Here is a 115,343-nt window from a genome sequence, read left to right as displayed (position 1 = left end):
GCCGCCGGTGCCGGTGGTGGCCCCGTGCCCGAAGACGCCGCTGCCGCCGGAACTGGCGCAACCGCCCACGCCGCCCCCGGCGCTGACGCCGGGCTACTTCGCGCAGCACCCGGAATAGCGGGCGCAGCCACCGTCAGCGGGGCAGACATCCTTGCCCACATCCGCGACTACGGCGGGCGCTGCCAGGCGCTGGAAGCGCAGGTCAACGCCCTGGTCAACTTCGCGGAGGCCCCATGAGCATGGAATGGGTGCTGCTGCTGGTCACCACGCTGCTGGGGGTGGTGGGCAGCCTTGGCGGCGTGGTGCTGTACGGGCTGAAGCAGGAGAATGACAGCCTGAAGGCAGAGCTGGCGGAACTGCGCCAGCGCGTCACCGACCAGTGCGTGCGCCGCGACGATTACGTGCTGATGCGCACCGAAATGCTGGACCGCCTGAAGGACATCGAAGCCAAGCTGGACAAACTCTCGGACCGCCTCGGCTCCCTGCCCGGCGGCGCATGATGCGGAGACACGCATGACCAAGGATGACTGCGCCGGTGAAGCCGGGCGCGAACTGCAACTGCTGCAAAGCATCGCGGAAAAGGTGGACCGGGTGGACCGACGCACCGCCCGCATGGAGCGCCGGGCCATCACCGCCGGGGCGGTGGCCGGGGGCATTTCCGGCGGGCTGACCGGCGGTCTTGTGGCCGTGGGCATCACCTACATCAAAACCAAGCTGCTGGGGGGCTGACGTGGCCCACGCCGAGGAAACCCGGCGGCAACTGCGCGCCGCCTTCATCTACGACCAGTTGCCGCTGGAAATGGCCGCCACCAGGGCGGGCGTGCCCGCGTCCACGGCGGCCCGCTGGAAGCGGCAGGCCAAGGCCGACGGCGACGATTGGGACAAGGCGCGCACCGCCAGCATGCTGGCCATGGGCGGCACCGACGACGTGGCCCGGCAGGTGCTGACCGACTACATGGTGCAGCACAAGACCCTGCTGGACGAACTGCGCGAAGGCACCCTGAAGCCCAAGGAACGCGCGGACATCCTTGCCAGCCTTGCCGACAGCTTCAACAAGACTGTGGCCGCCTGCCGCCGCGTCATGCCGGAAACGAATGAACTTGCAGTGGCGCTGCGTATTCTGAACAGGCTCGCTGAATTCGTACAAAGAGAATATCCGAATCACATTGAGGCATTTCTTGAGATACTGGAGCCATTCGGTGAGACTTTAACACAAGGGAAAGAGGTTTAGATTTTTTCCTCTTCATATTCCCACTTTGTCTCAATATCGAAGAAATATCTCAGGGTTGAATATGAGTCATTCCCCCATTTTTCATATAGGTGTGTTGGAAATTCATTATATGTTCTGATTGCGTGAACTCGCTTTCCGTTAAAGTCATTGTCGAGTGATGTGTATGTGATTTCAACAGTGAGAGTACCTGTCTCACCGTCAGAGTTGGCTGATGGTTCAAATTCAATCCTGTGGATAATGTGGGAATCTTGAATTTTCTGCGGAGAGTCTGACATGGCTAAATATCCTTTTGGCAAAACGTTTCAAGAAGGGGTAGCCGCCCTTGCCGCGTCACTAAAGATGCAAATACAGGCTGAATGCCGGTCATTTCCTGCCGACGCCTCCACGTCTGCAAGGCGGCGAGAGATGGCGCACGAAAGCTTTTCCTTTTTCCGTCGTACCTATTTTCCGCACTACGTCAAGAGCGATAGAGATTCTGCTCTTCATATATGGCTGGACGAGGAACTGCCCGGCATCGTGGCCGCGCCGGAAGGCGTGAAGCTGGCCGTGGCCGCCCCGCGCGGCGAGGCCAAGTCCACCTATGTGGCGTTGTTCTTCGTGCTGTGGTGCGTGCTGACCGGGCGCAAGCGGTACCTGCTGCTGATAGCCGACGCGCTGGAACAGGCCGCCGCCCTGCTGGAGGCGGTGAAGGTGGAACTGGAGGCCAACCCGCGCATCGGCATGGACTTTCCCGATGCCGCCGGGCAGGGCCGGGTGTGGAACGTGGGCACCATCGTTACCCGCAGCAACGTCAAGTTGCAGGCGCTGGGCGCGGGCAAGCGCATGCGCGGCCTGCGCCACGGCCCGCACCGTCCCGACCTTGCCGTGCTGGACGACCTGGAGAACGACGAGAACGTCCTGAAGCCGGAACAGCGCGACAAGCTGCAAGGCTGGCTGCAACGCACGGTGCTGTCCCTTGGCCCGGCGGATGACAGCATGGACGTGATCTACGTTGGCACCATCCTGCACTACGATTCGGTGCTGGCCCGCACGCTGCAAAAGCCCCTGTGGCGGGGCAAGCGGTTCCGGGCCGTCATTCGCTGGCCCGACCGCATGGACCTGTGGGACCGTTGGGAAGGCATCCTGCGCGCCGAAGGGGCGGACGCCGCCCGCGCCTTCCACGCTGCCAACGCGGCGGACATGGAGCGCAACGCCGAGGTATCGTGGCCGTCCATGCGCCCGCTGTACAAGCTGATGCTGAAGCGGGCCGAAGACCACGCCGCCTTCGACGCGGAACAGCAGAACGACCCGCTTTCCGGCGACGACGCCCCCTTTGCCGCCTGCATCACCTTCTGGGTGGACCGCCGGGCGGACTGGCTGTTCTTCGGCGCGGTGGACCCGTCGCTGGGCAAGCACGGCGCGGGGCGCGACCCTTCGGCCATCCTTGTGGGCGGCTTCCACCGGCCCACCATGACGCTGGACCTGGTGGAAGCCCTGATCCGCAAGCGCCACCCCGACCGCATCATAGAAGACGTGATTGCCGCGCACCTTGAATACCGCTGCCTGCTGTGGGGCGTGGAGGCCGTGCAGTTTCAGGAATTCTTCGCCCACGTGCTGGCGCAGCGGGCCGTGGCGCGCGGCATCGCCATTCCCGTGCAGCCGGTGGTCAACAGCACGGACAAGCACCTGCGCATAGAAACCCTGCAACCCTACATGGTGCAGGGGCGCATCCGCCTGCACCCCTCGCAGCAGACGCTGATAGACCAGTTGCGCCACTTCCCCAAGGCCGACCACGACGACGGCCCGGACGCGCTGGAAATGCTGTGGCGCATGGCCAGCGGCGGCTTTGTCAGCCTGCGCGACGCCTTCACGGCGGCCCCGCGCCGCAGCCCCTTCCACGATATGGACACCGACGGAGATGACCATGGGCTTCATGGATCGTTTGTCTAGCGCCGCGCGCGCCTTTACCCGCACCTTCATGCCTTCGGGCGGCCTGCAAACCCGCGACGGGGCCACGGCGGATGCCCCGCTGGACGCGGCGCTGGAAGGCCGTTCCAGCGCCGCGCCCCTGCTGTACTGGGAACGCTGGGCCAACCTTACCCACGGCCTCACGCCCGCCCGGCTGAAGAACATCCTGCAATCCGCAGACGATGGCGACATCCTGCAACAGCACGTCCTGTTCGCGGACATGGAAGACCGCTGCGAACACCTTGCGGCGGAACTGGCCAAACGCAAGCGGGCGCTGCTGACGCTGGACTGGGAAATCCTGCCGGGGCGGGCAGGGGATGCGGCGGCGCGCCGCGTGGCCGACGCCGTGCGCGAACAGTTCGACGCGCTGGCCAACGTGGATGACCTGTTTCTGGACATGGCCGACGGCGTGGGCCACGGCTTTGCCGCGCTGGAAATAGAATGGGGGCGCGAGGGCAAGCTGCACCTGCCGCAGGCGTTCCACTTCCGCCCGCAGACGTGGTTCCAGACCCCGCCGCACGACCGCAACGCCCTGCGCCTGCGCGACGGCACGGCACAAGGCGCGGAACTGGAAACGCTGGGCTGGGTGCTGCATACCCACCGGTCCCGCTCCGGCTGGCTGGCCCGCGCCGGGCTGTTCCGCGTGCTGGCGTGGAGCTACCTTATCCGGTCCTACGCGCTGGCCTCCAACGCTGCCTATGTGGAAGTTCACGGCATGCCCTTTCGCCTGGGCAAGTACCCGGCAGCCAGCACGGAAGAAGACAAGGCGGCCCTGCTGCGGGCGTTGCAGGCCCTTGGCCGCGATGCGGCGGGCATCATCCCGCAGGGCATGGAGATCATCTTCCAGACGCCGCCCAACTCCACCCACGACCACTTCGGCGTGCTGGTGGACCGCTGCGAACGCGGCATGTCCAAGGCCATTCTGGGCGGCACCCTGACCAGCCAGGCCGACGGCAAAAGCAGCACCAACGCGCTGGGCGCGGTACACAACGAGATTCGCCACGACCTGCTGACCTCGGACGCGCTGCAAATCGCGGGCACGCTGACCCGGCAGGTACTGGCCCCGCTTGCCGTGCTGAACTCGGGCGTGGCCGACGCCCGGCTGCTGCCGTGGTTCCGGTTCGACACCCGGCAGGCGGCGGACATCGCCACTTACGCCGACGCGCTGCCCAAGCTGTCCGGGGTGATGCGCATCCCCGCCGCGTGGGCGCATGAAAAGCTGAAGATTCCCCTGCCGCAGGGTGACGAGGAAGTGCTGGGCACCCGCGCCGCCGGTGCTGATGCGGGTGACGATGGTGCGGACGATGAAGGCGCGGACGATGGCGATGCGGAAGGCCGGGCCGCCGCCGTGGCGCTGGCCGATGCGCACGGGGACGCAGATGGTGACGGCGGCGCGCCGTACCCGGACCAGCAGGCGCTGGACGACGCCGAGATTCCCGACGGGGCCATGCTGGCCGCCATGGAAGAACTGCTGGAGCCGCTGATGCAGGAACTGCGCGACGGCGCGGAACCGGCGGACCTGCTGGCCCGCCTTGCCGAACTGTACCCCCGGATGGAGGGCCGCAAGCTGGAAGACCTGCTGGCGCGGGCGCTGTTCGTCAGCGAGGTGTGGGGGCGCGTCAGCGCGGGGGAGGATGCCTGACCGTGTCCATCACCCGTGACCTGGACATCCGGCTGGGGCCGTTCGTGTTCCGCGCCGTGCTGGAAACGTCGCGCCCGTGGGGCCTCATGCGGCGGAACGGCACGGTTGCGCCGCTGGCGTGGTGCTGGGGGCAATCCGAATCCCCCGACCGTTTCCTGCATTTCCGGTTGCTGGTGCTGGGGCCGGTGGGCATGGCGTTCGGTCGCATCCTGCCGGTGCGGTAATCCGTCATGCCCGAAATCCCTTCCCTCTCCTACGCCATGGGCCTGCCGCCCAAGGACGCCATCGTCTACTTCACGGCCAAGGGCTACGCCGTCACCTTCGACTGGAAGGAACTGTGGCAGCAGGCCCACGCGCAGGCGTTCACCGTGGCCGGGGTGGCCCGGCTGGACGTGTTGCAGGACATCCGCGACGGGCTGACCACCGCCCTGCGGGACGGCAAGACGGAACGCTGGTTCCGTGAAACGCTGGAGCCGGTGCTGCGCCGCAAGGGCTGGTGGGGCAAGCGCACGGATACGGCGGCAGACGGGACCGCACGCACTGTGCGCATGGGCAGCCCCGCCCGGCTGCGGCTGATCTACCGTCAGAACATGCAGGCCGCTTACATGGCCGGGCGCTACAAGCAGGCGCTGGAAAACGCCGACGCGCGCCCCTTCTGGCAGTATGTATCCGTGCTGGACGCCACCACGCGCCCCTCGCACAAGGTGTTGCACGGGCGCGTGTTCCGCAGCGACGACGCCTTCTGGTCCACCCACTACCCGCCCAACGGCTGGGGCTGCCGGTGCCGGGTGCGTACCCTGTCGCAACACCGGCTGAAGGCGGAAGGGCTGTCGGTGGAGCGGGGCGCGGGCCGCATGGTCACGCAGGAGCGCGAACTGGTGGACCGCCGCACCGGAGAGGTCACCCGGCGCACCGTGACCGGCTACAAGGTGCCGCAGGCCGGGGAAATAGCCTGGACGGACCTTGGCTTTTCCTACAACCCCGGCGCTGCCGGGCTGGCCAACATGCTGGACGAGGCGGCGCGCAAGCTGCGGGCGGCAGACCCGGCGCTGGCCGCAGCCGCCGTGCGTCACCTGACAAAAGGCGAGGCCTTCGCCGCGTGGGCCGCCGCGCCGCAGGGGCATTTTCCCATGGCCGTGCTGGCGGCGGACGACGCCGCGCGCATCGGCGGCACCAGCGCCCTTGCCCGGCTGTCGCCGGAAACCTGGGCCAAGCAGCGGCGGCACCACCCGGAACTGACGCTGGCCGACTACGCCCGCGTGCAGGACGTGGTGGAACAGGGAGAAGTGGTGCAGGACGGCGCGTTGCGGCTGGTCTACGTGCTGGACGAGCCGGGCGGCTACGTCAGCGTGGTCAAGGCCACCCGCAAGGGCGACGAACTGTATCTGGTCAGCTTCTGGCGCTTGAGCCGCGACGACGCCCAGCGGGCGCGCATCGTGGGCCAGTTGCGGAAGACGAAAAAGAAACAGCCCGGCGCGGACCACTAACGGTCGCACCGGGCGGATACAAGGGGGCGGTGGGGCCTGCCACCCGCAGAAGCGGAAACCCCACAAGGCGCTCCGGGCCATGGCCCGTGCTACGGCAGGCAGAATATCACCGTGTCGCGCCCGTCTTGTACCAAGGAGACTAGCCATGATCGAAATAGAGGTCAACTTCGACGGCCTGGAGCACGGGCTTACCCGCCTTGCGGAACTGGGCCGGGACATGACGCCCGTTACCCGGCAACTGGCGGGCGTGCTGGCCGACGCGCCGGAGCGGGCCTTTGCCGGGCAGCGCGACCCGGTCACCGGCAACGCATGGCACCCGCTGTCGCCGGTCACCATTGGCCGCCGCGCCAAGACCGGGCACGATGGCCCCATCCTACAGGTGCGCGGCCAGCTTGCGGGCAGCCTGCACGCAGACTACGGCCCGGACCATGCCACCGTGGGCACCAACGTGCCCTATGCCCCCACCCACCAGTTTGGCGCGAAGAAAGGCGCGTTCGGCTCCACCAAGCGGGGCGGCCCCATCCCGTGGGGCGACATCCCGGCCCGGCGCTTTCTGGGCGTGGGGCCGGAGGACGAGGAGGAGATTCGGGGGATTTTGGGGGAAGCGGCGAGAAGGGCGTTAGCGGGGGTGGGGACGTGAGTGGCGGAAAGTCCGACGCCAGTATGAGCGAGTCTTGTTGCGAGGCTGCTAACGCAATGCTAACGTAGTTAGCTATAGCGCAACAGATAGGGGGTATTATGAGGCTTACCGTCCCGAGAACGTTTAGTTTCTATCCAGAAGGTTTTTGTGACTTTTCCACGGTGTTGTCCTTTTTTGATTGGAATCCACAAAGCGACCATGTCGAAATTGATTTGAGTGCGTGTGCAAACGCAAATTTCCAAGCGCTATCTTTGATTACATTGTATTGCTTTTTTATGTCGTCAAAAAACATCCGAGTTGACATCATACCAGACGTGAATAGCATGTATTCTCCGTCAGCAATGTGGAAGAGTATGGGATGCAAAGGATGGAGAAAAGTCCTGTCTGGAGAATCTGATCAGTTTATTTCAACTCGTTATAAGCCACTTTTTGCTCTTAAAGATAATGAATCTTTCAAATCTGCAATAAGCAATGTTGAAATATATACAAAAAATTTAGGGTTAGAATATGAAAAGACATTGCGTTATGTCATGTCTGAATTGTTCTACAATGCAATGGAACATGGGGTTTCAGTTCATAAGAAGAATAATAGGGCAATTCCTCCTATTGTTCAGTATACATGGTATAAGCGAAGAGATGAAATACAATTTATCATAGCGGATTTAGGCATTGGAATCAAAAGGCATCTTGAACAGTCCAGCATGCCGTTTGCGGATAGCTGTGAGGCAATAATTGAAGCAATAAAACCGGGAAAGTCTGGAACATTTGGTGCGTCAAGACCATACGAGAGCAAAAACAACGCTGGAATGGGGCTGTACATATCTAACAATATTATTAAAAAGTTACATTCAGACATGCATATTATATCATATGATGGCAGTGTGCATATATCTCCTTCAGACGTCACTCACAAAAAGCTGGAAACTCCTTGGCCAGGAACGTTCGTATGGCTCACTGTAAAACTGAATAAAAACTCACGATTTACTTACGAGAGCACGTTGTCAGAATTGCGATCTGCTGCGGAGAGAGAGATTTTAGAGAAAGATTCTAGTGAAATATCGAAGACCCTTCTTGTAGATATATATAATTATTTTGGAAGAAATGCAGAGGTAAAACCTGAAGCAATTGCGTATCGCGACAAATACATACTTCCTGCAATATTGGAAGGAAAAAGTATAAAGCTTGATTTTTCTGGCGTTGTATCATCTCCTCACAGCTTTCTTAATGCCCTACTGGCAACCCCTGTAGAAAAGCTTGGAATGACAGCTTATAAAAGAATAAAAGTTGTCAATGCGGACTCGGACATACGAGAGACTATTGACTATATAATGGACGAGAACACCTCGTCATCCCACTGAACCCCTTCCCCCTGTCTTGCACCGCATGCCCCCGTATACCGGGGGCATGTCGCATTTAAAGCCCCCGCGTACAACGCACCCCACCGCAGTCCTTACCGTGCCCCTTTCCGTGGGCGACGGCACTTCCGACCTTCCCGACGGGCTGAACGTCCAGCTTCTGCCGGACGGCAGCTTTACCGCGCGTGATGGTCGCCCCGCCTCCATGACCAAGGGCGCGCTGACAGCGTGGTGCCTTGATGCAGACATTGCCGCCCCCGTGGTGGCCGATGCGCAGGCCCGCGAAACCCCGCTGGTCATCGACTACGAACACCAGACCCTGAACGCCAGACAGAACGGCAAACCCGCCCCGGCTGCCGGGTGGATTGATGCCGTCACCTACCTGCCGGGCCGTGGCCTGTTCGCCGCCGTTACCTGGACCGAGCGTGCCCGCGCCTACATCGAAGCGGGCGAGTACCGCTTCATCTCCCCCGTCTTTTCCTTCGACGCCGCAACCGGCGCGGTGCTGCGCCTCATCAGCGCCGCGCTTACCAACACCCCGGCCCTTGACGGCATGTCCGTCGTGGCAGCCGTGGAAGACCTCGCAACACAGGAGACCGCAATGGATGAACTTCTGGAGCGCCTGCGCTGGATGCTGAACCTGCCCGTCACGGCCACGGCGCAGGACATCATGGCCCAGTTGGACAAGCTGAAGGCCATGCTGGGCGGCGAAGGCGAAGCCGCCGCTACCGACGGTGCACCCCCCGCAGGCCAGCCCGCCCCCGTGGACCTGCTGGCCCTGCTCACCGAACAGCGCGCGCAGATTGCCGCGTTGTCGGCGGCCACCCCGGACCCGGCCCGCTTCGTGCCCATGGAGGCGCTGACCGCCTTGCAGCAGTCCGCTGCCGCCTTGCAGGCCCGCGTGGCCGAACTGGAAACCGGGCAGACCGTGGCCGCCATGGCGGTGGAAATCGACGCGGCGCTGGCCGATGGCCGCCTGAACAGGGCCGTGGAGCCTTGGGCGCGCGAACTGGCCAGAACCGACCCCGACGCCCTGCGCAACTACCTTTCCGTGGCCGTGCCGGTGGCCGCCCTGACCGCCATGCAGACCACCCGCGTTACGCCCCAGCCCGTGCCGGGCACGGCGGCCCTTACCGACGAAGACACCTACACCATGAACCAGTTGGGGCTGACTCCCGAAGAGTTCCGCGCCAGCAAGGAGGGCAAGTAATCCATGGCCGTCATCACCAGCGCGCTGCTGAACAGCCTGCGCACCGGCTTTTCCGCCGCCTTCCTGCGCGGCAAGACCAAGGCCGCGCCCATGTGGGACAAGGTGGCCACGCTCATTCCCAGCACCGCCGCGCAGAACACCTACGGCTGGCTGGGCCAGTTCCCCAAGCTGCGCGAATGGGTGGGCGACCGCGTGTTCAAGGACATGAAGGAACACGGCTACGCCATCTCCAACAAGCTGTACGAAGGCACCGTGGGCGTTTCGCGCACGTCCGTGGAAGACGACGCCCTGGGCATCTACACGCCCCTGTTCGAGGAAATGGGCTACGGCGCGGCCACCCACCCCGACGAACTGGTCTGGCCCCTGCTGGCCAACGGGCACGCCCGCACCTGCTTCGACGGCCAGAACTTCTTCGACACCGACCACCCCGTCTACCCCAACGTGGACGGCACCGGCGAGGCCATGCTGGTCAGCAACAACCTAGTGCCCGGTGCCACCCCCGGCGCGGCGTGGTTCCTGCTCGATGTCAGCCGCCCGCTGAAGCCGCTGATCTTTCAGGAGCGCACCAAGCCCGAACTGCAAATGATCTCCAACCCCGACAACGACCACGTGTTCATGAAGGACGAGATTCCCTACGGCGTGCGCTACCGCTGCAACGCGGGCTACGGCTTCTGGCAGATGGCCGTGCGCAGCCAGCACCCGCTGACCGCCGACAACTTCGAGGCGGCGTTGGTGGCCCTGCAAACCATGAAGGCCGACGGTGGCCGCCCGCTGGGCCTTGGCAGCGGCGGCAAGGCGTCCACCCTGCTGGTGGTGCCGCCCACCCTGAACGGCGCGGCCCGTGGCGTTGTGGGCGTGTCCGAACTGCCCGGCGGCGGCACCAACAAGTGGTTCGACGCGGCCACCGTGGTGCCCGTGGCGTGGCTGGGCTAGGGAGGCGCGCCATGCGGTACGCCGTAATTACCCGGAAGAACGTGGAATGCCGCTACCGGGCCGGGCTGCGCTTCAGCCCGGAGCGGACGGTGGTGGACGCCGACGAACTGGGGCCTGCCCGCATGTCGGCCATCCTTGCCGACCCGGTGCTGCTGGCCGTGCCGCTGGGCACGCCGGTGGATGTCGGGGAAGCGGAAGCCGGGGCGGTGGCCGATGCGGCCCTGTCTGCCCCGGTCGCCCCGGTTGGTCAGGGCGAGGGCGGCACGGGCGAAGTCACCGCCGCGCAGCATGCGGAAGCCCCGCAGCCTGCCACCGAAGCGGCCCCGGCCCCGGCTGAACCCCCCACCGGCCCGGCCAAGCCCGCCAGCAAGCCCAACAGCAAGGCGGGCAAGTAGATGGCCTACGCCACCCCCGACGATCTGGTCGCGGCCTTCGGGCTGGACGAGGTGATAGCCGTCACCGACCGCGAGAACACCGGGCAGGTGGACGCCACCGTCGCGCTGGAGGCCCTGAACCGGGCCTCCAGCGAGGCGGACAGCTACCTTGCCGCGCGCTACCCGCTGCCCCTGGCAGAGGTGCCCCCGGCGCTGCTGACCGCCGTGTGCGACATGGCCCGCTACCGGCTTACCGGGGGCATGGCCACGGAAACGGACACCATCGTCGAACGCTACCGGGCCGCCGTAAGCTGGCTGCGCGACGTGGCGGCGGGCCGGGCCGTGCTGCCCGGCGCGGCGGCCCCGGCCCCCGGCAGCGGGGTGGTTATCCATGCCGGGCGGCGCGTCTGGCTGCCCGCGCCCGAAGGGGACGACGCATGATCGCCGCCATAGAAGACGCCATCATCCGCCGCCTTGGCGAGGCCGGGCTGCCGTACCTGCGCACCGTGGCCACCTACGGCGGCGAACTGGACGGGGATGCCCGGCAGGTTGTCCGGGCCTTTCCCGCCGTGTGGGTGGCCTTCAAGGGCGAGGGCGACCCCGCGCCCGTGGGCACCAGCCGCACCGTCTGGCACGTGCCCGCCACGTGGGTGGTGCTGGTGGCGGCCCGCAACCTGCGCAACGAGGCGGCCACCCGCAAGGGCGACGCCGTGCAGGTGGGCACCTACCAGATGCTGGAAGACGTGCGCGCCCTGCTGATGTGCCAGGATTTCACGGAACAGGGGGCGGCCCAGGGGCTGGAAATGGACCCGCTGCGGCCCGGTCGCACCCGCAGCCTGTACAACGGCAGGCTGCAAGACCAGGGCGTCAGCGTCTACGCGCAGGAATGGCACACCCGCTACCCCCTGCGCCTGCCCGCGCCGCCGCTGGACCCGGCCACGCCCCCCGGCGCGCCCCTGCCGCAACTGGCAGCCGTGGGCCTGCGCTACCACCTGCAACCCGACGACGGCGAGGCCGACGCCGTGGACCTGCTGACCCTGCAACAGGGGAGGAACTGACATGCTCGTGAAAGCCGCCCCCGGCGTGAAGGTGCCCGTGGAAGGCATGCCCCGCCGGTACATCGAACAGAACCCGGTGGAAGTGCCGGATACCCCGTACTACCGCCGCCGCATCACCGATGGCGATTTGATGGTGGTCCCGGCCTCTCGCGCCGCCGCCAAGGCCACCGCCGTCAAGAAGGAGGCCAGCAATGACCAGCCCTAACGTCAGCTTCGACACGCTGCCGTCGTCCATCCGCAAGCCGGGCAAGTATCTGGAGTTCAACACCCGCCTTGCCGTGCGCACGCTGCCCGCCAACGAACAGCGCGTGCTTCTGGTGGCCCAGCGCACCGCCGGGGGCAGCCAGCCCGCGCTGGTGCCGGTGGACGTGTTTTCGGACGAGGAAGCCCGCATCCTGTTTGGCGAGGGCAGCGTGGCCCACCTGATGGTGCGCGCCGCCATCATCGCCAACCCGTACCTGTACCTGACCGTGGTGGCCGTGGATGACGACGATGCGTCCATTGCCGCGTCCGGCACCGTGGGCATCACCGGCACGGCCACGTCTTCGGGCGTCATCGCGCTGGCCATAGGCAACCAGACCGTGAAAATCGCGGTGGCCAAGGGCGACACCGCCGCCGTTGCCGCCGCCGCGCTGGCGCAGGCCGTCGGCACGGCCCGGTACCTGCCGGTCACGCCCGCCGCCGAGGGCGGTGTGGTCACGCTTACGGCCCGCAACAAGGGCGCGCTGGGCAACCAGGTGCCGCTTTCCGCCAGCCATACGGTGCAGGGGCTGACCGTGCAGGTAACGGCCATGTCCGGCGGGCAGACGGACCCGGACATTGCCGGGGCGCTGGCCGCCCTGTTTCTGGGCGGACACCACATTCTGGTCACGCCCTACGCCACGCAGGACAACCTTGCCACCCTGCGCGACCACCTGGACGCCGTGTCGCATGCGCTGGAACAGCGCGGGGCCGTGGGCGTGTTCGCCACCACCGGCACGCTGGCGCAGGCCACCACGCTGGCCGGTCAGGTCAACAGCGGGCGTATCTGCGGCGTGGTGCTGCCCGGGACGGTCAGCCTGCCGCACGAGGTGGCCGCCGCCTACGGGGCAGTGGTCGCCAGCGAGGAAGACCCCGCTCGCCCCCTGAACACCCTGACGCTTTCGGGCATTGCCGTGCCGCCGGTGGCCAGGCGCCTTGGCCGCATGGAGCAGGAAACGGCCCTGCACAACGGCGTCACCCCGCTGGAAACGGGGCCGGGCGACGTGGTGCAGATAGTGCGCGCCGTCACCACCTACACGGTGGACGCTCAGGGCGTGGAAGACGTGTCCCTGCTGGACCTGACCACCATCCGCACGCTGGACTACGTGCGCAAGGCCGTGCGCGAACGCATCAGCCTGCGCTTCCCGCGCGAGAAGCTGTCCGCCCGCACGCCCCCCAAGGTGCGCAGCGAGATCATCGACGTGCTGCTGAAGCTGGAAGAACTGGAAATCGTAGAGGAAGTGAAGGCCAACCTGCCCGGCGTCATCGTCGAGCGCGACACGCAGGACGCCAACCGCCTGAACGCGAAGATCCCGGTCGATGTGGTCAACGGGCTGCATGTGTTCGCGGGCCGCATCGACCTTCTGCTGTAAGGAGAGAACCCCATGGCCCTGAAGGAATACCTCGGCGCCGTCATCCTCGAAATCGACGGCAAGGAATACGAGGTCGAGTCCGTGGACATCGACCACAAGAGCGGTCGCAAGCTGGTGAAGACCATGAACCGCAAGGGCAAGCCCAGCGGCTTTGCGCAGGGCGTGCACGAATGGACGCTGAAGCTCACCCTGCCCATCCCCAAGGAAAACGCCCCCGATTGGGACGACATCGTGGGGGCCAAGGTGACCATCTACCCCGTGACCGAAGGCGGCACCCGCGAATCGTATCTGGACTGCGTGGCCATGGACGATGCCCGCAAGTACAGCGTGGACAATGAGGCGAAAGTGGACGTGACGCTGGCGGCCATGGACCGGGTGGAGGAATAGCCCATGACCAACATCATCATGACCCGCACCCCCATGACCGAAACCGGCACCCTGACCATCGGCTGGCAGGATGAAGCCGGTGACTGGCACAAGGACTTCGAGATGCGCCTGCCCACCATGGCCGACGTGGAAGACGCCATGGCCGAGGCGGGCGAAGGGGCCAATCAGGCCCGCATCACCCGCTACGTGTGGGCGCGCACCATCACCCGGCTGGGCACGCTGCCGCAGGATGCCATTACCCCCGAACTGCTGGGGGCGCTGCCGGATACCGAGTTCGGCCAGCTTAACGCGGCGGAGGAACGACTGCGAAAAAAGCTGATGGCCGCGAGCGCCGTTGCCGCGAGCTGAGGCTGGCGGAACTGGCCCTGGTGCATCGCGGCTTCCGGCTGGAAGAGGTTCGGGCCATGTCCCTGCCCGAAATCCGCACCTACATAGAACTGCTGACGGGGCGCGGCCCCGCGCCGGGCAGCAGACGGGTGGTCAACCGCAGGCTGAAGAGGAAATAGCGCATGAACGACATGAGCGTGCAGGTCACCCTGCGCCTGCGCGACCAGATGGGCCGCTATACCAAGCGGGCGCTGGACGACGTGACGCGGGCCACCGGGGATGCCACCACGGCAGCCCGTGGCCTTGCGCGCGCCGGTGCCGATACCGACCGCATGCGCTTCGGCGGCCTGCTGAACGGGCTGCGGCAGGTGGACCGCCTGTCGCGCGCGGCCATGCAGTCGCTACGCGGGGTGGCCAGTGCCGCATCCAACGCCGCCAAGGCCGCCGGTCAGGTGGGCAGCGGCCTTACGGCGGGCGGCTACGTGGCCGGGCGGGCACTGGCCAAGCCCATGGACTACGAACACCGCGTGGCGCAGATGGCCAACACCGCCTATGCCGAGCGCGACGTGGCGGGCCGCCGGGCGGGCATGACCCAACTGGACGCCTCCATCACCGGGGCCGTGCGCACCGGCGGCGGCACCCGCGACGAGGCCGCCGAGGCGCTGGACAAGATGCTGGCGTCCGGGGCCATCAAGGCGGACGCGGCCACCAGCCTGCTGCCGGTGTTGCAGAAGTATTCCACCGCGTCGGGCGCGGCGTCCGGCGACCTTGCGGACATTGTCATCCGGGGCGTGCAACAGGGCTTTTTCAAGCCGGAAGAAGCGCAGGCCGCGCTGGACCGGGCCATGGTGGCCGGGCAGATGGGTGGCTTTGAACTGAAGGACATGGCCCGCTGGCTGCCGCAGATGATGGCCAACGCGCAGGGCATGAAGGGCATGGCCGGGTTCGAGCGGATTCTGGCCAGCGCGCAGGCGTCCGCCGTGACGGCGGGCAACAAGGACCAGGCGGGGAACAACCTCGTCAACCTGCTGGCCAAGATGAACAGCAGCGACGCCGCGCTGGACTTCAAGAAGCTGGGTATCGACCTTTCCGGATCGCTGGCCAAGGCCCGCGAAAACGGCGAACTGCCGCTGGATGCGTTCGTCCGGCTGGTGGAAACCCGCGTGGTGGGCAAGGACAAACGCTTTCAGGCCGCGCGTGCCAAAGCCGCCGGGGCCACCGGCGGCGACCGCGCGTCCGCCCTGAACGACATGGCCGACATTCTTCAGGCGTCTGCCGTGGGCCGAGTGATGCAGGACCGGCAGGCCCTGCTGGCCCTTGTCGCGGAGATGACCCAGAAGGGCTACGTGGCCGACGTGCTGGGCGGCATGCGCAGCGCCACCGGCGCGGGCGAAACCGCCTTCGGCGTGGTGGCCTCCACCTCTGCCTTCAAGGCGCAGCAGGCCAGCAACGAGAAGGACATTGCCGCATCCGGCATGCTGGCCCACGTGAAGCCCTATCTGGACCCGGCCATGGAAAGGCTGGCCGCGTTCGGTGCCGAATTTCCCGCCCTGACCACGGCGGCCATGGAGGCAACCACGGCCATAGGAGCCATGACGGCGGCGGCTGCGGCCTTTGGCGGGCTGCGCATGCTGACCGGCGGTGCCGGTGCTGCCGGGGCGGGGGGCGCAGCCGGTATGGCGGGGCGCGGCGCAAGGTTCGGCAAGCTGGCCGGTCGCCTTGCCGGGCGCGCTGGGGGCCTGCTGGCCGTGGCCGGTGCCGCCTATGACGTGTACGCCACCGAGCAAAGCGCCATGAACCGCAACGACAAGAACGCCGCCCACGTGGCCACGGCGGGCGGGCTTGGCGGAACGCTGGCCGGGGCATCGCTGGGGGCCAAGGCCGGGGCCGCGCTGGGCACGCTGGTGGCCCCCGGCATCGGCACCGCCGTGGGCGCGGGCGTGGGCGGCATCGGCGGCGGGCTGCTGGGCTGGCTGGGCGGCACCGGCCTTGGCCAGAAGCTGGGGGACATGATCTTCAAGGACGAGCGCGTGGTGCGCGTGGAATCGGTGCTGCAACTGGATGGCCGGGAAGTGGCCCGCGCCGTCAACGAAGTGAACGGGCGCGACGCCACCCGCCACTAACGGCGCAACGGGATCATCGCATGGCATGGAAGGACAACCTGCTGGACGCCAGCTTTCGGGGCGCGGGCTTCGAGGTGCTGCGCACCCGCGACAAGGGCGAACGCGCCCTGGTGGAGCACGAATACCCCTACCGCCCCGGCGCGGAAGTGGAAGACATGGGGCGCAAGGCCCGGCGCATCAGCCTTACCGCCGTCTTCAACGGGCCGCAGTACGAGGCCGGGCTGGCACGACTGGTGGCGGCGCTGGAGGAATCCGGCCCCGGAGAACTGGTGCATCCGGTGTTCGGTTCCGTCACCGTGCGCGTGGCCTCGTGGGACATCCCGCACGAAGGGGAGCAGCCCGACTACGTCGAGGTGGCGCTGGAATTTGTGGAGGCCGGGACCGACAACGCCTTTCTTGGCGCAACGGGTGCGCGCGGCGCGGCGGAAGGCGCGGCCCTGAACGCGGAAGGCGCGGCGGGCGAGGCCAGCGAGGCGTCGGGCCAATCCTTCGCGCGCTGGCTGGAACAGACCGCCAGACAGTACAGCCTTGCCGACAAGGTGGACGTGCTGAACAGCATGCACGACACGCTGGACGAGTACGACGCCATACAGCGCGCCGGACGGTCTGCGGTGTACTATCTGGACTTTCCGTCCGCCTACCTGTCCGACCTTCAGGCCGCGCAGCAGACAGCGGCAGACCCGCTGGCCGTGCAGGGCGGCGGCTTTCGCAACTGGCAAAAGCTGTCGCAGGCGTTCCCGTCGCGCAGCCTGACCGGGGGCACGGGCCGCAGCTACCCGGCGGGCGTCAGCGCCTATGCGGGCAGCGTGGCCGCTGGGCCGTCCACGGGGCAGGCCGTTGCCTCTCCCACGGTAAGCATCCCCTCGGTGGACGCCGCGCGCCCGGCCCAGCAGGCGGACCTTTCCACCCCGCAGGGTGCCACCAATGCGCAACTGGCCGTGCTGGCCAACGTCACGCAAACGGCGCTGCTGACGGAGCAGGCCACGGCGCTGTTGCAGGCGGAGGCCGCCGCGCCCACCCTGACCCCGCAGGAAGTGGAGGCCGTGGTGGGCAACCTGCGCGACCGCATGCAGGACGCCATGGACGGCGCGCGCATCGTGTTGCCCGCGCAGGACGCCTATGCCGTGGCGCAGGCCCTGCGCGATGCGGCGCTGGCGTTGCAGGAACTGGGCGCGGCGGTCATCGAACAAAGCCCGCCGCTGGTGACCCACGTGGTGGACGCCCCCTGCAACCTGCACCTGCTGGCCCACCGCCTGTATGGCGACTATCGCCGCGCCGCCGAACTGGAGCGCCTGAACCCGGCCATCCGCAACCCCAATTTCCTTGCCGCCGGACAGGAGGTCACAGGGTATGCCCGCTGAACGCGACGCCGTCACCCTGATCGTGGGCGGCAGGGAACACCGCGACTGGACCAGCTACGAACTGGACAGCGACCTGCTGACCCCCGCCGATGCGTGGCGCGTGTCGCTGGGCATCCCGGCGGACGCCGTGCCGCAGTCGGTGCGCCCGTGGGCCGCCGTCACCATGGCCGTGGGCGGGCAGGCGGTGCTGTCTGGCCGCATCGACCGGGTGGAACGGGCCATTCGCAAGGGGCAGCACACCCTGTCCCTGTCCGGTCGCGATGGTGCCGCCGTGCTGGTGGACTGCTCCGCGCCGCTGTTCGTGGCCCGGCAGATCGACCTGGAAGAGGCGGTGGCGCGCATCGTGCGACCGCTGGGCATCAGCCGCGTCCGGGTGGGGAAACCCGCTCTGGAAGTCAGGCGCGAGAAGATTACCGTTGAACCGGGCATGACAGCGTGGGACGCCCTGCAACAGGTGGCCGAGGCCAACGGCATGTGGCCGTGGTTCGCGCCGGAGGGCACGCTGGTGGTGGGCGGCCCGGACTACACCGCGCAGCCCGTGGCCGACCTTGTGCTGCGCTTTGGGGACGAGGGACGCACAAACAACGTGCTGTCCCTGACGGTCAGCGAATCCGTGGAGGGGCGGCATTCGGAGGTCACCGTGCTGGGCCAGAACCACGGCACGGAAGATGCCGAGGGCGAACACGCCCTGCGCGCCGTGGCCAGGGATTCCGGCGTGGCGTGGCACCGGCCCAAGGTGGTTGTGGAATCGCAGTGCGACACGGAAGACATGGCCCGTCGCCGCGCCCGCAAGCTGCTGGCCGACGGGCGGCTGTCCGGTTTTCAGGTGCAGGCCACCGTGCGCGGGCACCGGGCGCTGGATGCCACCGGCACCGGCCCCCTGTGGGAACCGGGGCAGCGGGTGCGCGTGCTGTCCGAGCCGCACGGGCTGGACGCAACCCTGTTCCTGATGCGGCGCACCTTCATCGGTGGCCGCGACCGGGGACAGGTGACGGAACTGCTGCTGAAGGAAGACGGCGTGTGGCTGCCGGACGTGGGCAAGCACCGCAGGCGCAAGAAGGGCGACGCGGCAACGGAGATGGAGGTGGTAGACCTGTGATGCAGCGCGTGCAGGCCATGATCAACCGCACACTGGCCACGGTGCGGCAGGCATTCCGCGCCCGGCTTACCGGGCTGGACAGCAAGCCCGGCGTGCAACTGGTGCAGGCGGCGGCGCTGGCCGGGGAGCAGGTGCAGGCGGCGGAACTGTTCCAGCACTTCGGCTTCACCTCGGCCCCGCCCGTCGGTACGCAGTGCATCCTGCTGCCGCTGGGTGGCAAGACGGCCCATTCCGTGGTGGTGGCCACCGAAAACGGGGCCTTCCGCGTGCAGGCCCTGCAAGGGGGCGAGGTGTGCGTCTACAACCAGTGGGGCGCGAAGATCACGCTGAAGAAGGAGAAGATCGTGGAGGTGGATTGCGACCACTTCCGCGTGGCCGCCAAGGAATCCATCCAGATGGAAACCAAACAGTGGCAGGCCACGGCCAGCGAGGGGGCAGGTTTCGCCTCGCCAGCATTAGCTATCGGTGGCGTGGGTGGAAAGAAGGCACTTGCGATGCTGGACGCAGACCTGAACACTACCGGCGACGTGACCTCTGAAGGGGACCATATCGCCAAGGGTATCAGTCTCCAGCATCACCGCCACCCAGGGGATTCCGGCGGCTCGACGGGGGATGCAGAGTAGTTATAGCTGCATCTAGGCGCTGTAAAGGAAAATATGAAAGCAGGTTAGCATGTAATGTTTCGTATTATTTCTTTCATTTGTGTTGCTCGTTGTATTTAATTTTTTACATAAGAACATATAACAAATGTATTTCTAGTTTGTATCAGACTGAATACGGCGTCGGGACTGTGAAATCCGCCACGACGCCGTATTAATACTATTTAGGCCCTATATGTAAGATATATTCATTGTCTAATCTTGTTGTAAAATCTTTTCCTTCATCTCCTTCTCCTGAAAGTGAATAGCTTCCATCGTTTTTTATAGTATATTTTGCTTTTGAGCCATCTGTAAAAAGGAAATAATGTGAGACGCATTCACCATCATGCTCAGTATAGCATGATTTTATTCTTGAAATATTATCAATTCCAACTCTCGATATGGGCTTCTCTGGGGTTATTGTGAGTTTTCCATTTTCATCGCGCGTAAGTTTTACGTTTGGCATGATGATAACTCTCCAAATTTAGAGGTTAAGGATGAGATGCGCACCTGTTCTTGCTGTCTTTCATCCACCGCCACGAGGGTGGTGGCATGGGCGCCCTGCGGCATTGGTATATTTATTAACGATTATAGCGATAAGTACTTTTTTAGTCTAGCCAATGCCGCCTCACCACGATTGATGCACTCCTCGGCATGTGGTGCGGGACTCTTCCGCAGGGCCATGTTTGCACGAGCTTAAGCTGAGTGGGTTGCGGATGTGTTTGGCCCACGCTGGACGCCGCCCCGAACACGACCTGCGACGTGACCCTTGATGGGAACCATGTCGCCGGGGCATCAGTCGGCGGCGCCACCGCCATCCTGGGGATTCGGGTGGGACGACGGGGGAGGCGGTGTAGGATGGCATTGCTTGCGTTGTGGGCGTTTAGCAAAGGTGACCCACAGAGTAGCAACAGCAAGACCAATTTTTACGAAAAGTGTTGCTTTAGAGCAGTCTGGTGCTTGCATCATAAGCGCGGATATGAAAATCATCGATAAAAAAAGATTTAATATAGACGATTCGTATTCATTATTGACTTCAAGCGCTTTTTTGTATTTATCTTTTGCAGTATGAAAAGATTTAGTCCAAAAAAGCCTATCGTTCCCACATAATAAATACAATTCATCTATGTCTTCAGAATCATCAACATGTTTGTCATCAATCATTATTGATGATGATCTAAAGCATATGCACATAGATAATATTAGTGATGTTACCATCCAAAATATTTGAGAAGATTCTTCTGCATTTAAGTATGTAAAAATTCCAGTATTTGTTCCGCTAATTGACATTAATTGAATAGACATTATTGCAGAAAATACTGCTAGAATTAATTTTAACTTTCCTATTAGCGTTGCCCGTCTGTCTTGAAGCATCTTATAGCGTTCCCATATGTTCTTAACTAATACCTCAATATGTTCATGTGAAAATTTATTTTCTTTTGCAATCATTATTTTTTGCCTATGCATAGTTAGAGTTGTTTTGTAGACACACTGAACCCCTTCCCCCTGTCTTCCTTCCCAGCCGCCACTAGAGTGGCGGTATGGGTACCGATGCCGCACTTGATACACTTTCGGGCGACTATACCGGCGAACGCATTTCCAGTCTAGCCAATGCCGTCTACCTGCGCCTGATGACGCCCCTTGGCACGTGGTGGGCGGACCCTTCCGTGGGGTCGCGCCTGCACGAACTGGAGCGGGAAAAGGACGTGGCGCGGGTGCGGCGTCTGGCCGTCCAGTACGCCGAGCAGGCCCTGCAACCGCTGGTGACGGACGGACGCGCCCGCGCCGTCAGCGTCACCGTCAGCGGCCTGGGACGGGACGATTCCGGCGGCGGGCGCTGCCTGCTGCATGTGGAAGTCACCGACGCGGCGGGCCGCCATGAAATGTACACCCATCCCGTGCGGGTTTCCTAAGGGGCGGCCATGTCTTTCATCATCCCCACCTTCGAGCAGATACGCGCGGCCCTGCTGCGCGACGTGAAGAACCTGCTGCCCGACGCCGCCACCACCACGGACAGCGACGCCTACGTGCGCGCGTCGTCCGTGGCCTCTGCGGTGGAGGGCCTGTACCAGCATCAGGCGTGGATGGCCCGCCAGATACTGCCGGACACGGCGGATACCGCCTACCTTGAACTGCATGCGTCCTTGCGCGGCATCACCCGCAAGGCGGCCACCACGGCCACGGGCACGCTGTCCGTTACCGGCACCGCCGGAGCAGAAGTGCCCGCGTCCACCCTGGTGCGCCACGTGGCCACCGGGGTCACCTTTGCCACCACGGCTGCCGTCACCCTGAACGAAGGCGGCACGGCCACCATCGCCTGCGCGGCGGCCAGCGCCGGGGCCATGTCCGACTACGCCGACGAGCCGGTGCTGTTCGTCACCGCGCCCACGGGCGTGCAGGCCGAGGCCCGGCTGACCCTCACCGGCGGCACCGACGCGGAAACCGACGCGGAACTGCTGGCCCGCCTGCTGGACTACATGCGCAACCCGCCCGGCGGCGGCAACCGCTACGACTACCGGCGCTGGGCCATGGAGGTGCCGGGCATCACCGGGGCGTGGGTCTACCCGCTGCGCCGGGGCATCGGCACCGTGGACGTGGCCGTGCTGTCCGCCGGGGGGCTGCCGTCGGCGGAACTGGTGGCCGCCGCACAGGCCAGCATCGATGCCAAGCGCCCGGTGGCCTGCAAGGATGCGCTGGTGCTGCCGCCCGCGCCGCTGCCCGTGGATGTGCAGGTGCGGGTCCGTCTGTCCGGCGTGCTGCTGGCCACCCTTGCGGCGCAGGTGCAGGCCGCCCTGGCCGCCTACTTCCTGACGCTGGAGCCGGGCGGGCTGGTGGTGCGGTCGCGCATCGCCGCCATCATTTCCGGGCTGCCCGGCGTGGCCGATTGCGAGGTGGCCGCCCCCGCCGCCAACGTGCAGGCCGTGGTGGATGCCGCGCGCATCGAATGGCCGCGCCTTGGCGCGGTCACCGTGGAGGCCATGTGAGCGGGCACGCCACCCTGTTGCGCACGCTGCTGCCGCCCGTCAGCTACGACCCCAACGGCACAGCCATCGGCGCGCACCTCACCGCAGAGGGCGCGGCGCTGGATGCGGCGCTGGCATCGTCCGTGCGGGCGGTGCTGGGCATCAACCCCTTCCGGGCCACGGAATGGCTGGAGGATTGGGAGCGCGTCTACGGCCTGCCGGACCCGTGCGCCCGTGCCGACCGTACCCTGCAAGAGCGCATCACCGCGCTGGCCATCGCCGTGCAGGAGCGCGGCGGCCTCTCGCGCGGGTGGTACGTCCGGCTGGGGGCCATGCTGGGCTACACGGTGACGGTGCGGGAATACCAGCCCTTCCGGGCTGGGCGTTCGCGCGCCGGTGACGCCCTGACCAACGGCGACTGGCAATTCGCATGGGCCGTGGCCTCGCCCGCGCAGACCGTCCACCGGTTCCGGGCCGGGCGCAGCGCGGCAGGCGAACCGTTGGCCCATTGGGGCGACGAGATTCTGGAATGCGTGATGCGCAGGCTTGCCCCGGCGCACACCAAAGTGCTGTTTATCTACGGATAGTTATGGATAGTTACGGAACGGAGAGCAACGGACAGGAGCCGCCATGCACCGCATAGACACCCCCGGCGCGACGCCGGACAACCGCTTTACCGAAGGCGACCCCACCATCCCCACCGCCGCCACGGAAGTCAGCGCCGAATGGCTGACCGCCGTGCAGGAAGAGGTGGCCACCGTCATCGCCGGGGCGGGCATCGCCCTGGACAAGGCCGACAACGGCCAGTTGCTGGAGGCCATCAAGACGCTGGGGCCGGATCGCTTCAAGGGCTTTGCCACTTCCGGCCAGCACGAAGCATGGGAGGCCGATCTGGCGGCCATCAACCGCAACAGCCTGTATGCGGTGCGCAAGGGCACGGCCACCGGCTTGCCGGAGGACATGCCCGCCGAAGCGTGGGCATTCGTCCACACCATGGTCATGCCCGGCGATGCCGCGCGCACCCAACTGCTGTGGTCCGTGGACGACCCGGACCACCCCGGCTGGTGGCGACGGCGCACTGCGGGCGCGTGGGGCGAGTGGAAGAGCGTCGGGTCCGGCGGTTCGGGCATGCCCATCGGCATGACCTTCTGGTGGCCGGGCACCACGCCCCCGGCGGGGTCGCTGGCCATCAACGACGGGCCGCTGCTGCTGCGCGCGGCGTACCCGCAGTTATGGGCCATGGCGCAGGCCAGCGGAAACATCATCACCGAGGCCGCGTGGCAGGCGCAGGCCGCCGTGCAGTCGTCGGTGGGTGCGTTTTCCAGCGGTGACGGGGCGACGACGTTCCGCTGCCCGAGATTGCGCGATTTCGTGCGCGGGGCGGACCCGGCGGGGGGGCGTGGCGTCGGGATGTGGCAGGATGCTTCGAGCATCACCGGTTCCGTGCTCTACGAAGGCGGCTCGCCGGGTGCTGGTTTGCGGCTGAACCTGGGGAGTCTTGATGGACAACAGCAGGTCCAGTCTTCCACGGCAAACAGCAGCAGCCCCACCACGCAACTCTCCGTGACCACCGGGCGCATGCGACCGCCATCGGTCAGTTGGCTGCCCTGCATCAAGGCATTCGACACCGTGACCAACGCGGGCGAGGTGGACATTGCCGCGCTGGCCGCCACGCTGACGGACAAGGTGGACAAGTCCGCCTGGGTCACCCTTGTGGCGGGGCGGGCGTGGAAGCTGCCCAACGGACTGATCTTCCAATTCGGGACGTACACCGGGCTGGCCTATGACCAGTCGGTGACGATTACCCTGCCTGCCACCATGCCCACCGGCGGGCTGTTCTGCGCAGGCAGTGATGACGACACCGGCAGCAACCTTGCTGTCGTGCTGGCAAAGTTCATGAGCAACGGTTCGATCCGCCTGACCAACGACGCCGCCTATGCAGTCACCGGCGGGCGCACCATATCCGGCAAATGGATTGCCGTCGGGTACTAGGAGACACCATGCAGTTGCAGAGTTACTACGCCGCCTCGACCGGCGAGTTCCATATCGAATCGTTGGGCACCGCACCCGCCGATGCCGTGCCGATCACGCCGGAGGAGCACGAGGCCCTGCTGGCCGCGCAGGACCGGGGCCTGCGCATCGTTCCCGGCGCTGACGGCCAACCCGTTGCCGTGGATGGCCTGCCTACGCTGGATGATGCCGTGGCCGCCAAAGCGCGCGAAATCCGTACCGGGTACGACACCGCCCTTGCGGGCGTGCTGGCCGGGGCGGATGCCACCGCCACCGGCGTGGCCGTGGGTTCGGCCCTGATGGCCGTCACCGACCCGCAGGGACTGGAATATCTGGTGGACATGCTGACCGCCCGCCGCGTGGCGCTGGAACAGGCCCTGTTGGCCGCGCAGGCCGGAGAGGAACCCTTGGCCGCCGTGCTGGGCATCGTGGTGAGCTATCCCACGTAGCGTGATTGCCCGGCGCCGGGCGCGTTCACTGACAATTGCAGAGGGAAGAGAAAGGAAAGGCCCGGTCGCGCGCTGCCATATGGGAAGACGCGACCGGGCACGAAGCCGAGAGGAACAGGCGGGGGCGTTTCCGCGCCCCCACCGGCCCGACCGAGAACTCGCGTAGGCAGGAAATGAATGAAGCGCCCGGCTCGGGCCGGGCGCTCTTCATCACTAGAGATTCCTCGCAGGAAAAAACGATGAACGGCCTGTCAATTTTCAGCGGTTGCACCGAAGAAAACAGGCATGTCTTTGGACACATGAGCCCAGTACTGAACCTTGTCGCGATGCGTTTTGACCGAGCCGGGAAGACCTTCCCCTCCGACCAGCTTGAGGTCGCGCAAAATCTGGCCCCTTTGATCTGGCGTATATTCAGGATTCACGGTTGCGATTAGTGTAATCATGCAGGATATCGTATCCATCGCCGCATTGGCATTTCCGCCCGGTGCCGACATCAGCATGACTTCGCGCACCCGGCGGGTTTTCTGGTCCGCAGTAACCAGAAAGCCCACAACGTCCGTCAACATGGCCTGTCCGGTATCCCTGTCTTCACCCTTTTCAATTTTCAAGGCAGGCAGCTTGTGATTGAATTTAAGCTTTTTTGCTGTCTTGTTGAAGTTCTTGTGGAATTCTTCGATTTTCATATTCATTGAGGCAGGAGGAAGCGGGGCGGGCGCAGGCTCCTCTGGCTCGCGCTGCGGCTCTGCACTCGGTGCTGGCGCTTGTGCGGGAGTTTGACCGGAGGAGCCTGCGGTGGAAGCAGACTGATTAGTAATTGTATCGGGTGTTTTCTTGGCAGGTGAAACGACATTAAACGCCATCGTACACGCAATGGATATACCAAAATAAAGACCAAATGCCTTCAACCGAGTCGGATTTTCGGTCCGTAGTACTAATGAAGGCTTAAGCAAGCCAACTACTGAAGCCAGTAGTGAGCAAAGAACAGCAAGAGCCAGAACAGTGGCCATAAGTCCTCCTCCGGTGAACGAGTATGTATTCGTAAAATACATACGCAAAGCCTTTACAGACATCAACCGGATGGGTCGCACTGGCTGGCCCTTTTCACCCCCTGTGCGAGGCCCGCAAGCAACCCCAATGCCCATCACCTAACTTGAGAAATCGCCGTTCTCAACTCGCGTGGCGAAATTTCTCAACTATGGTGACGGCTCATGCCCAAATCGCGTGCGCCGCTACAATTGCTCATCGGCAACCGCTAACGCAAAGCCCCCGGCGAAAATTTCGCCGGGGGCTTTTAGTGCCAAGCGGGCTGCGCCGCCGTGTCAAACGTCGCGCGCGCGTACAATTTCTATTCACATCCCCAAGGTTGGAAATAGGGTTGGAAAAGTTTTTCCAACCCTATTCGAGAAAATTCTTTTTATCAGCCAACCATTTGATTTTATTTTGGTGCGCCCGGGAGGATTCGAACCCCCGGCCAAGAGCTTAGAAGGCTCCTGCTCTATCCACCTGAGCTACGGGCGCGTGACGAGAGGGGATTTTTCTAGCCGAGCCAGTGCCGCCGGTCAAGGGTAACCGTCTGGCAACCGTCCGGCAACGCTCGGGGCACGAACCGCAAGGGGGCTACTGCGGGCGTGGCCCCCGTCGGGCACACCACCAACGCGCCTCCAATGTACTGCCAACGCGCCACCCCACCGCGCGCGCCATCCGCAACGTTCCGGCGCAAAGCGTCCGGGCAATCCGGCCGCGCAAGCCGCTCCGGCACCCGAACCCGCACCCAATCCAGCCCCGTTCCCGCATGCCCCGCAGCCCCCGTTCGGACATGCACCATTTCCCCTCCGCATCTTCCGTGTGCAATCCGTTCCCCCGCTTGACGCGCCCCGCCGGGCGTCCTACCGGAAGAGATGCGCCCCCTTCCGCATGTCCGGTTGCCGGGCGCGCTTCCGCTCCCCTCTACAGGCACGCTCATCATGACACATTCTTCCGCCGCATCCCCTTTCGCCACCTACGACGACGTGCAGGCCCACCTGGACAGGCTGGGCATGTTCCACATGGACCTGGGCCTTGGCCGCATGGAACGCGTGCTGGACGCGCTGGCCCTTGCCGCGCCCCCGTTCACCGTGGCCCAGGTTGTGGGCACCAACGGCAAGGGGTCCACGTCCACCTTTCTCGCCGCCATCGGCACGGCGCACGGGCTGCGCACTGGCCTGTACACCTCGCCGCACTTCGTCACCCCGCGCGAACGCATCCGCATCGACGGGGCCATGCTGGCCGCCGACCAATGGCCAGGCCTGGCCAACCGGATCATGGCGGCGGGCGGCGAGGCGCTGACCTATTTCGAGTTTCTCACCGTGCTCGGCCTGCTGGCCTTCCGCGAGGCGGACGTACAGCTTGCCGTGCTGGAGGCGGGCCTTGGCGGCGCGCACGACGCCACTACCGCAGTGGCCGCCGACGTGGTCTGCGTGACACCCATCGGGCTGGACCACCAGGCCGTGCTTGGCGCCACCATCGCCGCCATTGCCGCCGACAAGGCCGGGGCGCTGCGACCCGGCGTGCCCGCCGTCACCGCGCCCCAGCCAGCGGACGCCATGGACGAACTGCACACGGCTGCGGACGCCTGTGGCGCGCCCCTGCGCGAGGCCGACGACCTGGCCAGGCTACCCGCCAAGGCGGCACTGGGCCTCGCCGGGCCGCACCAGCGCATCAACGCGTTGCTGGCCCTGGCCGCATGGTCCACGCTGGCGAAAGCCAACGAATGGGCATCGCACGAGGATGCCGTACGCCGGGGCCTGGCCGAGGCGTGGATTCCCGGCCGCCTGCAATGGGTGGAACGCCCCACCGCCGAACAGCACGACGCAGAAAGGGCGGACGAAACGGTCGCGCCGAACGCGTCCGAAGTTCCTGATACCTCCGGCATGCCCGCCCTGCCCGCGCGGTTGGTCATAGACGGCGCGCACAACGCCCACGGGCTGGCCGCCCTGCGTGCGGCCCTGGCCGACCAGTGCGTGCGCCCTGCCGTGGTGATCTTCTCGTGTCTGGCCGACAAGGATCTGGCCGCCGTGGCCGAAGAGGTGCGACGTCTCGCCGGGGACGCCCCCGTGCTGGTGCCCACCATCCGGGACAACGCCCGCGCCGCGCGTGGCAAAGACCTGTCCGCCCTGCTGGGCCCCACCGCCCGCGCCGTGCCGGACATGGCCACCGCGCTGGCCGAGGCCACCGCCCTGGCCCCCCAGGGTCCGGTGCTGTTGTGCGGCTCCTTGTATTTGCTCGGCGAGTTCTTTACACTTCGGCCCGATTGCTTGGAATCGCGGGGTGCTGGCGGCACCTGCGAGGTGCCCGCGAATTCTCCGGACGCCAGCCCGCATGGCGCCCCCGCCGCGTCACCGGACGCGCATCCGGACGACGCCCCGGAAACACCGCCCGGCCCGCCGCACTCCGGAAACTGACAGGCCGCGCCCCGCATTCGCCGTACCGTCGGCAAGGAGCCTCACGTGTCGAACCTGTTCCGGTCCCTGCCTTCCATGGACGCCCTGCTCACCGCCCTGGCACATCCGGAACAGGCCGGGCCGGGAACCCCCGCCGCATCCGGCCTGACCGATTTGGCCGCGTTGCCGCGCCCGCTGCTGCGCGACTTGGTCAACGCCTTCCTCGACCAGTGCCGCGAGGCCATCCGGGCCGGAGACATCACCGACGCGGCAGCCCTCTCCACGCAGGCGCTGCTGCCAGCCCTCATCGCGCATGTGCTGCGCGCCGCGCGCCCCCACTTCCGCCGCGTGCTCAACGCCACGGGCGTGGTCATTCACACCAATCTGGGCCGTTCCCTGCTGGCGGAAGAAGCCACCGCCGCCGTGGCCGAGGCCTGCGCCAACTACTCCAACCTCGAATTCGACCTGGCCACCGGCGAACGCGGCAGCCGCTATTCCCACGTGGAAGAACTGCTGTGCAAGGTCACCGGGGCAGAGGCGGGCCTGGTGGTCAACAACAACGCCGCCGCCGTGCTGCTGGTGCTGGACACCCTGTGCAAGGGCGGTGAGGTGGTGGTTTCGCGCGGGCAGTTGGTGGAAATCGGCGGCAGTTTCCGCATCCCGGAGGTCATGGAAAAAAGCGGCGCGGTGCTGCGCGAGGTGGGCGCCACCAACCGCACCCACCTGCGCGACTACGAAAATGCCATCAACGAACACACCGTGGCCCTGCTGAAGGTGCACACCTCCAACTACCGCATCACCGGCTTCCACAAGGAAGTGCCCCTGGCCGAACTGGTGGCGCTGGGCCGGGCACGCAATCTGCCGGTCATCGAGGACCTTGGCAGCGGCAGCTTCCTCGACTTCACCCCGTGGGGCCTGCATGGCGAACCCACGGTGCGCGAGGTGGTGGCCGACGGTGCCGACGTGGTCAGCTTTTCGGGCGACAAGGTACTGGGCGGCCCGCAGGCCGGGCTTATCGTGGGGCGGCGCGAAATCATCGCGCGCATCAAGCGCAACCCGCTCAACCGCGCCCTGCGCATCGACAAGATGACCCTGGCCGCGCTGGAAGCCACCCTGCGCCTGTACCTGGACCCGGAACTGGCACGCCGCAAGGTGCCCACCCTGCGCATGATGACCGCCCCGGCGGACGAACTGGCGAAAAGGGCGCGCAAACTGGCCACCCGGCTGCGCGCCGCGCTGGGCGATGCTGCCGCCATCGGCCTTGCCCCCGGCGTATCGCGGGTGGGGGGCGGTTCCTTTCCGGAGCGCGACCTGCCCACCACGCTGGTCAGCGTGGCCCCGGCGGGCTGTTCCGCCACCACGCTGAAGGAACGGCTGCTGGATGTCGCTCCACCCGCCCTCCCGTTGGTCGGCAGGCTGGAGGACGACACCTTCCGGCTGGACCCGCGCACCCTGGACGATGCGGAATTTCCCCTGGTGGCTGCCGCGCTGGCGCAAGCACTGGGCCTGCCCCGGCCCGCCGCCACGGGCGGACGCGCGCCGCGCGCCCGGCGCGGATAGCATTTTTTTCACACGGCCCGTCCATCCACCCGCCACCCCTCAGCCCGACGGCACAGGATACCCCCATGCAGCAAGGCGAATTCAAGGAACTGGCCCGCAAGCGCATTCTGGTTACCGGCGGGGCGGGCTTCATCGGCTCGCATTTGTGTCGCCGTCTGCTGGAACGCGGCGCGGAAGTGCTGTGCGTGGACAACTTCTTCACCGGCTCGCGCGACCACGTGCAGGAAATGCAGGACCACCCGCGCTTTGAGCTGCTGCGCCACGACATCACCTTTCCGCTCTACGTGGAAGTGGACGAAATCTACAACCTGGCCTGCCCGGCATCGCCCATCCACTACCAGTTCGACCCGGTGCAGACGACCAAGACCTGCGTGCACGGGTCCATCAACATGCTGGGGCTGGCCAAGCGGGTCAAGGCGCGCATTCTGCAAGCCTCCACCAGCGAGGTCTACGGCGACCCGGAAACCCATCCCCAGACCGAAGACTACTGGGGCCGGGTGAACCCCATCGGCCCGCGCTCGTGCTACGACGAGGGCAAGCGCTGCGCCGAAACCCTGTTCACCGACTACCACCGCCAGCACGGGGTGCCCATCCGCATCGCGCGCATCTTCAACACCTTCGGCCCGCGCATGCACCCCAACGATGGCCGGGTGGTCAGCAACTTCATCCTGCAAGCCTTGCAGGACAAGCCCATCACCATCTACGGCGACGGCAGCCAGACCCGCTCGTTCTGCTACGTGGACGACATGGTGGACGGCCTGACCGCGCTGATGCACGCCCCGGACGACACCCACCTGCCGGTGAACCTTGGCAACCCCGAGGAACGCACCATCCTGAACCTTGCCGAAATCATCATCGAGTTCGTCAACTCGCGCTCGACCATCGACTTCCGCCCGCTACCGCAGGACGACCCGCGTCGCCGCCGCCCGGACATCAGCCAGGCGCGCGAAAAGCTGGGCTGGGAGCCGCGCGTGAGCATGGAAGAGGGACTGCGGAAGACCGTGGCGTATTTCGAGGGGTTGCTGAGATCGCGGCGGGAGGAAGGGGCAGAGGTATAGCCCTTTCGGTGGAAGACTGAAGAGGGGTTGTGCTTTGTTGGGTGCGGCTTCTACGAAAACAGTCCTGCCCTTTTGACCGCTTTTGATTTCGTTATGCCTCCGGCGGGCAAGGGGCCGCATAGCGGCGGCCCCTTGCATCCCCGCGCTCCGGGGGCTCCGCCCCCTGGTCCCCCGGCGCTCGCCGCGGCGCATGTGCCACCGCCAAAGCCCGGCGTCACACGCTTCTACGCGCATCTCGTTTTCCTCGAACGCCGCATGGGCACCCCGGTCCCACGGACACGGCGGCGCGCATCCGCAACGCCGGAGCTTCCACCGTCGCAAGGCCTCCGGCGGCGATCTCCGGCTGCGGACGCATATCGCCGCATGCAGGTTGCCACCGCCATAGTGGCGGTTGCATCACACGCGAGGGGCGTGCGCGGATATGGGGTTAAGGATGGTGGGAACGCAAAAGCCTGCAAGGCTTCTACGGCACCTACCCGTAAAGTTGAGGCTTCCGCCATCGTGAATGTGAGATGTTTTGATTGTGGGGCTGGATCAAAGGAGAGGTGGCGTGCGTAGAAGCGTGTGACGCCGGGCTTTGGCGGCGGCACATGCGTCGCAACGAGGGCATGGGTAAAGGCACCCGCGCATAGCCGTGGTTGCGAGAGCATTGCGCGCATTCGCGTTCCCGGAGGCAGATCGCCCGAAGGCGCTTTGGCCGAGGGAAGCTGCCGACGAAAGGAACGCGGCGCAAGATGACACGGGGTTCCAAGGGGCGGAGCCCCTGGAACGCGGGGGTGCAGGGGGTGTTCGTTACAACACCCCCTGCCCGCCGGAGGCATAACGAAATCGGGCGTGATCAACAGCGCACGACTGACTTCGTAAAGGCCGGTTGCAACCGCGCACAACTTTCCCCATCCCCCCGCCGACAGGCCACCCCACTGTTGCCCCCCGCCGCAAGAGATATTACCTAGTCCTTCGCCGCGTTGCCAAACCCAACGCCCCTTGCGACACCTTCGCGGCACCACGCCGCATCACATACGGGCATTTCCCCCGAAAGGAACCTTCATGGACAAACTGGACTTCGAGACCACCAGTTGCTGGGAAGCCTACGCCAGCGACGAACACCAGGCCGCCATGCGCGAACTGGCCGACCGTTACGTGGACTTCCTGTCCCGCTGCAAGACCGAGCGCGAAACCGTGGACTACGTGGTCACGCGCCTGCGCGCGGCGGGCTATACGGAAAACTTCGCCCACGACAAGGTCTACCGGGTGTTCAAGGGCAAGACCGTGTTCATCGCCCAGAAGGGTCGCGTCCCGCTGTCGCAGGGGCTGCGGCTCATCGGCGCGCACGCGGACACGCCCCGCCTCGACCTGAAGCAACGTCCGTTGCAGGAACAGGCGGGCATTGGCCAAGCCAAGACCCACTATTACGGCGGCATCCGCAAGTACCAGTGGCTGGCCCGTCCGCTGGCCCTGCATGGTGTGGTGGTGAAGGAAAACGGCGAATCGGTGCGCATCACCCTGGGCGAAGACCCGGCGGAGCCGGTGTTCACCATCGCGGACCTGCTGCCCCATCTGGCCCAGAAGCAGGCCGGGCAGACCATCGCCGACGCCTTCGAGGGCGAAAAGCTGAATATCGTGCTGGGGCACCGCCCCATGCCGAAGCCGGTGACGGAAGAAACCGCCGGGGATGCCGTCGCCCCTGCCGATGCGGCCACCGCGCCCGAAGCCGCCAACGCCACCTCCTCCGACAGCACCGCCAAGAAGGACGCCCCCAAGGACCCGATCAAGGCGCGCATGCTGGCCCTGCTGCACGAAAAGTACGCCATCCGCGAGGAAGACCTGTACTCCGCCGAATTGCAGGCCGTGCCCGCCGGTCCTGCCCGTTATGTGGGCCTCGACGGCTCTCTCGTCGGCGGCTACGGGCAGGACGACCGCATCTGCGTGTTTGCCGCGCTGGAAGCCCTGCTGACGGCGGACAACCCGCAGCAGCCGCAGTGCGTGCTGTTCTGGGACAAGGAGGAAATCGGCTCGGAAGGCTCCACCGGGGCCAAGTCGCGCTTCTTCGAATACTGCATCGAAGACCTCATCGCCGCGTGGCAGCCCGCCGCCCGCCTCAGCGACGTGATGCTGGCCACCCGCGCCCTGTCCGCCGACGTGCATGCCGCCATCGACCCCGACTGGCAGGAACTGCACGAAAAACTCAACGCCGCCGTCATCGGCCACGGCCCGTGCTTCTGCAAGTTCACCGGGCACCGGGGCAAGTACGAGGCCAACGACGCCCACCCGGAATACGTGGGCTGGCTGCGCGGCGTGCTGAACGGGCGCAAGATTCCGTGGCAGATGGCGGAACTGGGCCGCGTGGACGGCGGGGGCGGCGGCACCGTGGCCATGTATCTGGCCGCCTACGGCATGGACATCATCGACTTCGGCCCGGCAGTGCTGTCCATGCACAGCCCGTTCGAACTCGCCAGCGTGGCCGACCTGTACGCCACGCGCCTTGCCTACACGGCATTTCTGGAAAAATAGCCGCACGCCACGACGACACATCCATCCCGCGCGCCGGTCGCCTTGCCCCGAAAGAAGGCTTGCGAAACCGATACGGACCGGCGCGTGGGCGTTTTTCCTCTCGGCTTGCCGGGCCTGCCCCTGACTGCGGACCGGCCATCAGCCCGACCGCCGCGCGTCCGGCGAGCGTCCGGCGAGCGTCTGGCGAGCAGTTGGCTGGCATCACGCCGGGATCGCCCCAAGATCAGACCAACACCGTCTGCCCCACCACCGCGCCCCCCGCGCACAGCCCCAGGAGACCGCCATGCTCGACTTCACCTTCCACATGCCCACCCGTATCATCTTCGGCGCGGGCAGGCTGGCCGAGCTTGGCCGCACCCGCCTGCCGGGCCGCAAGGCGCTGGTGGTGGTCAGCGCGGGCGGCTCCATGCGCCACACCGGGCATCTGGACAAGGTGCTTGCCCTGCTGGCGCAGAGCGGCTGCACCACGGTACTCTTTGAAAAGATCCAGCCCAACCCCGTGCTGACCCACGTGGACGAGGGGGCGGCGCTGGCCCGCACCGAAGGCTGCGACTTCGTGCTGGGTCTTGGCGGGGGCAGCACCATCGATTCCGCCAAATCCATCGCCCTGGCCGCCGCCAACCCCGGCTCGTACTGGGACTACATCCAGAGCGGCACCGGCGGGCGCAAGCGGCCAGAGAGCCCGGCCCTGCCGGTGGTGGCCATTCCCACCACGGCGGGCACCGGTACCGAGGCCGACCCGTGGACGGTGATCACCCGCGAGGACACCAACGAAAAGATCGGCTGGGGCGACGATTCCACCTACCCCGCGCTGTCCATCGTGGACCCCATGCTGATGGTCAGCGTGCCCCCGGCGGTAACGGCCATGACCGGCATGGACGCCTTCTTCCACGCGGCGGAGGCGTACCTTTCCACGGCGCGCCAGCCCTCCAGCGACCTGCTGGCGCTGGAGGCGGTCAGCCTGATTTCCCAGTTCCTGCCGCAGGCCGTGCAGGACGGCAGTTCGGTGCAGGTGCGCACCATGCTGGCGTGGGCGTCCACGGCGGCGGGGCTGTGCGAGTCGCTTTCGTCGTGCATTTCGCACCATTCGCTGGAGCACGCCCTGTCGGCCCACCATCCGGCCATGCCGCACGGCGCCGGGCTGGTCATGCTGTCCCTGCCCTACTTCGAGGTGATGGCCCGCTTCCAGCCCAAGCGCTGCGCGGACCTTGCCGTGACCATGGGCGAGGACATCGAGGGCATGGAACTGCGCGAGCAGGGGCTGGCCCTTGTCACGGCGCTGCGCAAGCTCATCGCCGCCGTGGGGCTGGATGGCCTGAAGATGTCCGACTACGGGGTGACCCGCGACGAGATACCCGCCCTGGCCCGCAACGCGCGCGAAACCATGGGCGGGCTGTTTGCCGTCACCCCGGTGGACCTGCGCGAGGATGCGGTGATCGCGATTTTCGAGAAGGCCTACCGCTAGGGGAGACAAGGGGAAGAAAGGCGACTGGGCGGCCGCGGACCAGCATTCGTCAGGGCCGACGGCCCCACCCCAGCCGCAATTTCCTGCAATACCCCACTGGCGGAACCCGGCAGACTCCAGCTACAGGCAAGATTTCCCTTTTGCGGCGGCAAGGACAGCCCGCAACGTTCACGCCCCCCAACGAACCGCCGCGCAACCACGGACCCCGGCATGCGACAGCCCCTTGAAAACGTGCGCTACTGGCGCAGCGACGACCTGGACGGCCTGGAAACCAACCGGGTGCTCCGCAGCGCGCACACCTTCCCCAAGCACACCCACGACCAGTACGCCGTGGGCCTGATGGAGGAAGGGGCCAACTACTGTCATGGCCGCTCCCGGCGCAGTTCCGTGGTGGTGGGCGGGCAGGTCTGCCTGTTCAATCCCGGCGAGGTGCACAGCGGCGAGCCGGAGCGCGGCGTGCCCGCCACCTACCGCATGTTCTACGCAGACCCGCACTGGCTGCACCGCGTGGCCGTGGAACTGGGCGGGCGCGATGCCGGCCCGCCAGACTTCCGCAGGCTCATCGTGCCCGATGCCGACGTGCTGCGCGCCTTTCTGCGCCTCAGCGACCTGGTGGCCGACGGTGCGGAACTGCTGGCCCGCCAGTCGGCCATGGTTGGGGCCTTCTCGCTGGTGCTGGCCCGCCACGGCGGGGTGCGGCCCGAAGCCGTCACCGCCCGCGACGGCAATGCCGCCGTGCGCCGGGTGCGCGCCTACCTTGCCGAACGCCTGGCGCACAAGGTCTCGCTGGAAGACCTGGCCGAGGCCACCGGCCTCAGCCGGTTCCACATGCTGCGGGTGTTTCGCGACGCCACGGGCATGACCCCGCACGCCTACCATACCCAACTGCGCGTGGACCGGGCAAAGCTGCTGCTGCGCCGGGGCTGGGCCATGGCCGACGCCGCGCAGGAAACCGGCTTCGTGGACCAGAGCCACTTCGCCAACACCTTCCGCCGCTATGTGGGCGCCACGCCGGGGCAGTACCTGTCGCGCTGAGGCTCCCTGCCACCGCCCCCCCCGGCGCGAATGGCCAGACTGCGCGCGTGCCGCGCTTGGCCTTCGCGTGCACCCGGCTCCGCCATCCCCGCCTGCCCTCTCCCCTGTTGCCACCGCAATTTCCTGCAAAAACTCCGTGCAAGACGCACCGCCTTGCACTGCGGTACATCCGGCGCACACCATAACCGACGGAGACGCCGTTCATGTCCAATTCCGCCCCCTGTGTGGCCCCTGCTGCCGATGTCGCTGATGGCGCCGATATCGCCGACGCCACTCCACCCCGCGCCACGCTGTTGCTGCCCGCCCTGGCGGCCCTGGCTGCGGTAACCCTGTGGGGCCTGTCCTTTCCGGCCATGAAGGTGGCCGTGCAGGCCCTTGGCCCCATGCCGCTGATGTGGGCGCGCACGATGGTGGCCATGGCCCTGCTGGCGCCCTTCACCGCCCGGCTGTTCCCCTCCCGCACCCTGGCCGTGGCCCCATCGGGTGCACTGGTGCGGCGCGGGTTCTGGAGCGGCGTGCCCCGGCGGCACAAACTGCTGCTTCTGCCCACGGTACTGTTGCAGCCCTGTCTGTACTTCCTGTGCGAATCCAATGCCATGCAGCTTACAACGGCCTCGCAGGCGGGAGTCATTTCCGCCTCGGTGCCGTTGCTGGTGGGCGCGGGGGCGTGGCTGTTCCTGGGCGAACGGCCTTCGCCCCGCCTGTGGTTGGGGGTTGCGTTCTCGTGCGCGGGGGTGGCCTGGCTGACCCTGTCCGGCGGAGCGGGCACCGAAGCCGCGCCCGACCCGCTTCTGGGCAACCTGCTGGAACTGCTGGCCATGGCCTGCGCGGCGGGCAACATGGTGCTGGTGCGCAAGCTGTCGGCTCATGGGGGACTCGGGAGCTTTCGCTGGAACCCGTGGACCCTCACGGCATTGCAGACCCTGGCCGGGGCGCTGTTCTTCGCGCCGGGAGCGTACGCCGTGCTTGCCGGTGCCGGGCAATGGCCCGCCGACGTGCTGCTGGCCGTGATCTATCTGGGCGCCGGAGCCTCGCTGGGAGCCTTCGGCCTGTTCAACTGGGCCACCAGCCATCTGCCCGCCAGCAGCGTGGGCGCGTTCATCAACCTGGTGCCGGTGACCGCCGTGGGGTTCGGCTGGCTGTGGCTGGGCGAAACCCTGAACGCCACCCAGATGCTGGCCGCCGTCGTCGTCATGGTGGGCGTGGGGCTGGGCACCGGGCGCAGCAGGTAGATCCGTTGACACTCCCGATGCGAAAGCGGGGCGCGAAGGTGATGCCTTCGCGCCCCGCGTGATTTTCCGGTCGCTCGCGATACCGTGACAAGAAGCACGCCGCCGGGGCGTTGCCGGGCCGTTCCTATTCGTAGGGAACGATCTCGCGCCGCGCCGTCCATGAACAGGGCGGGCGGATGCCATGGGCGCGCACCCTGTCCAGCACCGAGGCGGGCGGGCCGAACAACACCTGCCGCCCCCCGTCCAGCACCAGCATCAGGTCGGCCATGTCCACCACCGGCTCCAGTTCGTGCACCGAAACCACCTGGGTCAGCCCGGCGGCCCGATTGCGGGCCAGAATGTCGCGCAGTTCCAGTGCCGCCGGGTGGTCCAGCCCGCTGAACGGCTCGTCCAGCAGCAACAGGCCCGGCGCGGCAAGCAACGCGGCAGCCAGGCACAGCTTGCGCTTCTGCCCGTAGGACAGGGTATGCACCGGGCTGTCCCAGTGCGCGCCAAGGCCGAACCGGCCCGCCGCCTCGCGCGCGGCGGCAAGGGCAGCCGCGCCTTGCGGGGTGTGCGCAGGCGGTGCGGTGAGCAGCAAATCTTCCGCCACCGTGGCCCCCAGCATCTGCATGTCCGCGTCCTGCAACACCAGCGCGGCGTGGCGGCGCAGGGCAGCCTCGCCACCGGGGCAATGCAGCGCGGCCACGTCCAGCGTGCCGCCTTCCGCCCGCAGCAGCCCGGCCAGCAGTTGCAGCAGGGTGGACTTGCCGCTGCCGTTGACCCCGCACAGGCACAACAGCGCGCCGGACGGCACGGAAAATTCCGCCCCGTCCAACGCGGGGCCAGTGCCCGCCGGGGTGCCGGGATGGGTGTAGCGCAAACCCTTGGCGACGATCATCGGGGCAGCAACCTCCGCACGGCCAGAAACCGCCACGCAGCCACGGCCAGGGCGATCTTCACCACGTCGCCGGGCAGGAAGGGCAGCACGCCCACGGTCATGGCGTACCCCGCATCGATGTCCAGCACCTGCATCAGCCGGGCCGCGCCCGCCAGATAGGCCACGGCCAGCCCGGCAAGGCAGCAGCACAGGGCCAGCGCGACATGGGCCGGACGGAGGGGGGTATCCCCCGCTTCACGCCCGCGCAATCCCCGCAGCCCGCCGAACCCGGCGATGCAGGCCATGCAGGCGAACCCGAACAGGTAGCCCCCGGTCGGCCCCAGCAGATGGGCGAATCCGGCCTTGCCGCCGGAAAACACCGGCAGACCCATCACCCCGGCCAGCACGTACAGCAGCATGGCCCCGCCCCCGCGCACAGGGCCGAGCACCAGCCCGGCAAGCGCCACGAACAGGGTCTGCAAGGTCACCGGCACCGGCCCCACGGGCAGCATGACCATGGCCCCCACAGCGATGAGCGCGGCCATCAGGGCCGTCCAGACAAGGCGGTGCAGGCCTGCCAGCGGGGCGTCGTGCATGTGTCTCCCGTCCGCGCATCGGCGCGGGGTTGTGGTGTGCGCCCGCAACATAGGGCCACGGCCCGCGCCGGTCAACGAGGAGCGCAGAGGCAGCGCGGCAGTGATCGCGGCTCGCACCTGACCGGGCGCTCCCCTGCCCTTGCCAGCGAATCCCTGTCTTTCGGTTTCCCCCACCCGACGCCCGCTCACTGACGGTATGGAGCGCGGAGGGGTGTCAGGCAAGGAAGGCTCGCTGGCCGCGACCGGAGTGTACTCTTTGGTACATGACGGAAGCGGGCGGCGCAGCCTGACGCAGCATCACGCCCCTCCGCGTTCCATACCGACCGCGACCGGAGTGTACTCTTTGGTACATGACGGAAGCGGGCGGCGCAGCCTGACGCGGCATCACGCCCCTCCGCGCTCCATACCGGCGCTGGACGGGGGCAGGCTACCCTGCTATCCGAAACACCCATGTCCACCCCGTCTTCGCCCCCCCCCGGGCCTTCGGCCTCCCCCTGCCGACCCGACACGTACGCACCCGTCGTCGAGGTGCTCGCCTGTGGCCGCGTCTGGACGCTGGAACGCCATGCCGACCTCGAATCCTTGTGGGAAGAACTGGCCGCCTGCGACACGCCCAACCCCGTGGCGAATACCACCGGCACGGCGGACGCCGCCCGCGCCGCCTTCGTGGACGACGAGCGGCTGCCCTACTGGACCGAGTTGTGGCCCGCCAGCCTTGGCCTTGCGGAATGGCTGGCCGAAAACCGCGCCGCACTGCACGGTCGCCGCTGCCTGGACCTGGGCTGCGGGTTGGGCCTTACGGCCATCGTGGGGCAGTGGCTGGGCGCGCACGTCATCGGCATGGACTACGAGGAAGAGGCCCTGCGCTTTGCCCGGCTGAATGCCACCCGCAACGGCGTGGCGCAGCCCCTGTGGACGGTGATGGACTGGCGCGTGCCCGCCGTGGCCGCCCGCTCGCTGGACATGGTCTGGGCGGGCGACATCATGTACGAGCGCCGGTTCGTGGCACCCGTCAGCGACTTTCTGGACTATTCCGTGGCACGCGACGGAGTGGTCTGGGTGGCGGAACCGGGCAGAAACGTGTACGCTACCTTCCGGGAAACCTTGGAGGCCCGTGGCTGGACCACGCGTTGCGCCCGCACCATGCAGGTGGATGCGCTGTACCGGCAGGCCGAACGTGTCACCATACATCTCTGGGAGATGCGTCCACCGCACGCGTAGAGGATGCCCCTCTGAAAGACATTTTTCGGATATCCCCGCCTCCAGACCGCCCGTTCACCGCAGGACACCGCCACCGCAACCACAGGAGCCGTTATGGGCCGCACCATCCGCTTCGGCGTCTCCCTCGATTCCGACCTGCTCGAAAAGTTCGATGACCTGTGCGACGACCGCTGCTACCAGACCCGCTCGGAAGCCATCCGCGACCTGATCCGCAACACCTTGGTCCAGCAGGAATGGGAAGACACGGACCGCGAAATCGCGGGCACCCTGACCATCGTGTACGACCACCACAAGAGCGACCTGGCCCAGCGGCTGACCGAAATCCAGCACGACCATCACGGCATCATCATCACCGCGCTGCACGTGCACCTGGACCATCACAACTGCCTTGAGGTGCTGGTGCTGAAGGGCCCCGGCGTGGAAGTGCGCGCGCTGTCGCAGCGGCTCATTTCCACCAAGGGCGTGAAGCACGGCAAGCTTTCGCTCACGACCACCGGACAAGACCTCACCTAAGGATTTTTCAGGCATCACATGGAAGACGTACAGAACAGCCCAGCGCAGGTGGCCATGCCCATCGACCGCGTGGGCGTGAAGAACCTCAAGCTGCCCCTGGTGGTCCGCGACCGCGCCCAGGGCAGCCAGCATACCGTGGCCACCGTGGACATCGGCGTGGACCTGCCCGCCGAATTCAAGGGCACTCACATGAGCCGCTTCGTCGAGGCGCTGGAGAACTGGTCCGAGGAACTGGACTACAACTCCATGAAACGCCTGCTCGAAGACGTGAAGGAACGGCTGCACGCCCGCAAGGCGTATGCGCTGTTCCGCTTTCCCTACTTCGTGCGCAAGGCCGCGCCCGCCACGGCCAGTTCCGGCCTGGTGTGGTACGAATGCCGCCTGACGGGCGAGCTTGGCGACGGCAAGCCTTCGTTCCTGCTGGAACTGGAAGTGCCGGTGATGACCGTGTGCCCGTGCTCCAAGGCCATCAGCGACGAAGGGGCGCACAGCCAGCGCGCCGTGGTGCGCATGTCCATCCGCATGACCGGGTTCAGCTGGATGGAAGAGTTCATCGACCTGGCCGAGGCGGCGGGTTCGTCGCCGGTGTACACCCTGCTGAAGCGCGAGGACGAAAAGTACGTCACCGAGGACGCCTTCGCCCACCCCACCTTTGTCGAGGACGTGGTGCGCGCGGCGGCCCAGCGGCTGGAAGCCCACCCGCACGTGGCGTGGTTCCGGGTAGAGGTGGAAAGCTTCGAATCCATCCACTGCCACAACGCCTTCGCCAGCATAGAGCGAGAGGTGCGCAAGGGCTAGCCGCCCCTGCCGCCGGACGCGGTCGTGCCGGACAAGATCATGTTGTAACGGCGGCAGTGTGGCACCGCATCGCCACCGCCCAGTTGGCCTTTCGCGCCCCGCCTGATCCCTCTGGGCATTGCCCGATCCCCCGCACGGCAGGCATCCCCGGCAACCATCCGCAGGGGATGCCTTTTTCACGCGTGCCCGGCACACGGCACCAGACCGCCCCGCATCCACTGTGCGCGATTACTCTCTCCCCGCCCCCGTGACAGGCGGCGTGATCGGTTTTAGTATCTGTCTTGGGGATGGGGACAGGAGACGGGGGGAAGACCGCCTCCACGCAGGAGACACGTCATGATCGACGGATTCGGCACACCACTCAGCGCACTGGATGCCTTCGGCACGTCCATGGCCGTCACGGCCAACAACGTGGCGAACATGAACACGGACGAATTCCGTGCCTCCGACGTGCGCCTGCAAACTGGTTCTGCCGATCAGAGCGGGCAGGAACAGGGCGTGCAGGTGGCGGACATTCGCCAAAGCACCACCGAAGGCCCCCTGCGCATGGACCTGCGCCGCGAGGTGCACGAAGACGGTTCGGTTTCCGTGGAACAGGGCCTCGTCGAAGGCAGCAACACCGACGTGGCCAAGGAAATGGTGAACATGATCACGGACCAGCGCGCCTTCGAGGCCAACGCCGCCGTGGTGCGCGCGCGGGACGAGATGACGGGGATACTGGTGGACAGGTTCGTCTAGGGACGAAAACCTGCCACCACCCGGAAGGGCCTTGCGCGCACACCGCGCGATGCCTATCTGAAAAGTGAGCGAAAGAATCAGGAAGGCCCACAGCAACCAAGGGGCATCGCCCCGCAATTCACCGGCGCACGCGCCGGGCAGAGCCAAGGCAACATGCGCGCCGCGCACCCCAAAGGGTACGCGGCGCGCTTCTTTTTCGCCTTTCTCCCGCCTTTTGGAGGATGGCCGCTACAACAATTCCAGATGCCGCAGCAGCACCACGGTGCCGAACAGCGTCAGCGCGGAAAGCATGGTACTTACTACAATGGCCCGCGAGGTATCACGCGTGCCCGCGCCGTAGCTTTCCGCCACCACGTAGGCCACCGCCGCCGTGGGCATGGCCGCGAACAGCACCCCCATGCCCAGCCACTGCCCGCGCACCCCGAACGCCCACAGGCACAGCCAGGTCAGCGCCGGGTGGGCGAACAGCTTCACGCTGTTCACCACCACCTGCCGGGCCAACGGCGAAAGCGCCTGCGGGTCGCATTCCCCGCTGCCATCCCTCATACCCTCGGGCGGACAGCCCGCGCCCTCGGCGGTCAGTTGCGCGGCCAGCACCATGCCAATGCCGAACAGCGCGCACGGCGATGCGGTAGCCCCCAGCATGGAGGCCATGGCGGCCACCGGTCGGGCCAGCCCCAGCCCGGAAAGGCTCACCGCCACCCCGGCCAGCGAGGCCAGCAGGATGGGGTTGCGCCCAAGGGCCACCGCCACTTCGCGCAGCACCCGCCACGACATGCCGCCGCCCTTGCGGATGGTCTCCAGCCGGGCCATGGTCACCAGCAGCACCGCAAGGCACAGCACGGAAACCATGCCCCCGGCCAGCACCGCATCGTCGTTGCCCGGCACCAGCGATGTCACGATGGGCAGCCCCAGGAAGGCGCTGTTGGGAAAGCTGGCGGCCTGGGCCAGCACGGCCACGTCCGGGCCATGGCGCCGCCCCCAGCGCGAACACAGCAGGTAGCCCAGCGCAAAGGCCAGCAGCATGCCCGCCACCGTGCCCGCGGCAAAGCCGCCGCGCGCCAGTTCTTCCGGCGTCTTGCGGGCCACGGCGTAAAACAGCAGCGCGGGCAATGATACCCGGAACACGAACTGGTTCAGGGCTGCCGGGGTGCCCTTGGGCAGGCTGCCCATGCGTTCCACGCACATGCCCAGCACGATGATGCCGAACACCGGGACCAGGGCGGAAAGGATGTCGAGCACGGAAACTCCCGGGCGGGCGCGAAACCGCCGGACGTTGGCAGATGTCGGGCGACCTGGGCGCGCCGCAACGATTGCCGATGAGAGGGACCCCACGAACATACGGCGGTGCGGCCATGCGGGCAAGGTACGCACCTGCCGGATACTGCCCCGCCCCGTGCATCACATCGGTGCGTCTGCCTGTACTGCCTGCCGCCCCCTGCCCGGCACGAACGCCCTGCGTTCCCTGTCCCGTACGTGCGCTGCCGCACGCACCGCCGCGCCCGCGTGGCGGCATGATGACGCGTGGGTGGTGCTTCCCCCGGGCCGGAACGCCGAAGCCGCTTTTTTCGCTCCTATACTTGACTTCGCGTCAGCGAATTGACACTGATGGAGCCAGACGCGCCATGCCGCCCGTGCTCCGGACTTCCAACGCCGGTGCCGCCGGGTTTTCGGTCCGCACGCACGGCTGCCTGCCAGGTGGCGTAACGGACGACGCAGCGGACGACATGACGGGTTGCCCCTGCCGCGCGTGACGGACAGGCACGACGGGCCGGGGCGCGCATCAAGGTGGCGCGGGGGGAAGCGGGACACACTCAGCGAGCCTTCCGGGAGAGGGAATGGATCTCGACACCAGCGGCATCATTGGCCAAAGCACATCGCTCAGGGACGTCTTCCGCATTCTGGCCAAAGTGGCCCCCACCGACAGCACCGTGCTGGTCACGGGCGAATCGGGCACCGGCAAGGAACTGCTGGTGCGCGCGCTGCATTCCAACAGCCAGCGCCGGTCCATGCCCTTCGTGCCCATCAACTGCGGTGCCATCCCCAAGGAACTCCTGGAATCGGAGCTCTTCGGACACGAGAAGGGCGCCTTCACCCATGCCATCCGCTCGCGGCCCGGCCGGTTCGAACTGGCCGACGGCGGCACCATCTTCCTGGACGAAATCGGCGAGATGGACCTGACGTTGCAGGTCAAGATCCTGCGCGTGCTGCAGGAAAAGGAAATCGAGCGCGTGGGTGGCGCGGGGGTGAAGAAGGTGGACGTGCGCATCGTGGCCGCCACCAACCGCGACCTCGAGCGCGAGGTATCCGCCGGGCGCTTCCGCGAAGACCTGTACTACCGGCTCAACGTCATCCCCCTGCACCTGCCCGCCCTGCGCGAACGCGGCGGCGACATCCTGGTGCTGGCCGATCATTTCATGCACCGCTTCTGCGAGCGCAAGGGCCGCCGCTGCCTGATGCTTGCGCCCGACACGCGCAAGGTGCTGGCCGCCTATTCGTGGCCGGGCAACGTGCGCGAGCTGGAAAACTTCATGGAGCGGCTCAGCATCCTCGCCGACGATGACGTGGTGCCCCCCGCCGACCTGCCCCGCAAGATCCTGGACGAGGTGGGCGACATCGTCTCCCTGCCGGAACCGACCCCGCCCGACCCGCTGCCCGTGGCCGGGGGCGCCGCGCCCGGTGGCATGCCTGCGGGCTTCAGTTGGCCCACCATCACCGACCTGCGTGACAAGGGCCTGAACCTCAAGGATTTTCTGGACACGGTGGAAGAACGCCTGCTGGACGAGGCCCTGACCATGGCCGAAGGCGTGAAGAACCAGGCGGCGGAAATCCTGGGTATCAAGCGCACCACGCTCATCGAGAAGCTGAAGAAGAAACGGGCCGACTCGTGACCGCGCCCCGTCATCCGGAGGCCTGAGCGGGTTGGCACGGTCCGGGTACGGAGCGGACAAGAGGCGCCGGACGCACCACCGTGAACCGGACGAAAGGGGCGAAACGGGCGCAGGTATCCGCCGCTGCACGTTTTTTGCTAGGGGTTAATGCCCGCGTCGGTTTTTTCCCGCCGCGATGCCGGGCGGCATGTAGCCCCTGCCGCATGCCCATGTACGCGCACATGCACAGGATTTTTGCGTGAAACGACCCTCCGCCGCCGGTCTTGCCCGGCTGCTCCTCATCGCGGCCCTTGCCGGGCCGCCCGCCACGGCCGCGTACGCGGCCTCGTGGCAGTGGAGCGGCCTGCCCGACCGCGAGCGGGTGACCATCACCCTCGATCGCCCCGGCGACGTGGACGTGGCCCGCACCGGGCGGCAGACCCTGTCGCTGACCTCGCGTGCCGTGGGCGCGGCCCCCGCGCGCATGGGCGGTGCGGACCCGGCAGGCGCGGCGCTGGTGGGCGAGGTGGCCCCGCAGCCCGGCGGCCTGCGCATCGACACGCGCACGCCGGGGTTCGGCTACGTGGTCACCCGGCCCGCCCCCGACAGGGTGGTGGTGGACATCTTCCGTGACCCCATGGGCGAACGCTGGACAGCCTCCGATGGCGGGCAGCCCCCTGCCCAGGCCCCGGCCCCGGCATCATCCAACACCGTACCTGCTGAACAGGCACCCCGGACGGCGCTACCCGCCCCTGCGGCAACACCCGCCACTCCCGCACCGGCGCCCTCCACCGCTCCCGCACCGGCCCAGAACGGCGCCCGGCAGCCGCGCGTGGTCGAGCGCGCCATCACCGATGGCGGCGAGACCGGCCAGCCCCCTGCCCAGGCCGCGCCAACGGGCGGGATCATCGGCAAGCTTTCTCCCGGCCCGGGCACAGCGCCCCCCGCGCAGGTGACAGGCCAGATTGGGGGCCAGACCGGGGGCCAGACCGGCGCCACGCCCCCGGCGCAGCCGCAACCCGACGCGCCTCAGGCCGCTGCAAAGGCCCCCGCGCAGGCCCCCGAACAGCCGCGCAGTTTTTTTGCCGTGCCCTATTCCGTCCGGGCGCGCATCAACTCCGGCGGCCCTTCCGAATGGCCCGAGGAAGCGGCTGCGTCCGCCCCGGCCACACCCCCCACGCCGGTGCCCTCGCGCGGCGAAGCCGGTCCCGCCGCCACGGCCAGTCAGGATGCGCAACCCGCCACGCCGCAAACCGTGGCCCAGGCGCCCGATCAGGCGGGCGAACCGGATAAGGATCAGGCCAAGGGGCAGGGCGAGGCGCGCAAGTCCGCCGCCCCCCGTCCCGATGGTCCCACGCCGCCACCGCAGCCCGACGGCCAGCCCACGCCCCCGGTCACCGGCAACGCCACCTCGCCGCAGGCCACGCAGGCCGTGGCCGAAGGCAAGGCCGCGACCAACGCCAGCAATGCCACCCAGGTGGTGTACGTGGACGAAAAGGGCAATCCCGTTCCCGCGCCGCCGGTCCCGGCAGACCTGCTGGAGCAGGCCAAGACCTTCATGGTCAACGCCGACTATCCCAAGGCCATGGAACTGCTGGAAACCCTGAAGGGCCTGCGCGACACGCCCAAGGACATGTACGAGGAGGTGCTGTACCTCATCGGCGACGTGCTCTACGCGCAGAACAAGGACAACATTCTTCCCGTCTTCGACAAGATCATCACGGCCACCAGCGAGGCCATGAACTACAACCTGAAGTCGCACCGGGTGCCGCAGGCCCTGTTGCGCCTCGGCCTGCTGAACACGCGCATCGGCAACTCGCAGGAAGCCGAAGGCTACTTCAACCTGCTGCGGCGCCAGTACCCGCACGACGAAAACGCCGCCCTGGCCATGTACTACGCGGGCGAAGAGGCCTACAAACGCGGCGACTACCAGAAGGCAGCGGACAAGTTCCAGTCCATCGTGCAGGACTTTCCGGAAAGCAAGTACGTGCGCGAAGGCTCCGTCAGCCTGGCCCGCACCCTGTACAAACTGGGCTACTACCAGCAGGCCGCCTCCATCCTCGACTTCGTGGACAAGCGCTGGGGCCGCTTCTACCTGGAATATCCGCAACTGCTCACCGTGGCCGCCGACGTGTCCGACCACCTGGGCAAGCTGGACGATGCCCGCGCCAACTACTGGCTGTACTACAACATCAATCCCGACGCGGACGACATCGACACCGTGCTGGCCCGGCAGGGCGACATCCTGGCCAAGCAGAAGCAGCCCGAGGCCGCCCGGGTGATCTACGAAGAGGCGGTGCGCCGCTTCCCGGACAAGGACGGCGGGCTCATCTCGCTGATGCGTCTTGCCGAGGAAGGCATCCACGACACGCCGAGCATCGCCGAGATGGTCTCGGTGTTCCAGCGGCCGGACAACACCCGTCCGGTGCAGGCGTACACCACCATCATTTCCGGCCATCCGCAGAGCCCGCTGGTGCCGCTGGCCCGGCTGAAGCTGACCATGTGGTACCTGTGGAACCGCCAGTTCCCCGAGGCGCTGGCATCTGCCGTGGAATTCACCCAGGCCCACCCCGGCAGCGACATGCTGCCCAAGGTGCGCGAAATCGCGCTGCAAAGCTTCACCCAGATGGTGGCCGAAGCGGTGCCCGACGGCAACTATGGCCGCATCCTGCAACTGTGGGAACAGTACCCGCTGATTCAGGAGAACGAGAAGGATCTGTCGGTGGACACCCACGTGGCCATCGCCCTCAGCTATGCCAACACCGGGCAGCCCCAGAAGGCGCTGGAGATGCTGGACGGCTTCCTGAAGGGGCCGAAGGATCCCAAACACGGCGAAACCGTGCTGGCCCTGGCGCTCAAGGTGTATCTGGAAACCCAGAACTGGCAGCGCATCGCCGACGTGATGCAGGGCGTGTCCGGGTGGAACCTGTCCGACCCGGTCCAGAAGCAGGCGGACTACGCGCTGGCCCTGGCCCAGGAAAACCTGGGCCACCCCGACCTGGCCGTGCCCCTGTGGCAACGCCTGTACGACCGCAAGGACCTGCCCCAGGAACAGCGCGCCTACGTGGGCTACTTCCTGTCGCGCGACGCGGAGCGCAAGCGCGAACTGGAAAAGGCCTACCTGCTCACCCGCGAGACCCTGTCCGACTTCCTTGCCGTGGCCCAGGCCAGCCCGGAAAAGGAAGACACGCCGCGCATCAAGGAAAGCCTGCTCTCGCTCATGGACATCACCGAGGCGGCGGGCCGCCTGCGCGAATCGCTGGACTGGACCGACCAGTACGCCAAGTACGTGCCCGATTCCGACCCCGGCTACGCGGCCATGCGCTATCGCGTGGCGCGGTTGCAACGCAAGATGGGCAACGTGGACGCCTGGAAGACCACCCTGGAAGACCTGGCCCGACGCGACCCGCAGTCGCTGTACGGACGCATGGCCGCGTCCGAACTGCGCACCACCGACGTGACCAAGGGCCTTTCCGGCTTCACCCAGGACTCGCAGCAGTAGCGCCCGGCACCTCCAGGCAGCGGCCAGGCAGCAGGAGACCGCCACAGATGCCGTGCCCGACGCCGCCCGGCCGCCCGGCCTTGTCCCGCTTCCCCCATCTCCGCTGTTTCCGTTTTCGCGCGCATCTGGCATAGGACGGATACGGCCCCACCGGCGTGGTTCCGCGTTGGTGCGGATTGCCCGAACAGCCCACAGGACATCCCACCGGACAGGCCGCCAGACAGGCCACCGGACAGGCCACCCCTTTCCGTATGTCCGCCCTTTCCCGCAGGAGGCCGCCATGCACGACAGGCATCTGGACACCGGACACGCCATCGACCGCAACCCCGTGGTGGCGGGCATGTTCTACCCGGACGACCCGGACCTGCTGCGCCATACCGTGCGCGAACACCTTGCCGCCGCCCCGCGCGACCCCGCCCCCACCCTGCTGGCCATGGTGCCCCACGCGGGCTACGTGTATTCCGGCGAGGTGGCCGGGCAGACCCTGGGGGCGGCCAACCTGCCCGACACCATCGTGCTGCTGGGTCCCAACCACACCGGGCTTGGGGCGCCGCTGTCCGTCTGGCCGGGCGGCAACTGGCACACCCCCCTCGGTCCGGTGCCCGTGGACGAGGACCTGGCCGACGCCCTGGCCGAATCGGACGCGGGCTTCACCCGCGATACCGCCGCCCACGTGCGCGAACATTCCATAGAGGTTGTCCTGCCCTTCCTGCAGGAATACACGCCCGACCTTGCCATCGTGCCCGTGGCCGTGGCCGAGCCGGACCCGCAGGCCCTGCGCGAGGCCTCGCAGGCCCTGGCGGGGGCACTGCGCCGCATGGAGGCCGCCGGACGGCGGGTGGCCATGGTGGTGTCGTCGGACATGAGCCACTACGTCACCCATGCCGATGCCGCCCGGCTGGACCGCCTGGCCCTGGCCCGCATCGAGGCGCTGGACCCCATGGGCCTGTACGCCACCGTGCGCGACAGGGGCATCTCCATGTGCGGCGTGCTGCCCGCCACCCTGGGGCTGCTGGCCGCACTGGACATGGGCGCCCAGACCGCGCGGGTGGTGGCCTATGCCACCTCGGGCGAGGTCAGCGGCGATATGCAGCGGGTGGTGGGGTATGCGGGGGTTCTGGTGGCCTGACAGGTTTCGGTGCGACATACACCGCATCCCCCTGCGGAAACAGTTTCTTTCAGCCTCCGGCGGGCAAGGGGCTTCGCCCCCTGCACCCCCGCAAAGGAATGCAGCAATCCGGTCTGTCGGGCACGTGAACGAACAGGGACAGCGCATTCAACTGCACGTCGCATAGCCACAGGGCACGCGTAATCAGCTATATTGGCTTTACATGATGGGGGTGCAGGGGGCGAAGCCCCTTGCCCGCGCCGGAGGCGTAAAAAACGTCCTCACCCGCCCCCACCTTGTACCTTCCGGCACGAGCGGCCCCGCATATTGACGGCGGGCGGCAGCGGTGTCATTTTTCGCGCGGCTGCGGGCGACGCTCCCGCGCCCACCGGTGCGCCGCGCGCTGCGCGCGGCCCGGCAGCCTTCCCGCGCCACCCAACGGAGCCCCCGTGACCACGCAATACCGTCTCGAAGAGACCACCCCCGGCGCCCAGTGGGACGCCTTTGTCGAGGCATCCCCCAACGGCACCATCTTCTCGCTGTCCGCATATCTGGCCGCCGTGCGCCAGCCGAGCCGCCTGTACTGGTGCCTGAACGGCAACGAACGCCGCGCCGCCGTGGCCGTCACCGAATCGGCGGACGGCACGTGCGCGGTGCAGCACGACTTCGTCATCCACAACGGCATTCTTTTCGCGCCGCCCGCCAACAAGCAGAACCGCTCCACGGTGTTGTCCGAGCGGTTCGAGATCGCCACGGACGTGGCCGCCGCCCTGTCGCGGCGCTACGCGCGGGTGGAACTGGCCCTGTCGCCGCAGGTTACCGACATCCGGCCCTTCCTGTGGCACAACTACGGCAGGGACGATGCCCCCCAGTACGTGGCGGACGTGCGCTACACCGCCTACGCCAGCCTTGCGGGCTTTGCCGATGCCGCCACGCCGGAAGACGTGCCCCTGTTTCCGGAAATTTCCTATTCGCGCCGCCAGGAAGTGCGCAAGGCGCTGAAAACCGGCGTGCGCACCACCGAAGACGCCACGCCGGACGACCTTTCGGCCTTCTACGCCCTGACCATGGCCCGCCAGTCCATCGACGTGGAGCGCGAACGGCTGGACGAACTGCGCGACCTGGCCGCCGCCGTGTTGGCGGGGGGCTTTGGCCGGTTGTTCGCCACGCGCACCCCGGAAGGGGAACTGGCGGCCATGGCCCTGTTCGGCATGGACAGCAAGCGCGCCTACTACCTGTTCGGCGCGGGCGACCCGCACCTGCGCAACACCCCCTGCGGCACCGCCGTGCTGTGGGACGCCTTCGGCCAACTGGCCCGCGCGGGCGTGACCGAGGTGGACCTGGAAGGGGTGAACAGCCCCCGCAGGGGCTGGTTCAAGCTCAGCTTCGGGGCGGACATCCTGCCCTACTACCAGTTGGTCAAGGACGGCCCCGAACCGGTGATGCCGGAACAATAGCGGCCAGAACGCCGCTGCGCACCCACTGAAAATGCGAAGGGGCGGGGGCCTGTACCCCCGCCCCTTCATGCGAAGCAAATCCGGCACCGCAGAGCGCGCCATACGACGCGCACCACGGAAGGATGCGTCTACGCCTCTTCTTCCTCCAGCGTGTACCCGGCGCTCTCCACGGCCTCGCGCAGCATGCGCGTATCGACGCACACCGCAGGGCCGTAAGTGATCTCGCCGGTGGCCAGATTCACGTTCACTTCCTCGATCCCGGCCCTGGTCTGGATGGAGGTGGTCACGGTGGCGGCGCAATCCGGGCTTTGCAGCCCCTTCACCCTGTACTTTTTCATGGGAAATCCTCCCCGCGTGGGCGGCATGCCGCAGGCGCGGCGCACGATGTGAAGGGAAACGCCGGGGCAGCCACCGGCGCGCGACGACACTTCGTCTTCAATGCCGAGACTATACCGCTTTTATCCTACTGCGCAAGTAGGATTTGACCCCTTGCGCCCCCCCCATGAATGCCTTACCTCAAGGAACCATCCGTGGCGGGCCAGGCGTGGCCGACGGGTTTCCTGGCCTCCCCCGGTCCATCTGATCTTTCCGTTTTCCCCGTTTTCCCAGCCGACGGCATGCCGCCCCCTGCACCACAACCCCCACACCCCATGCTTGAACTGGATTTCACCACTTCCGGCTACGTGTACATGGCGCTCATCTGGGCGGGCGCGGGCATTGGCGCGGCGGTTCTGGCCCGGCGGCAGGGCCGCAACCCGCTGTTGTGGTGTGTGGTCTGCCTGATCGCGCCCATCGCCCTGTTCTACCTGGCGGGCGAGCACAGCGGCCGCGAGGACGCACGCACCAAGGCCCGACGCGAACAGGCCCAGGCATCCGCCAACGGCAAGGGCACCGAATAGCCTGGCGCCGCCGCCACCCCCTTCATTCACCCGTGCCGGGGCATCCCGGCCTTTCACCAGCATACCACCGGACCATGAGCGACCGTACCTTTCATATCCTGACCTTCGGCTGCCAGATGAACGTCAACGATTCCGACTGGCTGGCCAGGGCACTCGTGGCACGCGGCTTTACCGAGGCCCCCCTGGGCAAGGCCCGCGTGAACATCGTCAACACCTGCTCGGTGCGCGACAAGCCGGAGCAGAAGGTCTACAGCGTGCTCGGGCGCATCCGCCAGGCCACCCGCAAACTGCCCGACGCCTTTGCCGTGGTGGGCGGCTGCGTGGCCCAGCAGATCGGCTCCGGGTTCTTCACCCGCTTTCCCCAGGTGCGCCTGGTGTTCGGCGGCGACGGCTCGTCCATGGCCCCCCAGGCCATCGAACGGCTGTGCGCGGAACCGGGCCTGCGCGTCTCGCTGCTGGACTTTTCCGAAGAATACCCCGAACGCGACGCGCAACTGGATGCCGGGCCGGTGGCCCCTTCCGCCTTCGTGAACATCATGCAGGGGTGCGACAACTTCTGCGCCTACTGCATCGTGCCGTACACGCGGGGCCGCCAGAAGTCGCGCGGGGCCGACGCGGTGGTGCGCGAATGCGCGGAACTGGTGCAACGCGGCGCCAGGGAAATCACCCTGCTCGGCCAGAACGTCAATTCCTACGGGCAGGACGCGGAAGCCGCCCGCCAAGCTACCATGGCGACCATGGCGACGGCGGCGGGTGACGGCAAGGCCGTGACCTTCGCCGAGTTGCTGCACCGGGTGGCCGCCCTGCCGGGCCTTGACCGGCTGCGCTTCGTCACGCCGCACCCCAAGGACATCGCGCCGGAGGTCATCGACGCCTTCGGCACGCTGGACAACCTGTGCCCGCGCCTGCACCTGCCCCTGCAATCCGGGTCGGACCGCATCCTGAAGGCCATGGGCCGCAAGTACGACATGGCCCGGTACATGGATATCGTGCACCGGCTCAAGGCTGCCCGCCCGGACATCCAGCTTTCCACCGACATCATCGTGGGCTTTCCCGGCGAGACGGAACAGGACTTCGAGGACACCCTGGCGGCCATGCGGGCCGTGGGCTTTGCCGCCAGCTTCTCGTTCTGCTATTCCGACAGGCCGGGTACCCGCGCCGACATGCTGCCCGGCAAGCTGGACGCCGCCGAAAAGGCCGCCCGCCTGGCCCGCCTGCAGGAATGGCAGAATGATTATACTGAACAATGCTTGCGGAACATGGTAGGGTTGCACACAATGGTGCTGCTGGACGGCATGAGCAGGAAGCCCGGCATGCCCCCCGCCAATGGGGATGAAATCGGGCATGACGGCGCGGCGGGCACCCCCGGCGGCGAAAGCTGGCAAGGACGCGACCCCTACGGGCAACTCGTCAACGTGGTGCTGCCCGTCAGGCCTGCATGCGGGCCTGAACGCGGGCCTGAACGCCGGCCCGAACGCGGGCCCGATGGCGGGCCGGAAGGCTGGCTGGGGCACATCGTGCCGGTCACCATCGTCGAGGCCAAGAAGCACTCGCTGCGCGGAGTCTTGCGGGCATGATCCGCTTTCGGCACCGCATCGCCCGCAAGCCCGTGCAGGCCATACTGACCTGAATGGCCGTACTGGCCGTACAGATGCAGGCACCATGCGAAGACGCCCGCCGGGGCGCACAGGCTGGTATCCCATGATAGAAATGAAGGTCGTGGGGCTGTCGCTGGACGACGCCACCAAGGCGCCGATCCTCGTCCTGCGCCGCGAGGCCGGAGAGGAACTGCTGCCCATCTGGATAGGGGCCATGGAAGCCATGGCCATCTCCATCGCGCTCAACAGCGTGGACGTGCCGCGCCCGCTCACCCACGACCTGCTGCTGAACACCCTGCGCTCGCTGGGGGCGCAACTGGTGGCCGTGGACGTGGTGGACCTGCGCGACGGCACCTACTTCGCCGAACTGGACGTTCTGCTGAACGGCTCGCGCACCCGCGTGGACTGTCGCCCCTCCGACGCCATCGCCCTGGCCCTGCGGGCCGACGTGCCCATCTTCGTCAGCGAGGACGTGCTGCGCCGCGCCGCCGAAGACCGCCTGCGCCCCAATCTGGACGAGAACGCCGTCCGCCGTCCCACCGACGCCGCGTCGGCCATGGCCCGCGAGGAAACCGCCCGGCGCGGCGTGCGCCGCAAGGCGGGCCAGCCACCATGGGCCGACGGCGAGGCGGGCAGCCCCATCAGCATGGAGCAGATAGCCCGCGTCCGCGAGGCCGTGGGGGATCCGAACGCCGCGCATCCAAAGGCTGACCAGGCCCCGAACCAGTCAGCAGACCCGTCAGCAGACCACCCGCGCGACCCCCACGATCTGGAAGAACAACTGGCGGAACTGCTGCGCTCGCTGGACCCGGAAACCAAGTACCGCATGTAGCGTGACGGCAGGCCGACGCCACCGGGCCGTCGTTGCCATGCGGTGTCCCGCCGGGGCGCGGCTTTCACGCGCCGACAGGTCGCCAGCGCCCGCCGGTCACGTTTGCCCCCGGTCACGTTTGCCCCCGGTCACGTTTGCCGTCATACGCTTCCGCCCCCCTGCCTTCCCGTGTCCCCCTTCCTCTCCTTTCGCCGCCGGGCACCTGGCCCATGCACCGGGCGCGGGGTTGCGCCGGTTCCGCCCGTGGTGTAGCGGTGGCCCACCATTCCCTCACGCGCGCGACCGTCCCGCACACCCCGCACGGGCAACCCGCATTCGCAGCCTGAACACCGCAGGCACGCGGCGGATGCCCGCTCGCCGGCACCTGCGCGCGCCTACGCCCGGAGCCACCCCGATGATCGACCTGCACGTGCATACCTGCTTCAGCGACTCTTCCATGACACCCGCCACCGCCGTGCGCTTCGCCCGTCTTGCGGGCTATCGCGCCGTGGCCCTCACCGACCACGCCGACGGCTCGAACATGGACCTCATCCTCCGCCAGGTGCTGCCCATGGCCCGCCAGTACGGGCTGTACGCGGGCATAGAGGTCTTTGCCGGGGTGGAACTGACCCACGTGCCCCCGGCCCTCATCCCCGACGCCATCAGGGAAGCGCGGGCCCTAGGCGCGCAACTGGTGGTGGTGCACGGGCAGTCGCTGGCCGACGTGGTGGAGACGGGCACCAACCTTGCCGCCATCGAGGGCGGCGCGGACGTGCTGGCCCACCCCGGCCTGCTCACCGCAGAGGACGCCGCCTACGCCGCCGAGCGCGGCGTGCTGCTGGAAATCACCACCCGCCCCGCGCACGCGCTGTCCAACGGCCACGTGGCCATCACCGCGCGCGCGGCGGGCGCCCGGCTGGTCATCAACAACGACGCCCACCGCAAGGAAGACTTCGTGTCCGCCGAAAAGCGCCGCGCCGTGGCCCTGGGCGCGGGCCTTTCACCTGCCGAGATCGAGGCCGCCGAACAGACCCAGCGGCAGTTGGTGGAGCGGTTGGTGCGCACCGCCCGCTAGGGGGTGCCTCCAAATTGTCTTTTTGTCCGTTGGCTAACCGACCCGAAGGGCGCACAGCGTGCCCGTTAAGCGAGCTTGCGAGCTTTACGGGCATCGAGCGCAACGCGGTCAAACTTCACCTGCCATGGCTCTGCTGTCCCTATCCGTAAGGTTCGCTTTGCTCGCCTAACGGCTAAGGCTCAGTCGGATACAGCAAGAGTATGCTCCCTCATGGCAGGCTCGTTTTCCTTGCCAACGAACAAAAATCCTAATTTGGAGAAAGCCCCTGGGCTGTTCCACTTCACGCTTCCCCCCCTTACGGATACTGCATCGCACCCCGGCCTAAAGTTCCGCCCCGAACTGCCGATGGGAACCATGTACCGCGGCTGTCCGGCCACCGGTTCCCCATCCCGCAGAGGTGCGGCCATGCTCGACTATTACAGATTCAAGGAAATTCACGACCTGTTCATGAAAGGCAAGACCGAGGAAGCGCGGCACGTACTGATGGAAATGCAGTCGCGTTACGTTTCCCTGTGCGACGAAAACACCATGCTGAAAATGCAGGTGCAGGAATTCGAGGACATCCTCTACCTGTCGCGCAATCTTGTCTTTGACGGGTTCTGCTATTGGCTCATCACCGGCAACATCAAGCAGGGGCCGTTCTGCCAGAGCTGCTACAACCGTGATGGCGTTCTGGTGCGGCTTGTCGCCCATGAGGGCACATGGCAGTGCGCCACCTGCGGCACCGTGCACGACCGCGATCCGCGCTACGGCATGCCCGCGCCCGGCTTCGGGCTGGGCGCTGCGCTGGCCACGGCCCATGATGCCGAGCGTACCGCCCTTGCCGGGCTTGCCGACCTTGCCAGCAGGGCAGGCCGGGCCGCCAGCCATGGCGCGGGCGACGACCTGGCTGCCGATCCCCCGCCGCCCGGCGTGCAATCCGTGCGTCCCGTCCGTGTCGGCAAGCTGCTGCCCTTCGTGAAATAGCCCCATCCACGCATGCCATTCATCAACGGCCCGCCCCCGCGAGGGGGGTGGGCCGTTGTCATTCCGGATGCCGAAAATGCCCGCATGTACCGGCCACGCTAAAGTTTCCCCCGCTGCCGCCGATGAAACCGGTACACGGGGCGATCCCCCGGAAGGAAGGCCACACATGCAGTCCGCAGCCAGACACGCCACCCCGGCCCATCGCGCGCCCGACCGCCTTGCCGCCACGGCGGCCCAGGCGCTACAGGCCTTGGACTCGTCCGCGCGGGCCAAGGCACCCCGTCAGCCCCGCCCGCCCCGTCCCTTAGACGGCGTTACCGCCACCGGCCTCGCGGCCCTTGGCGTGCCCCCCACCATGCGCATGGCCGGACGCGGCGCGGCCAGCCTTTCCGACCTGGTGGATGCGGTGCGCGCGGAAACGTCGTGGGGCACCGTGCCGCGCACGGACGCCAGCCCGGCGCACGGGTTCGTCAGCGCGCTCATCCTGGCCCCGCGCGAGGAACTGAGCGCCGTGGACCGCCGCGCACTGCGCCAGACGGGCATCCGCAACGTGGCGGTGCTGACATCCGGCGCAGCCGCCGCACGCATGCTGGCCCGGCAGCGCCGCGCCCGCCCCGGAGAGCACGACACGGCCCCTTCCCCTGGCAATGCGACCCCTCCGTTTGACGTGGTGCTCTGCCACGAGCAACTGGCGGACATGACCGCCCTCGACCTGCTGCAACTGCTGCGTTCGTACCCGCGCCTGCTCGACCTGCCGGTGCTGGTGGTGTCCAGCGCGGCCACGCGCGAGGCGGTGCTGTCCTCCATCGGCGCGGGATGCAGCGGCTTTCTGGGCCGCCCGTACACCGTGGATACGCTGGACGGGCAACTGCTGCGCGCCCGGCGCGCGCTGGAAACGCGCACGGCACGCACCGTGGCCGAGGGCGTGCGGATGCTGTCGGACGAGGAATTCGACCAGGCCCTGGAGCGGTTCGCCAACGCGGCGACCGAAGCCGCCGACGAAGCCGAGGCCCATTTCCTGGAAGGCACGGCCCACCTGCTGCGCGAGCAATGGGACGCGGCCATCACCGCCTTCAACCGTACCTTGCGCTACAACGCCCTGCACGCCGATGCCTGCCTGGGGCTGGCCGATGCCTGGCGGGGCAAGGGTGACCTGGACAAGAGCCGCGAATTCCGCAGCCGCGCGGGCGAAATATACGCGCGCGCCCGGCAATGGCGGCGCGCCCAGAATATCTTCGCCGAACTGCTGGCCGAATCGCCCCCGGACACGCCCAATCCCCTGCTGGCGGAAGCCGCGCGCCTGCTGCGCGACGGGCGCATCGACGATGCGGCGGCCGCGCTGCTGGCTGGACGTGAACTGACCCCCGGTGCCCCCCTGCACGAACACGTGGCCCGCGCCTGCCAGTTCACCAGCGCGCCGGAACGCACCGCCGCCGCCGTGTGCCGCGCCCTTTCCAGCGCGGACCCGGAACTGGGCACCCAGTTGCACCGCCGCATGCTGGGCCGCTTCGGCACGGCGCTGCGCGTCGACGCGGACGGCCACGAGGAACCCGCCGGGCTGCTGGACCGCCTGCTGGGCGGCACGGTGCTGCACGACGTGGTCACCGTGGCCCGGCATACCCTGAGGGTGTTGCGCCAGTCGGGTATCTAGGTATCTGGGAACCGGGCAACCGGACAACCGCGCAGCCGGACAGCCGATGCCCGCAGGGTGCACCGCCGCCTTCTCCCGACCAACGACAAGACGCGCCGGATGCGAAAGCACCCGGCGCGTCTTCTTTGCAAAGCGGCAGGAACGGAGCGGCTATTCCTCGGCCACCTCGCGCAGCAGCCGGAACAGGGCGCGCCCGGCACGGGGGGGCTTGCCGGCCGCGCGTTCGGCCAGCGCGTCGCGCACCAGCAGGCGCAGGTGGCGCGGGTCCACGTCGGCCCACTGTTCCAGATAGGGTTGCAGGCGGTCTGGCCCGGCGGCCAGCAGTTCCTCGCGCAGTTCCTCGATGCGGTGGAAATCGTCATCCTCGGCCTGCTTCACGGCGCGCACCTCGCCCATCTGCGCGGACACGGCCTCCCAGCCCCCTTCCCGGATGACCCGGCCAATGTACTGCAACTGGCGCCGCCTGGCCTCGTGCGTGGACATGGCGTGCCATTCCAGCACCGCCCGTTCGAGCTCATCCGGCAGGCCCAGCGAGCGAACCCTGGAGGCGGGCAGCCGGACCAATTCCTGGCCCAGGGTCTGCATGGCGTTGCTTTCGCGCTTCTTCTGCGAGCGGCTCACGTCGCGTATGTCGTTGTCTGTCGCCACCCCGGACGGGGGCAGGGAGTCGGGTATCCTGCGTCGCGCCATGCGCGTTCTCCTTGTTGTCCTTGCGTGAATGATGCCGGTTCCCGATGTGCCGGGAACGGGCGAAGGGGGTGGCCAGGCAGGTGCCGGGGCTACCGGCGGCGCGGGCCGCCCATCAGGTCGGAAATATGCATCACGGGCAGGCCATGGGCACCGGCGGGCGCATCGGCACTGTGGCCGCCACCTTGCCTGGCGGTGTCGGGCTTGCCCCCCGGTGCCGCCCCGTCACGTGCCTGCGCGTCGGGTTCCTGGTCGGCAGGCTCATGGTCGTCGGGCGCGCGTTCTTCGGGCCGCACGGGCCGCCAGTGCTGCGCGCCCATCTCCACGAACAGTTCCACGCCCCGTTCGGGCACCCCCACCAGCAACACCAGGGTGCCGGTGGGTTCCAGCCGGTAGGCGTAATCGAACAGCCGCCGGGCCACCAGCGCCACGGGCACGCCCGCATCGGCGGCCACCTGCGCGGCGGCTTCGCGCAGCCGCGCCGCCGCCTCGCCATCCATGCCGATGCCGTCGAACGGCACGGGAACGGCCACCTGCCAGCCGTACATGGCCTGCACCCTGCGGCGGTTGTATTCCTGCGCCATGCTCAGCCGCATGGAGGACCTCCCGGCGGTGAAAACCGAAGAGCGCCAGGGCCGGAGGGCACCCGTGGCGTCCGTTCTAGCCGAAGTAGAGTCCCAGCAACGCCCCCCCCAGCACCATGAAGGCGATGACGCCGTTCAGGGTGAAGAAGGCCATGTTCACCCGCGACATGTCGTCGGGGCTGATGATGCGGTGCTCCCACGTCAGCACCCCGGCAATGACCGCCCACACCGCGTACCACGGCCAGCCCAGCGAGGCGGACCAGCCCGCCAGCAGCAGGAAGATGGCCGCGTTGGCATGGCAGAAGGCGGAAACCACCAGCGCGGTGGGCAGGCCGAAGTGGGCGGGCACGGCGTGCAGCCCCATGGACCGGTCGAAGTCCATGTCCTGGCACGAATACAGGATGTCGAACCCGGCCACCCAGAACAATACCCCCCAGAACAGCAGCACGGCGGGTACGGTGAACTGCGGATCCACGGCGATCCACCCGGCCACCGGGGCCAGCCCCAGCACCCCGCCCAGAAAGAAATGGCACAGCCAGGTGAAGCGCTTCAGCAGGCTGTACGAGGCGGCAACCAGCAACGCCACGGGGGCAAGGTACAGGCACAGCCGGTTCATCCCGGCGCAGGCGACCACGAACAGCACAGCCATGAACACGGTGAACGCCCCGGTCCAGGCCACGGAAATTTCGCCCGTGACCAGCGGGCGGCCCGCCGTGCGCGGGTTCAGCCGGTCGTACTTCAGGTCCACCAGGCGGTTGAAGGCCATGGCAAACGAACGCACGGCCACCATGGCCACGGTAAGCACCAGCAGGGGCACCAGGCCCGGCCAGCCCCCGGCAGCCAGAAAGGCACCGGCATAGGCAAAGGGCAGCGCGAACACCGAGTGTTCGATCTTGATCATGCGGCAGATGGCCGCAATGCGCGAAAAGGGATTCATGTAAGGGTCCGCCCGGTTATGTGGTCTACGCCGCCGTTTCCCGGCACGTTGCGTTGTCGGGTTCATGCTCCAGCGCCGCACGGACAAGGTCGAATTCGTCGCGGGCCAGCCCCTGCGCCTGTCGGCGCACAGCATCCATTTCTTCGTACCGCGAGAGCAGCAGGTCCACAAGCTCGGCGTCCAGCTTGCCGTCGCGGGCCTGGTCGCGCAGCACGGCGCGGGCCGCGTCGGGCGGCATGCCGCCCCGGTAGGGGCGATCCTCGGCGATGGCGGTGAACACGTCGGCCACGGCCACGATGCGCGCGGGCAGGGGCAGGTCGTCGCCCGCAAGCCCGTACGGGTAGCCGCTGCCGTCCATGCGTTCGTGGTGCAGCGCGCCCCAGGTGGCCACCTTGGTGAAGCCGGGGACAGAGGCCAGAATGTCCATGCTGTGCTCCGCATGGCGGCGCATCAGATGCATTTCCTCATCGTCCAGGCGCCCCGGCTTTTCCAGGATGTCCAGCGGAACGCCCAGCTTGCCGATGTCATGCAGCAAGCCCGCCACGTACAGGGCCTTGCACTGCGGGCCGTCAAACCCGGCCCAGCGGGCCAACAGGCGGGCCGTTTCCGCCACGCCGCTGGAGTGGGTGGCGGTGAAGGGACTGCGCGAGTCGATGACCAGCGAGAACAGCGTGGAAAACGAGATTATGCCATCGGCATCCAGAACCTCTTCTTCCAGCCTGCCGCCCGCACCGGTGTGCAGATGGCATTCCGGCGCGCGCAGCCCGGCGGCAAAGGCCGGGTCGGTCGTCAGGTCGTACAGGGCATCCAGCGCATCAGGCCGGAACAGGATGGAACGCCCCCGCTCCAGCCGTTCCATGGCGCGCGGAAACTGGCGGGCGGGGTCTTCGCCACGCCGCAGTTGCACATCCATCCTGTCGGCCATGTGGATGATGTGCGCGGCTGCGGGAACGCCGTCGTCCCCCTTGCCGTGGCACCACGGCGCATGGTGATGGCGCACCAGGCGCGCGGCCTCGGCCAGTCGCGGGCAGGTGCCCAGCATCACGGCCCCGGCGCGGGAGTGCGAATCCATGTCCTGCTCGAAAAGCAGCCCTTCCAGCGCCGCCTTCAGCGGCACGGCACCCGCGTCGTGCATCAGCGAGGCCAGCAGCAGTTCGCACCTGTCCCTGTCGGGCAGGCCAAGGCGCTCGGCAAGCCGCGCGGCGATGAACCCCACGTGCACGTGATGCGCGGCCACGGCCGGGCTCACCAGGTCGAGCGCACGGGAAAAGGCCACGGTCAGGTCGATGAGCCTGACTTGCAAAGGCTGCTGCATGCGTGTGTCTCTGACGGGACGGGCGGCCATCGCACTTTCCCCCGAAATGCGCGATGGCCGTTTCCTTCGCTCCGGCAACTACGGTGCCGGTTGATTGTTGGATATGATCGCCGTGATGCATGCCCCCGGCATGCGATACCCTGTATCGACAGGGGTTTGATCTACCCGCCGCACTCGGCAGGATCACCCTGCAACTTGTCCAGCGCATGGGCCAGCGCGGGCAGCACGGCGGCAAGGTTTTCGGCCACGGCCTTGCGGCTGCCGGGCAGGTTGACGATGACCGCCCCGCCCAGGGTGCCCGCCACCGCGCGCGAAATGACCGCGTTGGGCGTCTTGGCCAGGCTTGCGGCCATCATGGCCTGCTCGAAGCCGGGCAGGCGCCGTTCGATGACGGCCAGGGTGGCCTCCGGCGTCACGTCGCGCGGGCCGATGCCGGTACCCCCGGTGGTCAGGATGAGGTCGTAGCCCTGGGTCAGGGCCAGGTCCACCAGCAGGGCGCGCAGCCGCTGGCCGTCGTCGGGCAGCAGGTAGCCGCGTTCGATGCACAGGGGCATGGCCCCGCGCACCATCTCGGCGATGGTGGGGCCGCTGGCGTCCTGGCGCAGGCCCGCCGCGCCCTTGTCGGAAAGAGTCACCCAGGCCAGGGCGCGCCCCTGACGCCGCGCCAGCAGGTGCAGCACCCGGCCACCCGGCTCGTCGCGCAGGGCTTCCACGAACACGCAGGCCCCGGCATGCGCCGAACCGGAACGGGGCAGCAAGGTGCGCCCCACCACCCGGAACAACGGGTCGCCCATGGGGTCCAGCAGGGCGTCATGCAGGGTGGCACCCACGGCCAGCCCCAGCACCACGTCTGCCTGCACGGCGGAGAGGGCGGGCAACGCGCCCGGCAGCCCCACGGGGCCAGCGGCCAGCGCGATGATGCCCCCCTTGGGCACGGGCATGGTGGCAACGTCAAGCATCACGCGGTCGTCGCCCATGGCGGCCTCCCTGCATGCGATATGCGTCGTGGACATGATTCGGATTCCCCCCCGAAGCGGCACGAACGAACGCTTGCGCGATCGGGGCCTGTTGGCGCTACCGAGCGTCGGGGCGGCAAAGATGCTCGCCCATGGCGTCATAGAAGGCCTGCGCGGCATCCTTGCAGCCCTTGCGGGTGTGGATGTTCACCCAGGTGTCTTCACAGTAGAGGTCCATGGCGCGCAGTTGTTCGTCCACATTCAGGGCTTCCACGCCCTTCACGCAGGCTTCCTCTGACAGGTAGTGGCTGCCGCGCAGCGGAAAGCGCACCTGGGCTGCCTCGCATCCGCGCATGCAGCCGTTGCGCGTGAGCACGCCGTACTCGTCGTCCTGCTGGCAACGCGCCTGGCAGGCCCCCGTCAACGGTTCAGTGGCCACATGCGACAGGCCGCCGCGCCCGCCGCATCCGGCAAGGGACAGGACCAGCATGAGGGCGGCCGGAACAAGAACCGGCATGGCAATTCGCCGCATGAAAACCTCCGTTGAAGCTGCCGCACGGCGTGCCGTGCGTGGTCATGCACAGGTGAGGCGGGTGAAGCCAATCAGGCCCAAAGGAACCAGACCATGCGGCCGGTCAACCAGAGGTCGCCCCGATCATCCGCAGTCATCCTCGATCATCAGAGGTCATCCTCGATCAAGGGCAAGGCGCAGGCCGAAGCCCACCATCAGCCCGCCCACGCCGCCTTCCAGGGCCCGCTGCACGCCGGGGCGCAGCAGCGTGGCGCGCGCCCGGTGCACCGAAACGGACAGGAACGAAAACCACAGCACGGCCACCACGGCCTGCATGCCGCCGAACAGACAGGCCCGGACAAAGGCGCCGCCCAGCACGACCGCCCCGGAGGCGCCATCGGCCCCCGCCATGCCCCCTGCGGCCACCACGTTGGGCAGCACGGCCAGATAGAACACGGCCACCTTGGGGTTCAGCACGTTGCTCAGAAAGCCTTCCGCCCACGCCCGGCGCATCATGCCGCGCGATGCCGTGCGGTACGCGCGCCAATGGGCCGGGCCGGAAGTCGCGGTGCCTGCCGGTTTGCCTGCACCCGATGCCATCGGCGCGGTCAACGTATCGGGGGCATCGGGTGCATCGGATGCATCGGGCGCATCAGGACCGCCCTTCCACGCGCCATGCAGGGCGCGCACGCCCAGCCACACCAGATACGCGGCCCCCACCAGACGCACCACATGGAACGCCCCGGCGGAATGCACCAGCACGGCGGACACGCCAAGGCCGGAACACACCACATGCACCAGCAGCCCCGACACGCAGCCGAACGTGGTGGCCACGCCACCCCACGCGCCCGCGCGCAACGCATTGCGCACCACCAGCATGGTGTCCGGGCCGGGGGTTACCACCAGCAGCGCTGCCAGCCCCAGAAAGGCCAGAAATTCATGATTCACGGCAACCCCTCGCACCCCAAACGCCAAAAACGTCACCAGGCGCGCCACCAGACGATCTGCGGATGGGCGCGACTCTACCCGTTACGCCGCACGGGGGCAACAGGGGGCACTGCCCACCCCCAGAGAGGGGCGCGTCGTGAAGACAGCCGGGGCATCCATTGCATGGAATGCCCCGGTAGTTGTCTGTGCGACGTGTGGTGCCCTTGCCTTTCAGAGGCCAAGCCGGGGCGCGTCAGGCTGTGCCAGGCCGCAGGATTTTCGTTCTCCGGCAAGGAAGATGCGCCTTTTGCGAAGGGAGCGCGCCGCAGCCGTTACGCGAGCGCTCCGCGCGAGTGTTACGGGTGGTGACCGCGGCTCACTCTTCTCGTTCGTGACCGGAGCAAAGGCGAAATCTGACGCGTTGTCCTTGATGGCCGTCTCGTTGCTGTCCCCATCCATACGGCTCGCTGACTCGCCTACGGCTGGGGCAAGCTCGCAAGCTCACCTGACGGCCACGCTTCGCGCCCTCCGGGTCGGAAGCCGGAGGGTGAAAGGACGCGGCCTGACCGAACCTACAATATCTGGCTCAGGAACAACTTGGTCCGGTCATGCTCGGGCGCGGTGAAGAACTTGTCCGGCGACCCCACTTCCAGAATGCTGCCCTGGTCCATGAACACCACGCGGTCCGCCACTTCGCGGGCAAAGCCCATCTCGTGCGTCACCACCACCATGGTCATGCCCTCGCGGGCCAGGTTCTTCATGACGTCCAGCACCTCGCCCACCATTTCCGGGTCCAGGGCGCTGGTGGGCTCGTCGAACAGCATGGCTTTCGGGTCCATGGCCAGCGCGCGGGCAATGGCCACCCGCTGCTGCTGCCCGCCGGAAAGCTGGTCGGGGTACACGTTGTGCTTTTCGGCAATGCCCACCTTGCGCAAGAGTTCCATGCCCTTCTTCTCGGCCTCGGCCTTGCCGCGCTTGCGCACGGTGGTCTGGGCCAGGGTCAGGTTCTCCAGCACGCTCAGGTGCGGAAACAGGTTGAACGACTGGAACACCATGCCGACCTCGGCCCGCACCTCGTTGATCTCGCAATCGGGGTCCAGTATGTCGCGCCCTTCGATGAGAATGGAGCCTTCGTCGGCGTATTCCAACCGGTTCAGGCAGCGCAAAAACGTGCTCTTGCCCGAACCGGAAGGGCCGATGATGACCACCACCTCGGCGGGGGCGACGGTAAGCGAAACGCCGCGCAGGGCGTGCAGCTTGTCGGGGGTGTAGAAGAACTTGTGGACGTTGGTGGCATTGATCATCGGATGGCCCTGCGTTCAAGGTACTGTACGAACAGCGAAAGGGTGAAGGTAAGCACAAGGTACAGCACCGCACAGACGATCCACAGCTCGAACGGCTGGAGCGAGGTGGTGACCACCTCGCGCGTGGCCTTGGTCAGTTCGCGGATGGCGATGACCCCGAGCAGCGACGAATCCTTGATCAGGCTGATGAACTGTCCGGCCAGCGGCGGCATGATGCGCCGGAAGGCCTGGGGCAGGATGACCTTGCGCATGGCCTGGGCGTAGCTCATGCCCAGCGAGCGCGCGGCCTCCATCTGCCCCCGGTGCACCGACTGGATGCCCGCGCGCACGATTTCTGCCACGTACGCCCCGGTGAACAGGGCCAGCGCCATGACGCCGTACCACAAGGGCGATATGCCCCCAAGGCCCACGTGCTCCAGCAGCGCGTTGATGAGCGTGCCCACCACGAAATACCACAGGAATATCTGCACCAGCAGCGGCGAGCCGCGAATGATCTCGATGTAGGCGATGGCCCCCCAGCGCAGCATGGGGTTGATGGAGATGCGGCACAGCCCCGTGACCACCCCGATGACGATGCCGCCGATGATGGCCAGCACGCTGACTTCAAGGGTTACCCACAGCCCTTCCAGCAGGATGCCGGGCCTGTTCAGCTGATAGCGGCCCAGCACGTCGCCCCGGTAGGCGAAATCGCCCGAGGAAACCAGCACCTTGCCCTCGCCGGGCAGCAGGTGGGGGTGCTCCTCGCCCTTCGAGTCGCGCACCACCACGCGGTGTTCGGTGCCCTGGCGGTCGATGATGGTCACATCGCCCTCGGCCTCGGAACGCACGTCCGAAGCCTCGTTCACCCAGAAGTACTGCGGCACCCGGTTCCAGCGCCAGATGTATTCCACCGACGAGGAGGCGACCCAGAAGAACGCCACCAGCGCCAGCATGGCCGCCACGAACATGGCTTTCCAGAACAGGAAGAAGCTCCTGCCCTTGGGCTTGTCCAGCCCTCTGTACTGCGTCATCGTGATTCCTTTTGCGGCGCGGCCGCGCACACCGCAGGGGTGCGAAACCCAGCGGGCGGCGAAAGCGCCGGGGAGATGGCCGCGCCAGGGCGCGGCGAAAGCCGCATGGCTTCGCGCGGGGGCGGTTCGCTGCCCTTACCCGGTGACGGGAAGAAACGAAGGAACCGCGCCCGCGCAAAACCGTGGGGCCGGGACATGGCGGACATGGCGGACATGGCGGGGCGGGCGGGTGCCCGCCCCTGCCGAAGCTATCCGCTTATTGGACCTCTATTGCACCTGGGCGCGCCACTCGGTCGACTTCATCCACTTGCCGTAGATGCGGTCGTAGCGGCCGTCGTTCTTGATCTGACTCAGGAAGTTGTCCAGGAAGTTCAGGAAATCGGGGTCACCCTTCTTGATGCCGAAGCCCAGCGGCTCGTAGGTGAAGGGCTTGTCCAGGTGAAGGGCCTTGCCCTTGCCCTGCTCGGCCATGAACACCACGTTGAAGGGCATGTCGTACACCCAGGCGTCGGCCTTGCCGTTGATGACTTCCAGCGCGCCGTCGGCTTCCTTTTCGAAGGACTTGTACTTGGCCTTGGGCAGCATGCGCTTGGCGGCTTCCTCGCCGGTGGTGCCAAGGCGCGAGACCACGGTGTATTCCGGCTTGTTCAGGTCTTCCCAGGTCTTGACCTTGCCTTCCAGCTTCTTGCTGACGATGACCGATTGGCCGACCACGATGTACGGATCGGCGAAATTGATGCGCAGGTTGCGCTCTTGGGTCACGGTCATGCCGCTGATGATGATGTCGAACTTGTCGCTGAGCAGCGCCGGGATCATGCCGTCGAAGTCGGTGTTCACGGGCACGAACTTCACGCCCATGGCCTTGGCCAGTTCCTTGGCGAGGTCGATGTCGAAGCCGACGTAGTTGCCGTTCTTGTCGGTCATTTCGAAGGGCATGTAGCCCGCGTCGAAGCCGACGCGCAGTTCGCCGCGCGCCACGATTTCGTTGAGGGTGGACTTCTTGGCCAGCTCGATGTCGGCGGCCATGGCGGGCGCGGCGACGAGCACGGCCAGCAGCATGGCGGCCAGCAGCTTGAACAGTTTCATGCGTTCCTCCATCGGATATCGTTGAAAAACCACAACCGGCAACGCGATGCCGCGCCCCGACGCACGGCGGGCGTCGGCAATCCGCCCAAAACGCGCGGGGCGCGGCGCGGACCCCACGGGAGCCCGCTTTGAAATTTTGTGGATGCCGTGTGCATCCCGTACGCACGGCAGGAATTCCGTTCCCCCGGCGAACAACGCTTCGGAGGACGAAAACCCCGGCGAGGACTAGTACTTCCCTTCCGTAAGCACTTCCTTGACGATCATCTCGACGCGGCAGTTCTCGCAACGCGGCATGGGCTCTTCCGGCACCACGATGATGCGCGTGGTGCGGCATTTGGGGCACATGACCTCGACGAAACCGCGCCTGTAACGGTCCTTCAGCGGACCGTCCTTGTGTTGTCCTTCCCTGTTCACGGCAGCAACCTCCTTCCCGCCTTCGGACAGTGCGCGCCTGCCCGCGCCCCCGGAAACGGACAGGCATATTGGGCGAGCCCCCGCGAAAAATCAAGCCCGCAAGTGCTGCGCCTGCCCCCGCGACGGCAGTGCGGGGTCGCGCGGGGCTGGCACGGTGCGCTGCCCGTGGCGGTCATTCCAGCCCCAGCGCCTCTTCGGTGGCCCGCTTGCGCGCGCCGCGCTCCAGCAGGTGCACCACGGCCGTGGCTTCCGGCAGCCCGCTGCGCGACACCGCCGCGATCAGGTCGCGGATGCGACCGTCCTCGCGCAGCCAGGCCCGGGCCACGCTTTCGGCGTCACGCTGGCGCGCCAGCGGGGCCAGCCAGCCCGCGCCTTCCGCGTAGACAATGCGCGAGGCCGTGTGCGCGGCCACCAGCGCGTACTGGTGACGCAACGGAATGCGTTCGAATATCCGCTCGGGAAAGCGCTCGACCAGCACCGGGGGCAGATAGCCCAGCAGCACCTGGCGCAGGGCCGGGTCCGCCTCCACCGGTTCGCCGCGCGCCACCAGCGCGGCGTACAGCGCGTCGGCCACGGCGTTCATCTCCAGCGAGACATCCACGGAAATCTCGTGCAGGGCCTTGCAGCCATCGCAACGGCGAATCTCGGCCAGCAGCAGGCGCGCCTCGTCGCGGGCGCGCACCCGCAGGATGTCCAGCACCTCGGCCACGAAGCGTTCCTTGTGGGCGATGAACTCCTCGTCGGTCATGACCAGGCCGCCCAGCACCTCGTACGAAGAGCAGATGACCCCGGTCTTGTTGGCCGACGAGCCGTGCACCACCAGCACCCCGCGCTCGGCCAGGCGCTTGCGCGCCTCCGGCGCCACGAACAGGTTGGCCCCCTCTATGATGGCACGCGCCGTGGGCACCCCGCCCCGGTCGAAGAAGTCGTGCCAGTTGCGGGTATTGATGGTATCGGGCCGCCCCCCGGCGGGAATGAAGATGTCCGCGTGGGCGGTGTTGTGCAGGGTGTTGCGGCGGCGCACCCCTTCCGGGGTGTCGGACGTGGCCACCCACGCCCCCTCGCCGCGTAGCCGAGCCGGGTCGAAGGCGCTGATGCTGCGCTGGGCATCCACGAGGCGCAGCAGTTCGGACTGGTCCAGCCCGTCCGGGTCCCAGGCCCCGCCGTGCCCGTCGCTGACAGCCACGATGCGGACGTTGCCGCCATAGGCCTCGAACATCAGGCGCATCAGGTTGCCCGCCACGTCGCCCTTGGGGCCGCCGGTGATCTTCACCGTGAACGGCTGGGCGAAGGGGTCGATGCCCAGATGCCGCAGCATTTCCTCGGCAAAGACCATCAGCCCGATGCTGGTGACGCCGTACTGCTTGTGGTTGATGCCAGCCCCGGCCTTGGAGCTCATGAACGCCGAGGGCCAGCGGTAGCCGCGCTGGCGGGCGCGTTCCACCATCCAGGCGATGTGCGCAGGCTGGATGTTCTCGTCCGGGCCGCAGTAGATGATTTCTTCCCGGCCCAGGTAATCCACCACGCCGGGCAGGGCCGGGGTGTCCTGGCCGGGCAGCACCACGTCCAGCAGCGAGTTGATCACCGAGGCCACGGCCAGCCCCACGTCGCCCAGCGGCCCCAGCAGGATGACCGCCTTGGCCCCGCCCTCCGGGATGTCCTTGTTCTTGACCTGCTGGGCATAGGCCAGCCCCTTCACCTCGTCATACAGGCGGTTCGATTCCAGCTCGAACTGCTCCTGGGTGCGGGTGGGCACCACGCGCACGCCGCCGCGCGCCATGTCGCGGTAGCGGATGTGAAAGCCAAGGCCCCCCGGCGCGTGGAAGAAGAAGATGCCGAAGGGCAGTTCCTCGCCCTCGTAGCGATAGGCGGGAGGCAGGAATTCCGGGTCCAGCCGGAAGGACAAGCCATAAATGGTATCGAGGAAATAGTTGGTGCGCAGCACATGGCGAAAGAAGCGCTGGATCATCAGCAGCACGGCTCGCTCGCGCTCGTCGGCCACCGCATTCACGGCGTCCGTTGCGTCGGCCTCCAGCCTGCGGGCAGCCGCCTCGCGCTCGCCCAGGGTGGGGTCGAAGCGGGCCTCGAACCAGTCCACCAACGCCGCGGTTTCGGCCCGGCGGGCCAGCACGACGCGCACCACGTTCTGGGTACTGAAGGCCCACTGGTTGTCCTTGGCCAGGAACACGTGGGCAAAGCCGCAGGCGGCCTGCAACAGCATGATGCGCTTGATGGGCCAGGATTCCTCGTCGGCCAGGATTTCCAGTTCATGCGGGGCAAACCACTTCACCAGGCGCAGCTTCTTGCGCAGGTTCTGCCACAGGGCGGAATCGTCCAGGATCAGGTCGCCCTTGTGCGACACGTAAAAGCTCATGATGGCCGTCTCGCCCGACTCGTCGGCGAAGGTGTCCGCGTAGGCGCGGTGCACGGTGATGTCCAGGCGGCGCATGATCCTTGCGATTTGCAGCAGCAGGCCCGTGGCCGGGGGATGGCGCATGGCCACCACGATGCGCGTCTCGCGCCGGATGTCACAGGGCTCCGCCGACAATTCGGCTGCGGCTGCCCCGGCTGCCCCTATCCCTTCGGACGCGGCGGGTCCGGCGGGTCCGGCGGGCTCGGCGGGCCCGGCGGGCCCGGCGGGCGCCGTGCACTGTTCGATGAGCAGGCCGGTGTCATCGCCGCCGCCTATCTCGCGCAGCAGCCGGAAGTGGCGGGCGGCCCGCACCGGGTCGAATTTTTCCACGTATTCCGCGTTGGCGGTGGCCAGAAACGCGGCAAAGGGAGGCATGTCCGTTTCCGGCAGCTCGCCGCTGGCGCGCATGGCGTCCAGAGCGGCGCTGAACAGGTCGTCACCCTGGACTGTGCGCAGGCTGCCCGCGCGGGGCTGCGGGGCCAGCAGGAATTCGTTCAGCCCCAATTGCCCATCGGCCGTGGTGTAGATGCGCGCGGTCTCGATGTGCTCACCCAGCAGACCGGCCAGAATGCCGTGCAGGTCGCGCGAGGCGGAGGGGGAAATGTAGGTGATCTTGCGGCCGTCCGGGCTGGCCAGGCGCACGGCGTGGTTGTCCGTGACCACCCGGCCGGAAATGATGGCTTGCAGGTGGTGCACCTGCTCCGTCACCGAGTGGGTACGCAGGTAATAGTCCGGCATATTGGCAAAAAACCACGGCACCACCTGATCGGCAATGCCGCCAAGCCCGCCCTTGACGAGCGAGAGCGCTTCTTCCACTCCTTTGGCATGGGACTCGGCCATGGGACATCCTCCGTGGCGGACGGTTTGCCGCTCAGGATAGCGCAATGGCCCGCCGTGGCAACCGTTTTCTGTTGCCGGGAGTAGTTGTCGCCAGTACCACCACGGACGCCGTCCACGCCGCTTGCCAAGCCCGCCCCCAGCGGCGACAATGCGGCATCACATTCCCACGGGAGAACATCGCATGACCAGGAAGTCCGCATCCCCCGCGTCCGGTTCCGCGTCCGCCAACGCATCCGGCAGCACATCGGGCAGCACATCGGGCAGCACATCGGGCACCGCCGACGCCACCCATACCCGCAGCCAGGACCAGACCGCCCACCTGCGCACGCTGGGCGTGAAGGCCGACTACCCGCACGCCGGGCCCGGCCCGCACATTTTGGAAGCCTTCCCCAACAATTTCCCGGACCGGCCCTACATCGTGAGCATCGCCTTTCCGGAATTCACCTCGCTGTGTCCGGTGACCGGCCAGCCCGACTTTGCCACCATCGTCACCGAATACATCCCCGACCAACTGTGCGTGGAGTCGAAAAGCTTCAAGCTGTACATGTTCGCGTACCGCAACCACCAGTCGTTCATGGAAACCATCACCAACACCGTGCTCGACCACATGACCGAGGCGCTGGACCCGCTGTGGTGCCGGGTGAAGGGACTGTTCACGCCCCGCGGCGGCACCCACCTGCATGTGTTCGCCGAACGCTTCAAGCAGGTGGAGGAGCCGCGCGCGGCCATGGTGCGCGAAATGGTATCGGAGTGGAAACGCGAGAGCGGGCGGCACACGGTGTAGCGCCGCGCCTGTCTCCGGACGCCGCCAGACCGCGCCAAACATTCCAAAGACGAAGACGCCGCCGGGGGATACCCCGGCGGCGCCGTTACTTTTGCCCTGTCAAACCGAGCGGAAAAAAACATGCTGGCGGACACGCATACCAGGCGCTCCGCACCTGACAGCCCTAGCCCACGCGAACATGCGCAAGAGACTGACGCTGGGCCGCCATCTAATCGCTGAGGCCCGGCAACACCACCAGGAATTCGTAGCGTTCCTCGTCGCGGTCGAAGGTGGTCCGCCCGATGAGCTTGAAGCACTGGTGGGTATACATGATGTCGAATATCCGCTCCAGGTCACGACCATTCTCGATGTCCACGCGGTATTCCCCCCCAACGCTCCACGGCCCCCACACCGAGGCTTCGCCGCGCAGGTACAGCGAGCTGATGTCGTAATCGCGCGTCCTGCTGTACTCGTCGAGCCTGGAGCGCCAGTTGTAGCCCAGGGTCAGCCGCCCGTTTTCGGGATCGACGAGGGACAGGCCGTGGTCGTGCTGGGTGACATCGCCGGAATAAGGCGACCACGCGGTAATGCTGTGCCATCCCAGCCACGCCACCGGGTAGTATTCCACCTCGGCCCGGTAGTCGAGCACGGGGCGGCGCTCGTAGGTGTCGAGTTCGTCGCCGCGGTTGGCCTCGCGGATATCGTAGCCGCTTTGCAGCTTGACCCGCAGGAACTCCAGGTAGTCGGTGGACAGGTCCGGCTCTGCCACGCCTTCTTTGTCGGTCTTCATGCGCACCATTTCGCGCTTGCGCGTGAACACGTTGGTGATGGAGTAGACCAGTTCGTTGCGGGCGCCGATGCGGTCGTCGTCATCGTAGCGAGGATTGTCCTCCTGATCTTCCAGGGGGAGATTGTTGTATTCCACGCGCGGCTGCACCGCATGGCGGATGCCCGTCCAGCGGGTTTGCCCCACGTTCTCGGCCGACAGGGTGAGGGGTGCGCTTTCCACGCGGTAGACACGGGCGAATTCCGTCGACGCCGCGACGTTGTAGTCGGGAAGGGTGCGGGCCTCGCCCGAGGAATCGCCGCCGTCGCCGGGCAGGCTCTCGCGGCGTTCGGTGTCGTACACGGTCTGGCGCAGGCCCACGGAGGAGATCACCGAACCGTACTTGCCGTTCACCGGCAGCACCACCTGTGGATGCACGTCGTGCCGCGCGCCCTGGGTGCCGTTGCGGCGGTGGAAGTACACCGACTGCGCCGAGGCCTGCACTTCCAGCGGCAGCCCTTCGAACAGGGCGCCCCGGTGCAGGTACACGTCGGCCTCGGGCAGGCGCTGGGGCAGCGAGTCCGACGAGTAGGGATGGTTGCCGTTGCCCAGTTCCGGGTCCTGGTCATACCGACCGCCCAAGGCCACGGAAACGCGGTCCCAGTCGCGGGTCAGCATGATCTGGCTGGTGCGGTAGCGGTCACGCTCGTTGATGTCGCGGCCGAACAGACTGAACAGGTTGTCGCGCGAATCACCGAACCCACCAAGTCCTCGCTTGAACTCGCGCAGGTAGTTCTGGTCGGACACGTAGTCCAGATCGCCCTTGAGCCGCCAGCGCGGGTCGCCAAGGCGCTGCTCGAACATGCCGCGCAGCCAGTACCGTTCATGGTTGGTGCGGATCAGGCCGTCGCTGCCGTCGATGTCGTCGTCGCCGTCGTCGTCCACTGTCTGGTTGTCGTACAGCCAGTCGAAGCGCAGCCAGGTGGTCTGGTCCGTGGTGGGCCGGGAGCGATACTCCACCCCGTGCATGAACCCGCGCTCGGACATGAAGTACTCATTCAGGGTCACGTCGCTGGTGTCGTCCAGCACCCAGTAGTACGGCTGGTTGTAGAAGAAACCGTCGCGAGAGCTGATGCCGTACTGCGGCACCAGGAAGCCCGACTGGCGGGTGCGCTTGGCGGGCATGACGAAATACGGGGAATAGGCGACGTCGCTGTTCTTCACCTGGAAGTTCGAGCGCCACAGGCGGGCGTAGCCGTCGATCTCGACCACGGCTTCCTCGGCGGTCAGCGACCAGGCCGGGGTATCGCCGTCGCACACGGTGATCTTGGCGTTGGTGAAGGTGTAGAGGTCGCCCCAGTTCTTGTCGATGCGCTCGCCCGCGAAATAGGCGTGGGGCTCACCCATGAAGATGCGGCCGTTCTTCATCCACCCGGTGCGGCTGCGCAGATCGAATTCGGCTTCTTCGGCGGCGATGTCGTCCTTGCCGAAGTGCACCTCGACGTTGCCCTTCAGGTACACCCAGTTGGTGGCGGAATAATAGCGGATGTAGTCGGCCTTCAGATAGTCCTTGCCGCGCCGCAGGGCCACGCGGCCCTCGGCCTCGATGATCTTGCTGTCGTTCTGCGACGTGACGGAATCTGCCGTGAGGTTCCAGGTCACCTCGCGATCGTCCTCCGTACGCATCTGCAACACGTTGGGCTGCGTCTGCTGGGCGTGCGCCCCGCCCGCAAACAGAATGCCGGAAAGCAGCAGGAACACATATGCCGCGAACCCGACGAGCGGGCGGAGTCTGCCATCTGTCATGCGCGGTCCGGATCATCCGGGCGTGGGCCCGGTTTATGAAGTCACGTGGGGCTCCGGTTCCCCGGCGCGCGGCACACGGCATCTCGCATCGGCGCGCGGCGGGGTGTCGAAGATGTTGAATGTCACGGCGCGAGGGGGTACAACCGCTCCCTGCACAATACCGGGACCGCAGTCGTTTACCACAACTTTCCCGGCAGGAAAAGCCGCCGCCAGCCCCTTATCCCGACACCGGACCGTTCCCCTGCCGGAACCGACACCGAATCCCCCCGCCGGACCCGACCATGGAGCCTCGCATGACCATAGCCTACAACAAGATAGCCGTCCGCGTGCGCCTTGGCGCGCTGCGCCGCAATTTCGAAAAATTGCGCCGCATGGCCCCCGCCGCCATGCCGGTGATCAAGTCCGACGCATACGGCCACGGCCTTCTGCCCGTGGCCCGCACCCTGGAAGCCGCCGGGGCCGACGCCTTTGCCGCGGGCACCGTGGGCGAATGTGCCCAACTGCGCGACGGCGGCATTCCCGGTCGCATCGTGGCCCTGCTGGGCGCCACGGACGCCGCTGACGCCGAATGCTGCGTCGCCCGGTCCATAGTACCCGCCGTGTATTCCGCCGACCAGCTGGAAATGCTGGCCGGACGCGCCGCCCCCGGCCAGCAGGTGGACATCGCCCTCAAGTTCGACACCGGCATGGCCCGCCTGGGCTTTTCCGAAGCCGACCTGCCCGCCCTGCTCGACCGGCTGCACGCCCGGCCCATGCTGCGCCCGGTGCTGGTCATGTCGCACCTTGCCGTGTCCGACGATCCTTCGCGGGCCGACTTCACCCGGCAGCAGGGCGAAACCTTTGCCCGCATCCTGTCCGGGGTACGCGCCGACTGGCCCGCCGCGCAGGGGTCGCTGGCCAACTCGGCCGCGCTGCTGGCCCACAAGGAACTGCACTTCGACGTGCAGCGCCCCGGCATCGCCCTGTACGGCGCAAACCCCCTGCGGGGCACCGCGCAAGAGCACCTTGGGGACGGGCTGCAACCGGCCATGGACGTGGCCGCGCCCATCCTGCAGGTGCACCCCCTGCCCGCCGGGCGCAGCATCAGTTACGGCCGCACCTTCACCGCCCCTCGCGACATGACCGTGGCCATCGTGGCCACCGGCTACGCCGACGCCTACAGCCGGGGGCTTTCCGGCAAGGGCGCCATGACCGTGCACGGTCGCCGCGTGCCCATCCTTGGCCGGGTATGCATGCAGATGACCGCCGTGGACGTGACCGACGTGCCCGGCGTGACCGCTGGCGACGACGCCTACCTGCTGGGTGGCCCCGGCGAGGCCCTGACGCCCGACGACCTGGCCGACCTGTGGGGCACCATATCCTATGAAGTGCTCTGCCTGCTGGGCATGAACCCGCGCACCCACAGGGAATAGGGGCCCAGTTCACCGCCGCCAACCGCCGCCGACCGCCGACGATCGCTGGCGCCGCGTGCAGGCATGCGCGGGCATGCCCCGGCATGCTCTGGCCGTCCACACCCGCCCGGCCTTGCCCGGCGCCGCCAACTGGGTTGTTGACACCCGGACGGCCTGCGACTATAGACCCTGTTTCTGCCTTGCTCGCCCCCACGTGTGGGGCGGGCCAAAGCCCACAAGGAGGAATCCCATGAGGAAGTTTGAAACGCTGCTGCTCCTTTCCCCGGAGCTGGCCGCGGATGCCCGCGAGGTGCTGCTTGGCACCCTCACCGGTGTCATTGAGCGTGAACAGGGCAAGATGGTCACCGCCGATCACTGGGGCATGCGCGACCTCGCCTACCCCGTGCAGAAGCACATGCGCGGCTACTACGTGCGCCTCGAATACCTCGCCCCCGGCGAGGCCGTGGCCGAAGTGGAACGCAACATCCGCATCTCCGACGGCATCTTCAAGTTCGTCACCGTCAAGCTGGCCGACGCGGTCGAGGAGGTTGCATAACATGGCCTTCAAGAAGAAGTTCACTCCGCGCCGCAAGTTCTGCCGCTTCTGCGCCGACAAGGACCTGCCCCTCGATTACAAGCGCGCCGACATCCTGCGCGACTTCATCACCGAGCGCGGCAAGATCATCGCCCGCCGCATCACCGGCACCTGCGCCCATCACCAGCGTCTGCTCACCCGTGAAATCAAGCGCGCCCGTCAGATGGCTCTCTTGTTCTACACCGCGGGTCACTCCAGCGACGTCAAGAAAAAGAGCCAGATCTAGGAGGATGGGATGAAGCTGATCCTTCGTGCTGACGTTGAAAATCTGGGCCGCCTCGGCGACGTCGTCACCGTGAAGCCCGGTTTCGGCCGCAACTTCCTGCTGCCGCAGGGCTTGGCCATGCTGGCCTCCGATGCCAACCTGAAGGCGTTCGAACTGGAGCGCAAGAAGCTTCAGGCCAAGATGGACGCCCTGCGCACCGCGGCCTCCGACCTGTCCGCCAAGATCGCGGCCACCGACCTGGTGATCCCCGTTCGCGTGGGCGAAAACGACAAGCTCTACGGTTCCGTCACCACCGCCATCATCGGCGATGCGCTGGCCGAAAAGGGCGTGGACATCGACCGTCGCCGCATTCTGCTCGACGCCGCCATCCGCACCCTGGGCACGCACGAAGTGCGCGTCCGCCTGCACGCCGACGTGGTGGCCACCCTGAACGTCAAGGTTGTTGCCGAAGACAAGGTGCGTGATGCCGCAGAACCCGTCGTGGTCGCCGAACCGGAAACCCCGGTCGAATAGCCACTCCGATTCCGACACCGCCTCCGCCTACCAGGGCGGGGGCGGTGCTTCCGATCCGACGGAACGCGCTTCCGCCGATTTGTTGCGCCGAGTCCCCCCGCACAGCACCGAAGCCGAACAGGCCGTGCTCGGGGGGATTCTGCTTCGCAACTCGGTGCTGCATTCCGTGGTCGATACCTTGCGACCGGAAGACTTCTACCTGCCCGCCCACCAGCAGATCTACGACGCGTGCCTGGAGCTGTACCGGCGCAACGCCCCCATCGACCTCGTGACCATGGCGGAATACCTGCAATCGCAGAGCCGTCTGGAAGGGGTGGGCGGGGCCGTCTATCTTGCCGAACTGGCCCAGGCCACCATCAGCGCCGCCAACGCCGAGCACTACGCCACCATCGTGCGCGACAAGTCGCTGCTGCGTTCGCTGATCGGCGCGGGTTCCGAAATCATCAGCAACTGCTATGATGCCTCGCGCGAGGTGCAGAAGCTGCTGGACGAATCGGAGCAGGCGGTATTCGCCATCTCCGAGCGGGTCAGCGGCAAGATGTTCCGCAGCGCCAAGGAGTTGGTGAACAAGGTCTTTGAAGACCTGGTGAAACGCTGCGACCGCAAGGAAGTGGTCACCGGCGTCACCACCGGCTTCGTGCAGCTCGACCAGATGACCTCAGGCCTGCAACCCTCGGACCTGATCATCGTGGCGGCGCGCCCCTCCATGGGCAAGACCGCCTTCGCCCTGAACATGTGCCTGCGCGCCGCCGTGAACCAGAACACCCCGGTGGCCGTGTACTCCCTGGAAATGTCCATGGAGCAGCTGGTCATGCGCATGCTCTGCTCGCTGGGCAAGGTGGACCTGTCCAAGGTGCGCAAGGGCTTCCTGGACGACGAGGACTGGCAGCGCCTGTACCACGCCGCCGACGTGTTGTCGCAGGCGCCCGTGTACATCGACGACACCCCGGCCATCACCACGCTGGAACTGCGCGCCCGCACCCGCCGCCTGAAGGCGGAACGCGGCGTGGGCCTCGTGATGGTGGACTACCTTCAGTTGATGCGTTCCGCCCGCCGGGTGGATTCGCGCGAACTGGAAATTTCGGAAATCTCGCGGTCGCTGAAGGCCCTGGCCAAGGAACTGTACATCCCGGTCATTGCCCTGTCGCAGCTGAACCGCAAGGTGGAAGAACGTACCAACAAGCGGCCCATGCTCTCGGACTTGCGCGAATCGGGCGCCATCGAGCAGGATGCCGACGTGATCATGTTCATCTACCGCGACGATGCCTACAACAAGCGCGACGACAACCCGCGCAAGGGTATCGCGGAAATCATCATCGGCAAGCAGCGCAACGGCCCCGTAGGCGTTGCCGAGCTTGCCTACCTGCCCTCCTACACCGCGTTCGAGGATTTGACGTTCGTCCCGCCGCCGCCCTCGGAGGGGTATGGGGATTAGGGGTGGATGGCGCGGATGCGCGTGGACGGGAAGGGAAGGAAGAGAGGAGTGTTGCGGGGCTGCCGAAAGGTGGCCCCGTTTTTGTTTGGTGGTGCCAAGGCGGGGACCAGGGAAGGCAAGAGGGGAAGGGAGGAGTCGTGCCCTGTTGGGCGCGGCTTCCACGAAGGCCGTCGTGCGTTGTTGCCCACGCTCGATTTCGCTATGCCTCCGGCGGGGGGAAGGGGTGTGCGCGGTTACACCCGGCTTCTACGAAGGCAGTCGTGCGTTGTTGCCCACGCTCGACTTCGTTATGTCTCCGACGGGCAAGGGGCCTGCGCTTTGCGGTCGCCATCCGTAAGACTCGCGCTTTGCGCTCGCCTAACGGCTGCCGCTAAGCGGCGACCCCTTGCATCCCCGCGCTCCGGGGGGCGCTGCCCCCCTGGTCCCCCCAACATATCCTGCGCGGCGTCCTCTCGACGGCAGCTTCCCTTCGGCGCAGGGCGCCTCCGGGTGATCTGCCGCCGGTGCCGCCAATGCGCACAAAACTCTCGCTGGCCCGGCAAAGCTGCGGTGCCTGTATCTACAGACATCCTGCACCGCATTCCTGCGCCGCCAGCTTCCCTTCGGCGCAAAGCGCCTTCGGGTGATCTGGCGACGGGAATGCGATGTGCGCAAGGCTCTCGGTGGGATGACGAAGCAAGAGGCTCTACTCTCACCCGTTGCGACGCATATACAGCCGTCAAAGCCCGACGGCACGCGCTTCTACGTTCGAAACGCGGTCGTCCACATGACACGAGGGAATATTCTCGCATGCTCGTACCTGTTGATTGAGCGAAAGAATCCTTTGCGAGGCGGAAGCTTCGGCGCCACGGATGCGCACCGCAGGCCAACCTTTGAAAGGGGCAGTCGTATTCGGTGTATTGTCCGACAGAAACACACGCGCGTAGAAGCGTGTGACGCCGGGCTTTGACGGCGGCACATGCGTCGCAACGGGGGAAGGAAAAAGGCACCCTCGCTTCGCCATGGCGGCGAGAGATTTACGCACATCGCATTCAGCCGGGCAGATCGCCCGAGGCGCGCCAGCGCCGCAGGAAAGCTGCCCGGCGTAAGAATGCGGTGCATGACGCGTTGGGGGTCCAGGACTTCAGCCGTTAGGCGAGCGCAACGCGCGAGTCTTACGGATGAAGATAGCAGAGCTGAGGCGGAGCCCCCCTGGAGCGCGGGGGTGCAGGGGGGCCTCGCTAAAGGCCCCCTTGCCCGTCGGAGACATAACGAAATCGAGCGTGCTCAACTGGACTCGCGTGTATTCGTAGAAACCGCATCCAACAGGCCGCGACAACTCTACCGCGCCTCGCGCCCATCCCCCCCCCCTCACTGCAACCCCAGATTAACCCTGCTCCCTCCGCCCTTGGCGCCATCCCCACCAGTCCCACCATCCCCGCCAGCCGCAGGCGCCACCTTGGCCCCCGCCAGAAACACCCGTTCGCCCAAGGCCGGATCAATCTCCAGCAGCTTGTCGCGCACGGTCTTGGCCCGCGCGGTGGCCAGTTCCTTCAGCGCCTCGGGCGTCACGTCATGATGTTCCTTCAGCGCGGCCTCCATCACGGCAACAGGCTGTGATTTCGTAAAACCCACCACGTTGCGTGGCTTGTCGAAGGGCGCATCCTTGTACACCTCATCCAGCAGATCCTCGTATTCATCCGTGTCGATGATCACGTCGTCCACGTTCACCCGCGCCCGTTCGGCACGCGACAGCGAGGCGTGCTTGGCCTCGCGCAGGGCGCGCAGCAGGGCCTGTTCCTTCAGGCCGCGTGTGTCGCCGTCCGGCTCTGCCGTACCCTGCACCTCCAGTTTCAGGCGCGGGCGCTGGCGCAGCACCTCGACCACGGCGCGCAGGTCCTTTTCCGCCGCCTCGTTCAGCGTTGCCACGCCGGGCGGAAATTCCACGTAGCGCATGTCCCTGCCGCCGGAGCCCAGAGTGAGCACACTGCCCACCAGTGCGAAGGGCGAGGTGACCACCTTGACCATCAGGTTCAGCACGGCCTGCATGACCACGCCGCCCAGACGGAATTCCGGGTCGTCCAGCCGCCCTTTCACGGGCAGGCGCAAGTCCACGTTGCCGCTCATGTCCTGCAACAGGGCCAGGCCCAGCTTCACCGGGTAGTTGGGCGCGTCGGGCCGGTTGTCCTTGCTGCCCAGTTCGATCTGGCTGAGGGTGAAGTGATTGTCGGCATCCAGCACCCAGTTTTCCGCCTTTACGGCCACATCGGCGGAAAAGCGCCCGTGCTCCACGGGATAGGCGATGTACTGCACCGCGTAGGGCGACAGGGGCACCAGGTCCAACCCGGACATGGTGAAGCGCATGTCCGCGAACACGGGATGGATGAGCGGATTCACCGTACCGCCCACCAACACCGGAACGCCTTCGATGCCCGCGCGCAACTGCACCTCGGCCCGCGAGGCCGGGTCCAGCGAAACGCCGGAGATGCGCCCCTCGATGTCCGACATTTCGGCAGCATAGGCGGGGGACATGCGCTCGTCGCGAAAGCGCAGCGAGCCGCCGGAGATGGACAGGCTGCCCACCTCCAGCGTGGTGAACGGCCCGGCGTTGGGGCGGGCCGCAACCTCCGCGCCGTCACCCTGTGCGGAAGATGTGGGGGGCGGCAATGCCGAATCCGTGGCAGGACCGGACGCAGCCTTGTTGGCGGGCTGCGCGGTGGCGTCCGCCAGAGACTTGGCGTCCTTTGCAGTTGCCGGGGGCTTCGCGTTCTCCCCTGCTGCCGGTGGCGTGGCGCCCTTCTCCCCTGCCGCTACCTTGCCCCCCATGGCCCGGCTGATGCTGGTGGTTCCGTCCTTGAACACCATCACCGAAAGCTTCGGCTTCTCCAGCCCCACCTCCTGCACGCGCAGGGAAAGATCGCCCGATGGCTGCTGGCCGAAGCGCAACCCGCGCACCGAAAACCGCCGCAACGAGGCCAGTTCCTGCTTGCCACCGGCAAGCTTCAGCGACAGGTTGTCCAGCCGCGCCGCACCCTCCACGTCCACTTCCAGCGCTGATTCCGCCTGAGCGGGTGCGCGGCGCGCCCTGCCCGCCGGACTTGCCGGAACGGAGTGTTCGCGCAGGGCCACCTTGAGTTCCGACGACACCTCGCCGCTGCCGAACAACAGGTCGCTCACCTCGCCCAGATACGGGTCCAGCGGACGCAGATCCACCTTGGACAGCATGGAATCCACGGTCATGTGCAGCGGCTGCGCCGTGCCCTTGGCCTTGATGCCGATGGTCCCCTGCTTCTGCCACCGCGCCCCGAAATCCACATCCAGTGGTGCGCCGCGTTGCGGGGACAGCGGGCCGGTGACCAGGCGCATTCCTTCCAGGGTCAGCGCGCCCGGTTCCCTGGGCTCCCGATCATCGAAGGTCAGGCGGCCATCGTCCATGCGCAGCGAGGCCACGGACACCTGCCATTCCGGCCCCTCCGGCGCTGGGGCGACCTTCTGTGGTGAGGTGCGCGAGGCTGCGCGCGCCGCCGGGTGTTCCTGCCTCGCGCCACGCCCGACGGTGCCGGGCCGGGCAGGCGCGCCGGATTTCGCGGACCGGGCCTTGGCAGGTTCCGCCGCAACCGCGCCGCCTGCCAGCGACGTTAGGTCGATGACGCCATCCTTGCCGCGTACCACCCGGACATCGGGTTTCGTCAACGTCACCGGCCCCACGGCCACGGTGCGCGCCGCAAGGTCCACCGAGGTGTCGGCCACCTCCAGCTTGCCAAGACTCACGGACGGCGGCTTCTGCCCGGCAGGTGCCCCGGCAGGCGCCCCGGCCAGCGATAAGGACAGGCCCGACACCTGCACCGCGCCCTTGCGCACCACAAGGCCGGGGGTATCGGGCGTGGCCAGCGAAAGATCGATCTCGCCCTGCGCGCCCGCAACCCCGGCGTCCAGCGACAGGGGCAGGGCCTGGGCCACGTAGCCGCGTACTGGCGGCAGCGGCAGGTCGCGCGCGTCCAGCCGCAGGGCCACGCCCAGCGGAGCAAGCGTCACGTTGCCCTCTGCCTTCAGCGTGCCCGCGCCCGCTTTGGCCGGGGCGGTCGATTTGGCCCCGTCACCTGCCGCACCGCCGCCGTCCATGCGCAAGGTGGCGGTAAATGCCCCGCCGCCCTTGGGATGGTCCTTACCGCCGGGTGTGGCGAAATCGGTCAGGGTCACGTCAAGGCCACTCAGGCGCACCTGCGCGCCGCCGGGCACGGAGGCATCCTTCCAGACCAGCGTGCCATCGCGCAGTTCCAGCGTGCGCACGTTGACCACGAAGGGCGACTGATCCGCAGCGGTCCCGACCGAAGCCGGAGCCGTGGCATTGGCTGGCGAGCCGCCCGCCCCCATGCCGCCATTTCCGCCAATTCCATTAGTCCCGTTTGTTCCAACGACGGCACTGGCGACCGCCTGCCCACCCTGCGTGACCTGGTCTGGCGCGGCCCGCTCCTGTTTCTCTTGATCCTGCTTCGCCTGAACCGGCTGCACCTGTGCTGACGCCTGCCGCTTTCCGCCCGCCGGGGCCACAAAGCCCAGCCAGTCGATGCTGCCGTCCGCCAGCCGCCCCACCCGCGCCAGCAGGCCATCCACTGCCACCCGGCGCACGTCCACGTGCCGGTCCAGCAGCGAGAATTCCTCCACCTCCACCACGCCGGAGGTCAGCCCCAGAACCGGCTCCTTGCCGTCCGGGGCGTTCACCCGCAAGTCATGCAGGGTCACAGCCCCCGCCAGCCCGAACTCCACGTCGTGCGCGGCGGACTGCTCCACCACCAGCTTCAGGTTCACGCCCAGCCGTCCCGATTCCAGACGCAGCGGCGTGAACGCAGCCAGATATTCGCGGTACTGGGTCAGGTCCACCTCGTCGGTGACCACATCGAACTCGGTGCGCAGGTGCTCGGCAAAGGGCAGCAGCCGCCCCTGTACGCTCAGCACCCTGCCGTCCACAGTGGCGTTGAGGCTGGGGGTGATGGTCCGCTCGCGGTCGCGCTCCATGGTGGAGGTGAACGACACCACGAACTGCAATTCGGTGATGGTGTGGATGGTCTTCAGCGGCGCATCGTGGAAGATCACCGTGCCGTTGACCACCTCGAAATTGCTGGCCGCAAAGGGGAACAGGGGCGCGTCCGCGCCGTCCGATTTCCCGTCCTCGCCTTCTCCGTCCGGCGGAAGGAATTCCGAGAAGGAGTAGCGCCCGTCGCCGAAATGGGCCACGTACACCACCGGGTTCACCAGCCGCACGTAGGCCAGCACCGGCGCAAGGCGCAGCGCGGCGGAAAGGCCGGGCGAGAACTCCAGCGCGTCGAAGGTCAGCATGTCGCCGTCGCCGGTGGGATTGGGCACGCGCACGCCCTGGATGGACAGCGCCCACGAATAGGGGTTGAAGCGCACCTTCTCCACGGTGCAACGCACCCGCAGCTTGTCGGACAACTGGTCTTCCAGCACGCCGCGCAACAGCGGCGGCATGGCCAGTCCGGCCAGCACGCCCCATGCCGCGACAATGGCGACCACGGTGTATGTCCAGCGGCGCACCCGCCGCAATGCCCACCACGCCTTTCCGCGCGATGCAATGGCGGCTGGCGACCACCCCGACGAACTCTTTTCCGGCTTCGCGCTCATACCCGCTCCATGCTTCCGGATTGATGATTCTGCCAGCACCATAGGGCAGTTACGCCTTCATGAGAAGGGGTGTGCGCCACAACGCGGGGCAACCCTACCTCTTGGCGCCCCCCCCGTGGAGGCACGCTGGCATCACCGTGCGGCACAACACGCATGACCCAGGCCATGCCGATCATGCAGACCGGGAGGCGGCGGACACAAAAAAACGCCGCCGGGAACACGTCTCCCGACAGCGCGCAGGGGGCCGCGCGGCATACCCACCGCTACACATACGGCAGCAGCAACACGCCCATCTCCCCGTCCTCCTCTTCTCCGTACAGCTGCCCCAGCCGCTGCATGGCCCCGTAGATGGCCACCACATCGCGGCCCTTGCCCCCGCTGACCCGGGCGGGATCATCCAGCCCGCGCCGGTCGTCCGGCGCGCCGTACACGGTCAGATCGTCCGCGCCCTCGCCGCCGCGCACCGTGTTGTGGGCCAGGTCGCCTTCGGCGTAGTAGTCGCCCGCAAGGCCCTCCACCTTCCAGCCCACGTGCGAAAGGCCACCCGGCACGTATTCGCCCGATGGACTGAGCCGCCGCCTGCGCCCCAGTTCCACCACGTCGTGCCCTTCGCCGCCGTCATAACTGGCGAAAAACGAGGTCAAGGCACGCAGGGTATCGTCTCCCACCCCGCCCGCGAATTCTGCGGTATGCGCCGCGTCAACGGCAAAAGTGTCGTCGCCTTCGCCGCCCTCCGCCCTGCCGCGCTCGTACATTCCCCGAAAGGTATCATCCCCCGACTCGCCCAAAAGATCGGAAACCTGAAACCGGCCATCGAAGGTGTCGTCGCCTTCGCCGCCCGTCATGTCGGAACGCAGGAATGTGCCGGTCAGCGCATCGTCGCCGCTGCCGCCCGCCACCTGCGACCAGGCGGCCAGGTCCATTTCGTAGCGGTCATTGCCGTCCTCCCCGTCCATGACCGCGTAGTGCGCCTCGCCCTTCAACGTATCGTCGCCCTCGCCGCCGCGCACCAGTGCATGGGCCACGGCGCCGTCCAGAGTGTCGTTGCCGGTGCCGCCAACCAGTGCCACGTGCACGCCGTTGTCGGCGCGGATCAGGTCATCGCCTTCGCCCCCGTCGAGCAGGGTCAGCCCTTCGGGACCCTCTGCGGCCACGCCCCGGAACATGCCCAGAATGATGTCGTTGCCCGTGCCGCCGTCCACCCCGCCGCTGCCGCCCAGCGAGATGACCACGTCGTCGCCCCCGCCCGCGTGCACCTGCCGGTCACTCAGCCGGATGAAGAAATCGTCGTCCTCGGTGCCGTCCAGGGTTTCGCCGTCGGGTGCCGCCTCCAGGCTCGCCGTTCCGTCGGTGTTTTCCACCACCCGGCTATCCTTCTGGATGATGCCGCCACCCACCAGTTCGCCGTTACGGCTGAATGATGCCACCCACCTGGTTTCCCGCTCACCGTCCTGGCCCATGCACGAGGTGGCCGCCACACTCACCAGCAGGCCGGATTTCGTCTTGTGCGTGATGGGGTTGCCCCCTTGCAGCACGTCGCCCCCGGCCAGAAGATGGCCGTAGGCGTCGTCCTGATTCTGGCGCGCGCGCGAAACATCGCCGAACTCGAACACCACGTCGGGCGTGCGGGTGGACACTGTGTCGTAGGCGTCGGTCAGGCTGCCGCGCAGGCTCACCGGCCCGGTGCCGTACCGGGCGCGGCGGGCCTCTTGCTGTCGTTCCTGCGATTCGCGCAGCAGATAGCCGGAAAGCGGGGATACAATCATGGCGTCACCCCGTGACTGGTTGCCGTCACAAAGACATATCGGCACACCTTTACATATCTTTACACGATGCCGCCGCCCGACATGAAAAACGCCGCCCCGGCGAACCGGAGCGGCGTGAACATGCCATGGGAATGGCTGCGAAAGCTGGATGCTGCGACGTGTCGGAAATCCTTAGGAACCCGAAACTACCCCGTGACCGTCAGGCGCAAAAAGCGCTTCTTGCCCAGCTTGACCACGTAGCTGCCGGGGGCCAGCGGGGCCATGGCGTCGTCGCAGCGCGCACCGTCCACGGACAGGGCGCCTTCCTTGATCAGCCGCTTGGCCTCGCCGCGCGACTTGACCAGGCCCGCCGCTTCCAGGAACACCGGCGGGGTGCTGTCCTCGCCCTGGGCGCAGGCATGCTCGGGCGCGTCGTCGGGCACGCCGCCACCGGCGAACACGGCATTGAAGCCCTGGCGGGCCTCTGCGGCCTTGTCCTCGCCGTGGTAGCGGGCGGTGATCTCGTGGGCCAGGTCTTCCTTCACCGCCTTGGGGTGGGCTTCACCGGCCTGCACGCGGCGCTTCATGTCCGCGATGTCTTCCAGCGAACGGGCGGAAATGAGTTCGTAGTAGCGCCACATGAGCTCGTCGGACACGGACATGATCTTGCCGAACATGTCGGACGGCGGCTCGTCGATGCCCACGTAGTTGCCGAGGGACTTCGACATCTTCTTCACGCCGTCCAGCCCTTCCAGAATGGGCACGGTAAGGATGCACTGCGGCTCCTGCCCGTACTGCGATTGCAGCGTGCGGCCCATGAGCAGGTTGAACTTCTGGTCGGTGCCGCCCAGTTCCACGTCGGCGCGCAGGGCCACGGAATCGTACCCCTGCACCAGCGGGTACAGGAATTCGTGGATGGCGATGGGCCGCCCGTCGCGGTAGCGCTTTTCGAAGTCGTCGCGTTCCAGCATGCGGGCCACGGTGTAGCGCGAGGCCAGGCGCACGAAATCGGCGGCGGAAAAGGCGTTCATCCAGCGCGAGTTGAAATCGACCTCGGTCTTTTCCGGGTCCAGGATCTTGAAGACCTGTTTCTTGTAGGTCTCCGCGTTGTCCAGAATCTGTTCCGGCGTCAGCGGCGGACGGGTTTCGGAGCGGCCCGAAGGATCGCCGATCTGGCCGGTGAAGTCGCCGATCAGGAAGATGACGGTGTGCCCCAGTTCCTGGAAATGGCGCAGCTTGTGGATGAGCACCGTGTGGCCCAGGTGCAGGTCCGGCGCGGTGGGGTCGAAGCCCGCCTTGACGCGCAGCGGCGCGCCGCGCGCGATCTTCTTGCGCAGTTCGGCCTCGTCGATGAGTTCGGCCATGCCGCGCTTGATGCGTTCCAACTGGGTGTCGATGTCGATCATGGTCTGCAACCCCTCTGCATGGTATCGGGACGGTCTTCCAGAGATGGCGGGTGGTGTCAACCTGATTGGGGGCTGATTGGGGGCCGATTGGGGGCCTAGGGGGGGCACGCCCCGGCGGCGGCGGAAAGCCCCGCCGGGCTCAATCGGGCCTGACCGGGCACGCCGGACGGGCGGGATGCGTCAGCCCGGCGTGCGGACCGGACGGGTACCCGGCTACTTCCCCACGGCGGGGTCGCCTGCATCGGCGGGGCCGCCCGCCACGGCAGACAGTTCCGCCGCCGGGCAGCCCACCCGCAAGGTACGGATGGACCGTGCCCTGCCGGTGGCCTCGTCCACGTCCAGCAACACCCCGTTCAGCGAGCCGCGCCCCGTGGCCGGACGAAAGCGCTGCGGCAGGCGGGTCAGAAAGCGGTCCACGATGACCTTGTGATCCATGCCCAGCACGGATGCCTCCACCCCGCACATCCCCGCGTCGGTGAGGTAGGCGGTTCCGCCGGGCAGCAGCATGGCATCTGCGGTCTGTACATGCGTATGCGTGCCGATGACCGCGCTGACCCGGCCATCCAGAAACCAGCCCAGGGCCTTCTTTTCGCTGGTGGCCTCGGCGTGAAAATCCACCAGACGGACGAGGGGATGCCCCTCTTCCGCCTCCAGCCGGGCCAGCAGGGTTTCCGCCGTGCGGAAGGGGCAGTCCAGCGGGTCCATGTAGGTGGTGCCGCACAGGTTCAGTACGGCAAAACGGTGCCCGCCGGGCAGGTCGTACACGCCAAGGCCGCGCCCCGGCGCGCCCGCCGGATAGTTGGCGGGCCGCAGCAGGCGCTGTTCCTTGTCCAGCGCGCCGTACAGGTCGCGGTGCTTCCAGACGTGGTTGCCGGTGGTCAGGATGTCGATGCCCATGCCCAGCAGCTCGCGCAGGGTTTCCGCCGTCAGGCCGATGCCGCCGGAGGCGTTTTCGCCATTGGCTATGACCACGTCGGCGGCGTGCTCGCGCCGCAGGGCGGGCAACAGTTCCTTCAGGGCCTGCCTGCCCGGCTTGCCCACGATATCGCCAAAGAAAAGGATGCGCATGGTTTGCTGTTCCGTATCAAGGTGTGGCCGACAGCGCGGGGAGTGCACTTCCGGCAAGCAAGAGCCGCTGACGCCGCCGGAAGCGCACATGCCGCGCCGGATCAGATGAGATATGCGTCGTGCTCGGAACCTGCAACAAGCCCCTCTGCCCGCTCGGGGATGCGCACCAGCGCGTGCGCCCCGGTCAGCGTGTGCAGCAGGCCGGACTTGCCCAGCAGCGGCACGGCCGGCGGCGGCACGGCAACGCCTCCGCCCTCCCCTGTGTCTCCAGGTTCGCGGGTCGCGGGTTCAATGCGCACCCGCACCCAGTCCTCGCGCCCCTGCCGCGAAGCCACGTTGCGCGCCAGACGCACCCGGCGCGCGGGCCACAGCGACCGGTCGAAGGCGTCGGCCCGGCCGGAAAGATGGTGCAGGAAGGGCACCCCCAGCACGAACATGACCACCTGGGCAGAGGTTACCTGCCCCGGCAGGCCCCACACCGCGCGGCAGGCCCCCTCGCCGTTCTCTCCACGCACACGGGCGAGAATGGTCGGCTTGCCGGGGCTGATGGCCACGCCATGGGCCAGCAGCTCCGCCCCTTCGATGCGCGACAGCGCGGCCACGGTCAGGTCGCGCACGCCCACGGAACTGCCACCGGACAGCAGCACCACGTCGGCGTCACGCAGCCCCTCGCGCAGGGCCGCCTCCAGCGCGTCCAGTTCGTCGGGCACGATGCCGAGGCAGCGCGCCTCGCACCCGGCCCTGCGTACCAGCGCGGCCAGGGTGTGGCTGTTCACGTCGCGCACCTGGCCGGGCCGGGGCGTGGCCTGCGGGGCCACCAGTTCGTCGCCGGTGGAAATGATGACCACGCGCGGGGCGCGGTGCACGCACACCGCCGTGGCACCCACGGCGGCCAGCATGCCCACTTCCTGGGGACGCAGCCGGGTGCCCGCCGCAAGGGCCGGGGCACCCGCCATGGCGTCCTCGCCGCGCAGCATCACGTTTTCGCCGGGGGCTACGGCACGGCGCATCTCGATGGTGCCCGCCCCCAACTCGTGGGTATGCTCCACCATGACCACCGCGTCGGCACCTTCGGGCATGACCCCGCCGGTGACGATGGCAGCGCAGCGGCCCGGCGCCACGGCAAAGGCGGCGGGATGCTCGATGTCCACCCTGCCGTCGCATTCGAGGTAGGCGGGATTTGTTTCCGTGGTGCCGAACAGATCGGCGGCGCGCACGGCGTAGCCGTCCATGCCCGCGCGATCGGTGAGGGGCAGGTCTTCTGCGGCGATGACGTCTGCCGCCAGCACGCGGCCATCGGCGTGGTGCAGGTCCACCGTTTCCGCCGCCAGCGGCGGAAAGGCGCGCAAGAGTTCGGTGAACGCCTGCACCGAAAGGACGTTGAAAAATCCGGTCATGGTCACGGTCGGTTCCTTTTCCTTCTCGCGCGCAGGGCGCACCGCCACGCACGGGATGACCGCACGGCGGCACCGCGCGCCTGCGGTGGCACGGGGTGGACGCGAACACCTCTCCTACCCCGCGCGGGCGTTGCGGGCAAGGGAGCCGGATGGCGCGGGCGGCTACCGGAAACGACGCGGAATCAGGCCTATCCGGCCCGATGCGGGGCGATATGGGCGCACCTGGTCGGAAACAGGGCGCAAGGAACAAGGGCGGTGCGCGGACACGCGGGACAGCCAGACGGACGGGACAGGGAGGCGCGGCTGCCCGTTTCCGCAAGATCAGGCCGAAGCATCACTTGCCGATGTTGACACGTTTTCAATATACAGCTACACATCATGCATACGATTTACTAAATCGTAACACCAAGCCACTTGGTGTGCTTCGCAAGAGAGCTACGCATCCCTCCCGCCTGCGCCCCCGTCGTTCCCGCCGACGGGGGCGCGCTGCGTAACGCCCCCCCCCACGCCGACGTGCTGCCTGTCGCGGTCATGCCGCGCCAAGCCCCCCTGCCTGCTGCACCCGGCCGCATGCCATACGGCCCGCACCGCCCAATCCGGCGCAGCACGGCCCGGCCCGGCCGAACCTGGCCCAACCCGGCTCGACCCGGCTCAGCTTGACACCCCCATGCCCCCGGCGTAGGCAGGATGCTCCCATTTTCGGAGTACATCCATGCATGCATCCCCCCGCAGTGGCGGCCCCGGCAACGGTGGCACGCGCGGCGTCCTGCTGGCGCTGGCGGCCACCGTCATCTGGTCCGGCAATTTCATCGTGGCGCGCGCGCTGGCCGACAGCATGCCGCCGGTATCCGTCTCGTTCGCGCGGTGGCTGGTGGCCACCTGCGTGCTGCTGCCCTTCGGCCTTGGCCCGTTGCGCCGCGAATGGCCCGTGGTGCGCGCCCACCTTGTCTATTTCTGCGTGACCGGCTTCGTGGGTGTTTCGGTGTTCAACACCTTCATCTACGTGGCCGGGCGCACCACCGCCGCGCTGAACATGGCGCTCATCGCCACGTCGTCGCCCATCTTCATCATCCTGTTCTCGCGGGTGTTCCTGGGCGAGGCGGTGACCCTGCGCCGCCTGGCGGGCCTGGCCACGGCGGTGACCGGCATCGTGGTGCTGGTGACGCGGGGCGAACTTGCGCGCTTGTCCACGCTCACCTTCACCAGCGGCGACCTGTGGATGGTGGCCGCCTCCATGCTGTTCGCGGGGTATTCGGTGCTGGTGCGCAAGCGCCCGGCGGGCGTGGGGCAGACCACCTTCCTCATGGCCACCTTCATCCCCGGCCTGCTGGGCATTCTGCCCATGCTGGCCTGGGAGCTTTCCACCGGGCCCATGCCCGTGTTCACGCCGCAGGCCGTGGCAGGGGTGCTGTACATCGGGCTTGGGGCGTCGCTGGTGGCCTACCGTTGCTGGAACCTGGCCATAGCCGCCATCGGCCCCAGCCGCGCGGCGCTGATCTACTATTCCCTGCCCGCGTTCAGCGGGCTGGAGGCGTTGCTGCTGCTGGGCGAACCGGTGACGCCCGCCCACTTCACGAGCGGCGCGCTGATCCTTGGCGGAATTCTGATAGCCACGCGGTAATAAACAAATCGTCGTAGGGAAAAGAAAGTGATGTTCAGGTGTTGCTTGATAGAGCCCCAATACTACAAAAAGAACGGGGCATATCTTTTAAGAACAAAATGAGCTGATCGCAGAGCGGACCAAGATTTCCATGAGCTCTTTTTATCTGACATTCCCAGACAATACCCACGCGCCAGCCTGCCTGCTCCAGTTCTTTGGCAACTTTTTCATCTCGTCTAACGTTTTGAAGGAATTTTTGACTCCAAAAATCCCTTCTTGTGGAAGGCATACTTGTATATTTACAACCATGCCGATGCCAGAAGCACCCATGAACAAAAACAACGGCGCGGTACTTAGGGAAAGCAAGATCAGGGCTTCCGGGTAGCCTCCGATAATGTAGCCGGTACCGCAACCCACGGGCGTGAAGAGCTTTGCGCAACAAAATTTCTGGCTTTGTGTTCTTGCCTTTGATGTTGCGCATATTGCGCTGCCGCTGATCTCTGGTCAGCACATCCGCCATTAATTTCATGCCTTCTTTTTTCGACCTCGTTTACTTTCGGCTGGCTTTGTTGTCTTTTTGATGGACGTAGCCTTTCTTCGAGTTGCTTCCGCTTTTGCAATGCTGCTGGCAATTTTTTTCTTTGCCACAGTTTTCGCCGCTGGCTTCCACACTTCAACTTGTTCAAAGAAGTCTTCATCACCGATTTCTGCCGCCAGCAGTTCTTCATCCATTTTTATATGAATAGGGAGCGGAAATTTAACAACCTGACCACTAACAATGCCCTGACCAGGGCCAAACCCAGGTAGCATTCTAGCATCTGATTCTGTAAGGTTCTCCATAATCGCCCTAACAAAATTCTGATCTCTGGGGTTCACAAGACGCAGAATAAGGAAGGAGTTGCACTGTGAAATAATAGTTTCATCAAGACGGCTGGGTCGTTGCGAAATGAGCATGAGTCCGGTACCGAATTTACGGCCTTCGGTTATAATTCTGCGTATAACCGGCAAAGAGACCGCATCTTGAGTTCCTTCTTTGACAGAGGGGATAAACGTATGTGCCTCTTCAATGACAGCTAAGAATGGTGGAATTTCTCCACCGAGATTTGCACGTAGATCAAAAAGGCGTTCAAGAGTAATCGCAGCGATTGAGCACTGGGTAATATGGTCATATCCTCCAAGATATAGGATAGAAACTTGGCCTGGACGAATAATGGCTTCCGGCTGGCTGAACGGGTTGGGCAACGGTTCAAAAGGCAGTACTTTCAGCTTGGGACTCCGCCGCATCTGCTCGCTGGATAGGCGCATTCTTTCCAGTTTGGCTCTGACAATATTCAAAGATCTGCGGACTGCTCCGACGCTAGGTCGCCAGTTCCCAGATAAGCCTTTAGGAGCGTCTTTATCTGCAAAATCCAGTTCGATTTGCTTCAGCAGGAATTGAATGTATGTCAAGGCACTGAGGCCATTAGTCGCAGGCTTTCTGTCATATAGACCACGAAGATAGTCCGACTGCGGCTCTGTGAGTCCATTTGTCATTTGCAAAATAAGTGTCGTAACAAGATCTTCACCATTCTGCTGAACCAGAAGGTCGGGATAGAAAAGCTTTATCTCGCAATCAGGCGCTTCTTGTTTCAGTAATTCGTGGCAGTTAACCAACCCGATATAGTCGCCGTGCGGATCAAGGATGAATAGCGGATATCCAAGGCGGATAAGTTCCCGGATAATGCGGCGAGAGGCCACAGTTTTCCCTCCGCCGGTCATAGCCAGAATCGCCATATGGCGGGCAACAAGACGCCGGGCTGAAAGAGTCACCTCCACATCACGCCTGGCAATTAACGACCCAACCGAAACTGGATGCTCACGTTCTCTGTCGCTGACAAGAAGAGTCCGGACCGCTTCCGTGGGAGGGTTATAAACCGTGCAGGCAGGCTTCACCGGGTAGGTAAGCGGGAACAGTTTTCCCAAATCATCTGGAGATGTTGCCCCAAGAATCAGAGCGGTTGCTTCCAACTGGTCTCTGGTTCCAGACAAAACTGTATCTTCAAGGGAAAGTCCCTCGCCGGCAATTTCCTGCGCAGCTTCGTACGGAAAGAAAGGATTGAAGCGCGTTATGTCAACAACTCTTGCCCATACATAAATCGTACTCTGATAGGAATAGTCACTGTCAGGAATTTGCATTCCCAGGGCTACAATATCTCCGACCTTTGCCTGATATTGCTTGAGAATGAAGGTATACTCCGAAGTGCCAGCATTTCCAACAACAGTACCAACGGGACGCCACTTTTTTATAGTTTCTTGCTGAAAATCTTTCAGAACACTCATACGATCAATCTCCTTTCATCGTTGCGTCAGCGGTAAATTCCGGGGCGCAACAACCATTCTCGCCCGCTACCACAGAGCATATGCCGTACAGAATCAAATAACTTTTCATCTCCGGAATCTAGAGCCAGCTTCAGTGTATTTACTGCCATCCGCGTGTTAAGAGGGCGACTCATCCAATTGGGAATCTTTGCGTATTTGTCAACGATATCCAGCCCGACAGGAAATGCGTATCTGGGAAGCAGCAGGCAGCAATGCATGATAAGCTCCGCCGTTGAACGGAAATGTGGCAGGTCCTTTTCAAAAAACTCTATCCGGACAGGCGCACACCATTCTGTCGGTTGGAGGTAAGAAACCATAGGCTTCGGGTATCGGGCTATCACTGTTTTCCAGGCATCTGGAGCTTTTCTCAAAAGGTTGCGTTCCACAAGAACCGGAAGAATTGCCTCTCCTGGCTCAAGAACGCAACGAAAAAGCAACGAATCTGTAATGCGCTGCCCTTCCATCTCCTCGTCATCTGAAGGATCAATCAGCTTACGGAAAGTCCGCCTCCAGTCCGCAGGAGTTGTGTCAACCAGCGGCTCCAATTCGCAATCCGCCAGACTTTCGAGAATTGAATAACAAACTGTCGAGGTTGCGCTTGGACGCTCAACGACTCCGCAAACAACAGCACCCGACTCCATCATCAGTTCAAGCTGGCGCAGATACGTGCATATAAAATTAGCATCGTTTCCACACCTGCCATTTCCATCGCCAGGGAGCAGCACTTCAAGGGCTTTATCTGAAAAATTTGGAAACCGATGCTTTACTACTTCATTTTGGATGACATCTGTATACCGTGAAACAGGGCTCACTAATGAGCCATGCAGCATGACCCAGGTCAGCCCAGGCTGTTCTCGTAGCAAGTGCACAGCACCCGCAGCTTCGATAGAAATCCTTGCGGCATCACGTAAGGCTCCGAGGTCTGGAAAGCAGTCTAAAAAGACTCCCTCATCACCGGACGCGTAAAGTTCATCAATGAGACACTTCAGAACAGTAAATTTTTCACGTTCCGATGAATGGTCGCCGGGAACAACGGTATACCCGCCAACCCGCGCAGCGATGGGGGCAGAGCCCAGCATGGAAAGATTGGCAAGCCCCCCGTCGACGAATCCGATAGGTTTACCCGCTACGCTCTTCCAAAGCTTAGTGTGACCTTTGGGGATATTGACTATCCGGCCTGTTTCCAGAAGAATTTCACGCAGGGCAGATGCTACATATTCTACGGTTTGCAAAAATCTGTGCTGGGCTGGGGCTGAAAGGTCACCAGCGACCTGGAGCATTCTTTCCAGGATATGAGGCTGGTGTATTTTTTCTTTCATTGAGCGTAATTTTTTCTCTTCAATCTTTTCCTCAGAAGGCATCGGGGGAAATGCAGTGGCGCTACTTACGGTATCAGGGCGGATGCCTGCCTCCAATTCAGAGACTGAAGGACAATATCGGGACAGCGCGCTAAAATCTTCTTCCTGCTCCATGACCACAGCCATACTTTTATCGAGACGTTTTTCCAGAATTGCTGCGATCCCGGCATGAATAATCTGATCCGTTTTTTTCCCGACAAATGTGATGGCTACAGGATGACTCCCGTCATTTCCGGCAATGGTTCGCATCAAGATAAAGTCTTTAGAATCCAGCTTTGAAAACTCACTACCGTCCAGCTTCTCTCCACCAAGCCTCCAATTTTTATGAACCTTCTTAAAACTCCGCATTTTTCGAACCGTAATATCCCCGAACACCGTGATGCAATCGAGCAGAGCACCTTCTCCACCAAAAAGCTGTGGGGATAATATAAGTTTTGCAGTCGGAGCGTTGATATTCACCGCACGTTGTTTGCTGGCTATGTATTGTCTGTGAGCAGCAAAAATTCCCAGATCAGAGTCAGCCAAAGAACGGACGACTATAATTTCTTCAAGATTATTCTGTGCGTTGGGCATAGCCACCTTCCGGATCACTTCCCATCAGAAACGAGCTGTTGGAGTAAGGTTTCTGCAATCGCTTTTGCAAGTAAAGGAGGGACAGCATTTCCTATCTGCTGGAACGCTGGATTCATGGTTCCGCAAAAGACAAAACCATCAGGAAATGATTGCAGCCGTGCCGCCTCTCGGACAGAGATCGTCCTTGCCTGCTCACTGGCATAGTGAATGTGGCTATAGCTGTCTTTTCCAAGGTGGGCGAGGAGGGTACGGCTGGGGGCGTCCGCCTCCATTTTCCGCCATTTATTAGGAAATTTTCCAGGATCGTATGGAGGAACAATACGCTCACGAAGAGCTTTCCAGGCGGACGAATTCGATTTTATTTTTTTCCCGCTGGCCTGTTCAGCCTTTCGAAGAGTTTCTGCAAACATGGCCTCAGCCATCTTAAACGCTTCAGGATACTGATCTCCAGGGTTAAGTCGCGCAAAAATCTCATAGTCCCTTGGCAGATAGCGTATTACATGATCAAAAATTTCTTCAGTCCCGGCAAATCCGGGCCAAGTACGCATTAATTCTCCATAAGGAGAAAGCTGCTGCTCCCCTTTCCATGACACAGGGAGATCAAAGCGGCGGGCACCCCGCTTCAGTTCGCCAGTTGCCAACATTTTTCTGGCATCAATAGCCGGAAGATCCTGAAGAGCTTGCTTTGCGGTTATGGCAGGCGGAAGAGAAGCCTGGGCGACCGGTGCGGGGGAATAAGAAGAACTTTTACCAACCAGAAGCTTCAGGGCGCAACTTCGCGTCCCTTCATAACCTGTTGGTAAGTCATAGGCATGCGTCGCACCTGGAAATGCTACAGTATCTGCAACCTCTCTATGAATGGCGACGAGAAACATCCGTTCCCGCATCTGCGGAACGCCGTAATGAACTGCATTTAATAATGTATAGCGACAGACATAGCCCCGATTGAAAAGGACTTCTGCGACCTCTTCGGCGATATTATGCCCGCCATGATTCAGCATATCCGGCACGTTCTCCATGACAACGGCCAGAGGAATACAGGCGTCAACATAATCCAGATAATTTATATAAAGTCTTGCCCTTTGGTCGTGTCTATAGGCTTCCGGATGATCTGCCACTTCTCTGAGCTTTGAGCGACCAACTCTGGCAAACGCTTGGCACGGAGGACCTCCGATTATTACGTCGAAAGCCGTCGTAGCGGGCCCAAGGTTAAGAGCAGTGGTAAAATCCTGAGGCTGAGTCTGGGTTATATCCCGTGCCTGAGAATGAGCAGGGTCGCCAGGATGAAAATTAACGCCATGAGATCTGGCAGCTTCTTTGTTATATTCAATGGCCGCAGCGATATTAAACCCGGCAGCGTGGAAACCGAGAGACAACCCGCCACACCCTGAGAACAGGTCGAGTACACGAGGACTCTGACCCTTTTTGAGTTTGGCAGCTTTTGAGCGGATAACTTTTAAATCTATCATATTAGCTCACTTCAGCCTTTATTCTCTAGTAAATTATACGAAAACCTCCAGCAAGCCAACCACAAACAAGACGCGTAATGCAGTGATTTTACTACTCTACCCTTGAATTTGATTTGTTACTACCGCACTGTTCCACACCCTTCTACGGGTGGCTAGCTGGTACAGAATTGGGGGTGGCGTCCTTGGAGGAAAAAAGAAAGGCTCCAGGCCATCGGGCCAACACCAGTTACGCAAATATAACGTTAAAAAACAGCGCATTACGACGAAAAATGCAAAAAGTTCATTCCGCCAGCTGCGAGGATACAAGGGCGCTGCTGTTGCCCGTTGAGGCTAGCACTTTCGCGTCAACAAACCCAAAGGCTTCACCGATGGCAACTTCCAAACCAATGCAATATGGGCTTTCTAAAGTTTTAGAAAGCACCGTCTCACAAAAATCAATGGGCAAAAATGAGCTCCGAATTACACCCTAAAGAATATAATCTGCACTACAACAGTGCATCTATCCCTGTTCATTGCCAAACAGAAACGGTTAGCACCCCAAAAAAAACGAATATCTACTGATAGACAGCCAAGACCATTCAGATACAGCCCTAGGGGCGGAATTCGCCCACATCCATCCCCAGCCGCGCCACCATCTTCTGGATGGCCACCCGCGACAGGCCCGACAGGCGTGCCGCCTCGGACACGTTGCCCCCGGTCTGGGCCAGCAGGTCGCGCAGGTAGCCCTGGGTAAACTGGTCGGTGACGCGGGCCTTGGCCGCCTTGTACGGCACCACGGTAATCGCACCCGCCGGGCCTTGCGCCTTCGTCGCCGCTGCCGTCGCCGTGGCTCCCGCCCCAAGGCCGCCGGATGCCGCCGCGCCGCCCAACTCGCCATGCTGCACCCCGGGGGCCGCGGCCCCATCGCCACCGCCCCGCCGTGCCCGCAGCCAGTCGCCCGTGCGGCCATGGCCGCCCAACGCCACGTGGCGCACCGTATCCATGCCCAGCACATCCCCGGCGCTGAACAGGGTCAGCCTGCGCACCACGTTTTGCAGTTCGCGCACGTTGCCCGGCCAGTCACGCCCGGTCAGGTGGTCGAGCACGTCCGGGGCCACGGTCTTCTGCGGCAGGCCCAGTTCGTCGCAGGCATTGCGCAGGAAGGTGACCACCAGCAAGGGGATGTCCTCCACCCGTTCCCGCAGCGGGGGCACCCGGATGGTCACCACGTTGAGCCGGTAGAACAGGTCCTCGCGGAACTCGCGCGACGCCATGCGCGCCTCCAGGTCCTGGTTGGTGGATGCCACCACCCGCACGTCCACGTTTTCCGTACGGCCGGACCCCACGGGGCGGATTTCGCCCTCTTGCAGAAAGCGCAGCAGCTTGGTCTGGATGGCCTGCGAGATGTCGCCTATTTCGTCCAGATGCACGGTGCCGCCGTCGGCCATGCCGAACAGCCCCTTGCGGTCGCGCTCCGCCCCGGTGAAGGCCCCGCGCACATGGCCGAACAGTTCGCTTTCCAGCAGGTGTTCCGGAATGGCCGGGCAGTTCACGGCCAGAAAGGGCATGGACGCACGCTGGCTCTGCCGGTGGATGGTGCGCGCCACCATTTCCTTGCCGGTGCCCGATTCGCCCCGCACCAGCACGGTGTAGTCCGATTGGGCCACGGTGGCGATGGTGCGGCGCAGGGCCTGCATGGCCTGCCCCTGTCCCACCAGGCCGTCGCGCCCCGTGCCCAGCGAAACCACGTCGCGCAGGCGGCGGTTTTCCGCCAGCAGGCGGCTGCGCTCCAACCCCTTGCCCAGCACGCGGGCCAGTTGCTCCGGCTCCACGGGCTTGGCCACGAAATCGTACGCCCCGGCCCGCAACGCCTCCACCGCCGTTTCGATGGAGCCGTGCGCGGTCAGCACCACCACGCTCAGGTCCGCGTCCTGCTCCAGCGCCATGGGCACCAGTTGCAGGCCGGTCATGCCGGGCATGCGCAGGTCGGTGAGCAGCACGTCCACCCGCTGCGCGCGCAGGTAGTCCAGCGCCTCGGCACCGGAAAAGGCCTGTGCCACCACCACCTCGGGAAAGAGTTCCGCGGCCAGCCGCGAAAGCCCCCGTGCGAAGTCCGGTTCGTCATCCACGATGAGCACGTGCTGCCTGTGGGGCATCATTCCTCCCGGGTTGGGGCGTCACTGTCCGCCGGTACACCGGCAGCCGGGCCGGGTTCCGCGGTGGGCGCTGGGCTGGGGGCGGCGGCACCCCGTGCTGGCAGGGGCACGGGCGCGGCGGGCGGCGTGGGGCAGACGGCGCCCACCACCGGCAGGCGCACCGTGAATTCCGCCCCGCAAAGTTCGGCGCTGTCGCCCGCCGTCACGCTGCCCCCCGCGTCCACCACAAGGCCGTAGACCACGGCAAGGCCAAGCCCCGTGCCCATTTCCTTGGTGGTGAAGAACGGATCGAACACGTCCTTGCGCAGGTGGTCGGGCACGCCGGTGCCGGAATCGGCCACGGTGGCCACCACCTCGCCGGGGTTTTCGCCCCGCCGCACCCGAATGCGCACCCTGCCCTCGCCCGAGGCGGGCAGCGCGTCCAGCGCGTTGAGCACGAGGTTGCTGAAAATCTGTTCAAGGGCCTGCTCGCCCGCCGTCACCGGGGGCAGATCCGGCTCTGTTTCCGCCGTCACCGTGGCGAATTTCTTGGCCGCCTGCACCGCGAAGACCTCTGCCACGGAACGCGCCACGCGGGCGATGTCCGCAGGTGCGGCCCCGGCGGCCTTGGGCCGGGCAAAGTTCAGAAGGTCGCGCAGCACGCGCTGGGCTTGGCGGGTGTGCCGCAATATCACGTCAAGGTCGGCCTGCTGCTGGGCATCGCCGGTATTGCGGCGCAGCAGTTCGGCGTAGCACAGGATGACCCCCAGCGGGTTGTTGATCTCGTGGGCGAGCCCGGCGGCCAGCTTGCCCACGGTGACCATTTTCTCGCTTTGGCTGACCTGCGCGAACATGCGCTTTTCCAGCGTGGTCTCGCGCACGTAGACCGCCGCGCGGCCCGGCTCGTCGGCCCCGCGCGCCAGCGGGTACAGGTTGACCATGAACGAGCGCCCGCCGGGCAGCACCACCTCGCGCGATTCCGCCCCCTGCGCCGGGACGGGCGTGCCGCCCATGGTCCGACCGGCCCCACCGCCATCCCCGGCATAACTGGCCGGGCGTTCACCATCGCCGCCACGCAGGGCGGCCAGCAGGTCGCCGGAGGGCGCGGACCCGCCGGAAAGCTCCAGCGACAGCCGCCGTGCCCCCTCGTTGGCGATGATCACCGCGCCGGAACCATCCACCAGGGCCAGCGGGTCGCGGATGCCCTCGAACACCGATTGCAGCACGTCCATGTGCCGCACCAGCCGGTCCAGGGCCGACAGGTTTTCGGCCACGGTGCCAAGCTGCCGCCCCAGCGCCGCCAGCACGTCCAGGTTCTGGCGCGCCGCGTCGTCGGCGTCGTCCCATTCCAGGCACAGCAGCCCTTCGGCGGCGCCTGCCTGCGCCTCCACCGGCACGAAGACGCTGGCACCGCGCAGCAGGGCGCACCCGCCGGTCAGCACGTCGGCCAGCGGCGCGGGCAGGTCGGGCCGTTGGTCGCGCTCCGGCCAGGCATAGAAATTGTGCGAGGCAAAGGTGCACACGTAGGCGATGCGCCGCGCGCCGAAGCGCCGGGCGATCTGCGGCAGCGCGTAGCGCCACAGCTTGTCGCGGGTGCGCAGGCCGCGCATGTCCTCGAACAGCTTCACGAACAGGTCCACGTCGGCCCGCCGCTCGCCTGCCTCGCGCGAAAGCTCTGCGGTGCGCTCGTCCACCATCTGGCGCAGATTGTCGGCGTAGCTTTGCAGGCGGGCGCGGGCGTCGGCCAGGTGGTGGGCCACCTGCTCTATGCCGTCCACCAGTTCCTCGATCTCGTCGCCCTGCTCCAGCCGTGCGATGAGCGCGGCGGGCCTGTCACCCCCGCCCCCTCCATCAGGCCCGTCTGCTCCGTCTGCTCCGTCTGCTCCGTCTGCTCCGTCTGCTCCATCGGGGCCCTCACCCCCCTCACCTAAAGTCCGGCGGAACACCCCGGTCAGGCGGCGCAGGTTGCGCACCACCAGCACGCGGAACACCACGTTGGCCGAAGAAAAGAAGATCAGCGCGCACACGATGAGAAAGGCGAAATAGGTGGTGATGGACTGGCGCAGGTGCGACACCGCATCGGAAACCGGCACGCCCACGTAGTCCAGCCCGGCGATGCCATCCAGTTCCTGCCCGAAGCCCCTGTCGCCGTACATTTCCACCAGTTGCGGCGGGGCGTCCGCCGGGTCGCCGTGGCAGACCATGCACGGAGCGGAAAAGGCCACCGGACGGGCGATGACATAGTACTGCCTGCCGCCCACCGTGTCGTAGCCGGTCCACAGCGATTGTTCCGGATGCAGGCGGAAGTGACTGATCAGCCCCCGTTCGTGGGGGGTGGCCTCGAAGGACGGATTGCGCGCGCCCATGGCCACGCGGCGGTAGATGTGCCCCGCGCCGTCACTGTCCATGCGGTCCATGACCTGACGCGAGATGTACGACGAGGACATGGCCTCGATGATGAATTCGCCGGGGTGGGTTTCCATCATGCGCGGGCGCAGCGCCTCGCGCACGAACCCCTGGATGGCGTCGATCTGCGAGAAGACCAGGCGGGCCTTTGCGTGCACCTCTTCTTCCAGCACCGTGCGCAGATGCATGTACAGCACCGTGGCAAACAGCCCGCCCAGGCCGATGACCGCCACGGCCAGACCGGCAAGGAACTTGTGTTGCAGGGTGTGCGGTTTTGGAATGTACATGGGCGGGAACGGCCGGAGGCTCCGACCGCCTCGTTGTGATGTGGGGGTGCGTCAGCCTAGCCGCCGCCATGGCCCCCGTCAAGAAACACCGGACACGCCGAAAGCCCCGGGCCTGCGCGGCCCGCCGGGAAGGCCGCCAGCCGGAAGCCTGCGGCCTTGCGGTTTCAGTTGGCCGTACCGGAGGCTCCGGATGCGGGTACGGCTGCCACGGGCCTGCCAGCCGGGCTGGCCGCCTCCTGTGCCCCGCCACGCCCGGCCACCGTGGGCCCCGTGGGGGTAAACCGCCAGGTGGAGCGGGAATTGATTTCCGCCTGCTGCGACATCTCGACATCGGTGTAGTACAGCTGCCCGCTGCGGATGCCGTAGATGTCCTGCACCTCGCCATAGTGCTGCAACGCGGGCAGGTGCGCCACAACGAGCGGACCGGCAACGAAAAACAACACCCACAGCACCGCCACGGAAACGCCAAGGGCGGCAAGCCGCCCAATGATGGTATGACCCAACGCTTGTCGCATGAAGGCTCCCTGAAGGGGGAGCCCGCCCCCGCGGAAAGGGACGGGCTCCGACATGTCCCCTAGATCTTTGCGGTTATCTCGGGGAACACGATGTAGAACATGACGTAGGCCATGGCCAGGGTAAGCACCAGGTTGAAGCTCTGGCCGCACACGTACAGGATGAGCGGCTTGCCGCCCTTGAAGTAGTGGGCCAGTTCGCGGAAGTTGGTGGCAAGGCCGATGGCGGTGAAGGCCAAGCAGAAGAACCAGCCGCGCGCGGAGGCGGTAAGGCCCTTCAGCACGCCCTGGTCAAGCAGGGCCTTGCCCATGTCCGGGCCAAGGCTGCCGCTGATCAGCGAGAAGACGATCGACGCGGCCAGGAAGCCCAGCACGAACTTGGGGAAGCGGTGCCAGATTTCGCCCACGCCCACGGAATGCCCCTCGCGGCATTCCACGCGGGTGCACCAGTACACGGCCACGCCGAAGGCGGTGACGCCGATCAGCACGTTCTGGATCATCTTGATGGTGGCGGCCACGTACAGGGCCTTTTCACCCAGGAAGGCACCCGCAGCGGCCACCGCGCCGGTGGCGTCGATGGTGCCGCCCATCCAGGCGCCGCCGAGAATCTGCGGCATGTCCACGGCCTTGATGAAGGCGGGCATGGCAATCATCATGATGGCGGTGAACACCAGCGAAAGACCTATGGAAAGGGTCAGTTCCTCTTTCTTGGCCCGGCACGCGGCGGCGGTGGCGATGGCGGCAGAGGTGCCGCACACCGACATGTCGGCCGAGATGACCACGTTCAGGGTCTTGGATTCCATCTTCAGGATGCGCTGGCCGAAGATGAAGGTGCAGATGAGCACGATGGGGGTGACCACCCAGGCCACGAAGATGCCGGGAATGCCGATGGCGATGATCTTGTCGAACAGCACTTCGGCGCCCAGCAGCACAAGGCCGGTCTTGATGAAGTATTCCACTTCCAGGGCGGGTTTGATCCACTTGGGCGTGCCCACGGTGTTGGCGATGAGCATGCCGATGATGATGGCCCACGCCTCGGTGCCGATGCCCCAGTACTTCATGGTGGCCTGGCTGCCCATCATGGTGGCCAGGCACGCCACCGCGAACACGCCGATGAAGCCCATCAGGAAGCCGGGTACCGACTTGCCCATGAACTTCATGCCGATGGCGAAGAACAGGCCCATGCCCACCATGAGCAACGGCAGGCTGGTCAGCAGGTTCATGGGCTTGGACTTGGCCTTGTCGGCGGCGGACTTGGCCTTGGCGGCAGCGGCGCGCCATTCGGCGATCTTGGCCTTGGCCCCGTCGTTCAGGCTGGCGTCGGCAAAGGCGGCGTCGGCTGCGGCCGTCTCGGCGGCCACGGCGGCGGCCAGGGCGGCATCGGCCTTGGTCTTGGCTTCCACGGCCTTCTCGGCATTGGCGGCGGCCTTGGCGTCGGCGGCTTCCTTGCTCACGTGGAAGGAATCGAGGGGATTGTCGCTCCACCCGCCCGGGGTCTTCAGGAAGGCGGAAATGGCCTTGCCGGTGGGGCTGTCCATGGCCTTGACCTTGGACTTGTCATCCTGGGCCTTGTAGTAGGCAAGGGTCTTGAACGGGGCGCGCTGCGCCTCGGCGGCCATGACGGCGTTGGCCTTGGCGATCTTTTCGCCGTATTCCGCCGGGGGATTCAGCAGGTAGACGCAAATGCCCGCGATGATGATGGCGAAGCCGAGCCAGATGGCCCAGTAATCTTCCTTGGTCCACAGGTCGGACAGGCGCGAGTGCCCGTGGTCGACGACGACGTTGTTGTCGTTGGTTGCCATGCTAAAGTGCTCCTCCTTGCGGTTTGCCACCTCCGCCGGCAGTGCGGAGGGCGTGCGCACCCTCTTAATCAAGAGGCGTGCCAGACCGCCCGGAAAGCATCTTTCGTTCTATCCCGGCATGTTACAGAACACCCTCGTCGCCCGATGTGAAAACAAAAGTTATCAACGCAAACTCATCTTTGCATGCCTTGGTGCCTCCACGGGTATGCAACGCAAACGGGCCGCCCCGAAGGACGGCCCGTGATCTGCGGCATGCAGCGGCCCCATGACCGGCCAAGCGACCGGAAACGGACTGGGGGACAGGGTGGCGGAGACGGAGCGGTGCTCAGTCTTCGCGGGGGGGGCGGCGCTTGCCGTCCGAGCGGCACTTGCCGCACACCCCGAACAGGTACATGCGGTGCGAGGTCAGCACGTAGCCGTGGCGGCGCGCCAGGTCTTCCTGCAACCGCTCTATCTCGTCGTCCAGCACCTCGATGTTCTCTCCGCAGGCTTCGCAGATGAGATGGTCGTGGTGCTTGCTGCCGTACTTCTGCTCGTAACGGGCCACTCCGTCGCCGAAGTGCACTTCCTTGGCCAGGCCGGAATCGCACAGCAACTTCATGGTGCGGTACACCGTGGCCTGGCCCACGGAAGGATCCGTGGCCTTCACCCGCTCGTACAGTTCCTCGGTGGTCAGGTGACCGCCCGCGCTCATGAACACCTCGACGATGAGCATGCGCTGCGGCGTTACCTTCAGGCCGTTGCGGGCGATGTACTCGTGAAACACGTCTATGGCTTGCTTCATGGGTTTCCTCGCGATGTGGGGCGTGGTCTGGCTGTTCCTATACCGTGTGACCGGCCAGCGCAACAGGGCCGTTGCGTTGGCGGGAACAACGGCGCCCGCCACAGACCGGCCAGAGCCCACGGATTAGAGCACCCGCTCCACGCGCCACCCCTTCTCCCCGGCCACGCGTTCCAGCGCGGCACCGCCCAGTACCGCCACCCGGCCCGTGCGGGCCGCCTCGGCCATGACCTCGGCCAGGGCGCGGAAGTGGTCGTTGGTGGTGGAAAGGATTTCGTCGCGCATCTGCTGGCGTGCCGCCTCGGAATCACCGACCAGGCTGCGGTACAGCGCGGCGGAGCCCTTGGCGTCGGGCAGCATGTGCCTGTCCACGTCGCCGATGGCACCCACGATGGCATTGGCCAGTTCCGTGGACGACAGCGAGACGCGGCGCAGGTAGTCCGCCGTGGCGTCGTACACGTCCAGCGTGGCGGCCACGTTGGGGTCGCGGTACGAAACCTGGGTCAGCAGGCCGCTGGCCCGGTCAAAGGCGCAGAACGCGCCGTAGGCCCCGCCCTGCACGCGCACCCTGTCCCACAGGAAGGCCATGCGCAGGTGCTTGAACACCACGTTGGCCGACCCGTGATAGGTGTAGCCAAGGCCGTACAGGTCCGCCGCCTTGCCCACGTAGTTGACCTGGGCGGGCATGACCAGCGCCTCGGCCTCTGCCGGGGTGCCGTGGAAGTGCCACCCGGCCACCGCAGACGCGGCAGGCGCATCGGGCAGCGCGGCGGCAAGGGTGGCGGCCGGGCCGGACACCATGCTCGCGCCCTCGGCATTGGCGGTAAGGTTCATCAGGCAGCCGGAACGGCGCACCACAAGGGCGCGCAGTGCCGCAAGGTCGGCCAGCACGCCGTCCCAGTCCTTTTCCAGACGTTCCGCAAGGGTGCGCAGGAAGGCCAGGTACGACACGCCGGAGGTGGCCTCGTCCAGCCAGCCCGCCGCATTGTAGCCCGCGCGCAGCCGGGCCATGACGATGCCGTGGCCGGACGGCACCAGCACGTGCTCCTGGCGGGCCTTTTCTTCCAGCACCATGCGCTGGAAGCGCTCGCGGTCGTCGAATTTCGCTTCCAGCAGCACTTCGGACAGCAGGTCGTACAGCGCGGGCACGTTGTCGAAGGTGGCCTTGCCGTGCACCACCAGTTGCGCCACGGGCTGCCGCGCGCCCAGGGTGGTGGCGAACAGCGTATCCGCATCCATGCCGCCGGTCTTGCGGGCGATGCGCATGCCAAGGTCCACGAAGTCGCGCTTGGTGGTGCCCATTTCGAACAGGGCGCGCCCGAACAGCGGCACCAGGGGCACCAGGGAAGCGGGCACGGTCGAAAGGTCGAACAGGGTTTCGGTGTAGGCGATGCCCGAGGTGTCCAGGTCGTGGAACAGCACGGGCACGGCGCCCGCCTGCCTGTCCTCGCTGGGGATGGGGCGGTTTTCCTTCGGCAGGTCTTCCAGCTTCAGGCCGGGGATGGTGGCCAGGGCATCCAGGCTGTCCGGGGCCTCCTGCAGGCTGCGCAGGGCGCGGGTTTCCTCCACCAGGGCCACCCGCTCGCACTGGCGCAGGCCCTGGCGGTACGCCTCCAGCCCGGCGGCCTCGGCGCCCTCGCGCCGGTCGGCCAGCGTGCGGTCCGGGGTCAGCAGCACCGTGGCCACGTGCTGGTTGTCCAGCAGCCATTCGCGGATCAGCCCTTCGAAGTACCGCTCGCCCGAGGCAATGCGCGCCTTGATGGCCGCCAGCGGTGCTTCCCATTGCAGCAGGGCCAGCGGGTCGCCGTCATACAGCCAGGTGGTCAGGCTGCGCACCATCACCGAAAGGCCCACCGGGTAGCGGCCGGAATTGTTCTCGCGCAGGGCGAATTCCACGCTGTTCACGGCGGCTTCCACGGCGTCGGCGGGCAGGCCGTCCTCGGCCAGGTCGGCCAGGGTTTCCATGATCAGCATTTCCACGTCGGATGCGGTCTTCGGCTCGATGCCCTTGAGCCCCACGGAAAAATACATCTGCCGCAGGTCGCTTTCCAGCCCCACGCCCGCCACGTCCTCGCCCAGGCCCGATTCGATCAGCGCGCGCCGCAGGGGCGAGCCGGGCAGGCCCAGCAGGATGTGCTCCAGCATCTCGAAGGCGAAGTTGCGTTCCACGTCGGCGGTTTCGCACAGCAGCCAGTTCATGGTCACCATGCCCCGGTCGTCGCCCTCGGAGGCGGCGTAGGGGATTTCGAGCATGCGCGGCGTGTCCGAGCGGGGCTGCAAGGGCACGGCGGAATCCGCCTCGATGCGCTCGAAGCGCGCCAGCACAGCGGTCAGGCAGGCCAGCCGGTCCTCTTCCGGGTCGTCGCCCCAGAAGAAGAAGCGGGCATTGCTGGGGTGGTAGTAGGTGGCGTGAAAGTTGGCGAACTGCTCGTAGGTCAGGTCGGGGATGTGTTCTGGGTTGCCGCCGGAATCGAGCCCGTAGGTGATGTCCGGGAACAGCGCCTGCTGCGACTGCTCGGACAGGATGGATTCCGGCGAGGAATACACGCCCTTCATCTCGTTGTAGACCACGCCCTTGTAGGCAAAGGGGCCTTCCGGCACCTCGGCCTCGATGTGCCAGCCTTCCTGCCGGAAGATTTCTTCCGTGATGCGCGGGAAGAACACCGCGTCGAGGTACACGTCCACCAAGTTCCGGAAATCCTGCAGATTGGCCGAGGCCACCGGGTAGCAGGTCTTGTCCGGATAGGTGAAGGCGTTCAGGAAGGTTTGCAGCGAACCCTTCAGCAGTTCCACGAAGGGTTCCTTGACCGGGTACTTTTCCGACCCGCAGAGCACCGAATGTTCAAGAATGTGCGCCACCCCGGTGGAGTCGGACGGGGGCGTGCGGAAGGTGACGCCGAAGACCTTGTTCTCGTCGGCGTTGCAGCAGGAAAGCAGTTGCGCGCCGGTAGCGCCGTGGCGCCACAGGCGGATGCGGCTGTTCAGTTCATGGACGGTGCGCTCGAAAACGAGATCGAACCCGTGGGATTGCATGCGTGGGAGTCCTCCGTGGGGGGATGTCATGAGCGGGGGTGACCGGAATATGGCCGGATTCGCGTGTGGTCCGGCTGGTGCCGGGCCGTGCGCGTGGGCTCGTGGCCGCGCGGGCGGAAGGCCGTCGACGCCCCGCAGCCCTGTACCATGAACATTTCGCGGCGTCATGGCAATCTGGGTAACCGGGCCAACCGGGCCAACCGGGCCAACCGGGCCAACCGGGCCAACCGGGAGGACCGGGGGGACCGGAAGCGACGGGAGCAACCGGGACCACGCAGGCATCGGACGATGCGTGGTCCACGCCGTACCAATGACCCTGATGGCGGCCATGCCGACACGATACAATGCAACCGACGCCCTCAGCAGGGACCCAACTGGTCCTCGGCGCCGCCCGGCCACGCGGGTTCCACCCGGTCGCGCCCCAGCCCCTTGGCCCGGTACAGGGCGTCGTCCGCCAGGCGGAACAACTCCGTGGGGCCGGAAACGGCCAGCCGTTCGGTACTGGCCACGCCGATGGAGATGCGCACCGGAATGCGCGTGCCCGGCCCCACCAGGAAAATGCCGTCGCGCACGGCAATGCGCAACCGCTCGGCGGCGGCCAGGGCACCCGCGCCGCCCACGCCGGGTACGATCACGGCGAATTCCTCGCCGCCCACCCGCGCGGCCACGTCCTGGGCACGCAGGCCCGCGCGCAGGATGCCCGCCAGGGTCATCAGCACCTGGTCGCCTTCCTGGTGGCCCCAGGTGTCATTGACCTGCTTGAAGTGATCAAGGTCGAGCATGAGCAGCGAAAGGTCGGTGCCGTCGCGCAGGTGCCGGGCGAACTCCGTTTCCAGCATCAGCTCGAAATACCTGCGGTTGTACAGCGAGGTCAGGGGGTCCACCAGGGTCAGCCGTTCCAGGCGCTGTTCCTTGCGGCCCAGATGGTAGCCGAACACGGCGAACACCAGCACCCCGCCCACCGCCATGTACACGTTGAGCACCAGTTCGTACCGGGGATGGATGGGCGTAAGATCGAACAGCCAGCGCAGCACCTGCCAGCCCAGCGGTGCGCCAAGCCCCAGCGCGGCCCCCTGGACCAGTCGCAGCAATCGGACCCCTGGCCGTTGCGCCCCGCCCCCGCCGTTGCCCGCCATGGTCCACCCCCTGCGTTGGTGCCCCCTGCTGCGCCCCGTTACGCCCCGTTACGCCCTGTTACGCCCTGTCGCCCCTTGTCGCGGCCTGCTGCGCCCTGTTGTCCCTTGTCGCCCGCGAAGAGTATTCCGGAAGGGAACCGCCCCTAGCGCATGTAGGAACGCGCAATGCGGAACACGTCGTCGTAGCCCAGCCGGGCCTTGATGCCCAGGGCCAGTTCCACCGACATGGACATCTTGTCGCGCACGTCGTCCAGCAACACCTGTTTGTGTTTCTTCAACCACTTGCGTACGAAAGGCACGTCGAAGCCGTCAGCCACCAGGGCCATGCCGTCGGCAAAGAAACGCGAGCCCAGATGCTCCAGGAAAGGACGGCAGGCCATTCTGCCATGATGGCGGGAAAGCAGGACGTAGAACAGCAGGGCCACCACAAGCCTGTCGTCCTGCAAGCGGTGGGACACGTCGAAGAACCGTTCGGCGGGGGGCTTTTCCCCGGCCTGGCGCAACAGTTCCTGGGCGTAGCCCAGTGCCTTTTCGGTGGTGATGGGCGGAACGGGATACCGGGCAGCGATGCGGGCCATGGTGCGCAGGGGGTTTTCGCCCCCGGCCACGTCCAGGACGGCCACGCGCATCAGGTCCAGCCGCCGCTCCAGTTCGCCGCGCAGCAGGTCACCCCGCGCGGCGGCGCAACGGCGTATGCGCTCTTCGTCCATGTCGCCGCTGAAGGTGATCTCCAGCAGATGCCGCACGAAAGGTTCGGAGGTGAACTCCGCCTCCTGGTCCAACCCCTTGAAGTTGCGGCGGTTGCCCACCAGCTTCTTCAGGGAGAGCCAGTAGGCGGCCACCCCTTCCATGGGCATTTCGAGCAAGTCGAAATCCCTGATGCTCTGCGCTGCGGTCTGCGACATGGACCTTCCGCCCCTGCATGCTCACGGCGACCCGCCCCCCGGCCGGTTGATTACACCAATGCTATAACCGTTTCGGGAGGTTGGCAAGGAGAGCCGTGAAACATTCACGCCAGCACAAGAGGAAATTCCCGGCGGACGGCGCGGCAGCCCGACACAGGGGCACGCGTTGCACCGGACGCGTGACCGCAGGACGTGCGCCCACGGAACTCGTTCACGGGCGCACGCACTTCGGACCGAACCGAAGACGGCGGCGGATGGAGAAAGGCGAAGGGCGCGAAGCGTCCCCACCCGGCGGAACGGGCGGCGCAAGGGCCGCCCTGCCGGGCGGATGCCTAGACGCTCACCAGCGAATTGTCGGTCCCCGCGAAGGGGCAGTACTCGTAGCTGTCGGCCCGGCCGTCATTGAGCCAGCCGGAAGCGCCGCCCGCCAGCAGGTAGCGGAAGCGGTATTCACGCCCCGTCTCCAGTTCCACCTCTGCGGTGAACCCGCCGTCCTTCAGACGGCGCATGGGGGTGGCCCGTTCGTCCCAATCGTTGAATTCGCCCACAAGGTACACCTCGGTGGCCTGTCCCACCTCGTCCGCCTCCAAGCGGAACTTCACCTTGCAGGCGGGCCTGCCCTTCAGGAACTGCTTGGTCAATGCCATGGCTTCCTCCATGGTGCCCGGCGCAAATCCGGACACTGTCGGCAAAAGATACCCGGACATTGTGACAGGAACATTATCTGTCGGAAAAGGCAACCCCGATGAAAGACCGGCCCGCCGCCGCAACGGGCGCGGGTTCTGTGCCGGGGTTCTCGCGCAGGTCCACGGCATGACGACCGGACCGGACCGTCGTTTCACTCGCGCGGGGAACACGCGCGTGTCCGAATCGACGCCGGGCATCCCCCGTGCCGGAGACGAAGCCCCTGCCCGCCGTGCCACTGCCCGCCGTGCCACTGCCCCATGACGCATGCGTGCGCCAGAAAACGCAAAACGCGCACCCTCCGACCACTGCCGGAAGGTGCGCGCCCGAAATTCGCGCAAGGGGATGGGGCGGCCTTAGCCGTTGGCGGCCTTCAGCGTCTCTTCCACGCTGGCCAGCAGGGCCGCGTCGGAAGGTGCGGCATCAAGCCCGCACAGGCCGCGCACGGCCAGCAGCAGCATGTCGAGCTGCATGGACATGTCGCACGCGCCGTTATTGATGACGCAACGGTCACCTTCCACGCGCAGGCGGTAGGCACGGCGGCTGCGCGCGGCACCGCTGCCGGAAACGATGTAGTAGATCTGCTCGTTGTCTTCGGTGACGTAGAGCTTCTGGCGGGTGAGCACGCCGGTCTCGTCGTCGTACCACGAGCATTCGGAGAACAGGCGCCCCTTGAATGCGATGTCGTGGCCGGCGTCGTTGCGCAGCGAAATGTCTTCCATCGCCCTGCAGGTCATGTCCGAACCCATGCGCACCTCCTCACGATGTGGGAAGGGTTAGCTGTCGGGGGCCTTCCGGTTTCTTGGCCTTGCTCGGCGCCGGTCGTTCCGCGGGCGGCATATCCGCCGGGGATTCTCCGTCACCGAACAGCGCTCCGCCGCCCTGCGCGGTCCAGAAGGCTTCCAGGTCACTGCGCGATATGCGGTAGCCGCGCCCCAGGCGGGCAGCCCGCAACGTACCGTCCTTGATGGCGCGGCGAAGCGTCTCCTTGTGACAGCTCAGGAGGTTCGCCGCTTCCGCAAGGGTGAAGGTGGTCTTGGCCATTCGCGCGTCCTTACGCATGCATGGCGCACGGCGCATGCAGACACTGCGGGCGCACGGCCCGCTTCGGCGCTCGTTGGCACACCCCGCGCCTTACAGGCACACGGCGCACCCACCATCCGGCACTCGCAATCGGCCGCACGCCGCGCACTCTCGCGGCGGGCAGCCACCCGCCATGCCACCCCCGGTGCCGCACGCGGCACCGCATGGTCCGTCGGGAAGGCCGGAATGTTCCGGCCTGCGCCCATCTCTTCGTCCGACTAGCACCTACAATCAACTGGTGTCAACAATACTCCACTTTGTGCGTACACGCACCACCATTATTTATCCAGGTCGACCCGAATCGCTCCACGCCGCCCCAAGCTACCCCCGGCGGCCCAAGGCTGTCCCGCTCGACCCAAGGCTGCCCCGCTCGACCCGAGGCGGCCCAAGGCTGCCCCATGCGCTCCCGGTCAACCCGGGTCAACCCCGGTCGGCCCCATGCGCCCCCAGTCGACCCCGGCCTACCATGGCACGAACGCACCTGCCCCCGCCCTTTTCCGGTGCACGGGCGCCCATCACGCATCACTACCGGCAACCACACACCATGAACGCCACCAAGAACGGCAACCATGTACCCGCCGCCACTTCCGGCCACGCTGGCCCATTCACGCTCGCCCATCCACGCTGCCGGGACGCGCTCTTCCGTTCCGTGCCGCCTCCCTGCCCCCCCCCATCCGCCCCCTGGTACCGAACGCGAAAAGGCCCGCCCCCTTGCGGGAGCGGGCCGTGTTGCATCATGCACCGCGCGGGCGTCAGCCCTGCACGATCTCGCGCAGGCGCGCGGCCAGCGCGCCAAGGTCGTTGATGGCCCGCGCCGCCTCTTCCATGCGGCGGGCGGTGTCGTCGGACAGATCGCTGACCTGGGTCACGCTGCGGGTTATCTCCTCGCTGGCGGCGGACTGTTCCTCTGCCGCCGTGGCGATGGCCGTGACCTGGGCCGAGGTGTCGTTGACCAGCGCCACGATTTCGCGCAGCGCCTCGCCCGAGCGGCCAGCCAGCGTCGTGGCGTTGTCCACGGCACCGGCCACCTCTTCCATGCTGGCGATGTTGCGCGTGGCCCCGGACTGGATGGTTTCTATGGACCGGCGCACTTCCTGCGTGGCGTTCATGGTCTTTTCCGCCAGCTTGCGCACCTCGTCGGCAACCACGGCAAAGCCGCGCCCGGCGTCACCGGCGCGGGCCGCCTCGATGGCCGCGTTCAGCGCCAGCAGGTTGGTCTGGTCGGCGATGTCGCTGATTACGTTCATGATCTGGCCGATGGATTCCGCCTGCCGCCCCAGTTCGCCAAGGTTGCCGCGCAGCACGCCGGTAAGGTTGCTGACCTGGCCGATGGCCGTCACCGCCTCATCCACCACCCGCGCCCCTTCCTGGGCACGGGCCTGACCGCTGTCGGCCTGGCGCGAGGCATTGGCGGCGCTGCGCGCCACCTCCATGATGGTGGCGTTCATCTGTTCGATGGCGGTCACCGATTCGGTGATCAGCCCGCGCTGGTTCTCTGTGCCGCGCATCACGCCCTCGGTCTGGCTCTCGATGGCCCCGGTGGCGTCGGCCACCTGCCCGGCCACGGAAACCAGCTCGGCGTTGACCGTTTCCATGCGCGCCATGTGGGCGTGCAGGTCGCGTTCCTTCATCACCAGTTCGCTCACGTCGCTGGCCACTTCCAGATATCCGGCCTTGTTGCCGTGGCAGTCGCGCACGATGTCGCCGTAGGGGCGCACGTAGCGGGTCTGGCCAAGGATGTTCAGCTCCACGATGTCCGCCTCGTACCGGCCACCGCGCTGCATGGCCTGGTTGATGGGGCACTTGGAGGTGCCGCAGATGGAGGCGTTGAAGATGGAACTGCACCGGCGACCGCGCACCTTCTCGCCGTCGTCCACCCCGGCGATGCGGGCCACGGCGGTGTTGGCGAGGATGATGTTGTACTCGTCGTCCACGGCAAACACCGGGTCGGGGATGGCGTTGACCACGTTCTTGTAGCCTTCCACCGAGCACAGGATGTCCTCGATCTTGCCCATGAGCCGGTTGAACCACCGGGCCAGTTGGCTGATCTCGTCACGCCCCGCGTCGTTCAGGCGGTCGTTCAGGTTGGCGCGGTCCTCGGTGATGTCGCGGATAAGCGCCACCACGCGCGACACCGGCGTGGTGACGAAGCGCGACACCAGCACGGAGAACACCACCCCCGGCACCACCAGCAGCGCCAGCAGCGCCCCCAGCATGATGCCCGAGAAGCGTTCGAAGATGGCCGTGGCCCCGCTGATGTTCGAGGCATGCACGAACACGCCCACCTGCTCGCCCCGGTAATCCTTGACCGGGAAGGCCACCAGGGCAGTATCGCCGCCCTCTGCGGTGCTCAGCCCCTGCTTGCCCGCCTGGAGCAGCTGCGGGGTGACCAGCGCGGCGGCGGGAATCTGCGGATTTCCCGAGGCGAAGATGAAGTCGTTGCCCACGCGCGGATGCTTTGCGGTGTCGCTCATGCCCTGGGCCAGCGCCCCCAGAGAGGCGTTCATGTACAGCAGGACGTCCTCGCCCTCGGCGCTGGAGGCGATCTTGAGCAGCGGAGCGAACTCGATGAGCACTTCCACCGAACCGATCTGCTTGCCGTCCGCGCCCTTCACCGGCGAAACCCCGCGAATGTCGAAGCCCCCGCGCCCCACCTCTATGCCCTTCATGGGCTGGCCGGTGCGGTTCACGTCCATCACGGTCTTGCGGAAGGTGGAGATGTCGTCGGAAACGTCGATGTCCTGCCCGTCGCGCTTGATCTGCTTCTTGCTCCACAGCCGCACCAGGCTGCGCCCGTTGGGTAGATGGAAGTGCAGCTTGAACTTGCGCCCCGTCACCGCCTCGAACGAGGCAAGGTGCGCGGCAAGTTCACGGCGCAGGGCTTCGCGCGCCTGCTGCGCCATGGGATCCTTTTCGTCGTCTATCTTGCCGGAAAGCGCCGTGGCATAGGCCGCCTGCACTTCCGGCAACTGCGAGAACAGCGCGGCCTGTTCCAGGGCCTGCGCCGCCAGCAGTTCCACCGACTGGCCGACCTCGTTGGCCTTGGCCCGCGCCATCTGGCGCAGGAAGACCCCCTTCAGGTCCGTCAGTTCGCCAGCCAGAAACCAGTAGGCACCGCCGCCCAGCAACAGAACCGACAGCGCGAAGGGGAGAAAGAGTTTTTGCCGAATGCCCATCATGACCCCCGTCTGGGTGATTCCGCGCGCACCCCGTGCGCACGGTAGAACCATTGATCCTATCTGCAATATCGGAAAAAACAACAGGATGTTTAGATCGTGAAAACAAGAACTATCGTTCCGGACCTGCGTGCTCCGATCAAAGCGCTGTCCTGGCAATGGCTCCACACCGTCCGCACCGCTGCCGCAAGTTTGCCATCATGACGATGGTGCGTCCACGGCATGAGACGATGTTATAGTTTGTGCGCCAGCGCACACCGTGTTGCCGCGTCCCATTCGCCACCGGGGCGGGACAATGGTGTTCCCGGCCACGCGGCGATGGATGCTGCATGCGAACCATGAACCTGCGGCATCACCCGACGCAGGGCACTCGCCAATGAAACATGATTTTTTGTCGGACGGAAACGAAGCTGCACCGTTCGAGGCAGAACGGTGCAGGCAGGCATGGCCCGTGCAGATGCGCCGGTCAGGGTAACTGCGCCGGACAGGACAGATGCGCCGGTCAGGGCAGATGCGCCGGTCAGGGCAGATGCGCCGGTCAGGGCAGATGCGCCGGTCAGGGC

General features: G+C 66.1%; 100 protein-coding genes and 1 tRNA gene (1 of these 101 cut by a window edge). 58 read left to right on the top strand and 43 right to left on the bottom strand.

Annotated features, from left to right (window positions below; genetic code table 11):
* The 4 genes in view from ABWO17_RS01505 to ABWO17_RS01490 are tightly spaced (at most 13 nt apart) and all read left to right on the top strand, a layout consistent with a single transcriptional unit that may run on beyond the window.
* Nucleotides 1–237 carry the 3' portion of a hypothetical protein gene (locus tag ABWO17_RS01505; RefSeq protein ID WP_353115352.1) on the top strand. The gene continues 459 nt to the left of window position 1, outside the view, so only the last 237 of its 696 coding nucleotides appear in the window; the start codon falls outside the window, past its left edge; it ends in the stop codon at nt 235–237.
* Complete coding sequence (locus ABWO17_RS01500; protein WP_353115350.1) at nt 234–500, top strand: hypothetical protein; 267 nt, start codon at nt 234–236, stop codon at nt 498–500. The genes ABWO17_RS01505 and ABWO17_RS01500 overlap by 4 nt, the downstream gene beginning before the upstream one ends.
* Nucleotides 501–513: 13 nt before the next feature.
* On the top strand, nt 514–729 hold the full coding sequence (locus ABWO17_RS01495) for a hypothetical protein (RefSeq protein WP_353115348.1): 216 nt from the start codon (nt 514–516) through the stop codon (nt 727–729).
* Nucleotide 730: 1 nt separating this feature from the next.
* Entirely contained in the window at nt 731–1,231 is a 501-nt protein-coding gene (locus ABWO17_RS01490) for a DUF1804 family protein (RefSeq protein ID WP_353115346.1), read from the top strand.
* Here the strand turns inward: ABWO17_RS01490 and ABWO17_RS01485 are convergent.
* Nucleotides 1,228–1,506 carry a hypothetical protein gene (locus tag ABWO17_RS01485; protein WP_353115344.1) on the bottom strand — a complete coding sequence of 93 codons (279 nt, stop codon included), beginning with the start codon at nt 1,504–1,506 and terminating at the stop codon, nt 1,228–1,230. The genes ABWO17_RS01490 and ABWO17_RS01485 overlap by 4 nt on opposite strands.
* Nucleotides 1,507–1,636: 130 nt before the next feature.
* Between ABWO17_RS01485 and terL the strand changes: the two genes are divergently transcribed.
* The 20 genes from terL (at nt 1,637) to ABWO17_RS01385 (ending at nt 19,410) form a co-directional block, all read left to right on the top strand.
* A complete protein-coding gene (gene terL / locus ABWO17_RS01480; RefSeq protein WP_502914854.1) occupies nt 1,637–3,160 on the top strand; it encodes a phage terminase large subunit in 1,524 nt (507 codons plus the stop codon).
* Nucleotides 3,144–4,820 carry a DUF935 domain-containing protein gene (locus ABWO17_RS01475; protein WP_353115340.1) on the top strand — a complete coding sequence of 559 codons (1,677 nt, stop codon included), beginning with the start codon at nt 3,144–3,146 and terminating at the stop codon, nt 4,818–4,820. The genes terL and ABWO17_RS01475 overlap by 17 nt, the downstream gene beginning before the upstream one ends.
* A 2-nt stretch (nt 4,821–4,822) precedes the next feature.
* A complete protein-coding gene (locus tag ABWO17_RS01470; RefSeq protein WP_353115338.1) occupies nt 4,823–5,044 on the top strand; it encodes a hypothetical protein in 222 nt (73 codons plus the stop codon).
* Nucleotides 5,045–5,050: 6 nt separating this feature from the next.
* Nucleotides 5,051–6,307, top strand: coding sequence for a phage head morphogenesis protein (locus tag ABWO17_RS01465; protein ID WP_353115336.1), 1,257 nt, complete (start codon nt 5,051–5,053; stop codon nt 6,305–6,307).
* A gap of 145 nt (nt 6,308–6,452) precedes the next feature.
* A complete protein-coding gene (locus ABWO17_RS01460) occupies nt 6,453–6,947 on the top strand; it encodes a phage virion morphogenesis protein (RefSeq protein ID WP_353115334.1) in 495 nt (164 codons plus the stop codon).
* A gap of 323 nt (nt 6,948–7,270) precedes the next feature.
* The gene (locus ABWO17_RS01455; protein ID WP_353115332.1) at nt 7,271–8,305 is read left to right on the top strand and encodes an STAS-like domain-containing protein; all 1,035 of its coding nucleotides are present in this window, start codon (nt 7,271–7,273) and stop codon (nt 8,303–8,305) included.
* Nucleotides 8,306–8,351: 46 nt separating this feature from the next.
* Nucleotides 8,352–9,512, top strand: a complete 1,161-nt coding sequence (locus ABWO17_RS01450) for a phage protease (RefSeq protein ID WP_353115330.1) — start codon at nt 8,352–8,354, stop codon at nt 9,510–9,512.
* 3 nt (nt 9,513–9,515) lie between these two features.
* The gene (locus ABWO17_RS01445; protein ID WP_353115328.1) at nt 9,516–10,445 is read left to right on the top strand and encodes a Mu-like prophage major head subunit gpT family protein; all 930 of its coding nucleotides are present in this window, start codon (nt 9,516–9,518) and stop codon (nt 10,443–10,445) included.
* An 11-nt stretch (nt 10,446–10,456) separates the two neighbouring features.
* Nucleotides 10,457–10,840 carry a hypothetical protein gene (locus ABWO17_RS01440; protein ID WP_353115326.1) on the top strand — a complete coding sequence of 128 codons (384 nt, stop codon included), beginning with the start codon at nt 10,457–10,459 and terminating at the stop codon, nt 10,838–10,840.
* A complete protein-coding gene (locus ABWO17_RS01435; RefSeq protein WP_353115324.1) occupies nt 10,841–11,260 on the top strand; it encodes a gp436 family protein in 420 nt (139 codons plus the stop codon).
* Nucleotides 11,257–11,877, top strand: a complete 621-nt coding sequence (locus ABWO17_RS01430) for a DUF1834 family protein (RefSeq protein ID WP_353115322.1) — start codon at nt 11,257–11,259, stop codon at nt 11,875–11,877. Before ABWO17_RS01435 ends, ABWO17_RS01430 begins: the two co-directional genes overlap by 4 nt.
* A 1-nt stretch (nt 11,878) precedes the next feature.
* Nucleotides 11,879–12,082 carry a DUF2635 domain-containing protein gene (locus ABWO17_RS01425; protein WP_353115320.1) on the top strand — a complete coding sequence of 68 codons (204 nt, stop codon included), beginning with the start codon at nt 11,879–11,881 and terminating at the stop codon, nt 12,080–12,082.
* The gene (locus tag ABWO17_RS01420) at nt 12,069–13,490 is read left to right on the top strand and encodes a phage tail sheath C-terminal domain-containing protein (protein WP_353115318.1); all 1,422 of its coding nucleotides are present in this window, start codon (nt 12,069–12,071) and stop codon (nt 13,488–13,490) included. Before ABWO17_RS01425 ends, ABWO17_RS01420 begins: the two co-directional genes overlap by 14 nt.
* A gap of 12 nt (nt 13,491–13,502) precedes the next feature.
* Nucleotides 13,503–13,877: a phage tail protein gene (locus ABWO17_RS01415; RefSeq protein ID WP_353115316.1), complete on the top strand. Its 375-nt coding sequence runs from the start codon at nt 13,503–13,505 to the stop codon at nt 13,875–13,877.
* A 3-nt stretch (nt 13,878–13,880) separates the two neighbouring features.
* On the top strand, nt 13,881–14,225 hold the full coding sequence (locus tag ABWO17_RS01410) for a hypothetical protein (RefSeq protein ID WP_353115314.1): 345 nt from the start codon (nt 13,881–13,883) through the stop codon (nt 14,223–14,225).
* Between the two features lie 20 nt (nt 14,226–14,245).
* Nucleotides 14,246–14,383 (top strand): hypothetical protein, encoded by a 138-nt coding sequence (locus tag ABWO17_RS01405; RefSeq protein ID WP_155860490.1) that lies wholly within the window; start codon nt 14,246–14,248, stop codon nt 14,381–14,383.
* A gap of 3 nt (nt 14,384–14,386) precedes the next feature.
* Nucleotides 14,387–16,327, top strand: coding sequence for a phage tail tape measure protein (locus ABWO17_RS01400; RefSeq protein ID WP_353115311.1), 1,941 nt, complete (start codon nt 14,387–14,389; stop codon nt 16,325–16,327).
* Nucleotides 16,328–16,347: 20 nt separating this feature from the next.
* On the top strand, nt 16,348–17,688 hold the full coding sequence (locus ABWO17_RS01395; RefSeq protein ID WP_353115309.1) for a DNA circularization protein: 1,341 nt from the start codon (nt 16,348–16,350) through the stop codon (nt 17,686–17,688).
* Entirely contained in the window at nt 17,678–18,787 is a 1,110-nt protein-coding gene (locus tag ABWO17_RS01390; RefSeq protein ID WP_353115307.1) for a phage baseplate assembly protein, read from the top strand. The genes ABWO17_RS01395 and ABWO17_RS01390 overlap by 11 nt, the downstream gene beginning before the upstream one ends.
* Nucleotides 18,787–19,410 carry a phage baseplate assembly protein V gene (locus ABWO17_RS01385; protein ID WP_502914861.1) on the top strand — a complete coding sequence of 208 codons (624 nt, stop codon included), beginning with the start codon at nt 18,787–18,789 and terminating at the stop codon, nt 19,408–19,410. Before ABWO17_RS01390 ends, ABWO17_RS01385 begins: the two co-directional genes overlap by 1 nt.
* A gap of 196 nt (nt 19,411–19,606) precedes the next feature.
* On the opposite strand, the gene ABWO17_RS01380 is transcribed toward ABWO17_RS01385, so the two are convergent.
* On the bottom strand, nt 19,607–19,891 hold the full coding sequence (locus ABWO17_RS01380) for a hypothetical protein (RefSeq protein WP_353115303.1): 285 nt from the start codon (nt 19,889–19,891) through the stop codon (nt 19,607–19,609).
* A 328-nt stretch (nt 19,892–20,219) separates the two neighbouring features.
* Between ABWO17_RS01380 and ABWO17_RS01375 the strand changes: the two genes are divergently transcribed.
* The 6 genes from ABWO17_RS01375 (at nt 20,220) to ABWO17_RS01350 (ending at nt 24,847) form a co-directional block, all read left to right on the top strand.
* Entirely contained in the window at nt 20,220–20,282 is a 63-nt protein-coding gene (locus ABWO17_RS01375) for a hypothetical protein (protein ID WP_353115938.1), read from the top strand.
* 684 nt (nt 20,283–20,966) lie between these two features.
* Nucleotides 20,967–21,338: a phage GP46 family protein gene (locus ABWO17_RS01370; RefSeq protein ID WP_353115301.1), complete on the top strand. Its 372-nt coding sequence runs from the start codon at nt 20,967–20,969 to the stop codon at nt 21,336–21,338.
* A gap of 9 nt (nt 21,339–21,347) precedes the next feature.
* Complete coding sequence (locus ABWO17_RS01365) at nt 21,348–22,409, top strand: baseplate J/gp47 family protein (protein ID WP_353115299.1); 1,062 nt, start codon at nt 21,348–21,350, stop codon at nt 22,407–22,409.
* A complete protein-coding gene (locus ABWO17_RS01360; RefSeq protein WP_353115297.1) occupies nt 22,406–22,975 on the top strand; it encodes a YmfQ family protein in 570 nt (189 codons plus the stop codon). Before ABWO17_RS01365 ends, ABWO17_RS01360 begins: the two co-directional genes overlap by 4 nt.
* A gap of 43 nt (nt 22,976–23,018) precedes the next feature.
* The gene (locus ABWO17_RS01355) at nt 23,019–24,380 is read left to right on the top strand and encodes a gp53-like domain-containing protein (protein ID WP_353115295.1); all 1,362 of its coding nucleotides are present in this window, start codon (nt 23,019–23,021) and stop codon (nt 24,378–24,380) included.
* A gap of 8 nt (nt 24,381–24,388) precedes the next feature.
* Nucleotides 24,389–24,847: a phage tail protein gene (locus ABWO17_RS01350; protein WP_353115293.1), complete on the top strand. Its 459-nt coding sequence runs from the start codon at nt 24,389–24,391 to the stop codon at nt 24,845–24,847.
* Between the two features lie 251 nt (nt 24,848–25,098).
* Here the strand turns inward: ABWO17_RS01350 and ABWO17_RS01345 are convergent, their stop codons facing one another.
* Together ABWO17_RS01345 and ABWO17_RS01340 are read right to left on the bottom strand one after the other, a co-directional pair.
* On the bottom strand, nt 25,099–25,854 hold the full coding sequence (locus ABWO17_RS01345; RefSeq protein WP_353115291.1) for a hypothetical protein: 756 nt from the start codon (nt 25,852–25,854) through the stop codon (nt 25,099–25,101).
* A 434-nt stretch (nt 25,855–26,288) separates the two neighbouring features.
* A tRNA-Arg gene (locus tag ABWO17_RS01340) sits at nt 26,289–26,365 on the bottom strand.
* Nucleotides 26,366–26,811: 446 nt separating this feature from the next.
* On the opposite strand from ABWO17_RS01340, the gene ABWO17_RS01335 reads away from it, so the two are divergent.
* The 7 genes from ABWO17_RS01335 (at nt 26,812) to ABWO17_RS01305 (ending at nt 37,127) form a co-directional block, all read left to right on the top strand.
* Entirely contained in the window at nt 26,812–28,287 is a 1,476-nt protein-coding gene (locus ABWO17_RS01335) for a bifunctional folylpolyglutamate synthase/dihydrofolate synthase (RefSeq protein ID WP_353115289.1), read from the top strand.
* Between the two features lie 45 nt (nt 28,288–28,332).
* Complete coding sequence (gene selA / locus ABWO17_RS01330; RefSeq protein ID WP_353115287.1) at nt 28,333–29,826, top strand: L-seryl-tRNA(Sec) selenium transferase; 1,494 nt, start codon at nt 28,333–28,335, stop codon at nt 29,824–29,826.
* Nucleotides 29,827–29,891: 65 nt separating this feature from the next.
* Nucleotides 29,892–30,884: a UDP-glucuronic acid decarboxylase family protein gene (locus ABWO17_RS01325; protein WP_353115285.1), complete on the top strand. Its 993-nt coding sequence runs from the start codon at nt 29,892–29,894 to the stop codon at nt 30,882–30,884.
* Between the two features lie 1,047 nt (nt 30,885–31,931).
* Nucleotides 31,932–33,395: an aminopeptidase gene (locus tag ABWO17_RS01320; RefSeq protein ID WP_353115283.1), complete on the top strand. Its 1,464-nt coding sequence runs from the start codon at nt 31,932–31,934 to the stop codon at nt 33,393–33,395.
* Nucleotides 33,396–33,678: 283 nt separating this feature from the next.
* On the top strand, nt 33,679–34,860 hold the full coding sequence (locus tag ABWO17_RS01315; protein ID WP_353115281.1) for an iron-containing alcohol dehydrogenase: 1,182 nt from the start codon (nt 33,679–33,681) through the stop codon (nt 34,858–34,860).
* A gap of 210 nt (nt 34,861–35,070) precedes the next feature.
* The gene (locus ABWO17_RS01310) at nt 35,071–35,895 is read left to right on the top strand and encodes an AraC family transcriptional regulator (protein WP_353115279.1); all 825 of its coding nucleotides are present in this window, start codon (nt 35,071–35,073) and stop codon (nt 35,893–35,895) included.
* Between the two features lie 203 nt (nt 35,896–36,098).
* On the top strand, nt 36,099–37,127 hold the full coding sequence (locus ABWO17_RS01305; RefSeq protein ID WP_353115277.1) for a DMT family transporter: 1,029 nt from the start codon (nt 36,099–36,101) through the stop codon (nt 37,125–37,127).
* A gap of 124 nt (nt 37,128–37,251) precedes the next feature.
* Here ABWO17_RS01305 and ABWO17_RS01300 read toward each other — a convergent pair whose 3' ends face one another.
* Nucleotides 37,252–38,007: an ATP-binding cassette domain-containing protein gene (locus tag ABWO17_RS01300; RefSeq protein WP_353115275.1), complete on the bottom strand. Its 756-nt coding sequence runs from the start codon at nt 38,005–38,007 to the stop codon at nt 37,252–37,254.
* Entirely contained in the window at nt 38,004–38,582 is a 579-nt protein-coding gene (locus ABWO17_RS01295) for a biotin transporter BioY (protein ID WP_353115273.1), read from the bottom strand. Before ABWO17_RS01295 ends, ABWO17_RS01300 begins: the two co-directional genes overlap by 4 nt.
* Before the next feature lie 450 nt (nt 38,583–39,032).
* On the opposite strand from ABWO17_RS01295, the gene ABWO17_RS01290 reads away from it, so the two are divergent.
* From ABWO17_RS01290 to ABWO17_RS01275, 4 genes are all read left to right on the top strand, one after another.
* Nucleotides 39,033–39,803, top strand: coding sequence for a class I SAM-dependent methyltransferase (locus ABWO17_RS01290; RefSeq protein ID WP_353115271.1), 771 nt, complete (start codon nt 39,033–39,035; stop codon nt 39,801–39,803).
* Between the two features lie 93 nt (nt 39,804–39,896).
* Nucleotides 39,897–40,316, top strand: a complete 420-nt coding sequence (gene nikR, locus ABWO17_RS01285; RefSeq protein WP_353115269.1) for a nickel-responsive transcriptional regulator NikR — start codon at nt 39,897–39,899, stop codon at nt 40,314–40,316.
* A gap of 18 nt (nt 40,317–40,334) precedes the next feature.
* The gene (gene folE2 / locus ABWO17_RS01280; RefSeq protein ID WP_353115267.1) at nt 40,335–41,114 is read left to right on the top strand and encodes a GTP cyclohydrolase FolE2; all 780 of its coding nucleotides are present in this window, start codon (nt 40,335–40,337) and stop codon (nt 41,112–41,114) included.
* A gap of 336 nt (nt 41,115–41,450) precedes the next feature.
* A complete protein-coding gene (locus ABWO17_RS01275) occupies nt 41,451–41,852 on the top strand; it encodes a flagellar basal body rod protein FlgC (RefSeq protein ID WP_353115265.1) in 402 nt (133 codons plus the stop codon).
* A 228-nt stretch (nt 41,853–42,080) separates the two neighbouring features.
* Here the strand turns inward: ABWO17_RS01275 and ABWO17_RS01270 are convergent, their stop codons facing one another.
* A complete protein-coding gene (locus tag ABWO17_RS01270; RefSeq protein WP_353115263.1) occupies nt 42,081–43,094 on the bottom strand; it encodes an AEC family transporter in 1,014 nt (337 codons plus the stop codon).
* A 596-nt stretch (nt 43,095–43,690) separates the two neighbouring features.
* On the opposite strand from ABWO17_RS01270, the gene ABWO17_RS01265 reads away from it, so the two are divergent.
* The 4 genes from ABWO17_RS01265 (at nt 43,691) to ABWO17_RS01250 (ending at nt 50,789) form a co-directional block, all read left to right on the top strand.
* A complete protein-coding gene (locus tag ABWO17_RS01265) occupies nt 43,691–44,743 on the top strand; it encodes a sigma-54 interaction domain-containing protein (RefSeq protein WP_353115261.1) in 1,053 nt (350 codons plus the stop codon).
* 238 nt (nt 44,744–44,981) lie between these two features.
* Nucleotides 44,982–48,224, top strand: a complete 3,243-nt coding sequence (locus tag ABWO17_RS01260) for a tetratricopeptide repeat protein (protein ID WP_353115259.1) — start codon at nt 44,982–44,984, stop codon at nt 48,222–48,224.
* A 280-nt stretch (nt 48,225–48,504) separates the two neighbouring features.
* Nucleotides 48,505–49,353, top strand: a complete 849-nt coding sequence (amrB, locus tag ABWO17_RS01255) for an AmmeMemoRadiSam system protein B (RefSeq protein WP_353115257.1) — start codon at nt 48,505–48,507, stop codon at nt 49,351–49,353.
* A gap of 428 nt (nt 49,354–49,781) precedes the next feature.
* Nucleotides 49,782–50,789, top strand: a complete 1,008-nt coding sequence (locus ABWO17_RS01250) for a GNAT family N-acetyltransferase (RefSeq protein WP_353115255.1) — start codon at nt 49,782–49,784, stop codon at nt 50,787–50,789.
* Between the two features lie 128 nt (nt 50,790–50,917).
* Here ABWO17_RS01250 and ABWO17_RS01245 read toward each other — a convergent pair whose 3' ends face one another.
* Complete coding sequence (locus tag ABWO17_RS01245) at nt 50,918–51,127, bottom strand: heavy-metal-associated domain-containing protein (RefSeq protein WP_353115253.1); 210 nt, start codon at nt 51,125–51,127, stop codon at nt 50,918–50,920.
* Nucleotides 51,128–51,439: 312 nt separating this feature from the next.
* Here ABWO17_RS01245 and ABWO17_RS01240 point away from each other — a divergent pair, with 312 nt between their 5' ends.
* From ABWO17_RS01240 to ABWO17_RS01215, 6 genes are all read left to right on the top strand, one after another.
* Nucleotides 51,440–51,688 carry a hypothetical protein gene (locus tag ABWO17_RS01240; protein WP_353115251.1) on the top strand — a complete coding sequence of 83 codons (249 nt, stop codon included), beginning with the start codon at nt 51,440–51,442 and terminating at the stop codon, nt 51,686–51,688.
* A 74-nt stretch (nt 51,689–51,762) separates the two neighbouring features.
* The gene (miaB, locus tag ABWO17_RS01235; protein ID WP_353115249.1) at nt 51,763–53,265 is read left to right on the top strand and encodes a tRNA (N6-isopentenyl adenosine(37)-C2)-methylthiotransferase MiaB; all 1,503 of its coding nucleotides are present in this window, start codon (nt 51,763–51,765) and stop codon (nt 53,263–53,265) included.
* A gap of 124 nt (nt 53,266–53,389) precedes the next feature.
* Nucleotides 53,390–54,118: a bifunctional nuclease family protein gene (locus ABWO17_RS01230; protein WP_353115247.1), complete on the top strand. Its 729-nt coding sequence runs from the start codon at nt 53,390–53,392 to the stop codon at nt 54,116–54,118.
* Between the two features lie 394 nt (nt 54,119–54,512).
* Nucleotides 54,513–55,172 carry a histidinol phosphate phosphatase domain-containing protein gene (locus tag ABWO17_RS01225; protein WP_353115245.1) on the top strand — a complete coding sequence of 220 codons (660 nt, stop codon included), beginning with the start codon at nt 54,513–54,515 and terminating at the stop codon, nt 55,170–55,172.
* Between the two features lie 405 nt (nt 55,173–55,577).
* A complete protein-coding gene (locus tag ABWO17_RS01220; RefSeq protein WP_353115243.1) occupies nt 55,578–56,138 on the top strand; it encodes a hypothetical protein in 561 nt (186 codons plus the stop codon).
* A 166-nt stretch (nt 56,139–56,304) separates the two neighbouring features.
* Nucleotides 56,305–57,789, top strand: a complete 1,485-nt coding sequence (locus ABWO17_RS01215; protein ID WP_353115241.1) for a response regulator — start codon at nt 56,305–56,307, stop codon at nt 57,787–57,789.
* A 150-nt stretch (nt 57,790–57,939) separates the two neighbouring features.
* On the opposite strand, the gene yjgA is transcribed toward ABWO17_RS01215, so the two are convergent.
* From yjgA to ABWO17_RS01155, 12 genes are all read right to left on the bottom strand, one after another.
* A complete protein-coding gene (gene yjgA / locus ABWO17_RS01210) occupies nt 57,940–58,479 on the bottom strand; it encodes a ribosome biogenesis factor YjgA (RefSeq protein ID WP_353115239.1) in 540 nt (179 codons plus the stop codon).
* Nucleotides 58,480–58,568: 89 nt separating this feature from the next.
* Nucleotides 58,569–59,072 carry a hypothetical protein gene (locus ABWO17_RS01205; protein ID WP_353115238.1) on the bottom strand — a complete coding sequence of 168 codons (504 nt, stop codon included), beginning with the start codon at nt 59,070–59,072 and terminating at the stop codon, nt 58,569–58,571.
* A gap of 64 nt (nt 59,073–59,136) precedes the next feature.
* Nucleotides 59,137–59,997 carry a UbiA-like polyprenyltransferase gene (locus ABWO17_RS01200; RefSeq protein ID WP_353115236.1) on the bottom strand — a complete coding sequence of 287 codons (861 nt, stop codon included), beginning with the start codon at nt 59,995–59,997 and terminating at the stop codon, nt 59,137–59,139.
* A 25-nt stretch (nt 59,998–60,022) separates the two neighbouring features.
* Nucleotides 60,023–61,312, bottom strand: a complete 1,290-nt coding sequence (locus ABWO17_RS01195) for an HD domain-containing phosphohydrolase (RefSeq protein WP_353115234.1) — start codon at nt 61,310–61,312, stop codon at nt 60,023–60,025.
* 161 nt (nt 61,313–61,473) lie between these two features.
* Nucleotides 61,474–62,289 carry a MogA/MoaB family molybdenum cofactor biosynthesis protein gene (locus ABWO17_RS01190; protein ID WP_353115232.1) on the bottom strand — a complete coding sequence of 272 codons (816 nt, stop codon included), beginning with the start codon at nt 62,287–62,289 and terminating at the stop codon, nt 61,474–61,476.
* 97 nt (nt 62,290–62,386) lie between these two features.
* Nucleotides 62,387–62,800, bottom strand: coding sequence for a hypothetical protein (locus tag ABWO17_RS01185; RefSeq protein WP_353115230.1), 414 nt, complete (start codon nt 62,798–62,800; stop codon nt 62,387–62,389).
* A 153-nt stretch (nt 62,801–62,953) separates the two neighbouring features.
* Nucleotides 62,954–63,727, bottom strand: a complete 774-nt coding sequence (locus ABWO17_RS01180; RefSeq protein ID WP_353115228.1) for a LysE family translocator — start codon at nt 63,725–63,727, stop codon at nt 62,954–62,956.
* Between the two features lie 551 nt (nt 63,728–64,278).
* Nucleotides 64,279–65,010: an amino acid ABC transporter ATP-binding protein gene (locus ABWO17_RS01175; protein ID WP_353115226.1), complete on the bottom strand. Its 732-nt coding sequence runs from the start codon at nt 65,008–65,010 to the stop codon at nt 64,279–64,281.
* Nucleotides 65,007–66,020, bottom strand: coding sequence for an amino acid ABC transporter permease (locus ABWO17_RS01170; RefSeq protein ID WP_353115224.1), 1,014 nt, complete (start codon nt 66,018–66,020; stop codon nt 65,007–65,009). The genes ABWO17_RS01175 and ABWO17_RS01170 overlap by 4 nt, the downstream gene beginning before the upstream one ends.
* A gap of 267 nt (nt 66,021–66,287) precedes the next feature.
* On the bottom strand, nt 66,288–67,106 hold the full coding sequence (locus ABWO17_RS01165) for a transporter substrate-binding domain-containing protein (RefSeq protein ID WP_353115222.1): 819 nt from the start codon (nt 67,104–67,106) through the stop codon (nt 66,288–66,290).
* A 225-nt stretch (nt 67,107–67,331) separates the two neighbouring features.
* On the bottom strand, nt 67,332–67,520 hold the full coding sequence (locus ABWO17_RS01160) for a hypothetical protein (protein ID WP_353115220.1): 189 nt from the start codon (nt 67,518–67,520) through the stop codon (nt 67,332–67,334).
* Between the two features lie 172 nt (nt 67,521–67,692).
* Entirely contained in the window at nt 67,693–70,773 is a 3,081-nt protein-coding gene (locus tag ABWO17_RS01155; protein ID WP_353115218.1) for an NAD-glutamate dehydrogenase domain-containing protein, read from the bottom strand.
* Nucleotides 70,774–70,954: 181 nt separating this feature from the next.
* Between ABWO17_RS01155 and queF the strand changes: the two genes are divergently transcribed.
* Nucleotides 70,955–71,557 carry a preQ(1) synthase gene (gene queF / locus ABWO17_RS01150; protein ID WP_353115216.1) on the top strand — a complete coding sequence of 201 codons (603 nt, stop codon included), beginning with the start codon at nt 70,955–70,957 and terminating at the stop codon, nt 71,555–71,557.
* Between the two features lie 208 nt (nt 71,558–71,765).
* Here the strand turns inward: queF and ABWO17_RS01145 are convergent, their stop codons facing one another.
* The gene (locus ABWO17_RS01145; protein WP_353115214.1) at nt 71,766–74,108 is read right to left on the bottom strand and encodes an LPS-assembly protein LptD; all 2,343 of its coding nucleotides are present in this window, start codon (nt 74,106–74,108) and stop codon (nt 71,766–71,768) included.
* A gap of 293 nt (nt 74,109–74,401) precedes the next feature.
* Here ABWO17_RS01145 and alr point away from each other — a divergent pair, with 293 nt between their 5' ends.
* From alr to dnaB, 5 genes are all read left to right on the top strand, one after another.
* Nucleotides 74,402–75,520, top strand: a complete 1,119-nt coding sequence (alr, locus tag ABWO17_RS01140; protein WP_353115212.1) for an alanine racemase — start codon at nt 74,402–74,404, stop codon at nt 75,518–75,520.
* A 229-nt stretch (nt 75,521–75,749) separates the two neighbouring features.
* Complete coding sequence (gene rpsF / locus ABWO17_RS01135) at nt 75,750–76,055, top strand: 30S ribosomal protein S6 (RefSeq protein WP_353115210.1); 306 nt, start codon at nt 75,750–75,752, stop codon at nt 76,053–76,055.
* A 1-nt stretch (nt 76,056) separates the two neighbouring features.
* Entirely contained in the window at nt 76,057–76,320 is a 264-nt protein-coding gene (gene rpsR / locus ABWO17_RS01130; protein WP_007523772.1) for a 30S ribosomal protein S18, read from the top strand.
* Nucleotides 76,321–76,329: 9 nt separating this feature from the next.
* Nucleotides 76,330–76,833 carry a 50S ribosomal protein L9 gene (gene rplI, locus ABWO17_RS01125; protein WP_353115208.1) on the top strand — a complete coding sequence of 168 codons (504 nt, stop codon included), beginning with the start codon at nt 76,330–76,332 and terminating at the stop codon, nt 76,831–76,833.
* Nucleotides 76,784–78,268 (top strand): replicative DNA helicase, encoded by a 1,485-nt coding sequence (gene dnaB / locus ABWO17_RS01120; protein WP_502914850.1) that lies wholly within the window; start codon nt 76,784–76,786, stop codon nt 78,266–78,268. Before rplI ends, dnaB begins: the two co-directional genes overlap by 50 nt.
* Before the next feature lie 1,350 nt (nt 78,269–79,618).
* Here dnaB and ABWO17_RS01115 read toward each other — a convergent pair.
* The 5 genes from ABWO17_RS01115 to ABWO17_RS01095 all read right to left on the bottom strand — a co-directional run bounded on the left by ABWO17_RS01115 (nt 79,619) and on the right by ABWO17_RS01095 (nt 89,503).
* Entirely contained in the window at nt 79,619–83,887 is a 4,269-nt protein-coding gene (locus ABWO17_RS01115; RefSeq protein ID WP_353115204.1) for a DUF748 domain-containing protein, read from the bottom strand.
* A 263-nt stretch (nt 83,888–84,150) separates the two neighbouring features.
* The gene (locus tag ABWO17_RS01110; RefSeq protein ID WP_353115202.1) at nt 84,151–85,653 is read right to left on the bottom strand and encodes a calcium-binding protein; all 1,503 of its coding nucleotides are present in this window, start codon (nt 85,651–85,653) and stop codon (nt 84,151–84,153) included.
* 185 nt (nt 85,654–85,838) lie between these two features.
* Nucleotides 85,839–87,038, bottom strand: coding sequence for a tyrosine--tRNA ligase (gene tyrS, locus ABWO17_RS01105; protein ID WP_353115200.1), 1,200 nt, complete (start codon nt 87,036–87,038; stop codon nt 85,839–85,841).
* A 213-nt stretch (nt 87,039–87,251) separates the two neighbouring features.
* Nucleotides 87,252–88,106 (bottom strand): TIGR00282 family metallophosphoesterase, encoded by an 855-nt coding sequence (locus ABWO17_RS01100; protein WP_353115198.1) that lies wholly within the window; start codon nt 88,104–88,106, stop codon nt 87,252–87,254.
* 101 nt (nt 88,107–88,207) lie between these two features.
* Entirely contained in the window at nt 88,208–89,503 is a 1,296-nt protein-coding gene (locus ABWO17_RS01095; protein ID WP_353115936.1) for a molybdopterin molybdotransferase MoeA, read from the bottom strand.
* Nucleotides 89,504–90,215: 712 nt separating this feature from the next.
* On the opposite strand from ABWO17_RS01095, the gene ABWO17_RS01090 reads away from it, so the two are divergent.
* Nucleotides 90,216–91,124: a DMT family transporter gene (locus ABWO17_RS01090; RefSeq protein WP_353115196.1), complete on the top strand. Its 909-nt coding sequence runs from the start codon at nt 90,216–90,218 to the stop codon at nt 91,122–91,124.
* A 34-nt stretch (nt 91,125–91,158) separates the two neighbouring features.
* Here ABWO17_RS01090 and ABWO17_RS01085 read toward each other — a convergent pair whose 3' ends face one another.
* The 17 genes from ABWO17_RS01085 to ABWO17_RS01005 form a co-directional block, all read right to left on the bottom strand.
* The gene (locus ABWO17_RS01085) at nt 91,159–91,632 is read right to left on the bottom strand and encodes a very short patch repair endonuclease (RefSeq protein ID WP_353115194.1); all 474 of its coding nucleotides are present in this window, start codon (nt 91,630–91,632) and stop codon (nt 91,159–91,161) included.
* Complete coding sequence (locus ABWO17_RS01080) at nt 91,629–93,422, bottom strand: ATP-binding protein (RefSeq protein ID WP_353115192.1); 1,794 nt, start codon at nt 93,420–93,422, stop codon at nt 91,629–91,631. Before ABWO17_RS01080 ends, ABWO17_RS01085 begins: the two co-directional genes overlap by 4 nt.
* Before the next feature lie 26 nt (nt 93,423–93,448).
* Nucleotides 93,449–95,392, bottom strand: coding sequence for a DNA double-strand break repair nuclease NurA (locus ABWO17_RS01075; protein WP_353115190.1), 1,944 nt, complete (start codon nt 95,390–95,392; stop codon nt 93,449–93,451).
* 14 nt (nt 95,393–95,406) lie between these two features.
* A complete protein-coding gene (locus tag ABWO17_RS01070; RefSeq protein ID WP_353115188.1) occupies nt 95,407–96,861 on the bottom strand; it encodes a DNA cytosine methyltransferase in 1,455 nt (484 codons plus the stop codon).
* Between the two features lie 590 nt (nt 96,862–97,451).
* The gene (locus ABWO17_RS01065; RefSeq protein ID WP_353115186.1) at nt 97,452–98,996 is read right to left on the bottom strand and encodes a sigma-54-dependent transcriptional regulator; all 1,545 of its coding nucleotides are present in this window, start codon (nt 98,994–98,996) and stop codon (nt 97,452–97,454) included.
* Nucleotides 98,996–101,668, bottom strand: coding sequence for a c-type heme family protein (locus ABWO17_RS01060; RefSeq protein ID WP_353115184.1), 2,673 nt, complete (start codon nt 101,666–101,668; stop codon nt 98,996–98,998). Before ABWO17_RS01060 ends, ABWO17_RS01065 begins: the two co-directional genes overlap by 1 nt.
* Nucleotides 101,669–101,832: 164 nt before the next feature.
* Nucleotides 101,833–102,183, bottom strand: coding sequence for a hypothetical protein (locus ABWO17_RS01055; protein WP_353115182.1), 351 nt, complete (start codon nt 102,181–102,183; stop codon nt 101,833–101,835).
* Between the two features lie 59 nt (nt 102,184–102,242).
* A complete protein-coding gene (locus tag ABWO17_RS01050; RefSeq protein WP_353115180.1) occupies nt 102,243–103,982 on the bottom strand; it encodes a YeiH family protein in 1,740 nt (579 codons plus the stop codon).
* Nucleotides 103,983–104,307: 325 nt separating this feature from the next.
* On the bottom strand, nt 104,308–104,766 hold the full coding sequence (locus tag ABWO17_RS01045; RefSeq protein WP_353115178.1) for a Fur family transcriptional regulator: 459 nt from the start codon (nt 104,764–104,766) through the stop codon (nt 104,308–104,310).
* Between the two features lie 123 nt (nt 104,767–104,889).
* Nucleotides 104,890–107,796: an insulinase family protein gene (locus tag ABWO17_RS01040; RefSeq protein ID WP_353115176.1), complete on the bottom strand. Its 2,907-nt coding sequence runs from the start codon at nt 107,794–107,796 to the stop codon at nt 104,890–104,892.
* Nucleotides 107,797–108,155: 359 nt separating this feature from the next.
* On the bottom strand, nt 108,156–108,887 hold the full coding sequence (locus ABWO17_RS01035) for a GGDEF domain-containing protein (RefSeq protein WP_353115174.1): 732 nt from the start codon (nt 108,885–108,887) through the stop codon (nt 108,156–108,158).
* Nucleotides 108,888–109,075: 188 nt separating this feature from the next.
* Nucleotides 109,076–109,837, bottom strand: coding sequence for a hypothetical protein (locus ABWO17_RS01030; RefSeq protein WP_353115172.1), 762 nt, complete (start codon nt 109,835–109,837; stop codon nt 109,076–109,078).
* 332 nt (nt 109,838–110,169) lie between these two features.
* Nucleotides 110,170–110,484 carry an isoamylase early set domain-containing protein gene (locus tag ABWO17_RS01025; RefSeq protein ID WP_353115170.1) on the bottom strand — a complete coding sequence of 105 codons (315 nt, stop codon included), beginning with the start codon at nt 110,482–110,484 and terminating at the stop codon, nt 110,170–110,172.
* A gap of 393 nt (nt 110,485–110,877) precedes the next feature.
* Nucleotides 110,878–111,270: a hypothetical protein gene (locus ABWO17_RS01020; protein ID WP_167123502.1), complete on the bottom strand. Its 393-nt coding sequence runs from the start codon at nt 111,268–111,270 to the stop codon at nt 110,878–110,880.
* A gap of 10 nt (nt 111,271–111,280) precedes the next feature.
* Nucleotides 111,281–111,565 carry a helix-turn-helix domain-containing protein gene (locus tag ABWO17_RS01015; RefSeq protein WP_353115168.1) on the bottom strand — a complete coding sequence of 95 codons (285 nt, stop codon included), beginning with the start codon at nt 111,563–111,565 and terminating at the stop codon, nt 111,281–111,283.
* Nucleotides 111,566–112,356: 791 nt separating this feature from the next.
* A complete protein-coding gene (locus ABWO17_RS01010) occupies nt 112,357–114,780 on the bottom strand; it encodes a methyl-accepting chemotaxis protein (protein ID WP_353115166.1) in 2,424 nt (807 codons plus the stop codon).
* 233 nt (nt 114,781–115,013) lie between these two features.
* Nucleotides 115,014–115,343, bottom strand: a 330-nt coding sequence (locus tag ABWO17_RS01005) for a hypothetical protein (protein ID WP_353115164.1), incomplete at its 5' end; no start/stop codon positions are given.

The sequence above is a fragment of the Nitratidesulfovibrio sp. genome, assembly GCF_040373385.1.
Lineage (GTDB): Bacteria > Desulfobacterota > Desulfovibrionia > Desulfovibrionales > Desulfovibrionaceae > Cupidesulfovibrio.
This window is presented reverse-complemented; position numbering and strand designations above follow the sequence as displayed.

Coding starts and splice junctions, on each gene's coding strand:
- terL (WP_502914854.1), top strand. CDS start 1,637: ATGGCGCACGAAAGCTTTTCCTTTTTCCGTCGTACCTATTTTCCGCAC.
- ABWO17_RS01435 (WP_353115324.1), top strand. CDS start 10,841: ATGGCCTACGCCACCCCCGACGATCTGGTCGCGGCCTTCGGGCTGGAC.
- folE2 (WP_353115267.1), top strand. CDS start 40,335: ATGGAAGACGTACAGAACAGCCCAGCGCAGGTGGCCATGCCCATCGAC.
- nikR (WP_353115269.1), top strand. CDS start 39,897: ATGGGCCGCACCATCCGCTTCGGCGTCTCCCTCGATTCCGACCTGCTC.
- ABWO17_RS01075 (WP_353115190.1), bottom strand. CDS start 95,392: ATGCCCAACGCACAGAATAATCTTGAAGAAATTATAGTCGTCCGTTCT.
- yjgA (WP_353115239.1), bottom strand. CDS start 58,479: ATGGCGCGACGCAGGATACCCGACTCCCTGCCCCCGTCCGGGGTGGCG.
- ABWO17_RS01295 (WP_353115273.1), bottom strand. CDS start 38,582: ATGCACGACGCCCCGCTGGCAGGCCTGCACCGCCTTGTCTGGACGGCC.
- ABWO17_RS01145 (WP_353115214.1), bottom strand. CDS start 74,108: ATGACAGATGGCAGACTCCGCCCGCTCGTCGGGTTCGCGGCATATGTG.
- ABWO17_RS01010 (WP_353115166.1), bottom strand. CDS start 114,780: ATGGGCATTCGGCAAAAACTCTTTCTCCCCTTCGCGCTGTCGGTTCTG.
- ABWO17_RS01415 (WP_353115316.1), top strand. CDS start 13,503: ATGGCCCTGAAGGAATACCTCGGCGCCGTCATCCTCGAAATCGACGGC.
- ABWO17_RS01395 (WP_353115309.1), top strand. CDS start 16,348: ATGGCATGGAAGGACAACCTGCTGGACGCCAGCTTTCGGGGCGCGGGC.
- rpsR (WP_007523772.1), top strand. CDS start 76,057: ATGGCCTTCAAGAAGAAGTTCACTCCGCGCCGCAAGTTCTGCCGCTTC.
- ABWO17_RS01170 (WP_353115224.1), bottom strand. CDS start 66,020: ATGACGCAGTACAGAGGGCTGGACAAGCCCAAGGGCAGGAGCTTCTTC.
- ABWO17_RS01460 (WP_353115334.1), top strand. CDS start 6,453: ATGATCGAAATAGAGGTCAACTTCGACGGCCTGGAGCACGGGCTTACC.
- ABWO17_RS01500 (WP_353115350.1), top strand. CDS start 234: ATGAGCATGGAATGGGTGCTGCTGCTGGTCACCACGCTGCTGGGGGTG.
- ABWO17_RS01155 (WP_353115218.1), bottom strand. CDS start 70,773: ATGGCCGAGTCCCATGCCAAAGGAGTGGAAGAAGCGCTCTCGCTCGTC.
- ABWO17_RS01200 (WP_353115236.1), bottom strand. CDS start 59,997: ATGAATCCCTTTTCGCGCATTGCGGCCATCTGCCGCATGATCAAGATC.
- ABWO17_RS01225 (WP_353115245.1), top strand. CDS start 54,513: ATGATCGACCTGCACGTGCATACCTGCTTCAGCGACTCTTCCATGACA.
- ABWO17_RS01315 (WP_353115281.1), top strand. CDS start 33,679: ATGCTCGACTTCACCTTCCACATGCCCACCCGTATCATCTTCGGCGCG.
- ABWO17_RS01485 (WP_353115344.1), bottom strand. CDS start 1,506: ATGTCAGACTCTCCGCAGAAAATTCAAGATTCCCACATTATCCACAGG.
- ABWO17_RS01445 (WP_353115328.1), top strand. CDS start 9,516: ATGGCCGTCATCACCAGCGCGCTGCTGAACAGCCTGCGCACCGGCTTT.
- alr (WP_353115212.1), top strand. CDS start 74,402: ATGACCATAGCCTACAACAAGATAGCCGTCCGCGTGCGCCTTGGCGCG.
- ABWO17_RS01070 (WP_353115188.1), bottom strand. CDS start 96,861: ATGATAGATTTAAAAGTTATCCGCTCAAAAGCTGCCAAACTCAAAAAG.
- ABWO17_RS01355 (WP_353115295.1), top strand. CDS start 23,019: ATGCACCGCATAGACACCCCCGGCGCGACGCCGGACAACCGCTTTACC.
- ABWO17_RS01450 (WP_353115330.1), top strand. CDS start 8,352: ATGTCGCATTTAAAGCCCCCGCGTACAACGCACCCCACCGCAGTCCTT.
- ABWO17_RS01410 (WP_353115314.1), top strand. CDS start 13,881: ATGACCAACATCATCATGACCCGCACCCCCATGACCGAAACCGGCACC.
- ABWO17_RS01050 (WP_353115180.1), bottom strand. CDS start 103,982: ATGGCAACCAACGACAACAACGTCGTCGTCGACCACGGGCACTCGCGC.
- rplI (WP_353115208.1), top strand. CDS start 76,330: ATGAAGCTGATCCTTCGTGCTGACGTTGAAAATCTGGGCCGCCTCGGC.
- tyrS (WP_353115200.1), bottom strand. CDS start 87,038: ATGATCGACATCGACACCCAGTTGGAACGCATCAAGCGCGGCATGGCC.
- ABWO17_RS01060 (WP_353115184.1), bottom strand. CDS start 101,668: ATGTACATTCCAAAACCGCACACCCTGCAACACAAGTTCCTTGCCGGT.
- ABWO17_RS01175 (WP_353115226.1), bottom strand. CDS start 65,010: ATGATCAATGCCACCAACGTCCACAAGTTCTTCTACACCCCCGACAAG.
- ABWO17_RS01185 (WP_353115230.1), bottom strand. CDS start 62,800: ATGCGGCGAATTGCCATGCCGGTTCTTGTTCCGGCCGCCCTCATGCTG.
- ABWO17_RS01015 (WP_353115168.1), bottom strand. CDS start 111,565: ATGGCCAAGACCACCTTCACCCTTGCGGAAGCGGCGAACCTCCTGAGC.
- ABWO17_RS01320 (WP_353115283.1), top strand. CDS start 31,932: ATGGACAAACTGGACTTCGAGACCACCAGTTGCTGGGAAGCCTACGCC.
- ABWO17_RS01240 (WP_353115251.1), top strand. CDS start 51,440: ATGCTTGAACTGGATTTCACCACTTCCGGCTACGTGTACATGGCGCTC.
- ABWO17_RS01215 (WP_353115241.1), top strand. CDS start 56,305: ATGCAGTCCGCAGCCAGACACGCCACCCCGGCCCATCGCGCGCCCGAC.
- ABWO17_RS01465 (WP_353115336.1), top strand. CDS start 5,051: ATGCCCGAAATCCCTTCCCTCTCCTACGCCATGGGCCTGCCGCCCAAG.
- ABWO17_RS01345 (WP_353115291.1), bottom strand. CDS start 25,854: ATGGCCACTGTTCTGGCTCTTGCTGTTCTTTGCTCACTACTGGCTTCA.
- ABWO17_RS01090 (WP_353115196.1), top strand. CDS start 90,216: ATGCATGCATCCCCCCGCAGTGGCGGCCCCGGCAACGGTGGCACGCGC.
- ABWO17_RS01110 (WP_353115202.1), bottom strand. CDS start 85,653: ATGATTGTATCCCCGCTTTCCGGCTATCTGCTGCGCGAATCGCAGGAA.
- ABWO17_RS01400 (WP_353115311.1), top strand. CDS start 14,387: ATGAACGACATGAGCGTGCAGGTCACCCTGCGCCTGCGCGACCAGATG.
- ABWO17_RS01040 (WP_353115176.1), bottom strand. CDS start 107,796: ATGCAATCCCACGGGTTCGATCTCGTTTTCGAGCGCACCGTCCATGAA.
- ABWO17_RS01165 (WP_353115222.1), bottom strand. CDS start 67,106: ATGAAACTGTTCAAGCTGCTGGCCGCCATGCTGCTGGCCGTGCTCGTC.
- ABWO17_RS01425 (WP_353115320.1), top strand. CDS start 11,879: ATGCTCGTGAAAGCCGCCCCCGGCGTGAAGGTGCCCGTGGAAGGCATG.
- ABWO17_RS01085 (WP_353115194.1), bottom strand. CDS start 91,632: ATGAAATTAATGGCGGATGTGCTGACCAGAGATCAGCGGCAGCGCAAT.
- ABWO17_RS01430 (WP_353115322.1), top strand. CDS start 11,257: ATGATCGCCGCCATAGAAGACGCCATCATCCGCCGCCTTGGCGAGGCC.
- ABWO17_RS01325 (WP_353115285.1), top strand. CDS start 29,892: ATGCAGCAAGGCGAATTCAAGGAACTGGCCCGCAAGCGCATTCTGGTT.
- ABWO17_RS01195 (WP_353115234.1), bottom strand. CDS start 61,312: ATGCAGCAGCCTTTGCAAGTCAGGCTCATCGACCTGACCGTGGCCTTT.
- ABWO17_RS01030 (WP_353115172.1), bottom strand. CDS start 109,837: ATGTCGCAGACCGCAGCGCAGAGCATCAGGGATTTCGACTTGCTCGAA.
- ABWO17_RS01365 (WP_353115299.1), top strand. CDS start 21,348: ATGTCTTTCATCATCCCCACCTTCGAGCAGATACGCGCGGCCCTGCTG.
- ABWO17_RS01100 (WP_353115198.1), bottom strand. CDS start 88,106: ATGCGCATCCTTTTCTTTGGCGATATCGTGGGCAAGCCGGGCAGGCAG.
- ABWO17_RS01305 (WP_353115277.1), top strand. CDS start 36,099: ATGTCCAATTCCGCCCCCTGTGTGGCCCCTGCTGCCGATGTCGCTGAT.
- ABWO17_RS01025 (WP_353115170.1), bottom strand. CDS start 110,484: ATGGCATTGACCAAGCAGTTCCTGAAGGGCAGGCCCGCCTGCAAGGTG.
- ABWO17_RS01370 (WP_353115301.1), top strand. CDS start 20,967: ATGGGTACCGATGCCGCACTTGATACACTTTCGGGCGACTATACCGGC.
- ABWO17_RS01420 (WP_353115318.1), top strand. CDS start 12,069: ATGACCAGCCCTAACGTCAGCTTCGACACGCTGCCGTCGTCCATCCGC.
- ABWO17_RS01495 (WP_353115348.1), top strand. CDS start 514: ATGACCAAGGATGACTGCGCCGGTGAAGCCGGGCGCGAACTGCAACTG.
- ABWO17_RS01190 (WP_353115232.1), bottom strand. CDS start 62,289: ATGGGCGACGACCGCGTGATGCTTGACGTTGCCACCATGCCCGTGCCC.
- ABWO17_RS01275 (WP_353115265.1), top strand. CDS start 41,451: ATGATCGACGGATTCGGCACACCACTCAGCGCACTGGATGCCTTCGGC.
- ABWO17_RS01065 (WP_353115186.1), bottom strand. CDS start 98,996: ATGCCCCACAGGCAGCACGTGCTCATCGTGGATGACGAACCGGACTTC.
- ABWO17_RS01020 (WP_167123502.1), bottom strand. CDS start 111,270: ATGGGTTCGGACATGACCTGCAGGGCGATGGAAGACATTTCGCTGCGC.
- ABWO17_RS01095 (WP_353115936.1), bottom strand. CDS start 89,503: ATGACCGGATTTTTCAACGTCCTTTCGGTGCAGGCGTTCACCGAACTC.
- ABWO17_RS01335 (WP_353115289.1), top strand. CDS start 26,812: ATGACACATTCTTCCGCCGCATCCCCTTTCGCCACCTACGACGACGTG.
- rpsF (WP_353115210.1), top strand. CDS start 75,750: ATGAGGAAGTTTGAAACGCTGCTGCTCCTTTCCCCGGAGCTGGCCGCG.
- ABWO17_RS01300 (WP_353115275.1), bottom strand. CDS start 38,007: ATGATCGTCGCCAAGGGTTTGCGCTACACCCATCCCGGCACCCCGGCG.
- ABWO17_RS01265 (WP_353115261.1), top strand. CDS start 43,691: ATGGATCTCGACACCAGCGGCATCATTGGCCAAAGCACATCGCTCAGG.
- ABWO17_RS01290 (WP_353115271.1), top strand. CDS start 39,033: ATGTCCACCCCGTCTTCGCCCCCCCCCGGGCCTTCGGCCTCCCCCTGC.
- ABWO17_RS01115 (WP_353115204.1), bottom strand. CDS start 83,887: ATGAGCGCGAAGCCGGAAAAGAGTTCGTCGGGGTGGTCGCCAGCCGCC.
- ABWO17_RS01230 (WP_353115247.1), top strand. CDS start 53,390: ATGATAGAAATGAAGGTCGTGGGGCTGTCGCTGGACGACGCCACCAAG.
- ABWO17_RS01475 (WP_353115340.1), top strand. CDS start 3,144: ATGGATCGTTTGTCTAGCGCCGCGCGCGCCTTTACCCGCACCTTCATG.
- ABWO17_RS01080 (WP_353115192.1), bottom strand. CDS start 93,422: ATGAGTGTTCTGAAAGATTTTCAGCAAGAAACTATAAAAAAGTGGCGT.
- ABWO17_RS01045 (WP_353115178.1), bottom strand. CDS start 104,766: ATGAAGCAAGCCATAGACGTGTTTCACGAGTACATCGCCCGCAACGGC.
- ABWO17_RS01455 (WP_353115332.1), top strand. CDS start 7,271: ATGTATTCTCCGTCAGCAATGTGGAAGAGTATGGGATGCAAAGGATGG.
- ABWO17_RS01390 (WP_353115307.1), top strand. CDS start 17,678: ATGCCCGCTGAACGCGACGCCGTCACCCTGATCGTGGGCGGCAGGGAA.
- dnaB (WP_502914850.1), top strand. CDS start 76,784: ATGCCGCAGAACCCGTCGTGGTCGCCGAACCGGAAACCCCGGTCGAAT.
- ABWO17_RS01220 (WP_353115243.1), top strand. CDS start 55,578: ATGCTCGACTATTACAGATTCAAGGAAATTCACGACCTGTTCATGAAA.
- ABWO17_RS01385 (WP_502914861.1), top strand. CDS start 18,787: ATGCAGCGCGTGCAGGCCATGATCAACCGCACACTGGCCACGGTGCGG.
- amrB (WP_353115257.1), top strand. CDS start 48,505: ATGCACGACAGGCATCTGGACACCGGACACGCCATCGACCGCAACCCC.
- ABWO17_RS01205 (WP_353115238.1), bottom strand. CDS start 59,072: ATGCGGCTGAGCATGGCGCAGGAATACAACCGCCGCAGGGTGCAGGCC.
- ABWO17_RS01245 (WP_353115253.1), bottom strand. CDS start 51,127: ATGAAAAAGTACAGGGTGAAGGGGCTGCAAAGCCCGGATTGCGCCGCC.
- miaB (WP_353115249.1), top strand. CDS start 51,763: ATGAGCGACCGTACCTTTCATATCCTGACCTTCGGCTGCCAGATGAAC.
- ABWO17_RS01440 (WP_353115326.1), top strand. CDS start 10,457: ATGCGGTACGCCGTAATTACCCGGAAGAACGTGGAATGCCGCTACCGG.
- ABWO17_RS01055 (WP_353115182.1), bottom strand. CDS start 102,183: ATGCGACAAGCGTTGGGTCATACCATCATTGGGCGGCTTGCCGCCCTT.
- ABWO17_RS01310 (WP_353115279.1), top strand. CDS start 35,071: ATGCGACAGCCCCTTGAAAACGTGCGCTACTGGCGCAGCGACGACCTG.
- ABWO17_RS01350 (WP_353115293.1), top strand. CDS start 24,389: ATGCAGTTGCAGAGTTACTACGCCGCCTCGACCGGCGAGTTCCATATC.
- ABWO17_RS01380 (WP_353115303.1), bottom strand. CDS start 19,891: ATGCCAAACGTAAAACTTACGCGCGATGAAAATGGAAAACTCACAATA.
- queF (WP_353115216.1), top strand. CDS start 70,955: ATGACCAGGAAGTCCGCATCCCCCGCGTCCGGTTCCGCGTCCGCCAAC.